This is a genomic window from Pseudomonas fildesensis, assembly GCF_001050345.1.
Lineage (GTDB): Bacteria > Pseudomonadota > Gammaproteobacteria > Pseudomonadales > Pseudomonadaceae > Aquipseudomonas > Aquipseudomonas fildesensis.
In genome coordinates, this window is sequence record NZ_LFMW01000011.1 from 115,344 (window position 1) to 230,686 (window position 115,343).

Genomic DNA, 115,343 nt, shown 5'->3' on the forward strand with positions numbered 1-115,343 from the left:
GCCGCCGATCTGTGTACTTTCGCTCGACAGCGTGCGGATCACCTCAACCGCCTGGCTGATGGTGGTGGACAGTTGGTCGATGCGCTGCAAGCTGCCGTCGATGTTCACCTGGCCTTGCTCCGCCTGGGCCTGCGCGTCGCGCATTTCGCTGGCGGCGTGTTCGGCGTTTTTCGCCACGTCCTGCACGCCGTAGGTGACTTCATTGATCGCGGTGGCCACCAGCTCCATCTGCTGTGACTGTTGCTGGCTGCGGTCATGGGCCTGGTTGGCGTTGTTGCCCAATTCCGTGGATGACTGGCCCAGTGCATTGGCGCACACCTGTAACTGGCTGACGACCTGGCGCAACTTGGCGGTGAAGCTGTTGAAGTGCTGTGACAGTTGGGTGACCTCATCCCGGCCGTGGGTGTCGAGGCTGCGGGTCAGGTCGCTTTCACCGCTGGCGATATTGGCCATGGCATTCACGGCGGCCTGCAACGGGCGCACGATGCTGCGCACAATCAATGAGACCAGCAGGGCCATAACCACGGCGATGGCCAGGCCGATGCCTGACGCTTTCCACACCTGCACGTTGAATTCAGCCTGCACGTCATCCACGTACACACCGGAACCGATGATCCAGCCCCAGGGTTCGAACAGTTGGATGTACGAGGTTTTTTCCACCGGCGCATCGGCTCCCGGCTTCGGCCAACGGTAATTGACGATGCCGGCACCTTTGGCCTTGGCCAGGATCACGAACTCGTTGAACACGGCAAAACCGTCCGGGTCACGAATGGCCGAGAGGTTCTGGCCATCGAGCTTGGGGTTGGCCGGGTGCATGATCATCACCGGCGTGAGGTCGTTGATCCAGAAATAGTCGTCGTGGTCGTAACGCAGGCCACGCACCGCGCTCAGGGCTTGCTTCTGCGCCGCTTCGCGGGTCATCACGCCGGTTTTTTCCAGGTTCTGGTAGTAGCTCAGCACGCCACTGGCGGTCTGCACTACGTGCTGGGTCTGCTGGCGTTTGGCCTGGTAGAGATCGCCGTGGATTTGCTTGAGCATCAGCACACCCAGGGTCATCAGCATCAGCACGGCGACTAGCAGGATCAGCCACAGACGGCGGCTGATCGACATATTGCGCAAACTGTTCATCGTCCTGTCACTCCGGGCTTTTTATAATTGTGGGCGTTGCATCGACTTTTACGCCTTGTCTGATAGGCTTTCGGCCTGAAATCGCAAAACCTGAGTACTGCCTGATTTTTCACGGAATTTTTGCAGACCGGCGTTGAATATCAGCACCGGGCCTCGGTTATGCCCATCGTCAGTGAACCATTAAAAAGATTAACGAGGCTTGCCATAGAGCAAGGCCTTTGGGGGAAGTATGGATTTGTGGACCGCCGCACAGGCATTGATACTCGGCGTAGTGGAGGGGTTGACGGAGTTCCTGCCGATCTCCAGCACCGGCCACCAGATTATCGTCGCCGACTTGCTCAACTTCGGCGGCGAGCGCGCCATGGCGTTCAACATCATCATCCAGCTCGGCGCCATCCTGGCGGTGGTCTGGGAGTTTCGCCGCAAGATCCTCGACGTGGTCACCGGCCTGCCGACCCAGCGCAATGCGCAGCGCTTTACGATCAACCTGTTGATCGCGTTCCTGCCGGCCGTGGTATTGGGGGTGATTTTCGCCGACATGATTCACCATTACCTGTTCAACCCGATCACCGTGGCCACGGCCCTGGTGGTGGGCGGCATCATCATGTTGTGGGCTGAGCGCCGCCAGCACGAGGTGCATGCCGAAACCGTCGACGACATCACCTGGAAAGATGCGCTGAAGGTCGGTTTTGCCCAGTGCCTGGCGATGATTCCGGGCACCTCGCGCTCGGGCTCGACCATCATCGGCGGCCTGCTGTTCGGCCTGTCGCGCAAGACCGCCACCGAGTTCTCGTTTTTCCTGGCCATGCCGACCATGGTCGGTGCGGCAGTGTACTCGGGCTACAAGTACCGCGACCTGTTCCAGCCGGCCGACCTGCCGGTGTTCGCCATCGGTTTCGTCACCTCGTTCATCTTCGCGATGATTGCGGTCAAGGGCCTGCTCAAGTTCATCGCCAGCCACAGCTACGCGGCGTTTGCCTGGTACCGGATTGCATTCGGCTTGCTGATCCTGGCGACCTGGCAGTTCGGCTGGATCGATTGGGCAGTTGCCAAGGCATGACCTTCCAGCACCCACGCCTCAAGGCGCTGATCTTCGTGCTGCTGTGCGCGGCGCCGCTGGTGGGCTCCGTGCTGGTGTGGCATCGCGGCGAAACCGTGATCCCGCTGGCGGCCTATGGTGTGGTCAGCGTGATCGCGTTTTTCCTGTACTGGAGCGACAAGCGCAAAGCCCGCACCGACAGCTGGCGCACCCCGGAAAACATCCTGCACGCGGTCGAGCTGGCAGGTGGTTGGCCGGGGGCGTTGATCGCCCAGCAGGTGTTCCGCCACAAGACGCGCAAAGTGTCTTACCAGGTGCTGTTCTGGGTGATCGTGTTGCTGCACCAGGTGTTCTGGCTGGATCAGTTGTTTTTGGGTGGCACGCTGTTGTCAGTCCTCTAGCAACAACCCGATCTGCGTGCGCTTGGGTAACTTGCTCACCACCAACTGGTGCGAGCGCTGCAACAAGCCACGCAGTTCATCAGCGCCCAGAGGATAGGGCGTGTTCATGATGATCCACTGCGCGCGTGCCAGGTACGGCGCTGGGTGGATACCTGGGCGGTCGACATGGCCGAGGAACAGTTCCTTGTCGACCTTGAACGCCAGCGAGTCGCCCCGCAGGTTTTGCAGGGCGAACATCTTGTTGCGGGCAATCGAGAACACCCGCACGCCGCCCCATTTGTAGTCTTCCCGCGCGCCGGGCAGGCTCAGGCAGAAGTGGGCGACATGTTCTTCGGTCATTTTCATAGCAAGCGATCTCCACAGCCTTTGAAGCCTTCTTCAAGGTAGTCGATCCACGCCCGAATGGCCGGCAGCACACCACGGCGATGCGGGTACACCGCCTGCAGCCAGCCGCCCGGCAGGGACCATTGCGGCAGCAGTTGCACCAGGCGGCCGCTGGCCAATTCTTCTTCGCAGTACATCATGGGTAGCACGGTAAACCCCAGGCCCATGAGCGCGCAGGTCTTGCGTACAACGAAATCCTCGATGCCCAGGCGGGCTTCCATCATCAGATCGTGTGGGTTGCCCTGTGGGTCGAGAATGCGTTGATGCACCATGCGGTCCGCCTCCAGTGCACCGAGTATCGGCAATTGCTTGAGGTCGTCGAGTGTATTGACTTGCCTGCCGTGCATGAAGCCGGGGCTGGCGACGAGCACGGTCTGGGCCTGACGCAGGCGTTTGGTGACCAGCAGCGGGTCTTCATCGCCCAGTTCGCGCACGCGCAGGGCCACGTCGATGCCTTCGGCTACCAGGTCGACGCGGCGGTTGACCAGGGTCATTTCCAGCTGAACGAGCGGGTGCGCGGCCAGAAACCCGGCAACCAATTCCGGCAGGATGTGCTGGGCCATGCCCACCGGGCAACTGACGCGCAGGCGCCCACGGGGTTCGCTGGACATGCTGGCCACGGCCTCATCGGCCATTTCCGCTTCCAGCAGCATCGCCTGGCAGTGGCGCAGGTAGCGCTCGCCCACGGCGGTCAGGGTCAGTTGCCGGGTCGTGCGTTGCAGCAGGCGCGCGCCGAGACGTTCTTCCAGCTCGGCAATGCGCCGCGACAGCCGCGACTTGGGAATGCCCAGCAGCCGCCCAGCCGCCGCGAAGCCGCCGGCTTCGACGACTTTGGCGAAATAGTAGAGGTCGTTGAGGTCTTGCATGGTCAACCTATTGTCCTGTGAGTGGGACGAACTATCGCATTTTGACGGTCTTATCGGCTATTGGTTTCATGCGTAGGCTTACCAACATCTGCTCGACACCGCTAATCCCCTTTGGAGCTTCCCCATGAAACTGTTGCATATCGATTCCAGCATCCTCGGCGACAACTCGGCTTCCCGTCAGCTCACTGCCGGAGTGGTCAAGGCCTGGCAAGCGGCCGAGCCGGGCGTGGAAGTGACTTACCGTGACCTGGCCAGCGAGGGGATCAACCACTTCTCCGGCGCGACCCTCGGTGCATTGGGCACTGCTGCCGAATTGCGTGACGCCGCACAGCAGCACGAGGCGGACCTGAGTGCTTCGTCCCTGGCTGAATTCCTGGCCGCCGATGCCATTGTGGTCGGCGCACCGATGTACAACTTCACCATCCCCACCCAGCTGAAAGCCTGGATCGACCGCATCGCTGTCGCCGGCCAGACCTTCCGCTACACCGAAGCCGGCCCGGAAGGCCTGTGCGGCAACAAGAAAGTCATCATCGTGTCCACGGCGGGTGGCCTGCATGCCGGGCAAGCATCTGGCGCCGCTCATGAAGGCTACTTGAAACTGCTGTTCGGCTTCCTTGGCATCACCGATATCGAAATCGTGCGTGCCGAAGGCCTGGCCTATGGCGAGGAAGTGCGCACCAAAGCGCTGAACGACGCCAACGTCGCCATTAACGAACAATTGTTCGCCGCCGCGTAAGGCTTGTGTAAATTTCGCCGGTTCCCGGTTTCAATCCGGAGCCGGGCGCCTAAACTCTGTATTCTGGTCGCCTGAACGCGACCGGAGTACGGAGTTTTTTCGTTTACCCGCTGTCTTTACTTTGGCCCAGGTTATGCAGTCATGGGTTTATCACCCGGCGCAGGCACCTTGAACCATGGACTTTTCAAATAGACATGCCGCGGATGTTGAACGTGGTCGCGCAGCAAAGGTGGACATCCCCATGATGCGTCTTTGTGCTGTTTTGGTACTTTCCCTGCTCGGCGGCCTGATTTCAGTGCAAGCCGCCCCTGCACCGCACCCGCATTGGAGTGTGGGCTTCCACCGCATGAGCTTTCTCGACCCGCTTGACCTGCAGCCGATGAAAGCCATTGCGTTCTACCCGTCCACTGGCCTTGAAAACACCACTCAGGTGGGCGCTTACCACGTCGCCGCGACGGAAGATTCGAAGATCGCCATTGGTCGTTTCCCGATGCTGATGCTGTCCCATGGCAACACCGGTACGCCGCTGGCCCTGCATGACCTGGCCACCTCCCTGGCGCGCAAGGGCTTTGTGGTGGTGGCGGTACTGCACCCCGGCGACAACTACAAGGACCACAGCCGCCTGGGCACGGTGAGTAACCTCTATGGGCGGCCGATCCAGATTTCCGAAGCGATCACCGCGACCCTGGGCGACCCGATGCTGTCGCCGTTCGTCAACGTCGATCAGGTAGGCGTTATCGGTTATTCGGCCGGCGGCGAAACCGCGTTGATCCTGGCGGGCGCCAAGCCTGATTTCAATCGCCTGCGTCGCTACTGCCAGGAACGCCCGGAAGACCGCGACGCCTGCACCACCAAGGGCGAGCTGGTGGTCGACCGTGACGACTTGCAGCCGCAGGCCGATCCGCGCATTCATTCATTGATGTTGATGGCGCCGCTGAGCCTGATGTTCGGTCGTCACACCCTGGCGGACGTACATGTGCCGGTGCTGCTCTACAGCGGCGATGGCGACAAGCTGGTGGCGGTGGACAAGAACGCCGCCGCCCTCGCGCGCAAGCTGCCGGAGCCACCGGATTTCAAACTCCTGGCCGGGGCAGGGCACTTCGTCTTCATGGCGCCGTGTGACAGCGATCAACTGGCGGCGATGCCGGCCGTTTGCACCGATGCCGATGGTGTCGACCGCGAAGGCATTCACCGCGACCTGATCTCCGAGGCCGGGCGCTTTTTCACCCACACGCTCGGTCAATCCACCCGTGCCGGCTTGCAGACCGCTGATCAGTAAGCGCGGCGCTTGAGCAGCAAGGTCAGGCCCAGGGCACTGACCGACAGCAGCGCGGCGCAGAAGAAGATCCAGCCGTAACCCAGGTTCAGCGCCACGGCCCCCATCAACGGCCCGGCAATCGCCAGCGCCAGGTCGAAAAATACCGCATACGCACTCAAGCCAGCGCCACGGCTGCTGTTGGGCACCTGCTTGATGGCTTCCACGCCCAGTGCCGGGTACACCAGCGACAAGCCGAAACCGGTCAGCCCGGCGCCGATCAACGCCACGCCGGTGGTCGGTGCCAGCCACAGTAGCGTGAGGCCCAGGGTCTCGATGACCATGCAGGCAATCGCAGCGGTGAAGCCGCCAAAGCGGCTGATAGCGGAGATAAACACCAGTCGCGACAAGATAAAACACACGCCGAATACCGTCAGGCAGTAGGCCGCGCCTTCCCAGCCACGATTGAGGTAATACAGGGTGATAAACGTCGTCAGCGTACCGTAGCCGATCGACGCCAGGCACAGGCTGGCGCCAAACGGCGCAATGCGCCCGAACACCGCCCAAAACGGCAGTCGCTCGCCCCGCACGACCGGCACTGAAGGTTTATTACGGATCAGCACCAGGCCCAACGCTGCCAGCACCGACAGGGCAATGCCGAGGCTGGTGTAGCCGTATTCCGCGACCATCACCACGCCCAGCGGCGCGCCAATCGCGATGGCGCCGTAGGAGGCGATGCCATTCCAGGAAATCGAACGCGCCGTATGTTCGGTACCTACCGCGCCCATGCACCAACTGATAGTGCCTACGCCAATCAGGCCCTGGGCCACGCCCAGCAACAATCTGCCTATGATCAAAATGCCCAGGCTGAAGGCGGGCATGCTTTCCACCAGTGTTGAGAAAAACGTCAACACCCCGCTGACGAGGATGCCCGACAGGCCCAGCACAATGGCGCGCTTGGTGCCCACGTTGTCGGACATGCGCCCGGCCATGGGGCGGCTGAGCAGGGTGGCCAGGTATTGCGAACCGATGGTGATGCCGGCCACTACCGCGCTGAAGCCCAGTTGCTCGTGCACATAGCTTGGAATCACCGCAATCGGCAGGCCGATGCAGATGAACGCGATGAAGGTATAGAAGACGATCGAGACGATCTGCAGGGTGATCGACAGTGAGCTGGGGGCGGCGGTAGGCATGGGCACTCGTTCGCGGGCGGGCGGTGAGGGCATGATGGCAAGGGCTTTGGGGAAAAGGAAGCAGCCTAACTAGTTTGTCTGACAAACAGGCTTGTTGTGGCAAGCAGGCTTGCCCTGCGTTGGGCTGCGAAGCAGCCCCAATAAAAAACACCGCGTTCTGCCAGGCAAAACGCGGTGTTTGATTTTAGGGCCGCTTCGCAGCCCAACGCAGGGCAAGCCTGCTCGCCACAGGTTTTAAAACACCACGCCTTGGCTGCGCAGGTAGTCGTCATAGGTGCCGCTGAAGTCGATCACGCCGTTGGCGCTCAACTCGATGATGCGAGTGGCCAGGGACGATACGAACTCACGGTCGTGGCTGACGAAGATCAGCGTGCCCGGGTAGTTCTCCAGCGCCAGGTTCAGCGCTTCGATGGATTCCATGTCCAAGTGGTTGGTCGGTTCGTCCATGATCAGCACGTTCGGCTTTTGCAGGATCAGCTTGCCGAACAGCATGCGCCCTTGCTCACCACCGGAGATCACCTTGACCGACTTGAGGATATCGTCGTTGGAGAACAGCATGCGGCCCAGGGTGCCACGGATCACTTGCTCGCCCTGTGTCCACTGGCCCATCCAGTCGAAGAGGCTCATGTCGTCTTCGAAGTCGGAGGCGTGGTCCTGGGCGTAGTAGCCCAGTTCGGCGGCGTCGGTCCACTTGACGCTACCGGCATCCGGGGTCAGTTCGTTGACCAGGGTGCGCAGCAGGGTGGTCTTGCCGATACCGTTCGGGCCGATGATCGCAACGCGCTCGCCAGCTTCAACCTGGAAGCTGAAGTCCTTGAACAGCGGCTTGCCGTCGAAGCCTTTGGCCATGCGATCGACGATGACCGCCTGGCGGTGCAGCTTTTTGGTTTGTTCGAAGCGGATGAACGGGCTCACACGGCTCGAAGGCTTGACCTCGGCCAGCTGGATCTTGTCGATTGCCTTGGCACGGGAAGTCGCCTGCTTGGCTTTCGAGGCATTGGCCGAGAAGCGGCTGACGAAGGATTGCAGCTCGGAGATCTGCGCCTTCTTCTTGGCGTTGTCCGACAGCAATTGCTCGCGGGACTGGGTCGCCACGGTCATGTACTCGTCGTAGTTGCCCGGGAACAGGCGCAGCTCGCCGTAATCCAGGTCAGCCATGTGGGTGCACACGCTGTTCAGGAAGTGACGGTCGTGAGAGATGATGATCATCAGGCTGGAACGCTGGGTCAGGATGTTTTCCAGCCAGCGGATGGTGTTGATGTCCAAGTGGTTGGTCGGTTCGTCGAGCAACAGCACTTCCGGGTCTGAGAACAGCGCCTGAGCCAGCAATACGCGCAGTTTCCAGCCTGGGGACACTTCGCTCATCGGGCCGAAGTGTTGCTCCAACGGAATACCCAGGCCCAGCAACAGCTCACCGGCGCGGGATTCGGCGGTGTAGCCGTCCATCTCGGCGAACTCGGTTTCCAGCTCGGCCACGGCCATGCCGTCGTCTTCGCTCATTTCCGGCAGCGAGTAGATACGGTCGCGCTCGGCCTTGACCTTCCACAGCTCCTCGTGGCCCATGATCACGGTGTCGAGCACGGTGAATTCTTCGTAGGCGAACTGGTCCTGGCGCAGTTTACCCAGGCGTACGTTCGGCTCCAGCATGACCTGGCCGCCGGATGGATCAAGGTCGCCGCCGAGGATTTTCATGAAGGTCGACTTGCCGCAACCGTTGGCACCGATCAAACCATACCGGTTGCCGGCGCCGAACTTGACCGAGACGTTCTCGAAGAGCGGCTTGGCGCCGAACTGCATGGTGATGTTAGCTGTGGAGATCAATTACTTTACCTATCAATGAGTTGCGAGCGTGGCGGCAGGAGCCTTCAGGCATACGTCAACAGCGACATCAAGGTGCGAAACCCGGTCGCTGAGCAGAAAATTTTGGATGTGTGTTGGAATTTGGCGCGCATTGTCGCATATGTCAGGCAACAGTTGTATGGCGAGCGAGGGATGGTTTTATTAATGTCTGCGGCATGGCTTGCCATAGGTAAGGGCATTGGTCGCTTGATTTACAGTTCTTCTACAGCGGAAGGGTTTCATCTGACAGGTATTTGGCCTATTTTCCGAAGCCCGCTGTACTGACTCTCTGGAGACGCAATGGACATGCCCTCAGCTCAACAGGCAATTGCCAGCAACAAGGACGCCTGGGATGAATCCGCAAGGCTGCACAAAGACACGGCCACTTGGAGGGCGCTGCTGGACGGGGTGGCCAACCCGGGCTTTTCGTGCCTGGACCCGACCATCAGCGCGTTGCTGCGAGACGTCGGCGTCGCCGGCAAGGACGTGGTGCAACTGTGCTGCAACAACGGCCGCGAAAGCCTGTCACTGTTCGGTCTGGGCGCGCGTTCGGTAGTGGGCGTCGATCAATCCCGGGCCTTTCTCCTGCAGGCACGGGAGCTGGCGGGCATCTCGCCCCATCAGCCCGAATTCATCGAAACCGATATCCACCAGTTGCCCGAGCGCTTGCTGGGGCGGTTTGATGTTGCCCTGGTGACTATCGGCGTACTGGGCTGGATGCCGGATGTGGCGCTGTTCATGCGGCACGTCGCCAGCACTCTCAAGCCAGGTGGCACGTTGGTGATGTATGAAACCCATCCGTTCCTCGAAGTGTTCGATCCTCGGGCCGATAACCCAATGCTGCCTGCCAGTTCGTACTTCCAGCGCGACCCGTTTGTGCTGCAGGAGTCGATTGTCTATGAAGGGCAAGGCGAAGCAGCCGGGCCGACGTCCTATTGGTTCGTGCACACGCTGGGGAGTGTGGTCAGCGGGGCGATTGCGGCGGGCTTGCAGATCGGTCATTTGCAGGAGTACCCGCATTCCAACCGTGAGGAAGTCTACGATCAATACGAGGACCAGCCCGCCCAGTTGCCCTTGTGCTTTACCCTCACCGCGACCAAGCGCGCTGCCTGAACAACTTTTTGCGAGGGCAAAAAAAGGCCCGCGAGGATAGGCGGGCCAAGTGATTCACTGGAGTAGGTAGGCCTCACCCTATAGGTCGGGAAGTGAAGACTTTGTGAAAACGCTGTCGTCATTTCGCAGGGGAAGGCGGTTCAGGATCGACGCACAAAACTGCGCATGGTCTGGCCGGTTGTGGTGCTGAAAGTACTCGGCCTGGGCATACCCGCATCCGCTGCGATAAACACAAATTCATTGCCTTCAAGGCGGTAGCTGGCGGGCAACCGCTTGCCGGCGTCATCGCCCATCGAGTCGACCCAAGTGATGCTCTTGGGGACGGTTGTGCTGTTCAGGGAGAACGAGCCGGCCAACAGCACTTCGCCATCGACCGTTTTTACTTCGAATCGGTCCCCTCTAATGGTGGTAATAGCGCCAGGGGCAGTGTGGGCATCCTCAGGGTTGAGCATGCCGCTGTCTTCCATTGAGGTCTGCTCCCAGGCACCTTGAAGGGCCTGGTAGTCCGGATCGGCAATACGAGTCATGCAAATTCCTTTTTGATGGGGCTCAAGTGCAACATGATGTGACTGCTAGGTCACGCCAGCGCCAGTGTGCCAAAGTCGATTTGTAGGATACATCGCGTTCTGAGTGGTGGTTTGCGTTTTTTTCCCTTTGCCAGCAGCCATTTAACGATCTTTTGACTATTCTTGTGACAATACTTCGCCTACTGTATTAAGCGCAGTGGGAACGATCACAGTAACGAAGCAGAAATAAACTTTGATTGAGTGGGACTTTTCATCAGGCTAAGTGGTCAGAGTGCAATTCGTGAGCCTTGTCTAGCGGTTTCGGGGCGTTGTCCCTGAGTGTTCAGTTGGTTATTTGGGCCTAAGACAGTGATGGCCGTTTAATGTCATATTTTTAAGGTGCTTTCATTTTGAATCGAACTTCCCCGCTCAATACTTCTACATCGTCAGATGAAATTGACCTGTTTGAGTTGTTCCATTCGATTTGGCGACAAAAGAAACTGGTAGTGGGGTGTACGATTCTGGCGGGAGTCCTGGGAGCGGGCTATGCCTTTCTGGCACCTCGTACCTACGAGGTCAGCAGTGTTTTACGCCCTGCAGCGATCAACGAGCTGGACGCGCTTAACCGTTCCGAGGTCTACAAGCTGCCACCTGCCGATGCATTGTCGAAAGTAGGTGCGCAGTTGGACTCCTACGAAGCACGCCTGGGGTTCTTCAGGTCTCACGAACAGTTGTTCAGCGCTTTTCAGAAACCGGGGCAAAGCCTGGAACAGAGTTTTGAAGACTTCAACCGCAACTCGGTCAACTTGATCCTGCCGGACCCTAAAAAATCTGACTCATTGAGCAGTTATATCCGCCTGGAACTGCAATACCCGTCTGATGTTGATGGCGTGTCGATTCTCAACGGTTTTGTTGAATACGCCATTGCCGCGGAGCGCGAGCAAGTGGGCGCTGACCTGAAGGTAATCGTCAATAACCGCCTGAATGAACTCAAAGGCAAGATCGACGCAGCCCGCGCCAACTACGATACCGAAAAGGAATCGAAGATCGCCAAGTTGCTGGAAGATGACCGGCTCAAGCGCGCCCAGCTGCAGGATGAACTCAGTGCCCTGCGCCTGCAGATGAAAATGGAGCGCACCAACCGTTTGGCAGAGCTGGCGGAAGCCGTTGCGATTGCCAAGTCCATGGGCATCAAAACGCCAACTACACCTTCGTCCATGGCAGATGCCACGCGAGGTGGTTCGAGCCAGGTGATGCGCACCGAGGTCAACAATCAGAAGATCCCACTGTACTTCCTCGGCACTGAAGCCCTTGAAGCCGAGCGCGCAGCATTGCAGCAGCGTACCAGTGATGACTTCACCAACCCTCGCATCGCCGAGATTGGCAAGGAGCTTCAACTGCTTGAGGTAAACCGCGAGGTCGAGGTGCTGCGCAAGCGCGGCAACGAGGACATCTTCCTGCAAGACGTTGAGCCGCTTCGCGCTGAAGTTGCGCGGTTGCGCAACCTCAACATCGACATGAGCAACCTCAAACTGGTCACCGTTGACCGTCGCGCCCAGGAGCCACTGTCTCCGATCAAGCCAAAAAAAGCCCTGGTGATTGCCTTGAGCGTGGTCGCGGGGTTGGTCCTGGGCTTGCTGATTGCGCTGATCCGACACTTTGTCCTTACTCAGCGTGCAGCGGTGCCCTTTTCGCCATTGGACGATGGGCGTTTTTCCCGCCGAGAGCGCAAGGATGACCAGCCGCTGCTGTAACCCGTGACAGCGCCGGGCTTGTTTCCTGACAAGCCCGCATCCATACCCGCCAGCACAATTCGTCGACAGCTTTTCACAATTCTTAGTTAACCTTTGGTTACAAACTGTGGCTAAATAGCTACCAATGGTCATGAATCGGGTGCAACCCAGCCGGTTATGCCGCGTTTATGTGAATTGTGATTTCAGCTGCTGCTTATCCAATCCTCGGCCGTTGTGGGCACGCAGGAGCAGCCTGTCTTCTTCTGACGTGTGACGAAAGCTCTTGAAACTCATCATTGTTGTTCTCTACGTTGCCTCCATTGCGTATGTACACCTGCGTGGCCGGGTGCGACACAAGCTGGGCCGCCAGCTTAGCGATCACTCGACCTTCCTGGCACCCATCAACTGTTTCCTTTATCTGTTCTCCAAGTTGCCTAGCCGACCGTACCTGTCGCCCAGCGACTTTCCTGACCTGAGCCCGTTGCAGGCGCATTGGCAGGAAATCCGCGAGGAAGGCCAGAACCTGATGCGCGCAGGCGAGATCAAGCGTTCGGACCAGTACAACGACGTGGGTTTCAACTCGTTCTTCAAGTCGGGCTGGAAGCGCTTCTACTTGAAGTGGTACGGCGACAGCCACCCTTCGGCAATGAAGCTGTGCCCGCGCACAACTGAGCTGGTACAGAGCATCGGCTCGATCAAGGCGGCGATGTTTGCCGAGCTGCCGCCGGGCTCCAAACTGGTACGTCACCGCGACCCGTACGCCGGTTCCTACCGCTACCACCTGGGCCTGGATACGCCCAACGATCCTGGCTGCTACATCAATGTGGATGGCGAGCGCTACTACTGGCGTGACGGCGAGCCGGTGATGTTTGACGAGACCTACATTCACTACGCGGAAAACACCACCCAGCAAAACCGTATCATTCTGTTCTGCGACATCGAGCGGCCGATGAAATACCGCTGGGCGGCCGCATTCAATCGCTGGTTCAGCCGCAAGGTGATGGCCGCAGCAGGCTCGCCGAATGACGACGGCGACAAGACCGGCGGCCTGAATCGTGCGTTTACCCGCCTGTACAAGATTCGCCTGCGCGGCAAAGAGCTGAAAAAGCGCAATCGCACGCGCTATTACCTGGAAAAGTGGGCGATCTTCGCAGCCCTCGCGGCGATCTTCCTGCTGATCTGAAGCCCCTCGGGCGCTAGTTACTTCGGTGGGTGCGCGCCCAGCTTGTCCCACATCTTCTTGCTGATTTTCTGTCGATTGGCATACCCGGCCCACGGGTCGGTCTTCAACCCCTGCAGCCGCTGTTGCAGGGTGGCGACCGTCCACTGCTGGGCCCCCCGCAACCCCTCTAATTCCTCACGGCTGACCGGCACCGATACCGGCAGGCCAGGACGTGCGCGCACCGAATAGGCCGCCACCGTGCTGGCGCCACGGGCGTTGCGCAGGTAATCGATAAAAATCTTGCCGACGCGGTTTTTCGGGCCGGACGTGGCGGTAAAACGTTCGGGCAGTTGTTGGGCCATGAACTGGGCGATGGCCTTGGCGAACGCTTTCACCGTGTCCCAGTCATCGCGGCGCGCCAAAGGCACAACCAGATGAAGGCCTTTGCCGCCACTGGTCTTGACGAAGGCTTGCAGGCCCAGCTCATCCAATACTGACAGGGTCAGTTGCGCCGCCTCCAGCATGGCTTTCCACGGCAGCGCCGGGTCGGGGTCGAGGTCGAGCACAAACAGGTCCGGGGTCTCGATCTTGTCAGACGTCGCGCCCCAGGTATGGAATTCGACGGTACCCATTTGCACGGCTCCGAGCAGGGCGCCGGTGGTGTGGATTTCCATCAGGCGTGCGTGACCCGGGTCCAGACGCGGGTCCAGTTGCTTGATATGAGGAATCGCCAGGCGCTCCGAGTGTTTCTGGAAAAACGGCTCGCCGTCGATCCCCTCCGGCGCCCTCAGCAGGGATACCGGACGGTGGCGCAGGAAGGGCAGGATCCATTCGCTGATGTCGTCGTAGAACTGCGCCAACTGTTGCTTTTGCGTGCCGCTGTGTTTATCGATGATCCGGTCGGGGTGGCTGATATTCACGCCACTGCCGACTGTCTTGGGCTTCACTGACTTGGCCGTGCGCGGCTGCTCATGAATGATCTGCGTAGCGGGCTTGTCGGTGCGTAACCCCACAAAGGCGGCCTGGCGCACCAGGCCTTCACGCGTCCACTCGGCGAATTGCACTTCACCGACCAATGTCGGCTCAACCCAATGCACACCCCGCGCCTGAGCGCTGGTCAGTGGTTTTTCCAGTGGCGAAGTCTTGCGCTCAAACGGTGTGAGTTTCGCGTAGATATTCTTCAGCGCCGCCTGATCGAACCCGGTGCCCACACGCCCGGCATAGGCCAGCCCGGTATCGTCATTCACCGCCAATAACAATGCGCCAAACCCGCTGCGCGAACCTTGCGGGCGGGTGTAGCCGACAATCACGAATTCCTGGCGAAAACGGCATTTAAGCTTGATCCAGTCGGCGCTGCGGCTGGACACATACGGGCTGCCGGCACGCTTGCCGATCACGCCCTCCAGCGCCAGGTTGCAGGCGCTTTCGAATATGTCGCGCTGGTTGGCGGCGAAGGCCTCGGAGAAGCGCAGCAGTTTGCTTTTACTGCCCGCCAAGGCCGCCTTGAGCGATGCGCGGCGATCCTCGACCGTGTCTTCGCGCTGATCCCGGCCATTCAGAAACGGCGCATCAAACAGGTAATAGACGATGTCCAGGCTGCGGCCGGTATCGAACGCATTCTGCAGCGCCTGGAAATCCGGCAAGCCATCGCTATTAAGGCTGACCATCTCGCCGTCCAGCCAACTGTCCTGGAGTTTCAGCGCGTGCAGGGCCTTGGCCTGGCGCGGCAGGCGGTCGGTCCAGTCGTGACCGTTGCGGGTGAACAGGCGGACCTCGCCGTCGCGGATGCGCGCCAGCATGCGGTAGCCGTCGAACTTGATTTCGTAATTCCAGTCGCCCTCGGGGGCGCGGTCGACCAGGGTCGCCAGTTGAGGCGTGAGTTGCGCGGGGAGGGCGGCTGTCTTCTTGGCACGTGGCTTGGGTTTGCCGACTGACGCGTCGCTGATCACACTGTTCGGCTCGGCCTCGATGATGTCGTAGTCAGCAGCCGGGCGCGCTTGCGGGTCTTTTTCCTTGATCAACAGCCATTGTTCCTTGTCGCCGCTGCCCTTGAGCCGGGTGCGCACCAGGGCCCAGTCACCCGAAAGCTTTTCGCCGATCAGGCTGAATTTGAGTTTGCCGGCAGCGTAGGCCTTGTGCGGATCGTCATGGGGTTGCCAGACGCCACGGTCCCACACAATGACGTCGCCAGCGCCGTATTGACCGGCAGGAATACTGCCCTCGAAATTGCCGTAGCCCAGGGGGTGGTCTTCAACGTGCACCGCCAGGCGCTTCTGGCTGGGATCGAGGCTCGGGCCCTTGGGCACCGCCCAGCTTTTGAGTACGCCATCGAGCTCCAGGCGAAAGTCATAGTGCAGGTTGCGCGCGTCATGCTTTTGGATCACGAAGGACAACGCTGACGCCTTGCGCTTGCTGCCGGGTGCCGCGCCTGAGGGTTCGGTGGTGATCTCGAAGTCGCGTTTACGGTTGTATTCGCTAAGGGGCTTTGCCATGTCGTCCTCCCTCCAATAGCAGGCTCAAGAGGCCTTTTTCGCGGCCTTTTTCGCGGCAGGTTTTTTCGTCGCGCTCTTGCCGGCCAGGCTGCGTTTGAGCAGTTCGGTCAAGTCGATCACATCGGCCGATTTGCGTTCTTCGCTACCTTCCTGGCTTTCCACATCTTCGATCTTGCCGGCCTTGGCCTTCTTCGCCACCAGCGCCATGATTTTTTCCTGGAAGCTGTCGCGGTATTCATCGGGTTGCCAGTCGGCGCTCATGTCTTCTACCAGGCGCTTGGCCATGTCCAGCTCGCCCTTGGCCAGGCTGGGTTTGGTCACGTCGCTGCCCAGTTCCAGTTCATCCAGGCTGCGTACTTCGGCGGGCCAGCGCAGCATCACCAGCACCAGCGCCGAGTCCAGCGGCATCAACGCCGCCAGGTGCTGCTTGGTGTGCAGCACCACATTGGCCAGGGCGACCTTGCGGGTTTTTGTCAGGGTTTCGCGCAGCAGCGCGTAGACCTTGCCGCCGCGTTTGTCGGGGGCGAGGAAGTAGGGCGTGTCGATGTTTTGCAGCGGGATCTGGTCGCTGGCGACGAAGGCGATGATCTCGATGGTCTGGGTGGATTTGGGGTGGGCCGAGCGAATCTCGTCTTCGCTGAGCACCACATAGCGGCCTTTCTCGAAGGCCACGCCCTTGACGATGTTGTCTTTGGTGACTTCCTTGCCGGTGGTCTTGTTGATGCGCTTGTAGCCCACCGGGTCCATGCTGCGTTTGTCCAGCCAGTCGAAATCGACGCCTTGGGAGGCAGTGGCCGAGACCAGCGACACCGGGATATGGACCAAGCCGAAACTGATGGCGCCTTTCCAGATTGCCCTTGGCATGTGTGCGGTTCCTTGAAAAGAGACTGTGTTCTGGTGACTCACAGGCCTCGGTAAAAGTTTCGACGTGCAGATGCGCGGACAGATCGTGTTACACCTGATGAGAAACTATTTAGTGTCGAAAGCCGAACCCAAGGCGTAGCGTGTTATCGAAAGCACGTACTCCTCGCCCCAGAGAGGCTTTGTCATGAATAGCTGTGTGCGTCACTTTGCAATGCTGGCGTTGGGCTTTGCACTTGCTGGCACCGTCCAGGCGCAAAACCTGCCTGGCAACAACAATTCCAACAACAGCCCGACTCACCGGGCCAATCCCAACAGCATGCAGGGCACCCAGCCCAATGCGCCGGCGATTCGTGGCATCCAGACCGGTCCGACTACGCGCACGCCGACCCTGGAAAACGGTGGTATCGGCAATCGCTATCCCCAACGCGAAGCAGCACCCAGCCGCCCTGCGACCGAAACCCGAGCCCCCAACGTTGACGCCAACGGCAATCGCCGGCCTTGAGCGCCGGTAAGGAACCCGCCTTATGTTTCTACGTAAAACCCTTCTAGCCTCCCTCTGTGCAACGGCCTTGCTGCCGCTGACGGCGGTGTATGCAGCCGACGCGCAGCAATTCCCCTCCGAGCAAGGCAGTATCACTGTTACGCCGATCGCCAAGGGCCTGGACCATCCGTGGGCTGTGGCGTTTCTGCCGGACAAGCAGGGCTTCCTGGTCACCGAGCGTCCTGGCCACCTGCGGTTTGTCAGCCCGGACGGCAAACTCTCTGCGCCCTTGAGTGGCGTGCCCGAGGTATGGGCCAAGGGGCAGGGCGGTTTGCTTGATGTGGTGCTGTCGCCGGACTTCAAGCAGGACCGCATGGTGTACCTGTCGTACGCCGAAGGCGGTGGCAAGGGCGGCACCGCCGGCACGGCGGTTGGTCGCGGGCGCCTGGCGGATGACTTGAGCGGCCTGAAGGACTTCAAGGTGATCCTGCGTCAGGAACCCAAGCTGTCCACGGGTAATCACTTCGGCTCACGCTTGGCGTTCGACCGGGAGGGTTACCTGTTCGTGACCCTGGGCGAAAACAACGACCGCCCGACCGCCCAGGATCTGGACAAGCTGCAAGGCAAAGTCGTACGAATCTACCCGGACGGCCGCGTACCGGATGACAACCCGTTCGTGGGGCAGCCAGGCGTACGCCCGGAAATCTGGTCCTACGGCCAGCGCAATCCCCAGGGCCTGGCGCTGAACCCATGGAGCGGTACGATCTGGGAAAACGAGCACGGGCCGCGCGGCGGTGATGAGATCAATATCATCGAACGCGGCAAGAACTATGGCTGGCCACTGGCAACCCACGGCATCAACTATTCCCTCACGCCGATTCCGGAAGCCAAGGGCAAGACGGCTGAAGGCACCGTGGCGCCGCACCATGTGTGGGAGAAGTCACCGGGGACCAGCGGCATGGCGTTCTACGACGCCGATCGTTTCAAGGCGTGGCAGCACAATGTGTTCGTGGGTGCCTTGGTCAGTCAGGAACTGATTCGTTTGCAGTTCGATGGCGACAAGGTGGTCCATGAGGAACGCTTGCTGGGCGATTTGAAAGCGCGGATTCGCGACGTGCGGCAGGGGCCGGATGGCTTTTTGTACGTGCTGACGGATGAGGATGACGGTGTGTTGTATCGGGTCGGCCTGAATCAGGACTGACAGATACCGATATCCAAAGTGTGGGAGGGGGCTTGTGTGGGAGGGGGCTTGCTCCCGATTGCGGTGAGACAGTCAGCGTAAATGTTGAATGAAAACCCATCGGGAGCAAGCCCCCTCCCACACAAGCCCGCTCCCACATTTTGACCGTGCAGAACTTAAAGTCCGAGGTCGCAAAGGCCAGGATGATCATCCGGGCGCCGTCCCAGCGGCCAGTGGAACTTGCGCTCGCTTTCCTTGATCGGCATGTCGTTGATGCAGGCAAAACGGTTGGCCATCAGGCCGTTCTCGTCGAACTCCCAGTTCTCATTGCCGTATGAACGGAACCAGTTGCCGGAATCGTCGTGCCACTCGTAGGCATAGCGCACAGCGATACGGTTGCCGGTGAACGCCCACAATTCCTTGATCAACCGATAATCCAGCTCCCTGGCCCATTTACGGGTAAGAAAACCCTCGGCGTCTTCGCGGCTGTAGGCGAATTCGGCGCGGTTACGCCACTTTGTGTCCAGTGTGTAGGCCAGGGATACGCGGTGCGGGTCGCGGGAGTTCCAGCCATCTTCGGCCACACGGACTTTTTCAATGGCCGACTCGCGGGTAAACGGCGGCAACGGCGGACGGGTTTCGGCGGTGAATGACATTAAGCAGCTCCTGAAAACAATAAGGGGTAATCGAAAGTTGCGAGGCCAGTGCGTTCAAAGTCCCAATAACGTTCGCGCCATGCATTGCGCATTATCGGCAGCTGTTGAATCGCCCATTACCAGGGCAACGGTAATGGCGCCATCGATCAGTATCAGCAAGTGCGCGGCCTGCCGTTCGGGATCGGGGGTGCCATGTGCTTGACACAGCTCGCGTGCGTACTCGAACAGTTTCTGTTTATGCGCCTTGGCCAGCAGGCGGACCGGGTCGTGCGGGTCACCGGTCTCGCCGCTGGTGTTGATAAAGGCGCAGCCGCGAAAGTCCGCCGAGCCGAACCAGGTCTTTAGGGCGGTGAACAGCGCGAGCAGGCGTTCACCGCTGTCATCGACGCGCTCGACTTCGCCACGCAACCACTGCATCCAGCGCTCGTCGCGGCGTTGCAGGGCGGCAATCACCAACGCGTCCTTGTTGGCAAAATAGCGGTAGATACTCTTTCTCGAGACGCCGGCGGTTTTCACCAGGAAATCCAGGCCGGTGGCGGCGATGCCATGGCGATAGATCAACTTCTCGGTGACGTCGAGGATTATGTCGCGGGTTTCATTTTGGGTGATTTCGTTCATGGTTAGGACAGTAGAACGATCATTCTTCTTGGTCAATAAACTTTTTCCATGCCGCACCGCGAGACCTGAGCACCCCCATGGTGTAAGCTCGGGGCCTCTTCGGATTCGACCCATTGCGAGCCTTATGCCGTCGTTCTTCAAACGCTCCCTGTTGCCTAAACTGCGCGGTTTCCCACTGTCCACCGATGCCATTGAGGTGCTGTCCGGCGCCGATGCGTATCGTCGTTGCCTGCTGGAGAAAATAGCCCAGGCCACCCGGCGCATCTACATCGTCGCGCTGTACTTGCAGCAGGACGAAGCGGGTCAGGAGATCTACGACGCCTTGCACGCCGCCAAGGCCGCACGGCCGGAGCTGGACATCGTAGTGATCGTCGACTGGTTGCGCGCCCAGCGCGGGCTGATCGGCGCCGGCAAGCAACCGGGCAACAGCGCCTGGTACCAGGCCATGACCCAAAGCCATGCCAGTGAAGTGCCGGTGTACGGCGTGCCGGTGCAAACCCGCGAGCTGTTCGGCGTGCTGCACCTCAAGGGTTTTGTGATCGACGACAGCGTGCTGTACAGCGGCGCCAGCCTGAATAACGTCTACTTGCACAAGTTCGACAAGTACCGCTACGACCGTTACCACCTGATCCACAGCAAACCGCTGGCGGATTCGATGCAACACCTGGTCGAACACGGTTTGATTGCCTCCAAGGCGGTGCATCGCCTTGACCTGCCGAACCCGCCCACCACACGCAGCCTGCGCAACGACATCGGCGACCTGCGCAGCCGCCTCAAGCACGCGGCCTACGACACCACGGCGGGGCAGTTACCCAATGGTCACCTGTCCGTCAGCCCGCTGCTCGGCGTGGGCAAGAACAACCCGCTGAGCCGGGTAATCCTCGAACTGATCGCCAGCGCCCAGCATCAACTGACGATCTGCACCCCGTACTTCAACCTGCCGCTGCCGGTAACCCGCGAAATCAACCGCGCCCTGGCACGCGGGGTGAAGATCGACATCATTGTTGGCGACAAGACCGCCAACGATTTCTACATCCCGCCGAGCGAGCCGTTCAAAGTCATTGCGGCATTGCCCTACCTGTATGAAATCAGCCTGCGCCGTTTCGCCAAGCGGCATCAGCCGATGATCGACAGCGGCCAACTGAACCTGCACCTGTGGCATGACGGCGACAACACCTACCACCTCAAGGGCATGTGGGTCGATGAGCGTTATACCTTGCTCACCGGCAACAACCTCAACCCCCGGGCGTTCCGTCTCGACCTGGAAAACGCCTTGCTGATCGACGATCCCAAGCGCGAATGGCAAGTGCCGCGCCGTGTGGAGTTGGCCGAGATTTTCCAGCACACCACGCGTATTGATCGCTACCAGGCGCTGCAGACGCTGCTGGATTATCCGGAGGCCGTGGGCAAGTTCCTGCGGCGCGTGAGCCGGGTGCGGATCGAGCGGTTGTTGTACCGGATTCTTTAATCCTCGCCCCATTGCTCCCGTGTCAGCAGGGTCTTTAAGACTCTGCTGACAGTCAGCGTGTGTGTTCTTTTTTACCTTGCCTCCTGGCCGTTCAGGGAGGCGCGGCGTTTTCCGTGTGGAATCAGCCAAAAAGAGTACGCCCTGATGCCCTCCCTATCGATTTATACCCGTCCCACCGTTTTGCCTGCGGCTGTCCAGGCATCCTTTCTGGCGCCGACGCCTGCACGACTTGAGCCTGCGCCGGTACGTGCCAGGCGTTCCACGCCAGACCCCGAACCCGTCATTCAAGGCCCGGCCTGGAGCCTGCCTGCGTCGTCCAGTGGCAACGGCGATACTGCCGAGGGTGACGCTGTCCTGTCTGCCGGCCTGGGGCTCGCGCTCAGCAGCGGTCATGCCAACGTGGCAGTTCCCGAAAACAGTAGCCTGGCGGGTGCGTTGGCGCTCTATAACCAGTTGCTCAATCAACCAGAGACTCAGGAATGGTTCGCCCGCAAGGGCCTCGCGACTGACTCCATCACGTTGCGCAAGCACGGTATCGATGGCTTCGTCACCCTTGACGGCGTGCGCACTGCCGTGAGTTTCAGCACCACGGATGACAGCGGTTGGTGGCAAGCGTCCGTAAAACTGCGGGCGATTCGTGACGTGTTAGACCCGCATGACCAGGGCTTGCCTTACGTCAACGGCGCAAACCCGCGTGTTCCGCTGCACGTTGTGCTGAATGCCTACGGTCTTGATCTCGCCGAGTCTGCCGGGCAAGTGGTGCCAAGGGATGGCTTGACGCTGTCCTCGCAGTTGCCGGCAGCGCTGGACGACGTCAAGCGGGTCATCAGCGATCTGGATGAGCGTGCTTACCTGGCGAACTGGTTGGAGCAACAGGTTCAGCGGCTGGCCGATAGCACGCCTGTCGACTGGTCGAAACAGCCGACTCGGCTGTCACCGGCGTCGGCCGAAGGCATCGGCGCACAGACGGGCTATGACGTCGGTCAACTGCTGGCGTACAAGGGGCTCGGTACACCCCGCACAGCCGCAGCGACGCGCAATGTCATTCATTGGTTGCGCACGGCGTTGCCTCCCGCGCCGGCCAGGGGCAATTACGTCGGGTTGAGCGCCCGTGAACCGGGGGGGCGCGCCTACGAACCCCTTGACACACTGGCCTCGCAAAACCCCGACAGCCTGCGCATCGATACCGACGCTCATCTGTTGCGGCTCCTCAAGGGTCCGGATGCCTTGGCCTTTGGCGCACAGGTGGTGGCGGCACTGGAGGGGCCTGCCGGCCCGCTCGCCGGTTATGACCTCTATCAACCGGCCAACGCGGGCCGCACCTTGAGTGCGGTGCGCAGTGACCTGGAACAGCATTTGCGCGAAAACACAGGCCTGGACCCCAGCGTCGCCGTGCTGGTGGCGCAGATTGCGTTGGCCCGGGCGGCCCCTGAATTTCTGGTGCGCGAAGTGCCTGACGCCGTTGCGATCGGCACGCCGGCCTGGATGGAGTTGCGCCTGGGTGTTGCTATGGCTGAAGCCGTCGCCCCAGGCACCTCGCGGGCGATGGATGAAGCGCAGCTCAGTGCCTTGACGACGCTGGCGCCGACGTCCGATGAACAGCGCACGTTGATGCAGGTGCGCGGCCTCGGCGTGCTCCTTGACTGGGCAGTGCTCAACGGGTTGATACCCGCCAAACCCGAGGGCCAATACACGCAAGAACACATCAAAAAAGCGTCGCAGGTGTTTGGTCGGCAACGGACGCTGGCCACCCGCGCATTCACTGCAGCCAGTACACCGGTGCCGATGCGCAGGTCGTTGGCGGTGCAGGAATTGCTCAAGGTGTTCCCGAGCATCAGCGCCGTGCAGTTGGAGACAATCACGGTAACCCTGGCCGACGCCAACGAGCGGAGGAATCTGAGGCCGTCTGAACCGCGCACGCGCTCGCTGATCGAGACGTACATGACGGGTGACCTGGTGCCGGGAAAATGGATCCTGAGCAGCGATCAGCCGCAAAGTGACAGCAGCCCATCGCGCGGTACACCGTTTCAGATCCAGAACACCTCTTTGCCCCCGTCCCAGCCGCGCCAATCGCTCGACGCCCTTATTCGACGCCTCCCGTCACTGGAGGGCCTGCTGGAAAAAGCCGTGGGCAGCCACCACCGCAAACAGCAGATGGGGTTTGTGACCAAGCTCAAACTGATGTTTGCAGGGCTGCCGCTCGCCGACCGTCAGCGCATCGAATTGGGCGCGGTCGACCTGTTCACGTTGCGCAAAAAAACCGGCAAGCAACAGGTGTGGGAATCGGATGCCGACCGGGCAGCTGTCACAGGCCGTCAAGGCACCCTGATGCGGGTGCTTCACGCTCAGTCAGTGACGTATTACGAGGTGCTCAACTGCGGCAACATCATCAAGCACGACGACAAACAGGTGACGGCTGCCCTGGATAAGGTGGTGCGCGACAGGCGCTACGTGGGCCAGTACAAATTGCTTGGAGAAAAATACATCCGTGGCGGCCATGACGTGCCGCTGGATTTCAATGCCTATGCCCGCGGTGCCGCGCCGCGCGCAGGCGTCACCTCTGCCGACGTGATTATCGACCGGCTAGGACGCCCTCTGGAGGCCGGTTCATTGCCCGCCAATGAGACGTTGGCGTCATTTGTGCCCGACAGTTATCAGTCGGATCGTGTTGAGTTCCTGGCCTGCGAGATCGCCGAAAACAACTTCTACGAAAGCCAGGCAGACATGCTCAAGCGCGCCAAGGGGCAATTGCTCCTGGAGCAACGTCGCGAGGCCAGCGAGCGGGAGGTCAACCTGCTGCGTTCACTCGTTCCCTTTGTCGGCGCCTACCAGGACTTCGCCGATGGTAATTTCGGCAAGGGCCTGCAAGGCCTGGCGCTGGATCTGGTGGGCGTGGCGATCGGTGCCGGTGGCCAGGCACGGGCGTTGGTCCGTTCTGCAAAAACACTTGCGCAAAGCAGCCTGCGTCCTTCCCTTGGCAGGCTGGGTGCGACCGTCGCGCCGATGAAACCCAAACCGGCCTGGCCCTGGACCGAGCCGAAGGTAAGGTTCAGTGACGCCGCGTTTGATGTGGGCAAGCAGACTGCGCTGTTTTTCAGCGCGGTATTCAACCCTGCCGATGGTTATCCGCGCCTGATCAATGCGGCGTCCAGAGGCCTGGCCACGCTGCCGACCTTACTGGCCTCGCCCAGCTCCGGGCTGGGTAAAGCGATGCCTCACCTGATAACGATCGAGGAAAAAATGAAGTGTTATTTACTGGTGGCGTCGGGTTTGGTTGATCCAACCAAATCCCCAGCGCAGTGAACGCGGGTCCCGCTCACCCGATGCCGGGCGAGCGCGGCCCGGTGGGGTCTATCAGTTCAAGCCGAGCTTGCCGCGCAACGTGGACAGGTCTTCTGCCAGGGTGTTGACCGGGCCTACCAGAGCCTTGCGGTCGTTTTCCTTGACCTTGTCGTAGGTCTCAAAGCCGCCATCCTTGGTTTTGTACTTGGCCAGGATCTTGTCCACGGCGGCGAAGTTTTTGTCGACCTTGGCCAGGAACGCCTTGTCTTGCTTCTCGATTTGGCCACGGAACAGGTCGACGATTTTTTTCGCGCCGTCGATGTTGCCCTGGAAGTCATACAGGTCGGTGTGGCTGTAGCGGTCTTCTTCGCCGGAGATCTTGGTAGCGGCGACTTCTTCCAGCAGCGCTGCGGCACCGCCGACGACTTTCTCTGGCGGGAAGGTCAGGCCGGCAACGCGGTCCTGCAGGTCCTTGACGTCTTTGTTCAGGCCATCGGCCAGGGCGTCGAGGCCTTGGGTGGTGTTCTCGGAAAACAGGGTGTATTCGATGCGGTGGAAGCCGGTGAAGTCATCGGCTTTTACGCCTTTCTCGTGGTCGTCGACGCGGGAGTCGATGGAGGCGTCGAGGTCGCTGAATAACTCGGCGATCGGCTCGATGGACTCATAGTGCACGCGCGTCGGCGCGTAGAGCTTCTTGGCGGTGGCCAGGTCGCCTTTCTTCACTGCGTCGGTGAACGCCTGGGTCTGGGTGACCAGTTCACCGATTTCTTCGGTGACGTAGATCTTGTAGTCCGACACCGGGCCTACCAGGTCCAGCGGCGCAGTGGCCGCGAAGGCTGCCAGCGGTGAGAGGGTCATTAACAACGACAACGCGAGGGTCGACTTCTTCATGGGACGGTTTCCGCTGTGGGGTTGGTTTCAGGTGTTGGCAGTGGTTTGAGGGTGCGTTGCAGTCAGCAGCGTGCGCCCGATGAAATCCTCGGGCCCGGTGACCCCCGGCAAGGTAAAGAAGTAGCCGCCGCCGACGGGCTTGAGGTACTCCTCCAGGGGCTCGCCGTTGAGCCGGGTTTGCACGCTGATAAAGCCTTTCTCCAGGTCAGCCTGGTAGCAGATGAACAACAGCCCCATGTCCAGCTGACCGTTTTTGTTGACACCGTTGGAGTAGTTGAACGGCCGACGCAGGATCAGGTTGGCCTGCGTCTGCGGAGTGCGCGGGTTGGCCAGGCGGATGTGTGCATCGAGTTTGGTCAACTTGCCTTCCGGGTCTTTGCTGTAGTCGGGCACCTGGGTTTCTTTCTCGCCATCCATGGGCGCGCCCGTGGGCTTGATGCGGCCGATGATGCTTTCCTGCTCCTGCAGCGGCGTGCGGTCCCAGCGCTCGACAAAGTTGCGGATGATTCGCACGGCCTGGTAGCTGCCGCTGGCGGCCCAGGCTGGTTCGTCGCTGCCGGGCTGCACCCAGACGATTTGGTCCATGGCCTTGTCGTCGTTGGAGTTGGGGTTGGCCGAACCGTCACGAAAACCCAGGAAATTACGCGCACTCTGCGCCGGCTCTCCGGGTTTAACAGGCGCCTGGGGCGGCACGCTGCCTTCCTGCTTCCAGCGCACCAACAGCAGGTCTGGCAGGTTTTTCACGATGTCGCGCAGGGCGTGGATATTGGTGTCGGGGGTGTTGGAGCTGAACTGCAGGCTCAGGTCGCCGTGGCACTGCGCCGGTTCCAATGCGTCGTTGGGGAAGCCGACCATGCGGCTCAGGCGCTTGGGCTTGGCTTGGGTGAGACCGAAGCGCTCGTCGAAGAGCGACTCGCCAACGGACACGGTGATGGTCAGGTTGTCCGGGGTCACCACCGGGCCGAGGATCCCGGAGTCGGTGGGTGGCAGTTTCGGGTCGACTTGCGGCACGGTGCCGCCGGTCATCAGGAAGCTAATGCGCTCGTTCAGGGTGCGGAACAACCGCTCCAGGTCTTCACGGTCGCTGGCCAATACGTCAAACGCCACCAGCATGCCGCAGGCCGGGCGCGGAGTGACGATGCCGCTCTGGTGCTTGCCGAAAAAGGCGTGGTGGTCCTGGGTCTTGTCGCTGCGGGGCGCGGTGGTGACCTGCTCAGCGGAGGCGGCCATGGCCGGGCAACTCAAGCTGCTACCGGCAATCGCGGCGCCGGTGGCCGCCATGCCCAGCAGGACACGGCGACGTTGGAGGTCAAACTGTACGGGATCATTCATGTTTTTGGTCGTCTTCACTTCAGGCCGGACAGGCCAAGGGCGGGGTCGATTCCATCGAGTGCAACGGCCAGAGCCTTGGCCTTGTCGGCGATCTGCTTGCGCTGATCGGCGGTAATGCTGTCGTAGCGGCGGTAGTGGCCATCGACTTTCAGGCCATTGAGTTCGGCGTCGAAGGCGTTAAGCGCGCTGTCGATACCCGGCAGCAGGTCAGCAGCAGATTTGGTCAGCAACGGGCGCATCAGGTCGACCACTTTGCGGGCGGCTTGCAGGTTGGCGGCAAAGCCGTTCACGTCGATATGGCTGTAGCGTTCTTCCTCACCACTGGCCGCGCGTACATCGGCCAGGCTGTTGAGGTTGCGCACCACAATGCCCACCAGTTGCTCCGGTGGCAGCGACTGGGCCAGCAGTTGTTGCTTGAGGGCGGTAACGTCGGTGACCAGGCGCTGGGCAATCGGGCCAAGGCTGTCGAGGCTGCGTTGCTGGAACAGGCTGTATTCGAGGCGATGGAAGCCGCTGAAGCTTGGGTCCTGCTCGCGTTTTTCGAAGTAGTCGGCGCGGGCATTGATCGCGTTATCCAGTTCCGCCAGGCGTTGCGAGGCGGGCGCGAGTCGCTGGTAAGCCTCGCGAGCTGGCACGTACAGCGCCTGAGCTTGAGCCAGGTCACCCGCGTCTATGGCCTGCTGCAAGGCAGTGACGGCCTTGACCAGCGCAGTGCCCTGGCTGCTCAGGTACACACGGAATTCCGACAGCGGGCCGATAAACGCCACCATCGACGGCTTGGCCTTGGCCTGGGCGTCGGACTCAGCGGTCGGCGTCACGTGCAGGGTGCCACGCGGGTTGCTCAGCAGGCCGCAGGTGATCGCATAGTCGCCGGGCAACAGGTTGGCGTTGATCACCTGGCTAAGGCCGGGGGCGATGTTCTCGCGCTCCTCGACCACCAGCACGCCGTCGAGAATTTCCCATTCCACCGCCCGATCGGAGCGGTTGATGATTCGGAAGCTCGCACGGCCGGCCGGTACGGTCAGCGCGTTGGGCTCGCAGGCGTGGCCATGGATAGTCACGGCGATCTCGTTGTGATTGATCTGGCGCTTGGCGGCGGCCAATTGGGAGGCGTAGTAGAACAGGCCGCCGGCGGCGATCATCACGACCACCGAGCCGGCCACCGCCCAGCGCAAGGCGCGGGATGGCGGAGCCGGTTGAGGAGTTGGGTTGGACAAGGGACGGTCCTTACTGGCTGGAAGCACAAGAGGAGGCAGTGGCGGGTTTGGCCGGTGCGGCGGGCAGGAAGAACATCACCAGCGCCACCACCAGGTAAATCAGGTAAGCGCCCAGGGTGCTCACGGTCGGCGCCTCCTGGTAGCCGAACATCCCGGCCAGCACCGAACCCAGCGGGCTGTCCATTGGCAGCGCGGCACTGAAGTCGAACAGCACGGTTTGCAGGTGGTTCCACACGCCCGCTTCGTGCAGGGCCTGCACCGAATTGGCAAGGATGCCGGCGGCCACCACCAGGATGAACAGGCCGGTCCAGCGGAAGAACGCGCCGAGGTTCAGGCGCATGCTGCCGGTGTAGATCAGGAAGCCGACGATGATCGCCAGGATCAGGCCGAGCAGGGCGCCAATCGGCGCGCCAGGGCCTTCGCTCTGTTGGAATACGGCCAGCAGGAAAAACACGGTTTCGAGGCCTTCGCGGGCCACGGCGAAAAACACCATCAGGATCAGTGCGGTGACCTGGTGTTTGGAACCGGCCAGTGCGTGATCGAGCGAGGCGTGCAGGGAATGTTTGATCGAGCGCGCCACCTTGCGCATCCAGAACACCATGGAGCTGAGGATGCCGACGGCGACCAGGCCCACAATGCCTTCGAACAATTCCTGCTGCTTTTGCGGGAATTCGGCGCTGACCAGTTCCAGCCCACCGCCGACCAGCAACGCCAGCGCGGCGGCGAGGAAAACCCCGATCCACACGGCCGGCATCCATTGGCCGCGGCCGGTCTGTTGCAGGTAACTGGCGATGATGCCAACGATCAATGCGGCTTCAATGCCTTCGCGCAGCATGATGAGAAAAGGGACGAGCATTCGGCACCGCAGGGCAACTAGATAGGAAGCTAATTTGTAACATAATGATACTCATTACTAAACAGGTAATCTTGACGTTTGCTGAACCTTGGCTGAACGGTGGTGGCAAAGCGCGTCCACCCTTATGATGCACATCATCTTGTGTGCCGCCGGATCAGCCACCTCCCCATGTCGGAAAAAGACACCATCTCTATCCACCTCGTACGCGAAGCCCTATTGCAGAGCTGCGCGCCAGGGGCGGCCACCGTTGAAGCATTGAGCAAAGTCGGGATTGACCCTGCGCTGCTGGAACAGTCGACTGCCCGCGTCCCGGCAATCGCCTATGCACGCCTGTGGCGTTTGCTCGCGCGGCGCCTGGACGACGAGTTCTTCGGTATGGACCCGCGCAAGCTCAAATCCGGCAGCCTCGAATTCCTCTGCCGCGCGTGCATGGCGCAGCCCAGTCTCGCCGCCAGCCTGGAGACCGGCCTGGGGTTTCTCTCGCTGATGCTTGAACGGATGCCTGCCCAACTGGTGCATCAACAAAGCCTGGCCGAGATCGTACTGCTCGAACCCGAGCCCGAACCCCAACGTGCGTTCACCTATTTCACCTACTGGATGATCGTGCACGGCGTCGCCTGCTGGCTGGCCGGGCGGCGTATCCCGATTCTCGCTATCGAGTTGCGCTGCCCGCAGCCGGATTTCTGTGACGATTACCAGGTGATGTTTTCCGACAACCTGCGCTTTGATCGGCCACGCACCCGCATGATCTTTTCCGCCGACTGCCTCGACCTGCCGATCAAGCGCAGCCCGGCAGAACTCCAGCGTTTTCTGGCCCACGCACCGGCGAACATCCTGGTCAAATACCGCGACCCCCAGAGCCTCGCTACCCGGATCAAGAACGACCTGCGCCAGACGCCTCCCGATACCTGGCCGGAAACCGACGGCCTGGCCGCCAGCCACTGCATCTCCGCCTCGACCCTGCGCCGTCGACTGGCGGAAGAAGGCCAGACCTTCCAGGGCCTCAAGGACAGTGTGCGCAAGGAGCTGGCGATTGTGTGGCTGGCGGAATCGCAGATCAGCTTTGCGGAAATCGCGGCGCGCCTGGGGTTTGCCGACACCAGTTCGTTTTATAAGGCGTTCCGCAAGTGGTCGGGCTCCAATCCGGGGCATTACCGCAGTTTGATACTGAACGAAGCGATCAGCCAATAGGTCACTTGCAAGCGACCGACCCGCTCTGACTGATGACCCATGGGTTCAATGATCTGGGTCACTTTCTGGCCCCGGATTATGTGTGATGGTCGGCGCGACCGTTCCATCGCTTGCCCCTGACGCAGCCTGATCGGCACTTGTCGCGATCAACGTCTACGCCATTTCCCTCATTCAAGAGCAGGATTTTATGGCACTTCACAAAACCGTAGAAACTCAAGACCAAGCCATCGAAGATGTGTATTCGAGCGGCTCGTCCCAGCACACCTTGCCCAAGTATCGGTTGCCGAATCACTCAACTACGCCGTCGGCTGCCTACAACCTGGTGCGCGATGAGCTGTTGCTCGACGGCAATTCACGGCAGAACCTGGCGACCTTCTGCACTACGTGGGTCGAGCCCGAAGTCAAGCAGTTGATGGCCGATGCCCTCGACAAGAACATGATCGACAAGGACGAGTACCCGCAAACCGCCGAGATTGAAAACCGTTGTGTGCACATCATTGCCGACCTCTGGCACGCGCCAAAATCCTGGCAAACCGTTGGCTGTTCGACCACAGGCTCCAGCGAAGCGGCCATGCTCGGGGGGCTGGCCCTCAAGTGGAGCTGGAAAAAACGCCGGGAAGCCGCTGGCCTGCCAACCGACAAGCCGAATTTTGTGTGCGGCCCGGTGCAGATTTGCTGGAAAAAATTCGCCCGCTATTTTGATGTGGAAATTCGTGAAGTGCCGTTGCGCGGTGACGCCTTGGGTCTGCTCCCGGCCGACTTGCGAGAATACTGCGACGAGAACACCATCGGCGTGGTCGCGACCTTGGGCGTAACCTTCACCGGTATCTACGAACCCGTCGCTGCGCTGGCCGCCGAATTGGATTCGATGCAGCGCGACCTCGGCCTGGACATCCCGATACATGTTGATGCTGCGAGTGGCGGATTTATCGCCCCGTTCATCCAGCAAACGCTGCAATGGGACTTTGTGATCGAGCGGGTCAAATCGATCAACGCGTCGGGCCACAAATACGGGCTGGCGCCGCTTGGAGTGGGCTGGGTCATTTGGCGCTCTACCGCAGATTTGCCGGAAGAGCTGATCTTCTACGTGGACTATCTGGGCGGCAATATGGCGACCTTTGCCCTGAATTTCAGTCGGCCGGGCGGTGAAATCATTGCCCAGTACTACAACTTCCTCCGGCTCGGGCGTGATGGCTACACGCGTATTCAGCAAGCCTGCTCCGACACGGCGCAGTGGCTCGCATCGGAAATCGTCAAACTCGCCCCGCTGGAGTTGGTGTACGACGGCAAGGCCGGGCTGCCGGCGGTCTGCTACAAGCTCAAGGACGGCATTGACCATGGGTTCAGCCTGTATGATCTGTCCGAGCGCGTGCGCATGCGCGGTTGGCAGATTGCGTCCTACCCGCTGCCTTCAGATCGCCAGAACATCGTGGTGCAACGCATCCTGGTCCGCCATGGCGTGAGCCGTGACCTGGTGGCGCTGTTGCTTGAAGACCTGCGCAAGGCCATCGCCTACTTGCAGAAAAACCCGGTGGTGAGTTCCGACGCCGGACCGAGCTTCAGTCACGGCGCGATTGCTGAGCCGGTCATTCCGGCAGACACCCCGAACCTCGCCTGAACGCATTGCATCCTCACCGGGCCTTAGGCCCGATGCCTTTAGCGTTTCATCGCCAGGTACGAATCATCGTGACTGCCTTCTTCAATTTCCTGCACGACAATCCCTACATTCTGCTTTTCCTGGTAGTCGGCCTGTCTGTCTGGGTCGGGCGCGGCGCCATCAAGGGTTACGGCTTGGGAGCGGTGGCCGGGGCCATCGTTATCGGCTGCGCCATCGCGACCTGGGCGTCTTACTACGGTGTGCATTTCGAACTCGATAGCTTCACCAAGAGCCTGTTTTATTATCTGTTCATGTACGGCGTCGGGCTGCGCGTCGGCCCCTCGTTTATCAATAGCCTCAAGGGCGATGGGCTGAAGTTCACCTTTTTGGCGATTCTGTCGTCGTTCCTGGGTTTGGGTATCGTGGTGTTGGGCGTAAAGCTGTTGTCGCTCCCGGTGGGCGCGGCTGGCGGCATTCTTGCCGGTTCACAAACCATGTCGGCGGCCATCGGTTCGGCGGAGCAAGCCATCACCTCCGGCGTAGTCCCGCTGCCGCCGGGCACCACCGCCGCAGCGGCGACAGCCATGATCGCGTTGTCCTATGGCATCACCTATATCTGGGGCACGGTCGGCATCATCTTGATCTGCAAATACCTGCCGCGTTGGTGGGGTGTGGATGCACGCAAGGCCGCCAAGGAGTATGAGGTCGAGCATGGCGTGCCGAACGTTGATGACGCCGGGCTCAGTGGCTACAGGCCTTTCGATCTGCGCGCCTACCGATTGGTGAACAGTGAGTTGGTGGGGCAAACCATCGCGCAGTTTCGACAAAAGTTTGCGCTGTATCAGATCGAGAATGTCGAGCGCGGCGACCAGTTGCTCGGGGCCGATCCATCGCTGGTGCTGCAATTGGGCGATGTCATTGCCCTAGGTGGCAGCCTGGATGCGCTGACGGACCACATGGGCCTGATCGGGCCGGAAGTGCCGGATGCGCGGGCGCTCAATATCCCGCTGGACGAGGCGGTGATTTTGGTGACCCACCGTGACGCGATAGGCAAGCAGCTCAAGCAGTTCAGCCAGTCGTCGATTGCCGGACAAGTACAACTGGTGGGTATTGAACGCGGCGGCGCACCCATTCCAGTGGGGCTGGAAACACGCCTGCAACGCTTGGATGTGATGCACCTGATCGGCCTGCGCAGTGCCATCGACAAGGCCACGGCGTTGCTGGGCAAGGCAGGGCGGCCGAGTACTGCGACCGATTTGCTTACGCTGTCGCTGGGCATGGTGCTGGGGCTGCTGATCGGCCTGATCCAAGTGCCGGCGTTTGGTGCGGCGGTGGGCCTGGGCAACGCGGGGGGCTTGCTGGTGTCGGGGATTATCGTGTCGTCGCTGGTGTCGCGAGTGCGGTTCTTTGGCAATACACCCAACGCAGCACGCAACATTCTTGAGGACATGGGGCTGATTTTCTTTGTCGCGATTGTGGGGGTGAATGCCGGGGCTAATCTGGTTTCACAAATCAGTGCGATCATCGCGCTGAAGATCTTTGTGTTGGGCTTTGTGGCCTGCACCATTCCGCCGTTTATCGTATGGGCAGTGGGTTTTCACGTGTTCAAGATCAACCCGGCGATCCTGATGGGCGGTGTAGCAGGGGCTCGTAGCCATTCCGGGCCGGCACGCGAAGCCGCCAAGGAAATCGACAGCACCGTGCCCTGGATCGGTTTTCCGGTGGCGTATGCGGTGTCGGGGATTTTACTGACGGTGTTTGGCTACTTCGCGATGGTTCTCGCGCGCTAACGCAGCGTCAGGAGGCGCCTGGCAGAACGCAGTGTGCGTACTGTCAGTCGTCAGCGCTGCGGTCGGGTCCGCCATCGCTTACTCATAGGCCAACTGAACAGCTTTGCACCCACGCTTTTCAGTTCGTCGGTGACGCTTGAGGTTGGCAGGGCTCAAATTGGCAGGGCTCAAACTTGTAGCCAAAAAAAGCCCCGCGACCGAATGGGGCGCAGGGCTAAAAATTGGCTGGATGCGACCAACCAAAGGAGCTCTTTACATCACTTGCTGCTGGCGACCACCGTATCCGGCTGCCAGCCCCCACCCAACGCCTTGTAGATCGCAACAATCCCGCGATACAAGTCCACTTCGGCCTGGGCCTGGGAGTCTTCGGCGGCGAGGCGTTCGCGTTGCGCGTCGAGCAGCACCAGGAAGTCGACGGTGCCTTCGCGGTAGCGAATCGCGGCGAGGTCGGCAGCGGCGCGGCTGGATTCACTCTGACGAATCAGCGAAACCAGGCGTTGCTGACGCTTGCCGTAATCACTGAACGCGTTCTCTGATTCTTCCAGCGCCAGCAATACTTGCTGCTCGTAGTTGGCCAGCGCGCCATCCGCTTCGGCATCGGCGCCGCGCAGGCGGGCCCGCACGCTGCCCAGGTCAAAGGCTGCCCAGGTGATGCTCGGGCCCAGGGCCCAGGCATTCGCCGCGGACGAACCGATCTGCGACCCGCGCCCGGCGGTAAAGCCGAGGAAGCCGCTGAGGCTGACCCGTGGGAACAGGTCGGCCTTGGCCACGCCGATACGTGCGGTGGCGGACGCCAGTTTGCGTTCGGCGCTGAGGATGTCCGGGCGACGTTGCAGCAGTTGCCCCGGGTCACCTATCGGCAACGCCTTGGCAATTGCCGGCAGGTCTTTCGGGCCCAGGTCCACGGTCAGTTTGTCGGGGCGCTGGCCGAGGAGGGTGGCGATGCGGTTACGCTCGCGCACTTGTTCGGCCTGCAGTTGCGGCACGCTGGCTTCCACTGCCGCGAGGCGTGCGTCGGCACGCTCCACGTCGAGTTGGTCACCCACGCCGGCGTCGCGCAGGCTGACGGTGATAGTGCGGGATTCCTGCTGGTTCTTCAGGTTGTCCAGGGCAATGCGTTCCCGCAGTTGCGCACCACGCAGCTGACCGTAGGCGTCCACCAGTTCGGCAATCAGGGTGACTTGCAGTTGGTACAGGTCGGCTTCGGCGTCCTGCTGGTCGGCGTCGGTGGCTTCCAGGTTGCGCTGGATGCGGCCAAACAGGTCCAGCTCCCAGGCCATGTCCAGGCCCAGGTCGTAACGTTCAGACTTGACCCGGCTGGTGGTCTGGCCCGGAATCTGCCCTTTGCCTTGGTCACTGCTGACGCGGCTGGTGATCGTCGGCATGGCGTCATTGCTGGCGTCATCGCGGATCGCCCGTGCGGCCCGCAGGCGGGCAAACGCCACGCGCAGGTCACGGTTGCCGTTCAACGACTGGGTGACCAGCTGGTTGAGGGTAGGGTCCTCAAACTGCTGCCACCAAATGCCTTCGAACTTGGCGTGGTCGTACTTTTTGGCATCGGCGGCGGCCGTGATGTTGGCCGCCTCCGGGGTCTGGGTTTTGTAGTCCGGGCCTACGGCACAGGCACTCAGCGCCAGTACCAGCAAGCTCGGCAGAAAGACTTTCACACTCATTGCTGTGTCTCCAGCTTCAAGGCCTTGGCCGCTTTGCGCGCTTCGCCGCGCTCCACATAACGACGGATCAGTACGTAGAACACGGGCGTCAGCAACAGACCGAAGAAGGTCACACCGATCATCCCGGAGAACACCGCCACACCCATCGCATGGCGCATCTCGGCACCGGCACCGCTGGAAAGCACCAGGGGCACCACACCCATGATGAAGGCGAACGAGGTCATCAGGATCGGCCGCAGACGCAGACGGCAGGCTTCCAGTACCGCGGCGAGCGGGTCGAGGCCTTCCTGCTGTTTATCCTTGGCGAACTCGACGATCAGAATCGCGTTCTTACACGCCAGGCCCACCAGTACGATCAGGCCGATTTGGGTGAAGATGTTGTTGTCGCCACCCGAGATAATCACCCCGGTGATGGCCGACAGCAGCGTCATCGGTACGATCAGGATTACCGCCAGCGGCAGGCTCCAGCTTTCGTATTGGGCGGCCAGTACCAGGAACGCCAGCAGTACGCAGAGCGGGAACACGAACAGCGCGGTGTTGCCCGAGAGGATTTGCTGATAGGTCAGGTCGGTCCACTCGTAGGTCATGCCGTTGGGCAGCTCGTCCTTCAACAGTTTTTCAATCGCGACCTGGGCCTGGCCCGAGCTGTAGCCGGGTGCGGCGTTGCCGTTGATTTCTGCGGTGATAAAACCGTTGTAGTGCATCACGCGGTCCGGGCCCGAGGTGTCGCTGACCTTGATGAAGGTCGCCAGCGGGATCATCTCGCCCTTGTTGTTGCGCACTTTCAGCTGGCCGATCTGGTCGGAGTCCTGGCGGAACTGTTGCTCAGCCTGCACGTTGACCTGGTAGGTGCGACCGAAGCGGTTGAAGTCGTTGGCATACAACGAACCCAGGTAGACCTGCAGGGTGTCGAAGATGTCGCTGATCGCCACGCCGTGGGTCTTGGCCTTTTCACGGTCGATGGCAGCATCGACTTGCGGCACGTTGACCGTGTAGCTGGTGAACAGGCCGAACAGCTCAGGCACGCCGTGGCTCTTGGTGATGACGTTCTGCACTTCTTTGTACAGCTCGTCGTAACCCAGGTTGCCACGGTCTTCGATCTGCAGGCGGAACCCGCCGATGGTGCCCAGGCCCTGTACCGGCGGCGGTGGGAAGATCGCCATGTAGGCTTCTTCGATATTGCTGTACTGGCCATTCAGCGCACCGGCAATCGCACCCGCCGACATGCTCGGGTCTTTACGCTCATCGAACGGTTTCAAGGTGACGAACACAATGCCGCTGTTCGGGCTGTTGGTGAAACCGTTGATCGACAGGCCGGGGAAGGCAATCGCGCTTTCCACGCCGGGTTGTTTCAGGGCGATGTCCGACATGCGCTTCATCACGCTTTCGGTGCGGTCCAGGCTCGAGGCGTCGGGCAGTTGGGCGAAGGCCACCAGGTATTGCTTGTCCTGGGCCGGGACGAAGCCGGTCGGGGTGTGGGCAAACCCGAAGAAGGTCAATACCATCAGGCCGGCGTACACGAACAGCGCAATACCACTGCCGCGAATCACCCGGCGCACGGTACCCACGTAGCCATGGCTGGCCTTTTCGAAAAAACGGTTGAAGGGACGGAACAGCCAGCCGCCGAAAAGCTTGTCGAGGAACTTCGAGAAGCGATCCTTCGGCGCGTCGTGACTGCGCAGCAGCACGGCGGCAAGGGCTGGGGACAAGGTCAGCGAGTTGAACGCCGAGATCACCGTGGAGATCGCAATGGTCAAGGCGAACTGTTTATAGAACTGCCCGGTCAAGCCGCTGATAAAGGCTGCTGGAATGAACACCGCACACAGCACTAACGCCGTGGCGATGATTGGGCCGGTTACTTCGCTCATGGCCTTTTCAGTGGCCTGGAACGGTTCCAATCCCAACTCGATATTTCGCTCGACGTTCTCCACCACTACGATGGCGTCGTCCACCACAATACCGATGGCGAGTACCAAGCCGAACAGCGACAGCGCGTTAAGCGAGAAGCCGAACAGGTGCATCACCGCAAACGTACCGATCAACGATACCGGCACCGCCACCAATGGAATGATCGAGGCGCGCCAGGTTTGCAGGAACAGGATCACTACCAGCACCACCAGGATCAGTGCTTCGAACAGGGTGTGCACGACCGCTTCGATGGAACCGCGTACAAAGATCGTCGGGTCATAGGCGATGCGGTAGTCCATGCCCGCCGGGAAGCTCTTTTTCAGCTCGGCCATCTTGCTGCGCACATCGTTGGAGATGTCGATCGCATTGGAGCCGGGGCGCTGGAAAATCGGAATCGCGACGGCTGGCTGGTTATCGATCAGCGAGCGCAGCGCATATTGGCTGGACCCCAGTTCGACCCGGGCGATGTCCTTGAGGCGCGTGATTTCACCGTTGTCGCCGGCGCGAATCACAATGTTCTCAAACTCTTCCTCGGTGACCAGGCGGCCCTGGGTATTCACCGACAACTGGAAGCTGGTGTCAGACGGTGCAGGCTGGGCGCCGAGGGCACCCGCTGCCACCTGACGGTTCTGCTCGCGGATCGCGGTGACCACATCGGTCGCGGTCAGGTTGCGTGAGGCGGTCTTGTTCGGATCCAGCCATACGCGCAGGGAGTAATCGCCCATGCCAAACAACTGCACATCGCCCACGCCGCCCAAGCGGGCCAGCTCATCCTTGATATTGAGGATCGCGTAGTTGGACAGGTACAGCATGTCGTAGCGCTGATCCGGGGAGGTCAAGTGCACCACCATGGTCAGGTCGGGGGAGGCCTTGTCCACGGTGATACCGATGCGCGTCACTTCCTCAGGCAGTTTTGGCTGAGTCCGCGTCACACGGTTTTGCACTTGCACCTGCGCGTTGTCCAGGTCGGTGCCCAGGGCGAAGGTGATGGTCAGGGTCAGCTTGCCGTCGGCGGTCGACTGCGAGGACATGTACAGCATGTTCTCGACGCCGGTGATGGCTTGCTCCAGCGGCGCAGCCACGGTTTCACCGATGACTTTGGGGTTGGCACCCGGGAAGTTGGCGCGCACCACCACGGTCGGCGGCACCACTTCCGGGTATTCGCTGATCGGTAGCTGGAACAGCGAAATCGCACCGGCGATCAGGATCAACAGCGAGAGCACCGCTGCGAAGATCGGCCGCGAAATGAAGAACTTGGAAAAATTCATCTTGAGTCGTATCCCTTAACCGCGTGGAGCAGCAGTGCTTGCGAGCTTGGGCGCGGTTTTGTCCGGCGCCACTTGCTCCAGGTTGCTGGCTTCAAGCGCTTGTCGTTGTTGGGCCAGGGCGGCGAGGGTTTCCTTGCTGGCCATCGGAATGGTTTCCGGGGCGACCGGCGAGCCTGGGCGCACGCGTTGCAGGCCCTTGACGATGATGGTGTCGTCCTTGTTCAGGCCGCTGCGCACGATGCGCAAACCTTCGATCTTCGGCCCCAGTTCCACCGAGCGATAAGCCGGCTTGTCGCCTTCCATCACCAGTACGAACTTCTTGCCCAAGTCGGTACCGACCGCTTCGTCGTTGATCAACACGGCGGAGTAGGTGCCGCTGCCTACCAGCTTCAAGCGCGCATACAGGCCGGGGGTGTATTCGCCCTTGCTGTTATCAAACACGGCGCGGCCACGGATGGTGCCGGTGGCCGGGTTGACCTGGTTGTCGACGAAGTTCATCTGGCCCAGGTGCGGGTTACCGGTTTCATTCGACAGGCCCAGGTACACCGGGGTGGTAGCACCACGGCGACCCTGGCGGGCGAGTTCGGTGTACTTGAGGTACACGCGCTCATCGGCGTCAAAGTAGGCGTAGACCTTGTCGGTGGAGACCACGCTGGTCAACGCGGTGACATCGGCAGTCACCAGGTTGCCGGCGGTGATTTCGGCACGGCTGACACGGCCGCTGATCGGCGAGGTGACGCGGGTGAAGCTCAGGTTTAGCTTGGCCAGGTCCAACTGCGCCTGGATCCCGGCGACTGCGGCGCGGGCTTCCTGGGCGGCGGTGGTGCGCGAGTCGGCCAGTTCGGCGGAAATCGCATTGCTCTGGCGCAGGCGTTCGCCACGTTGCGCTTCGTTATCGCTGCGGCTGGCGGCGGCGCGGGTTTGTTGCAGCTGTGCTTCAAGGCGGCGCACTTCGGCCTGGAACGGCCGCGGGTCAATCTGGAACAGCAGGTCGCCTTTCTTGACCAAAGCGCCTTCGGTGAAAGCGACTTGGTCAATCTGGCCAGAGACCCGTGGACGAATCTGCACGGTTTCGGGAGCTTCCAGGCGGCCGGTGAATTCGTCCCACTCGTTGACCGGCTGCTCAAGCACCTTGGCTACGCTGACTTTCGCCGCTGGCATGGCGGCCGCTTGTTCCGGTGCCTTGCCGCACGCGCTCATCACCACTACGGCCAGAATCGCCAAGGGGAAGCGCAAATGTTTGAGTGACTGTTCCATGAGGTGCATCCGCCAATGTATTTGAGATGGGCGGATCATGCGCGGCGAGGTGCTGTGTCACGAATCGAATGAAGCAAAGGTAACTATCATTCGGAATGATATAAGCGCGAGGAAAGCCCTCTAGCATGGGGCTTTCGTTAGGGAGCTATCAATAGCCGTGATGACAAAGGACTGTTGCACGCCCCGCAAGAAGCGCCCGGAGCGGCTGACACTTCGAGCCACGTCGAAGCATATCGCAGCGTCGATTCCTTATAGTTGCGCCTTCTTTTACCGCAGCGCTGTCTCCTGAGGAAACTCCATGACTTCATCCATCGGTTGTTCAGCCCGCAGCCGGAGCCGGTATAAGCCTTCTTCTGGCCGGCACCGTGGCATGCAGGGGCGCCTCAAGATGGCGCAAATGCTCGATACCCAAATGCGTTTTGAACGCGCGCCAGCCCGTGGTGGTGACAGACACCGCGCGGGTGCCGGCGGTGCGACGCAACCAGCCAAGCTGGCAAAACGTATCCAATAGATGAGTGCCGAGTGGACCGGCGATGTGGTGTTGGCGCTCGGTCCAGTCCAGGCAGCGACGGGCCTGCACGTGGTCCTGGAAGCACGGTTCGCCGCTCTCCGGGTTGAGTGACTGCAGCCATTCGATGCCGCGCAGGGTCAGCACAAATTCACGCTCGTTGCGTTCGAGGATATAGCCGCGTTCGAGCATGCCTTGGGTCACGGCCACGCCGACCTGGCCGGCCAGGTGGTCGTAGCAGCAGCGCGCGAAACGCAGCTCATGGGCCGCACGGTTGGGCAGGCTGCGCCAGGTACTGGTTTGCGGGGAAACGGCGGCCAGGCTTTCGAGCACATGGGACACATCGGGGCCGGCCAGTTGATAGAAGCGGTTGCGGCCCTTTATCTCGACGGTGAGCAAGCCGCCGTCGAGCAGTTTCGCCAGGTGTGAGCTGGCCGTCTGCGGGGTGACGCCGGCGGCATCGGCCAGGGCACTGGCGGACATCGCGCTGCCATCGGCCAGGGTGATCAGGATCACCGCGCGCACAGGCTCGGCAATCAAGTAGGCAATGGATGAAATTTTAGGCTGGGTCATTCCCTGAACTCCGCGCTGTGCCGGGTGATGTCGGGTTTCAGGATGACATAAACACCAACACTTCGACACAGCCCGAAGCGTTTATCCCGGAAAGCTGCTTATAGTCAAACCGCCACTATGGAAAGGAAACACGGGGACATGGAACTCACTACACGCTACCAACGACAGGTGCTGATCGCGACAAGCCTCAGTTACGTGGTCGTTATCCTCGACACCTCAATTGTGAACGTGGCACTGGAATCCATCTCCCGCACGTTCGGCTCGGACATCACCGGGCTGCAGTGGGTGATCAATGCTTACACCCTGACCTTCGCCAGCTTGCTGCTGACCGGCGGCTTGCTGGGCGACCGTTTTGGTGCAAAAAAAATCTACGCGGTCGGCCTTGGCCTGTTTGCCCTGGCGTCGGCGTTGTGCGGCCTGGCCACCGATTTACCCGAGCTGATCGCCGCGCGGGTGTTGCAGGGCCTGGGCGCCGCGCTGCTGGTGCCTTGCTCCTTGATGTTGATCAACAACGCTTACCCGCAGACCCACCAGCGTGCCAGTGCAATCGGGGTGTGGGCCGGCTGTGGCGGTATCGCCATGGCGGCCGGGCCGCTGGTGGGCGGGGTGCTGATCGAACTGTTCGGCTGGCGCAGCATCTTCCTGATCAACGTGCCGATCGCCCTGATCGGCGTGTGGCTGACCTCGCGCATCCCGTCTTCAGCGCCGCTGGCGCCCAATCGCCACCTGGACTTCACCGGGCAAGTCGCCGCGATTATTGCGCTGGCCACGTCGGTGGCGGTGCTGATCGAAGGGGCGAAGCTGGGGTGGAATTCCGAGTGGGTGTATGGCGGCGTGTTTGTGGCGTGTATCGCCTGGTACGTGTTCCTGGTGACTGAGCGCCGGCACCGGGACCCGATGTTGCCGCTGCATTACTTTCGCAACCCGATATTTTCCGGTGCGACCCTCCTGTCACTGATCTCGGCCCTGGTGTTCTACGGCCTGTTCTTCCTGCTGAGCCTGTACTTCCAGACCAACCGTGGCTGGTCGCCGCTTGATACGGGGCTCGCATTCCTGCCACTGACCGCCATGGTCACCCTGGGCAGTTTCACCTGCGGCCGCCTGACCCGCGCCTACGGCGCTCGTGCCGTGCTGTTTGCCGGCTTCGGCCTGTACACCCTGGGGTTTATCGGCCTGTTTGCGTTGGCCGTTGATGCGCCGTACTGGCGTATCGCAATTTGTTACCCGGCCGTGGGGTTCGGCGCGGGGATCATTACCCCAGCCGCCACGTCTGTGCTGATGAGCGTGGTCGATCGCGCCAAGGCCGGGGTAGCGGCGGGCACGCTCAATGCCAGTCGACAAAGCGGCTCGGCCTTCGGCGTGGCGATCTTCGGCGCCTTGCTGACCTCGATTAACCCTCTGGGCGATGCCATCTACGCCGCCGTCAGCGTAGCGGTCGGCCTGTCCTTACTCGCCATGCTGTTGTCGGCCCTGGTGTTGAAAGCACCGGCGGCACATCCCGTGGAAAGCTGATGCACCTGCACCGGTAAAGCGATTGCCCGGTACGCCTTCGCGCACGTTGCGAGGCGTGGCTGCACCTGAAAAACAACATCAACAGGGATAACGATCATGAATGTGCTTTCTGCGGTGGCAGTGGTAGATATGGCGGGAATCGGTATCGGCCCGGCCAACCTGAGCCTGGCCGCGCTGGCCAAGCCCCACCCGGGCATCTCGGCCGCGTTCTTCGAACGCAGCAGCGAGTTCCAGTGGCACGCAGGGATGATGGTGCCCGAGGCGATGTTGCAGGTGCACTACCTCAAAGACTTGGTCGGCCTGGTGGCCCCGTCCAACCCACTGTCGTTTCTCGCTTACCTTTCGCAGAAAAAACAGTTGCTGAACGTTATCAACGCCAAATTCGATCAAGTGCTGCGCCGCGAATTCAACCAGTACTACCGTTTGCGGTGGAGCGGTTTGTGGATTAAGGCGCTTTCTATCCACTCGCATTAACAACGTCGTATGGCCGATGAGCCCGGCGTTGGCTCGACGTTGCAGGGCATGGCCGTTGAACCGTACCGCTGCAACAACTCGATCTGATCCGCCGGCACCAGCGTACGCAAGGTTTTGTACAGCACGCGGGTTTCCAGAAGGTTCCATACCCGCAGCATGGTTTCGAGCGCATCCAGGGGTTTGCTGATGAAGTCCCTGGCGCCCAGGGCCAGGGCGCGCAGGCGAGTGTCGCGGGTGGCGTCGGCGGTCAGCACCAGAATCGGCAGGTATTCGCCGTTGGGAATGCGCCGGTTGAGCTGTTCCAATACCGCAAACCCGTCGAGCTCCGGCATGTGCAAGTCGAGAATCACCAGGTCCGGTTCGAAGCTATTGAACAGCTCCAGGGTGCGCAGTGGCTGGGTGCTGCTCAGCACGTTGGTCAGCCCCTCGCGCGCCAGCAATTGCTCTACCAGGTCGAGGTTCGGGCGTTGGTCGTCGATGATCAGAATGCGCAGGTCGAGGTTCACACGGGCTCCGGAAAGTACTGGTCGAGGTGGGCGAGAAACGCAGGCACGTTGATCGGCTTGTTCAATACGGCCGTCGCACCCGCGTCATTCAAAGCCTGGCGGGTGAGGTCGCTGGCATCGGCGGTGAGCATCAGCACCGGCGTATCCCGGGTGATCGCCGACCGGCGCAAGCGCTGCAGCACGTTCAAGCCGTCGATGTCCGGCAGTGACACGTCCAACAGAATCAGCTGTGGCCCGTGCTGTGCGGCCAGGTCGAGGCCCAGTTGCCCTTGCATGCTTGAGAGCAGTTTGATACCGGGCCTGCGCTGCAGCAAGGTTTCGATCAGTGCCAGGCTGGAAAGGTTGTCTTCGATATACAGCAGCGCAAAGGGCAGGGCGTGTCGACGGGGTGTCGACCACGGCTGCGGGCACTCCATGGGGCTCCTGTACGCTTACGTACGGCAGCTCCAGGGTGAAACGTGAGCCGATGCCCTGTTGGCTCAGCACGCTCAAGTTGCCATCCATCTTTTCCAGCAGGCTTTTACTCAGTGCCAGTCCCAGGCCGCTGCCTTCCACATTCGGGTCGGCCCCCAGCCGCTCGAACGGCTTGAACAGTTGTCCGAGCTTGTCCGCCGCAATGCCCTTGCCGGTATCGCAGACGGCCACGCCGATGCGCGACCCCGTTACCTTGACCTCGATGCTAACCTGACCCTGGAACTTGTTGTATTTGATGGCGTTGGACAGCAGGTTCAGCAACACTTGAGTCAGGCGTTGTCGATCGGCAACAACGCCGATATCCGCTGTCAGCGCTGGCGGTGGCTGCAACCGGATGCCCGCGTCGGCGGCCATGGGCGAAACCAGCGCCAGCGCTTCTTGCAGCGTACCCGCCAACGGGATCGCTACGATGTTCAACGGCAGGCGTCCCGCCTCGATCTTGGCAATATCCAAGACTTCGTTGATCAGCGTCAGCAGGTGCTGGCCGGCGCGCAGGATGTGACCGACTTGCGCCTTTTGCCCCACAGCCGAGTCCATGTCCAGTAGTTGTGCAAAGCCCAGAATCGAATTGAGCGGCGTGCGCAGTTCGTGGCTCATGCGTGAGAGAAACTCACTTTTCGCCCGGCTGGCGCGCTCGGCTTCCTCGCGGGCGCTGCCCAGGGCAATCTCCGCCGCGCGTCGGTCGGTGATGTCCCGCGTGATCTTTGAGAAACCGCGCAAAGCGCCGGTATTGTCGTACTGCGCGGTAATCACCACGCTGGCCCAGAAGCGCGTGCTGTCCTGACGTAGGCGCCAGCCTTCTTCGGTGTAAGCGCCGTTGCGAGTGGCCTCGCGCAGCGCCATGTCCGGGTGTTGCGGGCATTCCTCGGGCAGGTAGAACAACGAGAAGTGCTGGCCGATGATCTCCTGCTCGGTGTAGCCCTTGATCCGCTCGGCGCCGGTGTTCCAACTGGTGACATGGCCGGCAGTGTCGAGGGCAAAAATCCCGTAGTCCTTCACGCCGTCGATGATCAGCCGCAAGCGCTCTTCGTTCTCGCGCAACGCACGCTCGCGCTCGGCCAGCAGCAAACCTGCCTCGACCAGACGTGTGCCCAACTGGCCAATCTCGTCGTTTTCCGGCGGTTGCGGTTGCAGTGGCTGACCGAGGGCCAGGCGTTGCGCGTTGCCTTGCACCTGCTGGACCCGCGCGACAATGCCCTTGGACAGAAACAGCACGGCGACGATGGCGCCAAACAGCCCGCAGATGGCGGCCAGCCAAGTGGACAACAACAGCCGCTGGCGGGTTTCGGCGGCGGCCGAGGTGCGCTCGGCGAGCAACGAGTCCTCAAGGGTGAGCATGGTGCTGATGTGCTGACGCAACGCATCCAGGATGTGTTTGTTATTCACCAGAATAGTGGTGATTGACGCAGCGCTCGTCGTCGGGTCCCTGAGCATGTCTTCCAACCCACCGATTTTGCTGTTGATCAGCGGCGCAATCTGCGTGAGCTGTTCGCGCACCCGTTGATCGCGAACATTGCGGTCGAGCCGGAGCAGGGCGGCCTCAATCTGCGGCCTGGCGTTCAGGTACCCCGGCAGGAAGTCCTCACGGCGGGTCAGCAGGTAGCCGCGCACGCTGGCCGCCGCTTCGGCCAGCAGGGTGTGCACGGCGCGAATGTCGCCTTGCACCCGCAGCACCCGGCGCACGTCCTCTTCAGCGCGGACGGTCTGCCGTTCGGTGATGTAGATCAGCACCAGAGACAACAGCAGCACCACCAGCGGCAACGAAATCACCACCAACGCTTTGCCGCGCAACGGCAGGTCGGCCCAACGCCTGGCGTAGAGCGCTCTCATGCCTGCGTCACCAGGCCCAGCGCGATGCCCCGCACGGCGGCCTGGGTTCGGTCGGCTGCACCGAGTTTGCCGATCACCCGTTCAACATGGGCTTTGGCGGTGCCGGTGGTAATCCCCAGTTGTTCGCCGATCTCGCGGTTGCTCTTACCGTTCGCCACCAGGCTGAGCACTTGGCGTTCGCGAGGGGTGAGGTTTTCATTCGGCATGACACCGGCGGCACTGCGGTCCGTCATGCGCCGCAGCAGCCGGGCGCTGACCGCGCTGTTAAGCGCTTCTTCGCCTGCGGCGACCCGTTGCAACGCATCGATCACCTCCGCGCGACTGGCGTCCTTGAGTAAGTAGCCCACCGCACCGGCATTCATGGCCGCCTCGAGGTGATCGGCGCTGTCGTCCATGGTAAAGATCACGACTTTCAGTGCTGGCAGGCGTTGTTGAAGCAGACGCGCAGCGCCCAGGCCATTGAGCACCGGCATGCGAATGTCGAGGATGACAATGTCGGGCTGCAGTTGTTCGCACAGTTCCACCGCTTGCTGGCCATCACGGGCCTGGCCGACCACTTCGAATTGCGGATGACCGGCCAGCAACGCCACGAAACCTGTACGCGTGACTTCATGATCATCTGCCAGCACCAAACGTATGACGCGGTTCATCGAGGTGTTCCATCCAGAAAGGCCGGCACGCGGGCGTGCAATTGAGTGCCACAGTGCAGCGCGCTGACGCAATTGAGCTGGCCACCAAGCAGGCTGGCGCGTTCACGCATGGTGGCCATGCCCAGGTGTTTTGCATCCTGGGTGTCGAGCCGTTGGTCAAGGGCAAAACCGTTGCCGTTGTCGTCTACTCGCAGCGAAGCTTGGCCGTCGTGCAGCGCCAGGACCAGTTGCACTTGGCTGGCCTGTGCATGCTTGAGCACATTGTTGATGGCTTCCTGGCCGATCCTGAACAGGGCGATTTCCACCTGGCTGGGTAAGCGTCCATCGTAGCCTGTGCTCCACTGTACGCTGACGCCGGCTTCACGCAGGCGGTCGGCTTCCTTGTCCAGGGCCTTGAATAAACCAAAATCATCCAGCACCGTCGGGCGCAGGCCCGCGATCAGTTGCCGGCCTTCACCCACCGAGTGCTGGGCCAGGGTCAGAATCGCCTGTAAGTCCGCGTCCAGCGTGCCGGGTAGCGTAGGGCAACGGCCGGCGAACCCTTGCAAGCGTTGATGCAAGCCCGCGAGGGTTTGCGCCAGGCCGTCGTGCAGGTCGTAGGCCACGCGTTTGCGCTCGTCCTCCTGGGCGTGAAGCAAGCGGTTGACCAGGTCTGACAGCGTCCTGTCCCGAGCCATGAGCGTGGTCAGCAGCCGGTCGTTTTCCAGGTGCGCGGCCAGCAGCGTGGCGAGCAGTTGCAGGGATTCGCTGTCTTCATGGTCTGGCGCCCGCAGGCTGACGCTATTGCCCAGCACCAATACGGCAAAGGCACTGCCGTCACCCCCGCGCAAGGGCACTTGCAACACACTGGGCAGGGCGCTTCCCGGCAGTTCCAGCCAGCACGGGGTACGTAAACGGCGGTCGGCGATGGCGGCGAGGCCGTCCAGTCGATCCTGGCTACCCTGGCGAGCGGTGGTGCTGGCGTTGCCGTCGGCGTCCCATTCCTGGATCAGCCCATGGTCCATCGCGAGGAACGCACAGGCGCGCACGAGCACACGTTCGCGCATGGCGTTGGGAGCCAGTTGGGTCAACGCCTGACCGGTCTCCACCAACAGCCGTAAGCGCGCGGTGCGGCTTTCCGATTGTCGATAGTGCGCGCGCATGGCCAATGCGCTGCCGGGATCGTGGGGCGGGTTCTGCATGCTTGGACTCCGGTATTCAATAGGCCTGCGGGCGCAAGAGGCGCTATTAAAGCGCTTTACCCATGGCCGGCGCCATCTGCCAAATGGCATAGAGAAAAGACTCCGGTTGGCCGATGGCGGGAAGGTAGCCGATTGGCAAAGTGTGCTCACCCACAACAGGAGCATCCCAATGAACTTCAAAACCGTGTCGATCGCCGTGATTTTCGCCTTGAGCTCCCCTCTGGTGCTGGCCGCCGAGACGTCGCCCTATGTATACCGCGAAGTGGCCCAGGCGCCAGCCAATGTAAAAGACCGCGAGATTGCCGGGTTGTTTGACCGTTGGAACAGCGCGTTGCAGACCGGTAACGTCAAGTCGGTGGTGGACCTGTATGCACCGGACGCGGTGTTGCAGCCAACCGTGTCCAACCAGGTACGCACCACGCCTGAGCAGATCACCGACTACTTCGATCACTTCATGGCGCTCAAGCCGGTGGGTCAGATCAACTACCGTGAGATCCGTCAGCTGGGCAGTAACGTGGCGATGGACAGTGGCGTTTACACCTTCACCCTGACCGAGTCGAACGGCAAAGTGCGCCACGTGCAGGCTCGCTACACCTTCGTCTACGAGCAGGTGGGTGGCCAATGGAAGATTCTTAACCACCACTCCTCGGCGATGCCGGAAGTGCAGGTCAAACACGCCAAAAAGTAATACCTCGGACAAAAATGTCCACGCCGGTTGCCGGTGTGGACATTTTTTTTGCGTTCACATCCGTCGGAAGTCCAGCGTCACACCGCTATACAGTGCGCGCCCGTCACCGGGTGAGTGCAGCGAGGCGAAGGAAGGCGCTGCTTCCAGCAGCTAAGAGCTGGCCAACAAGGACAGGTGAAACTTTTTGAGGGGGGTGATCTCGAACGTTTGTTCAAGGTGCCCAGCGCAGGATGAGCATTATTCTTTCTCTGGTAAAAGTGCTTTGCACAACGCGTTCAGCATGTTGGGCCGGTCGGTCTGGGCATGACTGATAAGTGCAATCTCTCTGTCATATCGATCACTATCAAGTCGACTTACAACACACTTATGGCTCCAGCGTTCAAAGCCCGACCAATAGGGCACAAGGCTTACGCCCAGCCCTTCGGCTACTAGCATGGCAATAGTCTCTAGTGCGTCGAGGTCCACCAACGGTGTTGGCATCAACTCATGGTCTGCCAAGTAATGCTCAGCATGGCGTCCGCCCCACGCGTCTGGATCGTACCGAATGTAGGGGAGAGCTTTCAGTTGATCCGCGATACTGTCCGAGGACTCTTCCTTCGACAGAAATACCAGAGGCTCCTTTCGCAGTGAGACGCTTTGCAATGCTTTCGGTAATTCAAATGGCGGAACCACCAATATGGCGGCATCCACTTCGTTTGAGAGCAGTGCTTGATACAACGAGCGCGATGTTCCCGGTACGATGACTGGCTTCAGGCCTGGCGCTGATTCGGTAAGTGCCCGTAATGCAACGGGTAAGAGGCCAGTCAGGACGGTCGAAATCGCGCCTATCCTTAATTGCCCCGTAAGCCCCTCCACGTCGGCGTCTCCCTCCAGTAATGCAGTCTCTCGAACGATGCGTTTAGCCCTGGGCAATAGGCCAAGACAGGCCTGGCTCGGCTTGGCTGCATGACCGACGCGGGAGAGTAATTCAAAGCCGAGCTGGCGTTCGAGAGCGAGAATTCGCTGGCTGACCGCTGCTGCAGTCAGCCCTTCCAAACGTGCAGCATGTGCTATGGAACCACACTCCACGACGGTGATGAGGCTTTTCAAATAACGCGTCTCCATAAATTATTCTTTTTATGAGCGTAAAAATTACATGCTATCTCTTTTGAAAGAGATTGCACACTATTCTCCTATTCAGTCATTTCGACCTTTCAGTGATTGTCAGGAGCCTCTATGCAGTCGATTTTTCATCTTGCTATTCACGTTCGAGATTTGGAGCTTTCCCGGCGGTTCTACGGTGATTTACTGGGTTGCGAGGAAGGTCGCAGTACCGACACGTGGGTTGACTTCAATTTTTTTGGGCATCAGTTGTCGCTGCACTTGGGAGAGCCTTTCCCGGTAAGCAATACAGGTAATGTTGGTGAGCATCGAGTGCCGATGCCGCACTTTGGCGTGATAGTAAAGATGTCAGACTGGGTTGTTTTAAAAGACCGTTTAATCGAAAGCGAACAGGCATTTTTTTTTCCGCCGGGCATTCGCTTTCCAGGACAACCCGGAGAACAAGCAACGATGTTCTTTCTCGACCCTGCCGGGAACCCTATCGAGATAAAAGGCTTCGCTGATTTGCAAACGATTTACGCGAATTGAAGTTGTCCAGGGCAATGTCGTTTCAGTAAGTGTGTTCGTTGGGCTATCAGTAGCTCGGAAGGAGCAATATGCATAAGTTTGAAAAATCTGACGCCACCAGCCTTTCGGAGATGGTGCTTGCGGATATCGTGAGCGCAGATACGGTAACCGAGTACTTTCTTGACTGTGTCGAATTACGGGAGCAGAGCATAAAAGCTTTCGTTTCGTTTGACCCAAGCAGAGTGCGCGCACAAGCCGCCCAATTAAAAAAGAGTCACGCGAAAGGCCTCTTGGCGGGTGTCCCGGTGGGGATAAAAGACAACTATGACACCATGGACCATCCCACCCGTTTTTACTCTCCGATCTATGATGACAACTGTCCGTCGCGTGATGCCCATGTCGTCTCACTCCTGCGACAGGCGGGAGCGGTCATTATGGGCAAGACCCATACCACCGAATTTGCTTACATGCATACCGGCCCCACCCGCAATCCACATGATCTTGACAGAACACCTGGCAGCTCCAGCGCCGGATCGGCGGCAGGCATGGCGGCTGGTTTTTTCCCAATCGCTTTGGGGACACAGACGGCTGGATCATTGATTAAGCCTGCATCTTATTGCGGACTTTATGCGTTCAAGCCGTCGTATGGGTTGGTTTCCCTTGAGGGAGTCAAACCCCTGGCGCCGAGCTTCGACACGGTGGGCTGGTATGGCCGGTCCGTTCGAGACCTGGCGCTGATGGCTCAAGTCCTGATTCCAGGTTTTCCAAAGCTCAATCATGAGCGCAATTTTCGGTCCTTCGGCTTCTGCCGTACGGCCCGCTGGGATCAGATAGACGAGGACGTGGCCAAAGCACTGGAGGCCGCTGTTGAGGACCTGCGATCGGCAGGGCATCAAGTGAGCGAGGTGTTGCTGCCTGAGGAGTTCGCGGCGGTGTTTGATGATCATCTGCTGATAAACGATTGCGAGGGTGCCCGCTCGTTTTCCAAAGAGCTTAAGATGCATCCCGACAAACTAAGTGTCGAATTGTTAGCCATGTTTGAGCGCGCCCGTTTGACGACATGGGAGCAGGAGTCCGCAGCCAAGCGCCGCCTGGCAAGGTTGGCCCCTGTGTTGGAAGAGATATTCAGGCCTTTCGATGCCGTGCTGGGTGCGAGCTGTGGAAGCGTCGCCCCACTGGGCCTTGAAGTCACCGGACCTTCCGATTTCTGCAAGTTTTGGATGGCATTTGGATTGCCACAAATAAATATTCCTCTCGGCAGGCCGGCAGGGGCACTGCCTGTCGGACTTCAAGTGGTCGGAGGTTTTAGAAGTGACTGTCATTTATTACAAGCGGCGGAGCAGATTGATGCGGTTCTCAGGAATGGGAAGCACAGTGCAACATCAACCATTGTTTGATGCATCGGTACAACTGGATTCGGCCTCACCCGTTCAATAGTGGGGTTGACCACTACAATCCCTTGCTATTTCGATCTTGAGCTACAATCCCGCAGGCGGCGTTGAAAGGTGTTTTTTGAAATGCCATTAATCCGGTATTGCTCAATAGTGTGTGTCAGTTTGCGCTGCGCACCATTTAGAATAGTTATAGGCGGGGTTTGAATTTTTATTTATATCCGTTTGGCTGTGTCTTTGCTCTAACTAGGCGTGAATAAATTCAATTGAATTGTTCGATTTGTAGGATGTGTAGTTGGTGACTAAAGTCTTATTTAACGAGGGGTAATGATCTTTTTATAATTTTTTGTGATGCGGCATTTCCCGGAAGGAAGAATGATTCGCAATGGATGCATTTGGGAGCTGTCATGGTTGACGATGAAATGCTGAAAACCCTCGAGAGCGTGCTTTGCTGTCTTTCGGGAGTGGTTGTGGTGTTGGACCGCGCCGCCGGGGTTGTGATTGGCAATCCCGCATTCCTGGATTTTCAGTTCCAAAATGCGATATTTCCTGACTTGGGCTCCGAGTTTCTCTCCCTTCTGCGGCCTGAGGACCATTGGCTATTTTATGCGGCGCTTGAAAAAGCGGACGGGAACTCTCGCGCGCTTTTCGAGGCAACCGCGAGAGCGTCCGGCCGATTGAGCGTATCGATGACGCTGTGGCGCGATGACTATTTTATTGTTGAGGTTACTCCCAGCCTTGAGTCGCCGGCGCCTTGTCCGAGCAACGAAAGCTTCTCTGACATTCCCCTTAAGTCCATTTTCGATTCCTCCGGTACGGGTTTGGCGCTGGTGTCACTGGACGGGCGTTGGCTAAGGGCCAATGGCGTAATCTGCAAGCTGCTTGGCTACAGCGAAGCGCAGCTGCAAACCACCACGTTCATGGCGCTGACCCATCCCGAAGACCGCGAGGTCGGCAAGCAACTGATTGACGAATTGAAGCGCGGTGCCAGGCCCGGTGCCACGCTGCATAAACGCTATATCCATCGCGACGGGCAGGTGGTATGGGTACGGTTGACCGTTGGATTGGTGCGGGACGATCAGGGGCAACCGTCCTGCTTTGTGTCTCAACTCGAAGACATCACCGAGAACTGGCAGCTTCGCGAAACACTGATGGGCAGCGAGCTCAAATTTCTCACCCTCGCGGAAAACTCACCCAACATCATTGTGCGTTACGACTGCAATCTTCTGCGCACCTACGTTAACCCGACATATTTACGGCTGACCGGCATGTCTTATGCGGAGTCCATAGGCGTTAGCCCTAACGAGGACGCGGGTGATTACCTCAACCAACTGCGTCATGTCTTAACGACGGGTGAGACAGCGCAATTTTTAAACAGTTGGAATGTCGCTGACAGTCGCGACTATGTGAGTTGTGCGGTCAGCCTGATGGCCGAGCGCAGCAATAACGGTGAGGTGGTCGGCGTGCTGGCGCTGGCCCACGACATTACGGAGCTACGCAAGCAACAAGTCCTGGAAGACGCGCGCTTGGGTATTTTCGAAAAAATGGCGACGGGCGCCTCCCTAGAGGAAACGCTGGCGTTACTCGTGAGTTATCTGCAGTTGGCCTTGCCCCATCGGTCCTGCGGCGTAAAGATCGTAGAGTCGCAATGTATTAGCCCCGCAACGTGCATGCCTCCTCCCTCGCGCACTGCTCACGGTAATCCTGCATTTTGGTCCGAACCAATCGTAGACAAGCAAGGGCAAGTCCTCGGTACTTTCGAGCTGTCCCAGACTTCTGCTCTTGAGCCGGATGAGAGCGAGATTCAGCGCGTGCGCCAGACGTGTCACATTGCGGCCATTGCGATTGAACGCTGGCGATCCGAAACGTTACTTCGGGAGCGAGAGCGCCGTTACCGGGACATTTTCGACCATACCCTGGACATGCTTTGTCTGCTGGAGGTTACGCCGGTAGGCTGCCTGCGTTGTGTTGAGGTCAACCCTGCGATGTTACAAGCGCTGGGAAAACCTCATGTGGACGTTATCGGTGAGACGCTCGAGTCGATATTTGGTCGGTTGAGCGCGCAAAAACTCCAGGTGCTTTGCGAGCAATGCACGGCCGCAGGCCTCGTGCTTGAGTCAGATGAGGGCATGGTGCTTCGCAACGAAGTTCGTCGTCTGCATTTTACCCTGGTGCCGGTAGCGGACCCGGGACTCGCGGGCTCACAGATATTGGTGATCAGCCGCGACATTACTTTGATGACCAGGGCCAGGCAGAAAGAACTCGAACGCCAGCACGATATTAACGCGCTGGTCGAAAACAGCCCGGACGCGGTCGCTCGGTTGAGCGCTCATGGCGAAGTGCTCTACGTCAATGCGCAACTGAGAAAATGGGTGGGCGGGGCTTGGCCGGAGCTGGTGGGAATGCCCATGGAGGCGGTAGCGCCTTTGAATACCCAATCTCAGTTGTTTCGCGAATTGGTTGCCCAGGTGATTCATGAAAATCAAGCGACGGAGCAAGAGTTTCTATTCTCGGGTTTGAAGAACGCCCCCAAAGTGGTGCTGATCCACTTTGTTCCAGAGGTCGACGGCCAACGGGTAGTCAGCGTACTGGCGGTGGGGCGCTATATTTCCAAGCTGCGCGCTGCTGAGAGGCGTTTGGCCAACTCAAATGCGCAACTGCGTGATCTCTCGACTCGTCGGGAAACGGCTCGGGAAGAGGAGCGCAAACTGATCGCCAGAGAGATCCATGACGAACTGGGCCAGCACCTGACGGCACTGCGCATGGGCATCTCGTTATTGAGGTTTCAGTTCGGCGCCACCACGCCCGAACTCACCCCTCAGGTCGAGCGCCTGATGACGCTGACGGATAAGACGATCCAGGTCGTGCGTGATGTCTCCACCAGCCTGCGACCGTCTGCATTGAACTTGGGGCTGGTCTCCGGACTTGAATGGCTGACAACCGAGTTCGTCACCTTGACCCGGGTTCCCTGTGTGTTGCACCTGCCTTTGATTCCTCTGACGCTCCCCGATACCCACGTCACCGCCGCGTTCCGCATCGTGCAGGAGTCGTTGACCAATATTGCTCGCTACGCCGAAGCCACACAGGTCAGCGTCACCCTGAGCCCACAGGAAACGCACTGGCTGCTGGAGGTCCAGGACAACGGTAAGGGGTTTGACCCAGATGCAGTCACCCGCCAGACCTTGGGGTTGGCAGGCATGCGGGAGCGCGGCTTGATGTTGGGCGGCAAAGTGATCATTTTCAGCCATCCTGGACAGGGCACGACGGTCCAGGCGTTCATTCCGATGCACAAGGATACGTAGTGATGATTCGCATGCTGATCGCCGATGACCACACCATCATGCGCGAAGGGCTCAAGCAGTTGTTCATGCTGGTTGCCGATGTGCAAGTGGTGGCGGAAGCCGAGAGTGGAACGCAACTGATCGAGCTGTTGCGTCAGGTCGAGATCGACCTGTTGTTGCTCGACATGAATATGCCAGGTAGCCGTACGTGCATCGTCATTCTGGAGGCGGCGAAGGAGGGCGAGTCCCAGGTCCTGGGGGTGGTGGTGGACTCGGTCAGCGAAGTGATCGAGATCCTTGATATCGATATCAAGCCCGCGCCGGCCTTCGGTAACCCTATTCGTACCGACTTCATCAGGGGGATGACCAAGGTTCGAGGCGACTTTGTCACGCTGCTGCAAGTTGAGCATGTTTTGTGTGTCGATGAGATGGCCGGTCTGATGTGAGCTCGACGCGTACGGCCGTGCCTCCAGGCGCGACCGGAAAGTAATTGATCCGAGGTGAATCATGGCGTTATCCATCGAAAGTCCAGGCAATGCCACGGTCTCGAGCCCGAGCCAATACCTCACCTTTGAGCTGGGGGATGAGATGTTCGCCGTCGGCACGCTCAACGTGCGAGAGATCATCGAATATGGGCCGATCACCAGCGTGCCCTTGTTGCCCCCCAGCATACGCGGCGTGATTAATCTGCGAGGCGCTGCGGTGCCGGTATTGGACCTGGGGGTGCGTTTTCGCGGTGAGCGCACGGTACAGACCTCAAGAACATGTTTTGTGATCATCGAGGTACAGGCCAGTACCTTGCGCAAGCCAGTGGGCATCATTGTGGATGCGGTCAGCGAGGTGCTTGAAATCGCCGAACAGGACATCGAACCTTCTTTGAATTTTGGTACCGATGTCAGGGCCGACTTTCTTTTGGGCATCGGCAAATTGGAGAGCGGTTTTGTACTGTTGCTGGACATCGGACGCGTGTTGTCGCTGGAGCACGTCGATGCGCTGGTCAACCTTGAGTCCCCGCAGCCCTCAACCGCCTGATTCTTCTTTGGGAACGTCCTTATGAACGTGATTCTCTCCGACGCCGAGTTCCTGCAGTTTCGTAACCTCATTCATCAAATCGCGGGCATCAGCCTGTCCGATGCCAAAAAACAATTGGTGAGCGCTCGGCTGGCCAAGCGATTGCAAGTGTTCAAGCTCAATACCTACGGCGCTTACTACAAGGTATTGATGAAGGACAGTACGGAGTTGCAGGTGGCAGTCGACATGCTGACTACCAACGAAACCTACTTTTTTCGCGAGCCCAAGCATTTTGATTTCCTGCGCGATGTGGCGCTGCCCGAACTCCGTGGCAGCGGGCCTTTGCGCATCTGGAGCGGCGCCTGCTCGACCGGAGAAGAGCCCTATACCCTGGCGATGGTCCTGGCGGACAACCTTGCAGGCAGGCCCTGGGAGATTGTTGCGTCGGACATCAGCAGCCGGGTGTTGGACAAAGCGCGCCTGGGACGCTACCCCCTCGAAAGTACGCGCGGCATTCCCGAAGCGCTGCTCAACAAGTATTGCCTCAAGGGCGTCGGCGCCAACCACGGTCGCTTCATGGTCGAACCGGCACTGGCCTCAAGGATCGATTTTCAGGCCATCAATTTGAATAATCCGCTGCCGAAACTCGGGATGTTCGACGTGATCTTCCTGCGCAACGTGATGATCTATTTTGACAACGACACCAAAGTGCAAGTGGTCAAGCGGCTGGTCAGCCATCTCAAGCCCGGCGGGTATTTTCTGGTGAGCCATTCGGAGAGCCTCAATGGCATCACCGATGAGCTGAGACTGGTCAAACCTTCAATCTACCGGAGGCCACATGCCTGACAAACGATCGTCTAACGAGGTTTTTCTAAACCCTGGCGAATGGTTTTTTGGCTCTGGCGCGATTCGGCTGCGTACGGTGCTGGGGTCGTGTGTGGCCCTGGTGTTCTGGCATCCCCGACACTTGTTGGGAGGCATGTGTCACTACTTGCTGCCCCAGCGCGCAGTGGTGAAATCGCGTGCTTTGGACGGGCGTTATGGCAATGAGGCGTTGGAATTGTTGCTCGATCGAATACACGCGAGCAAGGCCCGGCCGTCCGAGTTCAGAATCAGCGTATTTGGCGGTGGAAACATGTTCCCTGGGCTTATGCGTCCGGACAATCACTACGTCGGGCAGCGCAATGTCGAACAAGCCCGGCACTTGCTCAATCTGCACCAGTTGCATTGTCACAACTTCCACGTGGAAGGCGTGGGTTATCGAACCGTGGTGTTCGATCTTGCCAATGGTGACATTGAACTCAACTACCTGGCCTTGCAGAAAAATAGCGGCAGCCCTGTTGGAGAGCGTGCGACATGAGCCTTATCAAAGTACTGATCATTGACGATTCCGCTGTGGTTCGCCAAGTGCTGACCGCGACCCTGGGGCAAGACCCTGCCATCGAAGTCATCGGCGCTGCGGCGGACCCTGTGTTCGCCATGGACAAAATGAACAAGCAATGGCCGGATGTGATTGTGCTGGACGTAGAGATGCCACGGATGGATGGCATTACGTTCCTCAAGAAGCTGATGGCGGAGCACCCCACACCCGTGGTCATCTGCTCCACGTTGACCGAAAAGGGGGCCGCCACCACCATGCAGGCTCTGGCTGCCGGGGCGGTCAGTATTGTGACCAAGCCACAACTCAATCTGCGCCAGTTTCTGACCGACAGTTCCGATGAATTGGCGGCCGCCGTCAAGGCTGCAGCCAAGGCCAACATGAAACGCATGGTGCCCTCCAGCGAACGCGCTCCCGTGAGGTTGAGTGCCGATGTCATTCTTCCGGCGGGCGCCCAAGCGATGGCGCGCACCACCGAAAACATCGTCGCCATTGGTACGTCTACGGGCGGTACTCAAGCCCTGGAGTTGGTGTTGACCGCCTTGCCCAGGGTGTGCCCAGGAATCGTGATCGTGCAGCACATGCCTGAACACTTCACCGCAGCGTTTGCCGAGCGCCTCAATCGACTGTGCGAGATCGAGGTCAGGGAAGCGAAGAATGGCGACCGCGTCATTCCCGGTTGTGCACTGATAGCTCCCGGCGGCAGGCATATGTTGCTCAAACGCAGTGGTGCTCAATACCAGGTTGAAATTGTTGACGGCCCCCCCGTCAGCCGGCATCGCCCTTCGGTTGATGTGCTGTTTCGCTCCGTCGCCCGCAGTGCCGGCGCTAACGCGCTGGGGATCATCATGACGGGAATGGGGGACGATGGCGCGCGTGGCCTGAAGGAAATGCACGACAACGGGGCCCGGACCCTTGGCCAGGATGAAGACTCCTGCGTGGTGTACGGCATGCCCAAGGAAGCATTCAAACTGGGGGCGGTGGAGCGCGAGTTGCCCCTTGAACATATTTCAGCAGCGATTTTGCAATCCATGCATCAACGCCGCTGACTGTTCAGATCTCTGGATAGCAGTTGTTTTAAATCAGGGTGGCATAGGGCGTAGGTGAGTTAGCGAATAATGCCTCTCAGTAATGGGTTGGGGCGCGTGGTTTTCTGTTCGAGATATAGCCCCCTCGATCAGAAGCAGCGCCTTGGACAGATTGCGTAAGCTAATTAGCATGCCACCCTAATTGCCTGGAAATCTGCTGCGTGGCTTCCATGAACCGCTTGACGTAGTCCTGCTTGAGCTCTTCGCGAAAGCGAAAGCAGGGGAATGACACGCTCAGGCCACCAATCACATGACCAAAACGGTCGCGGATCGGTGCGGCCAGGCAGCGCATGTTGTCTTCAAATTCTTCATGGTCTTCGGCGTAGCCCTGGGCGCGAACTACTTGCAGTTCTTGCAGATACGCCTCGATGCTGGTCCGTTGTCATTGGGGCTGAACTCTGCCTGCTGGGCAACTCTTTCCTGGGCCAATGAGTGCCTGATAGCTACTGCGCGGGAAACCTGTTTCGCTTGGGATTTGAGAATGTTGACGCAGGAAAAATCAGGCGGAAAGGCTCCAAAACCATCGACACTCTAGTACCGATTGCCTGCCCCCCGCGCCGCGCGCGTCATGGGTTGGCGTTACCCTTTTTTGCTCTTGAAACACCCCCAAAACAAGTCCAGAATTAAGTCTTTTCCTGCTTCGGCAAGAAAATAAATCTCTTATATTTCAATGGTTTGTACGCTAGATACGAGTCTCGTTTCCCGCTCCAAATATTGCGTTTGCAGGCTTCAGCTGAAGTGTGCAGAGGGTAGAAAAAAAGGACTTTTGGGTCTTTTTTTGTTTCTGCTGCACGCCGCGCAAGGAGTCCGATACGGCGGGATGCTTGCCTCCAGGCTCAGGTCCTGGAGCTAGTGCTCCAGGTCCCCTTGGTTCAGCTGAGTAAAATCTCCTCGAGTGTTGCGCCGGCACGCCCGGTAGTCGATTTATTTCAGGACGTCCATTGTTCGCCGCCTGGCCAATCTTTTGTCGGGATGTCGCTGATTGTGCCGTCTTTGACACCGTCGATGCCGTAGCGCTCGATCGAGCCGCCGAGCACTTGGGCGAAATCATCAGCCTTGGCCTGCTGCTGACCTTCCCTGACCAACCCAGGGATCAGCGCGGCAAGCACGGCCACGCCTCCGGCCAGGACGCCCAGAACTCCGGCTGTGCCGGCGACACCGGCCAGGTAAGGGATAACCCGTGGCAGACTGCTGCTGAGCAGCCCAAGACCTCCTTCGACGGCTGACGCCGCACCGGCCAGGGCTCCCAGCGAGCCGGCCGTGATCCCGAAACCACCGGTCAGATTGTCGCCGCGACGAATCGCCTGTACGCCGTCAAAGATACCGTAGGCGCCCATCGCCATACCTGCGAGACCACCCAGACCTTTGGCGCTGTCCTCGAATCTAGTAGCAATGACCTTGGCGTTCTTGCCGTCCTTGACGTTGTCCTTGACCTGCTGGAGCAAATCGCTGGGTAATTTGCCGGTCCTCATGTCGTCGAGCGACTGTTCTCCGTTTTTGATCGCGGTGTCCAAGTACTCTTTGTAAGCCTTGGTGCCACCTTCGGTGAGCACGGTGGCGGTCATGACTGAGCCGGTCGCAATATCGACCTTGTTCCTTTCGGTCAGCTTGCCTGCGCCCTGTACGCCACGGGCGATCGTCACGCCAGCCAGGAACAGGCCGCTTACCCCGTGCAGGACACCGCTGCTGTAGGCGCCCTTGCCATCGCCACTGGGGTCGAATTTAGCCAGCGATTGCATACTGTCCAATGACTTGATGCCCTGACGGAACATGTCCCAGTTGCCCCGGAAACCCGCCAGGATCTGATCGGTTGTAGCCAGGGTGCCGTCTTTGTTCATCAGCAGTTCGGGTGATTCCCGACGTATGTCGTCAATCAGCTTGCGCACTTTGTCTTCATCGAGCTCCGCGCCGCCGTCTTTACCGTAGGCGGATTTCAGGTCATCGAAGGTTGCGCCTTTGAACGCGTTTTCCTGAACGATGCTGGAGAAGTTGTCGTTCAACTGCTTGTCGAGTGTGCCGGTGAACTCCGGGTCCAGCGTCGCGTTGTAGAGCGCGACTTCCATGCTGAAGGCACTGGCGGCCGCTTCAGGGGTTTCGGTCTTGAGCAGCTCGCGCAGACGATCACCCGAGGCCAACGTGTCTTTGTAGTAGGTTTTGAATTCTTCACTGTGGGAGGACTTGCCCACGCCTGCCTGAATCTCGTCGGCCTTGTCGATACCCAGCATCGTCTGAAGGCTGCGGGCAGTGCCATAAAAGTCCGCCAGCGCCTTGGGCTGATCGACCTTACCGTCCTTGTTGGCGGCGTCCCAGGCTGTGTCCAGCGCCTTGCCGGATTTGATCTGGTCTTCGTAGGTTTTGGTCACCGCCGCCTTGAGCTCCGGGCTGTCATCAAACAGCGCCTTCATCGCCTCATCGCCACGGGTCTTGAGAAACTCGGCTGTAGGCTTGTCGTTCTGGAGGAGGGCGATGTGGTCGTTGATATCCTGCAGCACCTTGTCCGGTTGCCAGAACGCGCCGGAGCCGTTGGCGATGGCGACCTTGCCGTAATCGTCGCCCCACATCCCGGCGGTGGCGCCGTCGACCACCAGCTTTTGCGCATTCTGCAGGTCCATCAGCACGGCGGCCTTTTGCTCTGCGGTGTAGTTTTCGGGGTGTTCGAATACATCAGCGCCCAGCTTGTTGGTGTCGACATTGTGGGTCACGTTGCCCGATATCACAGTCGACAACAGACTGGTCAGCCCTGGGGCATCAGCCGGGGCAGTGTTCTTCAGCCAGTTCTGGATGTCGGCCTTGCCGACCTTGCCGTCGGCGGTATTGGCCAGCGGGTTGCGGGCGGCGTCGAGCATTTTGAACGCGCCCGGCTGGGCCCAGAAGTCCAACGCTTCCTGCTCCTTGGCGCTGAGTTGGGGATTGGCGTCTTTGTAGTCCTTGATGTTCTGTTCGGTGAGTGCGCCATCGGCGCCGGTCTTGCCACGAATCGAGTCGTACTTCTGCTCAAGGATGGCAGCGTACTGGGCGATTTGTTTGGAGCCTTCGTCGGCGTCGGGTTTGGCCTTGAGAAAGTCCTTGTAGCTGGCGATATCCTCGCTGGCCTGGGCCTTGGGCAGTGACTCGAAGCCGAACTTGCCGAAATCCTGCAAGCGTCCTGCTTCGGTACCGTTTCGGGCTTCGCCGCTTTTGGTGAACCCGTCGACACTGCTGTTGGCAACGTCTGCGCCGCTAAGGACCTTGCCGCTCTCATCGTAGCCAACGACTCGATCAAGCACCTGGCTGGCGCGGAAGGCGGCGTTCGGGTCATTCTCGAAGTCGCCGACACGTTCCTTGAGGGCGTCTTTTACACCGCTCTGGTTACCGAGATTCTTCAGTAGGGGGTTGGCGTCGATGATATCGCTGGCAGAGCGCTTGTCGCCCTCCGGCAGCTCCCAGACGATACCGGCTTTCTCGCCTGCCTCGCGGACCTTGGGATCGCTGCCGACGTTGGCGGCAGTTTCAAGTTTGCCATTGAGGCTGTCGAAGCCGCCCTTGCCAAAATCCTGCAGGCGGCCGGCCTCAGTGCCGTGTTTGGCCTCGCCGCTTTTGGTGAAGCCATCTACGCTGTCATTGTTGACATCCTTGCCCGCCAGGCGTTCGCCATTCCCGTCAAAACGCACAACGTGGTCCAGCACCTGCTTGGCGCGATAGGCGGCGTCCGGGTCATTTTCGAAGTCGCCGACCTGCTCCTTGAGCATGTCTTTCACGCCACTCTGGTTACCCAGGTTTTTCAGTAAGGGGCTGTCGTCGATTATCTGCTGTGCGGAGCGTTGGTCATTCTCCGGGCGTACCCATTGAATGCCCCGAGCGTCGGCCTTTTCACGCGCGACCGGGTCATCGGCAACCGTGTCGACGTTCTTGAGTTTGCCCTCGAGGTTATCGAAGCCGAACTTGCCGAAATCCTGCAGGCGCCCGGCTTCGGTACCATGCTTGGCTTCGCCGCTTTTGGTGAAACCGTCCACTCGGCTGTTGTTGACGTCTTTGCCGGCCACGCGACTGCCACCTTCGTCCAACTGCTCGATGTGTTCCAGCACCTGCGTGGCGCGATAGGCCGCGTCACGGTCGGTTTCGAAATCGCCCACTCGCTCCTTGAGCTTGTCTTTTACGTCACTCTGATTGCCGAGGTTCTTGAGCAATGGGCTGCCATCGATGATCTCTTGTGTCGAACGATGATCGTTTTCGGACAGTTGCCATTCGATACCGGCTTCCTTGGCCTTGGCGCGCTGAACCGAGCCGTCCCACTGGGATTCGGATTGGTTTGCAGCTGGGTTTTTTTTCAAATCCGTCACAGAGATAGACATATTCAGGCTCCTGTATCGATGAGTAACAAGTCAGTCACTTGTTAAGAGTAGGTGGCTGCGTAAATGCGAGGGCATTGTTGGGGTTGATAAATACAGCTAACTCATTGTTTATTCGGCCGGTTAATTATCAGTGCGCGATAAAAGTGTGATGTGGCGCACATCTTAGTTTCACGGATCACGGGTCTGGTGACGCGAGATACAAGTGTTTTGGGTGTTCAAGTCACGCTGGGAAGTTACTCGTCGCAGCAGCTTCAGTTGTTGAACCTTAACTAGCGATGGACGAGGACATTATCAGAGTGGGGCGCAGGGGAGGGGCTGTGCAGGGACGTTTTCACAACGTTTCACAACCGGATAGTCGCTGAAGCACTGGGTTTTGGCCGGCGGGGTGGCAAATGACTGATGGCTATTTGATCCCTTCCTACTAAGGGCGAAAAGGACAGTTATTTAAAATAAAGTTCCATAAAAAAGCTAAGGAAATATTTTGAATTATATTAAGTTTGGCGCTCATGAGTGAAGGCTAAATGATATTGCTTTGAGGTTGGTTAGTTGCAGGCGTGAGGTTTCACAAGTTTTCACAGCGTCGAATGATTTCATCTGCGTAATATCGATTCGTGCGGAGCGGTGAGCTGAAGTTTATTTGTAATAAAGCTTCCTTACTGTGATGCCTGAAGTATGAGCACGCCGCTTTGCGGCTGAAGACATCCCATCTAAAGCAAGGAGATCCAAAATGAGTGAAGTTCCTCCAGCAAGCTCCGGCGGCGGCGCAGATGCAGCAATCGCAAAAATGGAAGCCACTTTCAATATGGCTATCGAGAAGTCGGCAAAAATCACCGAGCTGACCACAGCCAAAAAAGCTGAGCTCGATGCGACCAAGCAACGTCCGCAGAACTGACGTCGCTGCGCGGGCAGCTGCAAGGCTGCTCGCCTACCTGGCCCTTACGCTGCATTTCACTCTACGTTTTTCGGTGTCTGACTCGCCCTTGCCTGCGCGCACCACACGGGTAACCCGATATGACAGCCCTGATTTCCCTGATCCCGGCGCCTGGTTCATCGGCTTCGGGAATGAGCGTTCCACTGCTCTGCATCACCCACGGTCTGCATCAAGGGGTAAATCTCTCCCTCGATAAAGCCATCTACATTATTGGAAGTGCCAGTAACGCTGATTTGTTGCTCAGTGATACCGGCATCGCTGAGCGGCACATGGCCCTGCGTTTCTCCAACGGCCAGGTGGCGGTCGAAGCCCTTGGCGGCGATGTCATCGTCATCGGGCGTGATGCCCGGGAGATCAGGATTCCCGTCGGCAGCGGCCATCGCGCGCGTTTTCCTCTGGCTGTCCGCATCGGCGGTGCTCGCCTGACCCTGAACGATGCCTGCGATCAATCCGAGCCTGTGGACCGCGCCCTGCGTGCCTCGCGGCGCGCGCCGCAATGGATCATCGCGCTGCTGTTGATGTTTTTATGCGTCGGCGCGTTTGCCTTCCGCGGTCAGCCCGTTTCGCCAATGGAGCTGGCGACCCACAGTCAATTGAGTTCGTCCGTCGATGCAAAACACCCAAGTACAGCAACGGCTGCGCAAGCCGCGCCCTGGCTTGAGCAGCAATTGGCGGCAGCCAGTCTGAATCAGATAAAAGTCAGCGAATCCGATGGACAGCTCAACGTGCAGGGCAACTACGATCCCGCGCAGAAAAGCCAGTGGATGCGCGTGCAACAAGACTATGACGGCCGCTTTGGACAGCAAGTGGTGCTGCATTCCGCTGTCGCCCCTCGCGCCGAAATCGCCAAGCCACGGGTGCGCTTTCAGGCAGTCTGGTTCGGCACCAATCCTTATGTCGTCAATGAGAGCGGCAAACGCCTGTACCCAGGGGCCACGCTGGCCGATGACTGGACGTTGGAGCGCATCGAAAACAACCAGGTGATTCTCGCCCGGGGTGAAGAACGATTCACCTTCACCCTATGAAAATCGACCCGCGCCCGCTGCTGCCGGCCACCGCCGAGAAAACCCCTGCGGTTGACGCTGTCCAGCCAGCGACCTCGCGTCAGGGGGCGCGTTTCGAAGCGGTCCTGAGCAAGCGTGAAGTCCTGGCACGTCGCTCATTACGTGGCGATGTCGAGCAGTCTTCAAGTGCCGGCGGCATCAGTCCGGAGCTGTTCGGCAGCACCCGTTCGCTGGAGATACTTGAATATGTCCTGCACAACGTCCTGCCTGCCCTGGACGCAGAATCAGAGATAAAGATCCTGGCCCATGACCTGATCAGCGAGGAAATCGACATGCGACGCAGCCTGGAGCAACAGCGCGTCGAGGTACAGGCCTGATGCGCCGCGAAACGCTCAGCCGTGAAGAGCAGGACGCCGTCGAGTTGCTCAAGGGCATGGGCGAGTTGTATCGCCGTGGCGGCCAGGCGCAGAAAGGGTTGGTGATGCTGCTGATTGCGGTGCATCTGGCGCCGCGCGATCCCATGCTGTTGCGTGGGCTGGCGATGGCCTTCACTGACAGCGCTCAGCCAGACCGCGCATTGAGTGCACTGGACCGCCTGGTGGCGGCCGAAGGCGAGTCGCCGGGCGTGTTGCTGCTACGCAGTCGCGCGTTGTGGGGCGCTGCCCGCAAGGACGAGGCACGCCAGTGCTTCAAACGCTATCTGGCCGCTCGGAGAGCCGCTCGATGATGCGGGTCATGAACCACCTCAATGCCCTGGCACGCATCGCCGCCAAGCGCAGCGACGTGATCATTGTTGCGTTCATGCTGATGGCCATTGTGATGATGATCATCCCGCTGCCCACCTGGCTGGTCGATGTGCTGATCGGCATGAACATTGCGTTGAGCATCCTGATCCTGATCGTCGCGTTTTATATTTCGCACTCGGTGGAGTTCTCTGCACTGCCACCGCTGATCCTGCTCAGCACGCTGTTTCGCCTGTCCTTGTCGATCACCACTACACGTTTGATTCTGCTGGATGGCAACGCCGGTCACATCGTCAAAGCCTTCGGCGATTTTGTCATTGCAGGCCAGGTGGTGGTTGGCCTGGTGGTGTTCTTGATCATCACGGTTGCGCAGTTCGTGGTGATCACCAAAGGTGCCGAGCGCGTGGCTGAGGTCGCGGCGCGTTTTACCCTGGACGCGATGCCTGGCAAACAGATGAGCATCGATAACGACCTGCGTAACGGCGACATTGATCAGCCCGAGGCCCGTCGCCGTCGCTCGCGACTTGAGCGCGAAAGCCAGATGTTCGGCGCCATGGACGGCGCGATGAAGTTCGTCAAGGGCGACGCTATCGCCGGGCTGGTCATCCTGTCGGTCAACTTGTTGGGCGGCATGCTGATCGGCATGCTCGAACGGGATATGTCATTCGGCGACGCGGCGCACACCTACTCGCTGCTGACGGTTGGCGACGGGCTGATTGCGCAGATTCCAGCGCTGCTGATTTCAGTGGCGGCGGGGACAGTGGTCACCCGCGTCAACAGTGACAATGCCGAAGGCAATCTGGGCACCGAGATTCTGCAGCAACTGGGCGCCAGTCACATGGCGCTGGGTTTGACGGCCTTGATCCTGCTGGGCGTTGCATTGCTGCCAGGGTTTCCGGCGCTGGTTTTTATCGGCCTGGCGGCGGTGCTTGGGGGCGCGGCATTCGTCATGTATCGCCGTGGCCAGGTGCTCGAGGTGCTTCCCGCTGAAGCTGTCAGCGAAGCGGCCGACGATCTGGCACACCTGCCCGAGCAGCCCCAGGTGCTCGGCAAACCGCTGGACAGCCGCCTGTTGCTCAGCATGGGTTCAGCGTTGGGCCAGGCGGCACCGCAGCTCCCGCTGCGCCAGCGTCTTGAAGCCTTGTGTCATGAGATCCGCGCTGACCTGGGCATCGAAGTGCCGGTGCCAGATCTTTACATCGATTCCTCGATGCCCGCCAACCGCTTTGTCATTGAGCTTGAGGGCGTGCCGGTCAACGAAGGTGAGTTACCCCCCGATTGCCTGTTGCTCAAGGACGATCCGGTGCATGCGCACTTGCTGGACATTCCTCTGCTGGAAGTCGATTCGCCGTTGAGCCGCAGGCCGGCGCAATGGATAGAACTGCATCATCAGGACAGCCTGCAAGAGGCGGGTATCGGTTTCATGTTGCCCGACGAGGTGCTGCGCACCATGGTCGAACGCACGGTGCGCCGCTACGCGGCTGATTTTCTCGGGATTCAGGAAACCCGCGCGATCCTGGAGCGCATGGAGGGCCTGTACGGCGAGCTGGTCAAGGAAGTGCTGCGTATCGTGCCGTTGCAACGCATCGCCGAGACACTGCGCTTGCTGATCGCTGAAGGTGTCTCGATTCGCAATCAACGCGCGTTGCTCGAAGCAATGGTCGAATGGGGCGCTCGGCAAACCGATGCACCGGGTCTGGCCGAGCAACTGCGCGCCGCGCTGGCACGCCAGATCAGCCATCAGTTCGCCGATCGCAACCGGGTCATCAGTGCTTTCGTGCTCACGCCAGGCCTGGAAGAACAGTTGCGCGCGAGCACACGGCGTCTGGAGAACCCTGGCGATTCGTGGCCCGAACACACCAACCGCGCGCTGCTGACACAAATGCGTCACGCCTGCGAGCGCTTGCCTGAAGAAGGCCAGACGGTGTTGCTGGTACATCCCGAATTGCGGCGTGGCATGCGTCGCCTGGTGCTGCGCGGTGAGCTTGAATTGGCGGTCCTGTCGTTTCGCGAGCTGGCCGGCGAATACAACCTGCAAGCGCTTGGCACCCTCAGCCTGAACGAAATTACTCATCGACGCCCAGCCAGCGGCGTCCCGATTACTTCAATGGCGAGCGCCTCATGACGTGTTTTGCGCAGTTTCGTGGCTTCTGGATAGCCGCTATTGCAGCCCTGGCGCTGCCCGTGATTGCGTGCGCGCAGACCATCGCCGAAGGCAGTACCGGCAACCTTGACCTGGCCTCCGGCGAAGGGCGCATCTTGAGCTTCAAGGCACCCGTCGACTCAGTGCTCGTCGCAGACCCCGGTATTGCCGATCTGCAGGTGGTATCGCCGGGGGTGATTTACGTGTTTGGCAAAGCACCAGGGCAGACCAGCCTGATCGCCCTCAGCCCTGATGGCGAGCAACTGGCGGCGTTGAGTCTGTCCGTCAGCAGCGGCACCCAGGCCATCAGTCGCCCGCTGAAAGAGATGCATCCGAACAGCAGCGCGCACATCTCTGCGGCAGGTAATCGAGTCGTGGCCAAAGGCAGCCTCAAGAGCGTGGGCGAGGCCACCGACCTGAACGCACTGCTGAGTACCGAGGGCCAGGATTTCAAGAGCGCAATCAACGGCGCGTCGTACGAAGGCTCGGCGCAGGTCAACATTCGCGTACGGTTTGCCGAGGTATCGCGCTCCGAACTGCTGCGCTACGGCGTCAACTGGAATGCGTTGTTCAACAACGGCACGTTCTCATTCGGCCTGCTCACAGGCGGCGCGTTGGCGGCAGAGGCGGCCAGCGGTGGCTCCAACGTGGTCAGCGCCGGGCTGGCGTCGGGCAATGTGAATATCGACGCGATGCTTGAGGCGCTGCAAAGCAACGGCATCCTAGAGATCCTTGCCGAGCCGAACATCACGGCCATGACCGGTCAGACCGCAAGTTTCCTGGCCGGTGGCGAAGTCGCCGTGCCGGTGCCGGTAAACCGCGATCTGGTCGGCATCGAATACAAGCAATACGGTGTGTCGCTGCTGTTCAGCCCGACGGTGCTGCCCAACGACCGAATCGCCCTGCAGGTGCGTCCTGAAGTCAGCAGTCTGATGGGCTCCAGCACCGTCAGCGTGGGCGGTTATCAAGTGCCGTCGTTCAGGGTACGGCGTGCCGATACGCGGGTTGAGGTCGGCAGCGGCCAGACCTTCGCGATAGCCGGGCTGTTCCAGCGCGAAAGCAGTCAGGATGTCGAGAAGGTACCCATGCTGGGCGACATGCCGATCCTCGGCAATCTGTTTCGCTCCAAGCGCTTTCAGCGCAATGAAACCGAACTGGTGATTCTGATCACGCCGTATCTGGTGCAACCGGTACGTGCGCGAACCCTTGCCACGCCATTGGACGCCCGTCCCGCAGATACCGCTACGGCATCTGCGGGGCCGCGCAACGGCGGGATGTTTGGCTTCTACATGAATTGAACAAGGAACAACCATGAATCGCGTACTGCTACTGATCAGCCTGACGCTGACACTGCTGGCGGGCTGCAAGACCCACCTGGCCCCCGCGAGCTATTCGCCGGATTACCAGGCGCTGGCCCGCGCCGACGGCCGGGTCGAACTGGTCCCGGTGGAATGCTTGAAGCCTTCAGCCGAGGATCAGTTGGGTACCGATGAAGAAACGCATGTGCCGTTATTGCCACCCGGCTGCGCCAACAACCTTACGCTGTTGCAGATGGTCGAGCAGCGCTCGGATTTGTTCCAGGGCAGGGCGACCGGTCCGACCATGGCTGCGCCCGTGGGGCGTGCGGCGCAGGTTTACATTGATGGTTACGACCGCGAGGAGCTGCGCCGGCGTCAATCCGAACAGCAGGCCAGGGCCGACAAGCAGGAGCGCCAATGACTGTCGCGGCTCTAATGCGTATCGACCAGCCCCAGTTCGCGCGCCTGGGCTTGCGGGTCTTTGATGGCCTGGATGCGTTGCGCTTCAGCCAACAGCTTCTTGCGTTCTGCGTTGGAAATGTCGTCAAGGCCCAGGGTGCGGATGTCCTTTTCACGGCCAGCGAGCACGCTGATCAACAATGCGTTGCGTTGGTGCCGGGGCAGGGCGCGTGCCGACTCAACGACGCTATGAATAGTGTCCAGTGCCAGTTGCGGCTTGCCGCCCAGGGCATAGGCCAGAGCAAGGTTGCAACGGGTGTCGAGGTCGTTGGGGGCGAGCGCGAGACTTTGGCTGAACGCCGCCTGAGCCGCGTTGGCCTGACCCCGCAGAATCTGCGCGATGCCCAGCCGGTTGAACGCTTGGGGTTGATCGGGTTGCGCACTGGCTTGGGTCAGAACCGTCACCGCGCGGTCCAGTTTGCCCTGGCGCAGTTGTGCGGTGCCCAGGCCCAACAGGGCGGCTGCGCTGTCCGATTGACGTTCCAGCGCTTGTTGATAGGCGCGCTCGGCACCCCGCGCATCGCCATTGGCCAGTCGTGTTTCGCCCAGTTTGAGCCAGGCATCGAGTTGCGCCTGCGGCAGTTGCGTGGCCTTTTCATAAAGCCCGGCGGCGGTAACGGTGTCGCCGCGTTTTTGCAGGTCGGCAGCCAGGCCCATGAAGCGTTCGTAGCTACCATCGGAGGCGGGCGGGGTGCTGCAGGACGCGAGCGTGACGCTGCCAAGCAAAATCAACGTGGAGGCAAAACGACTGGGCATGGAAAAGGCTCTTTGGTCGAGGACGGTGGGGCAATTGCTCAATCGACCGCAGGGGCCGATCAACCGAAACGGCTCACCCGACGGGAAAATCATTTTATCGACTTGAAGCGCAATAGCGAACGTTATGTGCGCGGTGTTTCCCACTCCGCTGTCGCGACGTGTGGGGGACGACGTCATGGGTAATCGCCGATTCATAAGGTGCTCTTTCTGGATACTGATGGTGGTTTTGACCTCGACCGGCGTACGGGCTGAAGGCGCGCCGACCGGCGATGCCCCGAAGTGGTTCGCTGAGCCGTATGCCTACGTGCTGGTCGAGCAGGATGCGCGTGCCGCACTGGAAGAGTTCGGTCACAACCTGGGGCTGATCGTGGTTATGTCAGACAAGGTTCGCGGCAAGTCACGCAGTAGGGTTCGCAGCGAGTCCGCGGGGGATTTCCTGACACAACTGTGTGATACCAACGGCCTGAGCTGGTACTTCGACGGCAACATCCTCTATCTGAGTACCGATGCGGAAAACGGCACGCGCCTGTTCAAGGCTCAGGCGCACAACCTTGAACAGCTTGAAGATTACCTGGGCAGCCTGGACGTCTATGGCAAGCAGCTTTCATCCCGGGTGAGCCCCGATGGCGACGAGTTGTTTGTCTCGGGGCCACCGGCGTATTTGAACATGGTTGAGCAGCATGTCGACCACCAGCAACGCCCCGTCACGGCCCCGGTCGCGCGTGAGCGCGGTGTGCGCGTATTTCGTGGGAACGTGGTGACCACTGAAGCCAGTAACTGAAACCCGACAAGCACAATCACCCACTGGTAAGGAGCAATACGATGTCAGTCAGCCCTGTCGACAGCACCACCCACGTCACCCCCACGCCGGAAGCGCAGTTCAATGCGGCGGTGGACAAATCCAAGGCAGAAATGAGCGATGACGAACTCACCGAAGCCCTGATTACCCAAGCCGTGACCGTTGGCGGGCAGTTCATCATCATGCCCAAGGCCCAGGAAATGCTGAACGAAGCCCAGTCATCCGAAGACGACGAAGAGTAGGCCACCGCCATGACTGCAAGCCTCGCAGCACCCGCCACGGCGGCATTGCCGCCGTCAGGCGGACCGGGAGGGCTTCAGGCCTCCCAGAACCTCTTCGAACACATGGCCGGCAACGCCAAAGGCATGCCCCAGGGCGCGAGCCCGCATCAAATCGGTGAAGGCTTGATGGAGCGCCTGAACGGATTCATCGACCGCTCACGCAGTTTTTCCGAACGCGCCGATGCGCTCACCAAGGGCTCACCGCCGGGCGCTTCCGCAGGGCCGGGGAGTACGCTGGCGGCGGCGGGTGCGGATAAACCGGCGTCGGCGCAAAACCCCACGGGCAGCGGGCAACCGCCGAAAAAAGTCGGTGAACAGCAGGTCGATCAGATCGTCCATTCGCTGGGCAAAATGTTCGACTATTCCATCGAGACGCAAATGGTGGTGCGCGGCGCGACGCAGATATCCGGCTCCGCCAACACGCTTTTGAAAGGTCAATAAGCCATGTCCAACCGCTGCCGTACTCTGCGCTTGATGATCGTCGTTGCCCTCGCCGGGTTGTTGCAGGCCTGCGATATCGACCTGTACACCAACCTGGGCGAGCGCGAGGCCAATGCCATGGTCGCCGTTCTGCTGCGCGACGGTGTTCCAGCCTCACGCAAGGTGCAGGACAACGGCCAACTGACGGTGGTGGTGGACGAAAAACGTTTCTCCGAAGCGATGGCGCTGCTCGATGAAGCAGGTTTGCCGGGCCAGTCGTTTTCCAATATGGGCCAGGTCTTCAAGAGCAACGGCCTGGTGTCGTCGCCGGTGCAGGAGCGCGCGCAAATGGTCTATGCGTTGAGCGAAGAGCTGTCCCACAGCGTGTCGCAAATCGACGGCATTATCTCCGCCCGCGTGCATGTGGTGCTGCCGGACAACGACTTGCTCAAGCGCGTGATATCGCCTTCCTCTGCCTCCGTGCTGGTGCGCTATGACCCGGCCACAGATATCAATCAACTGATCCCGCAGATCAAGACGCTGGTCGCCAACGGGATTTCCGGCCTGAGCTACGAAGGCGTTTCGGTGACCGCCATCAAGGCGGCCGTCGCCAGCCATCGCACCGGTGCCCAGCCACGTCTGGCGAGCTTCCTGGGCATGTGGATGCTGGAAGACAATCTGCCTCGGGCGCGGCTGCTGTTCGGTTGCCTGCTGCTCTGCACCCTCGGGCTTGCCGGCGTACTCGGCTGGCAGCACTGGCAACGGCGGCGTGCGGAGTCGGTGTACGTGCTGGAGGACGCACTATGACGGCGGCGCCAAACCCACGGCAGCAAGCCTGGCAAACCTTGCTTGAGCAACCGCTGAATTTCGTTGATACGCGCCATCTGCGTGAGTGCTGGCCGCAGCCGCCCACCGCTCAACAGCAGGCGATGTTGTACGCCATGCCCCGTTTCCAGGCGCGTCTGTTACAGCAGTTGATGCGCCATTTTCACCTGCCGGTGCTGGCGCTCGTGCCGCCGCCGCAGGAACAGGACTTGCCGGTACTGTTGCTGTCCGGCGAAGCGTTCAAGCGCTTGCCGCGCCTGTGCGGGGCCATCTGGCATGCAGAAGCGTTGAGCCACGAAATTCTCAGCGACAGGGTCAACGCATTGCGCGATGCGCTGGGCAGCGAGGTATTCGCCCTGGCGCTCGCGCATCGCTCGCTGGCCGGCGCTGCGGACCTGCTGCGCCAACCTGCCGAATTGCTCGACGCCATTGACCGCGATGGCGCCAGTTGTGTAGCGGCCTGGCTGCAGCGCCAGCCGCCGGGGTTGCGTGACTGGCTGCGTCTGCGTCTGGAGTTGCCGCCGGTCGATGGCTCGCCCACAACGGTTGACGCGGACATTGTGCGCCGCGCCGCCGCAACGTTTGACCCGCCAGCCGGGGAGGCCGCCTGATGAGCGAGCTACCCACCCGTCCCGCTGCGCGCATTCTTCGCGCCGAACAGGCCGACCTGTGGATTGATGGCTATGCCTTCGTCCAGGCCGCGAAGGAGGAGGCGCAGAACCTGCGCAACGAGAGCGCGAGCTGGCTGGAGCAGGCTCGCGAGGCGGGCTTTGAAAGCGCTCGCCAACAGGGCGCCCAGGAAGTTGGCGCATTACTGATCGAGACGTCGTTGAAGGTCGATGCCTGGCTGTCCGGCCTGGAAGCGTCCATGGCAGATCTGGCCTTGGGCATCGTGCGCGAAGTGCTAGACGACATGAACGATGCTGAACGTATCGTGCGTTGCACCCGCAAGGCGTTGAATGCATTTCGCCAGGATCAGTCCCTGAGCCTGTTCGTACCTCGCCAGGACGTCGAGGCGGTACGTCATCGTCTGAAATCGGAGCTGGATAACCTGTCAATGATCACGCTCGAATCCGACGATCAACTGGCGCCCGGCCAGGCACGGCTGAGCAGTCCTGTGGGTTCTGTGGAACTGGGCCTGGAGGCGCAATTGAATAACCTGCGCCGCTATTTGCTGCCGTTTGCCGATGGGCAGCAGCCGTGAGCGTCGATGTGCAGGCGATTATTCCGCGCCTGGCCGAGCGCCTGGGCGAAGCGCGGCTGCGGCCTATGAGAGGCACCGTGCGCAGTATTCGCGGCGTGCTCTTGCGTGCCAGTGTCGCCGGCGTGCGTATCGGCGAGCTGTGCCAATTGCGCGATCCGAGCAGCGGTCGCAGCCTGGCGGCGGAAGTCATCGGGTTTGAACAGGACGAAGCCATTCTGTCGCCCATCGGTTCAATGGAAGGCCTGTCGACCCGCACCGAAATCCTTGCCACCGGCGAGACGCTGGGTGTCAGTGTCGGCGACGCACAGTTGGGCCGGGTGATCAGCCCGATGGGTGATTATCTGGATGGCAACGGCATCCTGCCCCTGGGGGTCGTGGTGCGCTACCCGCTGCACGCCGAACCGCCGCCGCCGTTTTCGCGACAATTGATTGTCCGGCCGATGTCCCTCGGCGTGCGCTCCATCGATGGCTTGCTGACCCTGGCCCAGGGACAGCGCATGGGGATTTTTGGCGAACCGGGCGTGGGCAAGTCGTCGCTGCTGGCAAGCATTGTGCGCCACACCGACGCGGACGTGATCGTCATCGGCCTGATCGGCGAGCGGGGTCGGGAAGTGCGCGAACTGCTGGATGTACAACTGGATGCCCAGGCGCGTGCGCGCACTGTTGCCGTGGTCGCGACCTCTGATCGACCCGCCGCTGAGCGGGTGCGCGCGGCGTACGTCGCCACGGCGCTGGCGGAATATCACCGGGACCAGGGGCGCAACGTGTTGCTGCTGATGGACAGCCTGACCCGCTTCGCCCGTGCGCAACGGGAAATAGGCCTGGCGGTGGGCGAACCACCGACCCGGCGCGGGTATCCGCCTTCGTTCTTTTCCGCGTTACCGCGTCTTCTGGAGCGCGCAGGGCCTGGCCCGGTAGGCAGTATCACTGCGCTGTACACCGTGCTGACCGAAGGCGACGTGTCCATGGACCCCGTCGCAGAAGAGGCACGCTCGATTCTCGACGGGCACATTGTGCTCAGTGCTGAACTGGCCCAGCGCAATTACTTCCCCGCGGTGGACGTGTTGCGCAGCCGCAGCCGCTTGATGGATCAGGTGTGCAGCGATGAGCAACGTCACCTGGCCATGCGCATCCGTGAACTGATGGCGCGGCGCAATGAAATTGAAATGCTTATCCGCGTCGGTGAATACGCTGCCGGCAGCGACCCGCTGGCCGACGAAGCCATCGCCCGGCATGCCGCCATCGAAGCGTTCATGCGCCAGGGCGCGGCTGAACCGAGCAGCGCCGAACAGACGCTCGACCACATGCGCAAGGTCTTGGCATGAAGATTCCGGAGGCTTTATGAAGACCAGTGATTTACGCAGCCTGCAGGCCTTGCGTCAGCTGCGCGAGCAGCGTGCCGCCAGCCAGTTGGCCGCTCAGCAGCGGCGTTGTGGCGACACGCACCATGCCCTTGATGACGCCAGGGAAACGTTGCGTCTGCACCGGGAATCGCTCGCCCGCGAGGCCGAGCGCATTTACGGCGCGTTCAATGACGGGCTGTCGATTAACGCCTGGCACGCAGCCCAGGAACACCTGAACGAGTTGGTGGGCGGTCGGTGTCAGTTGGAAGAATCAGTCGAGCAGACCGCGCGGTTGCTCCAGGTACAGGAGCAGGAGCGCGAAGTATTTCGCGCTGCCCGCATGGCGCGCCAACGTCAGGCCGATGCCTGTGACTCCCTGCTTGAGGGACGTCTACACAGCGAACGTCGCGCGGGGGAGTCCCGGGACGACGCCGAGGATATTCCGGCTGCGGCGCCAGGGGGCGTTGCATGACGTGCCGCGAGCGCGAACGCCTGGCGCCGGTGCCAGACACTGATACCGCGCTGAGTGGGTTGCAGATTTACGATCTGCAATGGCTGACGCTGCACAACCGATTGCATCGTCATCGCGAACCCTGGCGGGGGCACTGCGCCGATCAGCCGGTCAGCGTGCTGTGGGCCGGTGTCACCCCGCCTGTCGAGCCACTGCTCGACATCCATATATCGCTAAGTAACACCTCGCTTGTGCTGCATCTGCCGACGCCGGCGCTGGAGGTTCTGGGGCTGGCCGATTATCCGCTTGAGTATTTGAAGAGCTTACCCGGCGCGCTGTTGCTGGAATTGGCCTTGCTCAGCCTGATCGAGCCCCTGGAGCAACTGACGGGCCAGTCGTTGCAGATTGTAGATCCGTGTGACGTGGCTGACTCACCGTGCGTGCTGAGCCTGACGCTGCAAGTGCAGATTGCCCGCCATTCACCCTGGTCGGTGCCGCTGCAAATGAGCGTTGATGCAGCCCGGCTGATCGCCGAACTATTGGATCAGCACGCCGCCCCCGCCACCCAGCCATTGGCCGCCATGTATTTGCCGCTGACAGTGGAAAGCGGCGAGGCCTGGTTGAGCGTGGCCGAGCTGCGCAGCCTGCGGCCGGGTGATGTGCTGATGCTGGAGGACTGGCCTGATACGCAGGTTCGGCTGGTGCTCGGCGCTCGCCTGCAAGCCCGTGCTGAACGCGATGGCGACACCTTGAAGCTGCTTGAAAAACCGACTGCCGTTAACTTTTTGAAGGAACCTCCCATGTCTGAAACCGCTGTCGGCTCCCATTTGGACACCACGCTGGACGACCTGCCGCTCAAACTGGTGTGTCAGGTCGGCAGTGTAGACCTGTCGCTGGCCCAGTTGCGTGAATTGGGCGAGGGAAGCCTGGTGCAACTGGCGCCGCAGTTGCACGCCGGCGTTGACCTGATGGTCAACGGTCGACGCGTCGGCCAGGGTCAACTCGTGAAGATCGGCGACGGTCTAGGCGTGCGTCTTCTGAGCTTCTGCACGCCATGAATGGCTACCAGCCCAACCTGATAGAGATCATTCTCGTCGTTGCCACCATCGGCCTTATTCCGCTGGCCGTGGTGACCCTGACGGGTTTCATGAAGATATCCGTGGTGCTGTTTTTGATTCGCAACGCGCTGGGTGTGCAGCAGACCCCGCCGAACCTGGTGCTGTATGGCATTGCGCTGATCCTTTCGGTGTACGTGACGACGCCGTTGATTGGCGACATGTATCGCCAAGTGGAAGGGCGCGACTTGAATATGGAAAACGTCGAGCAACTACGGGAGTTCGGCGATGCGCTCAGGCCGCCATTGCAGGCGCATCTGTCGCGGTTCGCCAACGAAAGCGAGCGCGGCTTTTTCGTGCAGGCCACCGAAACCATCTGGTCGCCCGAAGCCCGCGCCGACCTGCGCGACGATGATCTGGTGGTGTTGGTACCGGCCTTTGTCAGTTCGGAGCTGACACGCGCCTTCGAGATCGGCTTTCTGTTGTACATCCCGTTTCTGGTGGTGGATTTGTTGGTCGCCAACGTCTTGATGGCGATGGGCATGTCGATGGTCTCACCGACGCTCATATCGATACCGCTGAAGATTTTTCTCTTTGTTGCCTTGAGCGGCTGGTCGCGCTTGATGCATGGCCTGATTCTAAGTTACGGGTGAATGTATGGGGCAGGACGTTTTTCTTTCGTTGATGAACAAGGCGTTGATGACCGTGCTGTTGCTGTCAGCGCCCGCGTTGGGTATCGCCATTGTTGTCGGCCTGGGTGTCGGCTTGTTGCAGGCCCTGACACAAATCCAGGACCAGACCCTGCCGCAGGTGGTGAAGCTGGTTGCCGTGCTGCTGGTGATCGTGTTTGTCGGGCCGCTGTTGGCCAGCCAGGTCGCCGAACTGGGCAGCGAAGTGCTGGATAACTTCCCTTTGTGGACGCGCTGAGCCGGCATGGATGCCAATGTCGCCAACGCCTTCCTTGAGGTTGCGTACCCGGTCATCAGCTCTGCGGCGCTGGCGGCCAGCCGTGCCATGGGCGTGGTGCTCATTACCCCGGCGTTCAATCGCCTCGGCCTGACCGGCATGATCCGCGGCTGCGTCGCGGTGGCTATCGCCATTCCCATGTTCGTACCGGTGTTCGGGGCATTCACTGCGTTACCCGAGCACGGTAGCTTTTTTCTCGCGGGCTTGATGATCAAGGAGATACTGATCGGCGTGCTCATCGGCCTGTTATTCGGCATTCCGTTCTGGGCGGCCGAGGTAGCGGGGGAACTGGTCGATCTACAGCGTGGCTCGACCATGGCACAACTGGTCGACCCCTTGTCGTCCGGCGAGTCCAGCGTCATGGCGACGCTTTTGACAGTGATGCTGATTACGCTGTTCTTCATGTCGGGCGGTTTCATCCTGTTGGTCGACGGCTATTACCACAGTTACCAGTTGTGGCCGGTAACCGCGTTTACCCCCTTGTTCGCCAGTTCGGCGCTGATGGCCGTGTTGTCGATTCTCGACCAGGTGATGCGCGTCGGCGTGATCATGGTTTCGCCGCTGATCATCTGTTTGCTGGTCACCGACCTGATGCTCGCGTACCTGTCGCGGATGGCGCCAAGCCTGCACATTTTCGATATGTCGTTGCCGGTAAAGAACCTGTTCTTCACGGTGTTGATGGTGATCTACATCGGCTTCCTGATTCCGGTGATGCTCGACCAATTGGCCGAGTTTCGCGGCACCGTTGAGTTCCTCAAAACACTGGCAGGTTCTTTATGAGCCTTTCTTTATCGCGGGCCTTGCATGGGCGATAGCAGCGAAGAAAAATCCCAGCCGGCCACGGACAAGAAACTGCGTGATGCGCGGCAGAAGGGGCAGGTCGCCAAGAGTCAGGATCTGGTCTCCGGGATGGTCATTCTGTTCTGCACACTGTGCATATCGATCCTGTTACCGCAGGCCCAGGCTCAAGTGTCGGCGTTGCTGGACATGGTTGCATTGCTTTACGTCGAGCCGTTTCACTCCGTTTGGCCTCGGGTGTTGGATACCGCGCAACAGCTTGTGCTGACGATCACCTTGCCGGTGGTTTCGGTAACGGTGGGCGTGGTCATTGTGACCAACATCGTCTCCATGCGCGGCGTTGTATTTTCGGTGGAACCGATCAAACCGGATTTCAAGCGCATCAACCCGGCTGAAGGGTTCAAGCGTATTTTTTCGATGCGCAGTTTCGTGGAGTTTCTCAAGGGGCTGGTGAAGCTGGTCATGTTGGCTTTGGCGTTTTACGTGGTCGGCCGGCACGCCTTGCAGGCACTGATGGAATCATCGCGCTGTGGTGCAGAATGTATCGAGTCGACGTTTTACCTTGTGCTCAAGCCCCTGATGCTGACCGTGCTGGCCGCCTTTTTGCTGGTCGGTTGCGTCGACGTGTTGATGCAGCGCTGGTTGTTTGGCCGCGACATGAAAATGACCCGCAGCGAGCAGAAACGCGAGCGCAAGGATGTCGATGGTGACCCGCTGATCAAGAGCGAACGCCAGCGCCAGCGTCGGGAAATGCAGGCACTGGCGACCAAACTCGGGCTGGGCCGTGCCTCACTGATGATCGGCACCGGCGGCGGTTGGGTCGTCGGCGTGCGTTATGTGCGTGGCGAGACACCCGTCCCCGTTGTGGTTTGCCGCGCCGAGCCACATGACTCGTTTGCAATGCTGGCCGAAGCGGCGACATTGGGTATCGCCCACGGCATGGCCCCCAAGCTGGCTGCAGACATTGCCAAGCGTGCAGTGCCTGGTGACCCGGTGCCTGATCATACCTTCCAGGCTGTGGCCGACCTGCTGGTGGCGGCGCGGTTGATTTGAAGGTTCAACGGGCGCTGCAGGCGCGCGCCTTCAAACGGTCAAGGTCCGCGGCAATACGCGTCGACCAGAAATGCGCACCCTGGTGTTCGGCTTCGGTCCATGCATCCTGCAGCACGCGATGTGTCAGCGGGTTGCCTTGTTTGAGCAGAAGCTGCGCCTTGATACGCAGCAGCTCCGGAATAAACCAGCGCTCCTCGCGGCTTCGAGCGGTTTGCAGGGTTTCATCGATAATCTCAAGGCCACGATGCTCAAGTCCGAGCATCGCCAACCCCAGGGCGTATTCACTGCGAAGCAGGCTGTAAAGTGGGCTGCCACCCTGATCCTGCAACTGTGCCAGTACTTCGCCCAGGCGCGGTACGCCGTCTTCCGACGCGCCCTGGTGGATCCGCAGTATGTACTCGAAACACCGGCTGAACTGGCGCCACAAATAAAGATCATGACCTTCCAGGCTGTCTTGCAGCACTGACAGGTAGTAGCGCGCCTTTTGCTCATTGCCCAACAATAACGCCGTTGGAATTGCGCCAACGCACAGCGTGTACCACAGCGTGGCGGGATGATTAAGGCTGATGGCCTGGTGCATATTTTTTTCCAGGGTCGACAGAGCCGCCGCGACATCCCCCTGCAATAACTGGATTTTCGCCTTGAGTGATCGCGCGGCGATACGTTGGTCGAAATGCAGGTCGATCATGTGGGTGTTCGCCGAGAGCGGGGCGCTCAGGGCTTCGACCACCGAGCGTCGTGCCTCTTCAAGCCGGCCCATGTGGAACAGCGCATTGGCGCGCATGCGCAGGCCGAGCAACTGCCGCTCGCTGTGGGCCGCGCTTTGGCTTAACGCCACATACTGGTCGGCCAGTTCAAGTGCGCCAATGTACTGATTCGCGCAGCTTTTATCTTGCCACAGGCCCCACAACGCACGCAGTTGATGCTCAATGTCATTCAACGTCAGGGCGTCTTCGCTGACTTGCAGCCAGGCTTCGCGGATCTTTGCACCGCCACCAAAGGTCAGCACCATGACGCTGGCCGAAGCGGTCAATAACAGCATGCGTTGGCAGGGCGGAATGGGTGCGCTTTCGTACAGGGGCTGCAGGCCGCGGTTGACCCAGTCGTAGCATTCAGCGCTGAGTGAAAGGCGCAACCAGAGCGGGAGGCTGACCAGCGTCAGCTCCACCGCCAACCCATAGTCGCCTCGTGCTGAATAGGCCCAGTCGAGCGCCGCGCGGACACTGTCGACTTGCGGCCCGTACCGAGCCAGCCAGGTTTGTGGGGTGGTCTTGACGAGGTCTTGTACAGACGCCTTCAGCTCATCCAGTGTCCAGGTCGCGTGACGCAGCGCGGTGGCACTGGTTTCATCCTGCTCTGCGAGCTTCTGTGCGGCATAGAGCCGGGTGGTTTCCAGCAGCCGGTAGCGTCTGGCCGAGCCTTGCCCGCATGAGATCACCAGCGACTTGTCCAGCAGGCTTTCCATCAGTTGCGCCGAGGTCTGGGCATCGACGGTAGTCACGGCCTCTACTGCGCGCAAGGTGAACACTCCGGTGAACACCGACAGCTGACGAAGCATGGCTTGTTCAGCGGGGGAGAGCAGCGCGTGGGTCCAGTCCAGCGCGGCCCCCAGGGTGCGATGCCTTGGCAGAGCGGTACGCTGGCCAGTCATTTGCAAGCGAAAGCTGCCGTCGAGCATCTCCACCAGAGGCTCAATGCCGAATGCTCGTACCCGTGCGGCGGCGATCTCAATCGCCAGCGCATTGCCGTCGAGTTTGCGGCAAATAGCGGCGGCTGCATGGACATCCTGATGCGTAAAGACGTAACCCAGATCGTGCGCCGCGACGCGCTCGACCAGCAACGCGATGGCGGGGTAGGCCAACGCTTGTGACGTGTCCAGGCGGGCACCCTGCGGCGGAAACGGCAGGGGGGCCAAGTCATGCACGAACTCGCCTTCGGCATGCAGCGGCTCACGGCTCGTGACCAGCACCGAGCATTGCCGGGCATTGCGCAGGATCGTCTCGATAGCCTTCGCGGTTTCTTCGAGGACATGCTCGCAGTTGTCCAGAATGAGCAAGGCCTTGCTGGTGGTTAGGCTATTGGCGATGACGAGCAACGGATCATCGGTCGTGCAGTCGATCCCCAAGGCTGCAGCGATGACGACATGCACCAGTTGACCGCGACTAACCGGGGCCAGATCGATAAAACTGACGCCTTGCGGATACTGGAGCAGCATCCGGTTCGCCAGGGCCAGAGCTACAGTGGTTTTGCCAGTGCCTGCAGGGCCTGTGATGGTCACGAAGCGACGTTGCTCGAGCTGTTGTTCGAGCGTGTTCAGCAGTTCTTCCCTTCCGAATATCTGCTTTGTCGTGCGTTGAAGTTCAGTGTTCGCAGCCTTGGTGGGCTGTTTGGCGCAGATCAATTGCGCGGTTATCGGCGCGACGAAACGATAGCCGCGACCCGGGACGGTTACGATGTAGCCGAGGTCGCCATTGGCACCAAATGCACGACGCAACGTCAGGATTTGCGCCCGCAGGTTACATTCCTCGACCACCACCCTGGGCCAGACGAGCGTGAGCAGCTCGGCTTTCTCCAGCAACTCACCGACGCGGGTGGCCATGGCGATCAACAAAAGCATCGCGCGGCTGCCCAAGGGTACGGGCTCGCCGTTTTTCAACAACAAATGATGCTGCGGGCTGAGTACATACGCGCCGAAACAGATCGCATCGCCCGGAACAGGTATGTCCGGGCTGCTGTCGCAGAGTGTTTTTGCGGGGCTGGGTCTGTCGAGATTCATCGTATACCTGTCAGACTGAGGCCTTGACAGCGCCTTTCCATGTTCATTAGGTATTTGGCAGTATCCGGCAGAATCGTTACTGTTTTGGTACAACTTTCAAACGGCTACGAAACCCCTGTGGCAAGCCCTGGTATCGGTCAGTTAAGATTTTTTGTGCGTTGTTGACCAAGTCGCAATGCATGAGATGTCAGGCCTGGTCGCAAAACAGACAGGTCTTCCTTGACCTGTAATGCTCAGTGCATTCACCTCAGGCCGACAGTGCGAGCTGGGTGGCGAAGTCTCTATAGGTGTGCAGCTCACGCCCCAGGATTTTGGTCAGGCGCTCTACGTCGCCGGTCTCGGGAATCATCCCGTCGCTGACATAGCGCTCGGCCATAAGGCGCATTTCATAGGCCATCCATTTCGGCATGAAGTTGGCCACGTTCTGTTCGAAGCCGCTGGGATCATCGCCGCCATAAACGACGGGGCGGTCCAGCACATCAGTCCAGATCGCCGCGACGCCCGCACCCGTCAGCGTATCGGGCCCCACCAGGTTGAGGGTTACGATTGGCAGCTTGCCCGAAGCCTGATCGAGGCGGACCAGCTCGATGGCCGCCACCTCGGCAATGTCGCGGGCGTCGACCATGGCGATACCCTTGCCGCCAATCGGCATCGGGTAGACCCCATGGTTAAGGATGACGTCCTTGACCATCACTTCGTTGTCGATGAAATAAGCCGGACGCAATATCGTGGCGTTGAAGCCCATCTGCTCGATCATCCGCTCGGCGCCTGACTTGACTGCGAAGTGCGGCACGTTCACGAAGCGATCGGCGTGGAGTACCGAGAGGTACACAACCCGTTCGACGCCCGCCTCACGAGCGATATTGAGTGCAAGCAACGCTTGGGTGAATTCGTCCGGTGCCACTGCGTTCAGCAGAAAGAACGTGGAAACGCCGGTGAATGCGCGTCGCAGTGAGTCGATGTTAAGCATCTCGCCTTGCACAACATCAACATGCGCGGGAAAGTCAGCGGTCGCAGGATCGCGGACGAGAACGCGCACGTCAGCGCCACGCTTGAGGAGTTGTTCAATAACTTGGCTGCCGACTCTGCCGGTCGCGCCGGTAACGAGGATGGTCATGAGGGTGCTCCTGAGGGATTTGAATGACAGTGCCAATATCGACGTTTACTGAGTGGTCCGATAGCCCAAAAAATTGGACAGGTTGTTCCATCTGTGGGACGGTTGGACGCTGATCATCATCCTGTCGAAATGAAATGAGCGGCTAGAAGGTACGTGCACTGTCCGTAGTAACCTTTGCGCCATCACCCTGGGGAACCCACATGGATTTGCTCGCACTCGCCGATTTCAATCTTGTTGCTCGGCACGGAGGGTTTGGTCGTGCTGCACGTGCCACCGGCCGGCCGAAAGCGACGCTGTCGCGCCGGGTGGCAGAGCTGGAACGCAGCCTCGAACTGCGTCTTTTCGAGCGTGGGACGCGAGCGCTGAAACTCACTGAGGAAGGTCGTGCATTGTTCGAGCGCACGGGCGCACTGCTAACCGAGCTGGACGAGACAGTGGCGGCCATCGCTACGGGTGGTGCGCGGCCACGCGGCACATTGCGCGTCAGCGCGCCGCTGTTTTTCGCCCAGGCGGCGATGGGCAAGCTCGCCGCTGGCTTCATGCTCAGATACCCCGAGGTTCGGCTTGAGGTCACCACGGAAGACCGGATTGTCGACATGATTGAAGAAGGTTACGACTTGATCATTCGAGTCAATCCGGCCCCCAACGAGAGCCTGGTCGGGCGTATCCTTCTGCGTGATCGCCTGGTGATCGTGGCGAGTCCCAACCTCTCTCGTCCTACGGGCAATATTGCTGTTCCGGCAGTTGTGCGAGGGTCGGGCGACCGAGGCCCGGTGTGGAATATCACCTCGCCTGCCGGTAAAGAACATATCGCGGTAGATCCGGTACTGAGTCTGTCTTCGCTGCTCATGGTCCGTGATGCCATCCGAATTGGGGTAGGTGCCGCGCGCCTTCCCGTTTCACTGGTAGAGGGTGATCTGCGTGACGGGACGCTTGTGCATTGGGGCGATGTCGACGGGCCTGAAGTCGCGCTTTGGGCGCTCTATCCTTCAAGGCGACTATTGAGCGCACGCGTGTCTGTATTTCTCGACTACTTGAAAGAAGCGTTCCCCATGGGCACTCCGGAGGAACTGACAGCCTTCATCGCGACATAGATCAAAAGAAGAAAAGCCAGGTATCAGCGGGGAGACAACACGCACTTATTAATTAACGGTGCATCGTCGCCTGTGAAAGTCCGTTCAGCATCAACCAGAGATGACAATTACGCTAATGGTCGCCCACTGCTCGGACCTTTATCCATTCTCTACTTGTTCATAGTGTGAACCACTGAACCAGCTTTCTAGTTATACGTCCAAGGTGGTGGACGCTTAGACGTCTTTTTTCATTTTTGCGAGAAGTACTAATTTTCAGTGGGATCGTCGGGTTTTCAGGACTATCGACAGCGTAACAACCCGCTGTATGTACAAGCGATGTACATGTGGAAGCGTGCTCGATGCGATACCAGGTCCCTTGCCCAAGGCGCCAACATCGCTCACGGCGCCCAACGTGAGGTGCAGCCCCCTTACGTTAAAAGCAAACAAAACTTGATAAATGCATAATTGTGGTAAATCCGACGTCTCCCTACTATCGCTTCATAGGCCAATAACAATACGAACGGCCCTACCTGCGAAGAACGATTGTGGAGATCACCCATGTCCACGGCGCCTTACGCTACAAGTCCATCCACGGCCACGCCCATGCCGCGAAACAAGCTTTACAAACTGGTGATCGCGTCTTCTATTGGCAACGCCCTTGAGTGATTCGATCTGATCATCTACGGTTTCTTCGCCATCACCATCGCGAAACTGTTTTTCCCCACCGCCGACGAGACCGTCTCGTTGTTGCTGACGTTGGGCACCTTTGCGGTTTCTTACTTGATTCGACCTTTGGGTGCCGCCGTACTTGGCTCCTACGCCGACCGCGTGGGCCGCAAAGCGGCGATGTTGAACTCTATCTGGTTGATGATGCTGGGGACTTTTCTCATCGCTGTCATGCCGACCTACTCGACCATCGGGTTGCTGGCACCCTTGGGGATTTTCCTCGCACGTCTGATCCAGGGCTTCTCGGCAGGTGGCGAATTTGGCAGTGCCACGGCTTTGCTGGTGGAGCAGGCACCTGAGCGCAAGGGCGTGATTTTGAGTTTCATGTTTGCCAGTCAAGGCGTCAGCGGGCTTCTGGGCTCCGGTTTCGGATTGCTCTTGACCAAAGCCAAAAGGCTGCAAGTGATTGCTCTTGCAGCCTTTGAGGACAATTACATCTGGCTGTTGGCGGACCCTCAGTCGCGTCTGTGCGCAGTCGTTGATCCAGGCGACGCCACCCCGTTGGCCGATTGGCTGCGCAGGCATCCCGATTGGCCACTGACGGACATCTTGATCACCCACCACCACAGCGATCACGTCGGTGGGGCGGCGGCGCTCAAGCACTGTTATGGCGCTCGCGTGCTGGGGCCTGCAACGGAGCCCATCCTGTGCATTGATTACCTGCACCAATCCCGACGGTTGGAATCGAAACCTCCTAGGTGATTGCCCGACCCACTTCACCGGGCACCATCTCGATCAACCGTTGTGCGTCTTCACCTCGGCCCTGCACGCGGAAGCCACTCAACTGATGCTCCATCTGCGACGTGAAGCCGATAGGTGCCATCACCGGAATGCTGTAGGCCGCAAGCTTCTCCATCTGAGGCAGCATTTCATTGCCGCCTCCAACTTGACCGCATGCGCACCGGCCTCTTTCATAGAGCGCACAGTGGTATGAAAGCACTGTTCCGCCGAGGCCTGGTAAGAGCCGAACGGCAGATCCGCAATCACCAATGCCCGCTGGGTCGAACGGCTGACCGCTTGTACCAGCGGGATCAATAGCGGAATCTAGAAGGGAAGTTGGAAGGAGTGATGGCTGCATGCTCAATCGAACACCGCGTTTTTCCGCAATTGGTCCAGATAGTCTGCCCACAATTGCGCCGCCTCCCGACGCTGACTGAGCAGATGGGCGCGTGCGTATACTGCGCCTAATGCACCTGGCATTCGGTGCAACAGTGAAAGCTCTAGCACGATAGGGTCAATGCCCAAGTGCTCATGCGCGATGGTCCTGTAGGTTGCACGAAAGCCGTGGGCCGTGATGTCGTACTCTGGCCAGATACGCTGAAGGGACTTGAGCATGGAGCTCGGGTTGATGGGGCGCCCCGGATAGACCGGCGAGACGAACACCCAGCCGTTGCCTTGTGCATCCACGACGCGTGTTTTATTTAACTCGCACAACAGGAGCAGAGCTTGCTCGGGCAACGGCACGATGTGCTTGCTCTTGCTGACCACGTAACGCCAATCGGCATCCACCAAGTCGACGTTTTCCCAGCGCATCTGTACCAGTTCGCCAGGGCGGACTGGCAAAATGACCAGCACGCGCATTGCGATGGCAACGCTGCCGTTGCTGCATTCATCCAGTCGCAGCAAAAACCTGCCCAGGTCCGCTGGCCTTTCGATCGCTGGGTTGCTGGTCACGACATGGCGGATCTTCAATTCCTCAATGTTGCTGAGCGCCACGTTGCGTTCAACCCAGCCGCGCCCCTCCGCAAAGCCTAGGACAGCACGGATGATGGTGCGCACCTCGTTGAGGAGTTGCGCGTCGATTTTGGCGGTCTTGGCCTTGAGCGGGACGGTATGGTTGGCCACGTCGCGGCGTGCTTGCCGGGCTCGGTCAGCGAGCGGATCAAGGCATCGCTGAGTTTTCGTTTGAAAACAACCGCGTTATTTGGGGGCATGGGTGGGGCATCCTTTTTTAAGGAACCGAAATTTGCCCCCAATTAAGCCCCCATGAGTCGTGGAATCCATTGGATTTAGACAGGCGGAAGTGGACTGAAACCACCAATAAGTACTTGTTATAAAAAAGTTTTATGGAATTTACTGGAACTCCATTACAAGCTATCTGGGTCCCCAAAAAACATCTGAATCCGCGACCGCAACCACCGCTCCCCTGGATCATTGTCCTGCGACCCGCGCCACGCCATGTGCAGTTCAAAGCTGCGCACCGGCAACGGTGGGTCTTCCGCCCGCAAACCGCCCGCCGATGTCAACGCCTCAGCCGCATAATCCGGCACCGTGGCCAGAATATCGGTGCCCGCCAGCAACGTTCCCAACCCATTGAACTGCGGCACAGCAAGCACCACGTGACGTTTGCGATCGAGTTTCTCCAGCTCTTCATCGATAAACCCGCTCAGGTCACCGGCAAACGACACCAGCGCGTGGGGGCGGGCGCAGAAGTCGTCCAGGCTCAGGGGGCCCGGTACGCTGTCGGCGCGCAGCAATTTTGGCAGGCTGCGGCGCAGTACCTTGCGCTTGGCGTTGGCCGGCAGGTCGGCGGTGTAGCTGACGCCGATGGAAATCTCGCCGGAGGCCAGCAGGCCCGGCATCAGGATGTAGTTGACGCGACGGACCACCAGCACGATGCCCGGGGCTTCGGCGCGCAGGCGTTTGAGCAGTTGGGGGAGCAGGGCGAACTCAACGTCGTCCGACAGGCCGATACGGAACACGGCGGTGCTGGTGGCCGGGTCGAATTCGGCGGCGCGGCTGACGGCGGTGGAGATCGAGTCCAGGGCCGGGGAGAGCAGGGCGAAGATTTCCACGGCACGGGCCGACGGCTCCATGCTGCGTCCGGTGCGCACGAACAGCGGGTCATCGAACAGCCCGCGCAGGCGCGACAATGCCGCGCTGATGGCCGGCTGGCCGAGGAACAATTTCTCGGCGGCGCGGGTCACACTGCGCTCATGCATCAAGGTTTCGAATACGATCAAGAGGTTAAGGTCGACACGACGCAGGTCGTTACGGTTCATCTTGTGTCCTGGAAGAGTCAGCAAACTTGACGATAGCGGCCATCTAGAGCCCTTGGGATCCATTCAGAAGCATGACCGGCATGAATCTTACGGGGAAAGGCTGGTACTCTGCACCGGCTAATTGAGTTTTCCTACGATAGTTGAGGTCTATTCCTCAGTCGCGGAATCAATGACAGGCATGTCGACTATTAATAGCGACCGATGGTCTTACCTGGAAAGCCCAGATAGAGTTCATGGCATTAGAAGTTACTTTGACGAGGTTTGCGATGTCCCGCACGATCCGTTTTCACAAGTTTGGTCCGGCCGAGGTGCTCAAATGCGAAGAGCATGCGGCCGCGCAGCCCGCACCGGGCGAAGTGCAGGTGCGTGTCGAAGCGATTGGCATCAGTTGGTATGACATTTTGTGGCGCCAGAACCTTGCGTCCTCCCATGCACGTCTACCGTCCGGCCTTGGCCATGAGATGGCCGGGGTGGTTGTCGCCCTCGGCGACGGCGTGGATGATTTGGCAGTGGGCGATAAAGTGGCCAGTTTTCCGGCCGAGAGCCCCAATGATTATCCGGTGTATGGCGAGCAGATCGTCTTGCCCCGTTCGGCCCTGACTCGCTATCCCGACGTCTTGAGCCCCATCGAAGCCAGCGTGCATTACACGCCGCTGTTGATTGCCTACTTTGCGTACATGGACCTGGCACGGGTCAAACCCGGTCAATTTGCCCTGGTCACCGACGCCAGCCACTGTGCCGGCCCTTCGTTCGTGCAGTTGGGCAAAGCCCTGGGTGTGCGGGTGATTGCCGCGACCAAGGACAGCGCAGAGCGTGAATACCTGCTGTCCCTCGGCGCAGAAAAGGTCATTGTCACCGAAGAACAGGACCTGCTGATGCAGATCAACAAGTTCACTGACAACCGCGGCGTCGACGTGGTATTCGATGGCTTGGGTGGCCCGCAGATGTCGTTGCTCGGTGATGTATTGGCACCGCGTGGCAGCCTGGTGCTGTATGGCCTGCAAGGTGGCAACCAGACGCCATTCCCGGCGTGTGCCGCGTTCCAGAAGAACATCCAGTTCTTTGTGCACTGCATCGGTAACTTCACCGGCAAACCTGAGCTGGGCATCATTCAGGACCAGGTGGCCTTGCAGCGTGCGTTGCGTGACATCAACCAACTGACGGCCGACCGTGTGCTGGTACCGCTGAAAACCACGGTGTTTCCGTTCAGCCAGTTCGTCGAAGCGCACCGCTACATGGACGAATGCCCGTGCCGCGAGCGTGTTGCGCTGCAGGTTTAAGCTGTTTGAGCTGTAGGAGTATTCGCAAATGAGTACTCCAGCGTCTGAGCGAATGGGGCAAATGCGCCATTTGTCATGGCTTAACCCGCGCCAGGGTTGAGCCACCGCTTGGGCCCTTTGCCCCGCAAAATAGACCTTTCTCCCGGACGCCGCCCTGATTTCCAGTGCGGCGTCTTTGCGTGGGTGTGAACAATCACTGCCCCATCCGCCATCTGAACTGTTTTGTCGAACTTTTCTGTATCTGTTAATCATTATTCCAGTGCCGATAATTGTGCCTTCACCGTCATCTCAGGGATTGAGCAATGATTAAAGATCTGAAATTTTCATTTGATACACATGGCACTCAACTATCGCGACGCAAGCCGCTCGGAGAGACGAAGGATATTGCGCGAGGTGGTTCAAGTTCATTTGCATACAACTTCTTGAGTTGTATGAATTCCATGTGTCGGATACTTCTTTAATTTCCTGGTTAAATCGCTGTAGGACGCTGTAGGAATATTCCTAGGATTGCACGGAGCCCCTGGCGCAATGGTCTAAAGCAAGGGCGAGCGCGTCGGGTAACCCATTGGCATCCCCTGTCATTTTGTTTCAGCGTGCTAAGGTTTGGTCATCGTTGCGTACGGCGACGGACGGCACTCTTACACATGTAATGGATCAAGCAGGCACTCTCGATAGTTGCTTGAAACTGATACTTCAACTCAGGTAGTAGAACAATGAGCGCTATTCACGAACAAGCCATGAACTATGTTTATCAACAAGTTCTGCAACGTTTGGTCGGGCACTTCACGCGCGCCGAACGCACAGCACTTCAGTTATTGATTCAGCGAATCGTTGTGGCGGCCGGCGGCATTGAGCAAGTAGGTCTGTACAAAGTGCTGGTGGCCCACGGTGGCGGGGAGGTCAGCAGTTACACCCTGGCGCTGTTGCGTGCGGCACAGTTGACCATTGCCAGTCGTTCCCCCAGCACCTTCCAGCTTCGGGTCGCTACCTTGCGCCATGCGGGCATGACCCAGGCAACGCTGGATACATTGCATCACAGCTATGGCGCACTGTTTTTCCATGACGACCCCAGGGTGGAGTTGTTGCTGGTGGAGAACCAGGAGGTTTATCCCTTCAACCATCTGCGCCCGGCGTCCAGCGCCGGGAAGGCCGTCAGCCAGCGCACTACGTTGATGGTGGGGCACATGACGTCCGGGGATATTCGCGCGACGCTGTGTAACGATGCCTACCTGTCCCTGGCGGATTTCTACCAGCGTGTTACCGCCTGGAATGGCGGTGTACATGCCTTGGTCAGCGGCGACTCCCCACGCAAGCAGGGCCAATACCTGGCCTGGTTGAAAAAGAATGCAGCGGCGGCGGGTATCGACATGCCACCGGGTATGCCCTTGTCGCTCACCGGGCTGTTTGCACGCATGGAGGAGTGGAGCAACGATTGTTATCTGGACCTCTATGGCGAGCACCACACCACAACTGAAAGTCCTCGCCGGGGTGGACATCGCAATTTGGCGTATATCGGTATCGCCGACCTGCTCAACGGTGTGGAACCCGTGTCTGCGCCCCTGCTCACCGAGTTTCTGGGTTACAAACCCGACCCCTTCGGTTTCCATTTCAGCCACGCGGCCTACCCCAACCCTCTGCTCATGGCCCATCTGCAGGGCTTGCAGGCGCAGTGTCTGCGGGCGCTTTCCTACGAGGATGGTGTGGAAGGTTTTGTGCGACAGGCGATGGACTACATGCAGCGCCGGCAGATTCCGGACCATTTGATCGCAGAGGCAAGCAGCCCCGACGGACGTGTTCTGGCAACGACCTACGCCCAAGAGTTCTTCGGCCTGGATGAGAGCCAGCTCACCTGCCTGCTGTTTTCGCCTTTTATTCACCATGGCCAGCGCCTGGAAGGTTACCTGCGCCAATGCCATCCCGGCATGTTGGTGGCACTTCCTGAACTGCACAAGGCACTTCAGGGCAAGCCCGTTGCCGACATGCTGCTGCAGTGGGTGGTCGACAACAGCGGGTTGCCGCTGCCCCTGGTGCAGCACCTGTACCACAAGCGGCCGCTGGAGATTGGCCGTGGCGCGGCGGCACAAGGCGCGTGTGCCAAACGCTCGCCGACCCAGGCCCAACTGCGCGCCTTTCAGTTGTCCGGGCGTTAGCCGCGTGCTCTGGCCTGCTTGTCCAGGTGAACGGCGATGAACCTGAGAGGTGAACGGCAGATGGATTTTGCCTACCAGGCGGTGTACCGCTACATGATCAACCTGATCAACGAAGTCACGCTCGACAGCCCGGTCAAACTGCCGTCCCTGCGGCAGTTGTCGACGCGCCTGAACGTGTCGATCTCGACGATCCAGTACGCGTACTCGCTGCTGGAAAAAGAGGGTCGGGTCTATTCGGTGGCCAAGTCCGGTTATTTCGCCTGGCCGGTGGTCGTTAACCCGCTCATCGCGGCAGAGGGCGATCTGCTGGAGCGCCTGTATGCGGCAGCGCGACGTCCCGGCATGGTCGTACTCAGCGGCGATGAGCCCACGCGGCTGGGGTCGCTGGATAGCGCATTGCTGACCCTGGAACGGCAACTGGTGCGCAGGCACCCAAGCGACCTGCAGCCCTGGTCGCAACCGTGCGGGGTCTGGGAGTTGCGCGCGGCGTTGGCGGCACGCTACACCTCGTCGCCCACGCGTTGCTGGCAGGCGGATGACGTGTATATCGGCGCTGACCTGCGCGGCGTGCTGGAGATTCTGATTGATGTGCTGGGCCTCAAAGGCAACGCGGTGATTGTAGAGTCACCGTGCGACTGCTTGATCCTGCGCCTGTTGCAGGCCGCCGGGGTGCGGGTCATCGAATGGCCCTGGCAAGCCGATGGCAGCCTCGACCTGGCGACGCTGGAGCACCTGCTGCTGCGTGAACAGGTGCAAGTGGTGCTGTTGTCGTCAGTGGTCAGCATGCCGTCGGGCAGCGCCATGCCCAACCATGAACGGTTCCGGGTGGCAGAGTTGCTCGATCAATACGGCTGCTGGTTGCTGGAGAACGACAGCTATGGCGAGCTGAGCTTCACATCGTGCCAGACCGCCCTGCGAAACCTGGTCAACCCGGAGCGTCTGATCGTGTTCTCCTCGTTCGAAAAGGTACTCGGCCCAGAGGCCCCCTTTGGTTATGTGCTGTCGCGCCACCTGAGCAGTGCGTTGCAGCGCCAGTTCCTGCTGCGCGCATTCCGGCTCTCGTCGATCCGCCAGCGCGCGATTGCCCGCCTGTACCAGAGCGGGCGGCTTGACCAGCACCTTGAGACATTGCGTCAACGCCTGCGCGAACAAGCCGAGGGCATGAGCCTGCGCTTGGATGCGCGCCTGCCAGGGCGTGTGAGCTATCGAATGCCGGTCGCCGGGGCAAGCTTCTGGTTGCAGTCGGTTGAGCCAGTGGACATGCGCCTGGTGTTCCAGCGGCTGGTGGCCCGGCAAGTGGTGATCGCGCCGGGTGAGCTGTTCAGCCTCAGTGGGTTGCACCACCAGCACGTGCGGCTGAGCCTGACGTTCAACGGGCATCCCAACCTTGACATCGCTCTGGAGGCGCTGGCTCAGGCACTGACGCAGGCGCAGACAGATTAGCGCGTGAAATTTCTCTTGAAGTTGTAGGATCGATACCGTCGCGCCGTAGTCGAACTCTTAGTAAACTGTCATTTTTCCGAATCCTTCTCTCCGAGGTTTATGCATGACTATCAGTCCTTTTGCGGGCAAACCGGCACCGGCCCAGTTGCTGGTGGATATCCCGCGACTGGTCACGGCCTATTACACTGGCCAGCCTGATGCAGCGATCTCCACCCAGCGCGTGGCGTTTGGTACCTCCGGGCACCGCGGCAGCTCGTTCGAGCTGAGTTTCAACGAATGGCATGTGCTTGCCATCAGCCAGGCCATTTGCCTGTACCGCGAAGCCCAGGGCATCAACGGCCCGCTGTTTGTCGGCCTCGACACCCATGCGCTGTCCACACCGGCCGGCGCCAGCGCCCTGGAAGTGCTGGCCGCCAACGGCGTGCATGTGATGCTGGCCGAAGGCGATGAATACACGCCGACCCCGGCGATTTCCCACGCCATCATTTGCTACAACCGCGGCCGCACCAGTGGCCTGGCGGACGGGATTGTTATCACCCCGTCCCATAACCCGCCGCAAAGTGGCGGCTACAAATACAACCCGCCGAACGGTGGCCCGGCCGATACCCACGTCACCAAGTGGATCGAAGCCAAGGCCAACGAACTGCTGGCCTACAAGCTGGCGGGGGTCAAGCGCATCACCCACGCCCAGGCACTCAAGGCCGACACCACCCATCGCCATGACTACCTCAACAGCTATGTGGCCGACCTGATCAACGTGATTGACATGGACGCCATCCGCAGCGCCAACCTTCGCCTGGGCGTCGATCCGCTGGGCGGAGCAGGGGTGCGCTACTGGTCGGCAATCGCCGAGCACTACAATTTGAACCTGGACGTGGTGAACACCGAAGTCGATTCCACGTTCCGCTTCATGAGCGTCGACTGGGACGGCCAGATTCGCATGGACCCGTCCTCCAGCTATGCCATGCAGGGCCTAATTGGCCTCAAGGACCGCTTTGACGTTGCCTTTGCCTGCGATCCGGACCACGACCGCCACGGCATCGTCACCCCGTCCGGCGGCCTGTTGGCGCCGAACAACTACCTGGCGGTGTCCATCGACTACCTGTTCCAGAACCGTCCTCAATGGCGCGCCGACGCCGCCGTGGGCAAGACCGTGGTCAGCAGCGGGCTGATTGATCGCGTCGCCGCCCGTATCGGCCGTCGCTTGTACGAAGTGCCGGTGGGCTTCAAATGGTTTGCCGATGGCTTGTTCGAAGGTTCGCTGGGTTTTGGCGGTGAAGAAAGCGCCGGCGCCTCGTTCCTGCGTAAAGACGGCACGGTGTGGAGCACCGACAAGGACGGACTGATTCCGGCGCTGCTCGCAGCAGAAATGACCTCGCGCAAAGGCCAGGACCCGAGCCAGATCTACCGTGGCCTCACCGATGCACTGGGCGAGCCGTTCGCCATTCGGGTCGATGCGAAAGCCACTCCGGCGCAGAAAACCCTGCTGGGCAAGCTGTCGCCGGAGCGGGTCACGTCCACCCAACTGGCCGGGGAAAGCATCCAGCAGATCCTCAGCCATGCACCGGGCAACAACCAGGCGATTGGCGGCTTGAAAGTGATGACCGAAAACGGCTGGTTCGCCGCACGGCCATCGGGTACCGAGGACATCTACAAGATCTACGCCGAGAGCTTTATCGGCGAAGATCACCTCAAACAGCTGGTGGAAGAGGCGCAAGTGCTGGTTGACGGCGCAATCAGCCAATAACCCCGAACGCCTTCACCGCCCTGTAGGAGCCGGCAAGCCGGCTCCTACAGAGGTCAGGCCAGGTCGACCAGTACGATCTCGCTGTCTTCAATCGCCGTGACCCGCAGCACCTGCTCATTCTCCACCGCAACACCGTCTCGAGCTTGTGCACGCAAGCCATTGACTTCAATCACGCCGGTCGCCGGCACTAGATACGCCCGGCGCCCTCTGTCCAGCCGATATTCAGCACTTTCCCCGGCTTTCAGGTTGGCCGCCACCAGGCGCGCGTCGGCACGAATACGCAGGCTTTCGCTGTCACCGGCCTTGCCACTGGCAAGCGTCACGAAACCTTCGCGGTCGCCCTTTGGAAACGGCTTGGCACCCCACGACGGCGGCAGGCCGGCCTCGTTCGGGATAATCCAGATCTGAAAGATCTTGGTTGCCGTGGCTTCCAGGTTGTATTCACTGTGGGCAATCCCGGTGCCTGCGCTCATCACCTGCACGTCGCCGGCCTCGGTGCGGCCCTTGTTGCCCAGGTTGTCGGCATGGCTGATGGCGCCTTCACGCACATAAGTGATGATTTCCATGTCGCGATGCGAGTGCTGCGGGAAACCGGTGCCGGGAGCGATGATGTCGTCGTTCCATACCCGCAGGTTGCCCCAGTGCATGCGCTTGGGGTCGTGGTATTCGGCAAATGAAAAGTGATGATGGGCGTCAAGCCAGCCATGATGGGCACCGCCCAAAGCGTTGAAAGGTCGAAGTTCAAGCATGATCGTCTCCTGTTGATGACGCCTATGATCCTTGAGCTCATGATCGATAAAAAGCGTAAAAACTGCCTGATTCCTATCTGTTGATTCGATTGATTAGTGGCGTTTTGACTTGCGGTTTATCGCCTAACTGCATGACAGCAAAGCAATTGGCTGGAACTGAGTGCCAATTCCGGCGACCATGGCGCACTCGTCAAAGCCAAGCTCATCGCAGGAGTCCGCGTGTCGCAACACAAGCCTGATCTGCCCCCCGACCTTCGCCCATTGGCTGAAATGCCCCTGCTTAAACGCTTGGCCGCTCGCCTGTTTGGCCACGGCCTGACCCGTTTGCGCGCGCAGCACCGGTTTTCCTGGTTGCACGGGCAAGCCGATGGTTTCCGCAGCGGGCACGAGGCGGGCGTGGAGTATGGCTATCGCGAGGGCAAGGCCGACGGTATCGAGGAGGGGCGTCAGGTCCTGTTGATTCGTGACTTCCGCCCGCAAGAGCACCGTGCGCCGGGGGTGGATGACAGCCTGTTTGACGATTGGCGCCTATCGCTGACGGCGGATGTGAAGAAACGCATGAAGGCCGATGTGGCTCGCCTGCTGCCTGCTCACGCCCAGCCCAGCGCCGCGCAATGGAAGATGATCTTCAGCGACACGCCATCCACCTCCGTGATTGCCGGTGCCGGCGCGGGTAAATCCACGTCATTGGTACTGCGCATTTTGTTGCTCACCCATTACCTGGGCTTTGAGTTGAGCTCGATGACGGTGGTGACCTTCACCCGTGAGTCGCGCAAGGACTTCATCCGCAAGCTCATGGAGATTCTCAGCTTGTGGGGCCAACCACTTGAAATTAAAGAAGCTCAGGCCGTGGTGCGTACCTTTCACTCGCGCATTTTGCCGATGGTGCGCAGCCTGCCGGGCTTTGAACGCTTGCAGGCATTCGAGAACCTCAGCGCCGGCTTCGAGGACGCTGACAGCAACCCGTTCGACCTGCGTATCAACGAGGCCCAGCGCCAGCAGATGAATGCCTGCTATCACCGGCTGCAGGGCCAGCACGCACGCTTTCGTGAGTTGATTGCCCCGTTGGCGCGCCACGGGCTGCAACTCAAGGAGCTGGAGCGGGACCATCCGGATGTGCAAAAGCGTGTGGCGGTGACAGAGCTGGCCGCCAAGCGCGATGAAGAACTGTGCGACGTGATCGAGGACTTATGGTTTCGCGCGGGCGCCTGGCCTATCAAGGGCATTGAGCCCAATCGGCAGACCATCGAGATCAATGGCGCAAAGTTTCACTGCCATGGCTATATCCGGGAGCTGGATGCGTGGGTGGTGTTGGGGTTTGATACGCGGGAAAACGCCCAGACCAGCCGGCCCAATTCCAAGCTATCGGTGCGCGCGGAGTGGGCAGTAAAGCGCACCTTGTTTCAAGCTTTCTGCCGTAAGCCTTTGATATGGATAGATAGTTATGAGTCGTCTAAGCGTCTTTTAAGCAGCCTGGCAGGAGACGCCAGCGCCGGGCCGGGTTTCGACTACAAGGTCAAAGGCGAGCTGGCATCGGCGCCGTTGCTCGACAGTTTTGTCATGGCTGCTGGTTTCATCGAGAACCTCGGCCTGGACGTGCCCACCGCTGTAGGCCAGATGAGTTTCGCCAAGGACGACCCGGACCGCTTGTTCTTCGAGGCCTTGAGCATCTTCTGGAAAGCCCTCGAAGACCACCTGCTGGACCAGTCGCCGCCGATCATGACCTACAACCGGATGTTCTCGCTGTTTGGCGAAAATACCCCGGAAAACCTCAAGCTGCTGAGCGATCCGTTGCTGCGGCCGATGTCGCACCTGATGATCGACGAATTCCAGGACGTCTCGCCGCAGATCGTTTCCTGGATTCGCGCCAGCCTGCGCGAAATCCGCAGTCGAGGCCCCGCAATGCATGTAGGCCGCGGCGCCCAGCGTTCGTCGCTGTTGTGCGTGGGGGATGACTGGCAATCGATCTATGGCTGGCGCGGCAGTTCGCCCAAATACTTCATGGAATTCAACCAGCAATTTCCGTCACCCAGTACCACCCGCGTGATGCTCGGCGAGAACTACCGCAGTCACCAGCACATCATCGATGCCGCAGAACATATCGTGCGCGCGGCGCCGGCGATCCCCGGCAAGAAAGCCAAGGCCAGCGGTACGGCCAAGGCGCTGGTGCCGGTCAACGTCCTGGAGCGGGATGACGCAGCGTTGGGTCGGCGGTTGCAGGAACACTATGCAAAGGGCGACTCGGTGTTAATGTTGTATCGAAAAAGTAGCGATAAGTTGCTGATTAATGAGCATATTCAGTCAGTAGTTCATGTGGATTCTAACTTGCCGCCTGCCGCGCGCAGACTGAAACAGCTGACCTATCACAGCGCCAAAGGCCTGCAGGCCGATGCGGTCTTTCTGCTCGGGGATTGCCAGCATGTCACCAGCTCGCCCTACAAGAACCAGGTCTATCGCATGGCCGGACTGGGCAAGGATGGGGACAGCGAACCGTATGACACGGCGCAAAAAGATGAGGTGTTGCGCCTGGCCTACGTCGGCATTACCCGGGCCGTGAGCCATTGCTATTGGTATGTGGAAAAGCCTGAAGGTGCGGCCGTGAATGTGCCGAAGGCGTCGGAGCGGGTGGACGGCAAAAAGGCATTTTTCAACGACCAACGCATCCCTGTGTGAGCGCCGGCTTGCCGGCGATGAGGCCCGTGAAGGCAATGGCGCTCGCTAGGACGCCATCGCCGGCAGGACAGCTCGCAGGTTCGAGGGAGAGTCAGGCCCTTAACAAGTGCGGCGGTACAAAGGACTCCAGTTCATCCTCCACCGCCTCAATGATGCGCTCCACGTCGGCGGCATTCATCACCGTCGCGCAGGGGATGCCAGCAATGGCGATCAGGGTCTCGCCGCTGGCACGATCGAACAGGCGGGCGATCATGCTTCCGGGGGCGTCCATGCTGCCCTCGAAGCCCATTGGATGAAAATGCCAGCGCATCAGCTGGCAGGCGTTGGGGAACGTCACTTTGTTCATGTTGCCCACCTTGTTCATTGAGCGCTTCCTTTAGCTCGCGGCAGGGGCCAAGACCTTCACTGGTCATGGCAAGTCAGAGCTTAAAAGTAGCATTCGTTTGTGACGGCGAGGTGGTTTTTTTCGCCCCGTTCGGCAGTAATTATCCATAAGTTTGATGTGTGTCATGTCCTACAATAAATTGGGCAGAAGGCCATTAGTCAGAAGCTCCAATTGGCCATTGAAGGCACTGCCGAAATTAGGCAGTCTCCCTCGTTTAACCGCCGCAGAGCCTGCCATGCCCGACGCCGTTCCGGATGATGATTGCCAGCACACCCGCGCCACAGGCGAACTGGTGTTGCGCCACCACCTGTGCTGGCGGCATCGGGATCTGGATGGGGTGATGTCCTACTACCACCCGGACATCCAGTACCACGACTTTTTCCAGAACCGTGTCATCGGTTACGCCGAGTTGCGCGAGTATCTGCAAGCCAGCATGCCGCGTGGCGCGGACGAGGCCATCGAACACACGGATCGCATTCGCGCCGACGGTGACACGGCGTTTATCCAGTACCGCATTACCTTGCGCGGCGGTCAGGGCCTTGTGTCGTTTCGCACCAGTGAGGCCATCACCGTGCGCGACGGGCTGATCTGGCGGGTCAATGAGTACGCGTCGCTGGTGCATGAGCGGCCCACTCAGGCGTCACGCCCCACGGTCAGCCGCCTGGGCCTGTCGCCCCAGCAATTGGGGCATATGGCCAATGACCTGCAGCAATATTTCGAACTCAAGCAACCCTATCTTGACCCGGAACTGGACCTGCAACGGGTCTCAAGGGAATGTGGCTACAGCCGCAATCAGATTTCCTACCTGCTGAATCAGGTGCTGGGGCAAAGCTTCTACCGCTACGTCAACCAGGCACGGCTCCAGCATTTGCTGGCTGCCCTGGACACCGCTGCGCCACCGATAAAAGTCGACGACCTGGCGTTCGCCGCCGGTTTCAACTCGCTGTCGGCGTTCTACAGCGCCTTCCGCCAGCACACCGGGCAATCGCCGAAGGCCTACGTCAAACAAATTTCCATGCGTGCACGCGCGCAAGACAGTCCCTGACACACCGCTCTAGGATCCAGCCTATCGAAATAAGGTAGGGGGAACCTGGCATGCCGGCATGGCGCACTATCAGTTTATGGATGGACCAACTGGATGACCCGCTGGTGGCGCGGCCATCCCTGGCCCATGACCTGGACGTCAATGTGGCCATTATCGGCGCCGGTTACACCGGCCTGTGGACGGCCTACTACCTGAAACGCCAGGCGCCCGAGCTGAAAATCGCCATCATCGAGGCACAAACCGCTGGTTTTGGTGCGTCTGGCCGCAATGGCGGCTGGCTGATGGGCAACCTGCTGGGCGAAGACCGCCTGCTGGCTGGCCTGGCGCCTGAACAACGCCGCGCCTCGTTTGACCTGCTGCACGGCATTCCCGATGAAGTGGCGCAGGTACTGGCCCGTGAAGGCATCGACTGTGACTATCGCAAGGGCGGCGCGCTGTATTGCGCCGCACGGTACCCCGAGCAGGAAGGCAGCCTGCGTCGCTACCTGGACAAACTCCACGCCCAGGGCCTCACCGAAGACGATTATCGCTGGCTGAGCCCGCAACAACTGGCCGAGCAGATTCGCATCGCCAAGCCCTATGGCGGTATCTATGCACCCCATGTCGCGACCATTAACCCGGCCAAGCTGGTGCGTGGCCTTGCGCAGGTCGTTGAGCGCATGGGCGTGACGATCTACGAAAACAGCCCCGTCACGCACTGGCAATCCGGCAGCCTGCGCACTGCCCAGGCCAGTGTGTGCGCCGCCTGGGTCGTACCGGCCGTGGAGGGATATGCGCCGACCTTGCCGCCTTTGGGTCGCTATCAGTTACCCGTGCAAAGCCTGATCGTGGCCACCGAGCCATTGCCCGCCAGCACCTGGGCTGAAATCGGCTTGAACCATGGGCAGGCGTTCGGCGAAAGCAGCCGGCAGGTCACCTATGGCCAGCGCACGGCGGACAACCGGCTGGTGTTCGGTGCCCGCGGCGGTTATCAGTTCGCCGGCAAATTGCGTCACAACTTCGATTTGACTGACAGCGAAGTCGAGCTGCGTCGCTACCTGTTCGGCGAACTATTCCCACAGCTTAAGAACGCCCGGATTACCCACTCCTGGGGTGGCAACCTGGGCATGTCGCGCAATTTCAGGCCGCACATGGTGTGCGATCACAAGACCGGCATCGCACTGTCCGGCGGCTATGGCGGGGAGGGCGTCGGCGCCACCAACCTGGGCGGCCGTACCCTGGCCGACCTGATCCTGGGGCGCGACACACCACTGATTCACCAGCCCTGGGTGATCCGTGAGCGCGGCCTCAAGGCCCTCAAAGCGTGGGAGCCGGAACCGTGCCGCTGGCTTGGCTACAACGCGATCATTCGCAGTTTTGTCCATGAAGATCAGGTGTTGGCCAACCCCAACACCGCGCCTTGGCGCCGCAAGCTGGCGACTGGCGTGGCCGAGTTCATGGAAGGGTTCATGCACTAAATCGTTTCACACACAGGTAGTCCCATGAGCATCACTCAATTCAAAGACGCGCTGAATGCACACCTGCCGGATTCGTCACCGGTTGCAGTGCCCCTGGGCGAGCTGATCGCCGTGGCCTCGACCTTGAGCGTGGAGCGCACTGACGGCGTCGAAACCGGCATCTGGGCCTGCACCCCGGGCCGCTGGCGTCGGCAGATCAAATCCCAGGAGTTTTGCCACTTTATCCAGGGCCGCTGCACCTTCACCCCCGACAACGGTGAAATCGTCCATATACAAGCCGGTGATGCACTGATGTTGCCGGCCAACAGCACCGGAATCTGGGATATCCAGGAAACCGTGCGCAAGACTTATGTACTGATCCTGTAACGCTTTGATCCTTGATCGCCTGCCATAAAAACAGCCCTAAAACCGCCAGGAAATCGAACCATGAAAGCCATTGCCCTGTTGCCTTTGATGTTGGTGGCCTCAATCAGCCAGGCCGCCGAGACGGTAAAAATCTACAACTGGTCGAGTTACATCGCGCCGGACACCACGAAGAATTTCCAGAAGCAAACCGGCATCGGTTTCAGCTACGACGTGTACGACAGCAACGAAACCCTCGACGGCAAATTGATGACCGGCAACTCGGGTTATGACGTGGTGTTCCCCTCCAATCACTTCATGGCGCGGCAGATCCAGGGCGGCGCGCTGAAGAAGCTCGACAAGAGCCAGTTGCCCAACTGGAAGAACCTCAACCCCGTGCTGCTCAAGGCCTTGGAAAACAACGACCCTGGCAACGCCCACGGCTTCCCGTACCTGTGGGGCAGCACCGGCATCGGCTACAACATCGACAAGGTCAAGGCGGTGCTGGGCGACAACGCGCCGGTGAACTCCTGGGACCTGATCTTCAAGCCCGAATACATGGAGAAGCTCAGCAAGTGTGGGGTCGCTATTCTCGACAACGGCCCTGAACTGTTGCCGATCGCGCTCAATTACCTGGGCTTGCCGCACCACAGCAAGAACCCGGAGGACTACAAGAAAGCCGAAGCGCTGTTGATGAAAGTGCGGCCCTACGTGGCGTACTTCCACTCCTCGAAGTACACCGGTGACCTGGCCAATGGCGACATCTGCGTCGTTGTCGGCTTTTCCGGCGATGTCCTGCAAGCGGAAAGCCGCGCCAAGGAAGCCAAGAACGGTGTGAATATCGGTTACCAGATTCCCAAGGAAGGCGCTGCGATCTGGTTCGACATGGTCGCCATGCCCGCTGATGCGCCGGATGAAAAAGCCGGTTATGCGTTCATGAATTACCTGCTCGAACCCCAGGTGATGGCGGACATCACCAACTCGGTGCATTACGCCAACGGCAATAGCGCGGCCGACAGCCTGGTTGACCCGGATATCAAGGCGGACACCAAGATCTACCCGAGCGAGGAAATGATGGGCAAGCTGTTTGCGCTTGAGGCCATGCCGCTGAACATCGACCGGATTCGGACACGGGTGTGGAACAACATTCGTACCGGCCGCTGATAGTTCACGCGCGGGCGGGGTTCTTGTGGTGAAAGGAGCTGTTGTGGCGAGCGTTTTTTTGTGGCGAGCCGCTTGTCGTGGCGAGCGGGCTTGCCCCGCGTTGGGCTGCGAAGCGGCCCCATTGAGGAAGAATGCGTTGTATCAGGCAAACCTCAGCGCCAGGTTTTGGGGCCGCTTCGCAACCCAACGCGGGGCAAGCCCGCTCGCCACGACAAGCGGCTCGCCACAAAAAGCCCGCTCGCCAAGAAAACGGGCTAACCCCCTGCTCAGGGATTTTCCAGATCATGCCCCAACGACTGGATAAACAACGAAAACAGCTCCGGCTGTGACGAGATATCCAGCTTCGCGTACAAATGCCGACGATGAACCTTCACCGTGTCCGGCGAGATCTTCAGGCGTTCGGCCATGGCCTTGGACGAAAACCCGCGCAATACCAGGCGGGCGATTTCCAGTTCGCGGTCGGACAATACGCCGCATCCAAAATGGCTCAACGCATCGCGAATCTGGCTATCCATTGCCGGCGCGCGCTGCGTGCTTTGCTGCCAATGCTGCTGCATCAATGGCAGCACCCAGGCGCCCAACGTGGTCATCAGCCCGCTTTCTTCAACGCTGAACCGCCGCTGCATGCCCAGTGACAGCGACAACGTCCCCGCACCCGGCAATTGCAGGATGAATTGCACCTCGTCTTCCAGCACGTTGTCGTGGAAGTAGTTGAGGAAGTATTCACTCTGGCGAAAATGATCCGGCGCCACTTCTTCCAGGCGATACACGCCGCTGGCATAGCCCTCGCGACAGGCCTGGAAAAACGGGTCGAGCAAATACAGGCCGTTGAGGTACACCAGCATCGACGCCGGTTTGCTGCTGGGCTGGGCGTCGTATTCTTCCAGGGCCTGGGGTGGGCCGTCCGGCGGGTAGTAAATCGCCAGGGCGTTATCGAACGGCAGGCATTGGTGCAGCAACAGCACCAGCTGTTTCCAGAACCGCTCGGTGCCGATGTGCGCGACGGTGCGGCCCAGGCCGGCATGCATGCCAACTTCTCGGAACAGGCTCATGTCACGGGCTCCCGTCATCAAAAGATCGGCCAAGGGTTCGACTTTTACCGGGTACCGTCAAGGGGAGTACGCCAATAGGGGAATTGGCCGACAAGCCAGCAGGCTTTAACGTCGCCATCATTCAGCGGGAAACATATCCCGACAAAACATCATTTTTCGTTTCTGCCTCACACCAAAAATAACGACAGAGGATAACGCTTCCCCCGCGCCAGACGGCGTGCTCAAGCCCACCCTGAGCGTCTTCGATGTGGTCGCCATCACCGTTTCGGCGGTGACCCCGGCCAGCTCCGTGTTCGTGATCGCCCCCTTCGCCATCCAGCAGGCGGGCAGCGGCGTGTTTCTGGCCTTTGTGATGGCTGCTTTGCTCGCGTTGATGTTCGCCTTCTGTTACGCCGAGTTGGGCCGCGCCCACAACAGCGCCGGTGGTGAATACGTGTATGCCAAGCGGGTATTCGGTGGCATGGCCGGCTACGCGACGTTTCTGACCGTGCTGGTGATGTTGCTGTTTATCCCGCCGGTACTGGCCACAGGCGCGGCGACTTATCTGAATAACGCCCTGGGCACGAAGTTCGACTCACAAACCGTCGCCCTGGTGATCGTGGTGTGTAGCTACGCCCTGGGCATCCTCAATATCAAGCTGAATGCCTGGATCACTGGCACCTGCCTGCTGCTGGAAGTGGCCGCATTGTTGGTGATCGTGTTTATCGGCTTCGGCAACCCGGTGCAGCCGGCCAGCGTGCTGTTTCAACCGCAAATCGTCGAAAACGGTGTGTTGCACCTGGCACCGTGGGCGCTGGTGATGGGTGCAGTGGGCATCGGCCTGTTCTCGTTCAATGGCTACGGCCCGGCGGTGCTGCTGGCCGAAGACATGAAGTGCGGCGGCAAGGGCGTGCACAAGGCGGTGTTGTGGTCGCTTGGGCTGGTGGTGGTGATCGAGATTGTGCCGATCACCGCGCTGTTGATCGGTGCGCCGTCCCTGAGTGCGATGATCAGCAGCCCCGATCCGATCGGCTATCTGCTCACCAGCCACGGCAATGAAACCCTGTCACGGCTGGTCAGCGCAGGGATCTTCCTGTCGGTGTTCAACGCGATTGTCGCGATCGTCATCCAGATTGGCCGCGTGGTGTTCAGCAGCGGGCGCGATGCGCTGTGGACGCCTGGCATCAACAAACTGTTCACGCGCATTCACCCACGCTGGGACTCGCCCTGGCTGGCTACGCTGTTCCTGGCCATCCCGTCGGCGTTGCTGAGTTTCAGCTCCAACCTGGCCGACCTCACCTCGTTCAGCGTGTTGTTGATTATGCTGGTGTACCTGGTGGTGGCGTTGAGTGCGTTGATGAGCCGGGTGCTGCTGCGTGATCGCGAGCATCCCTATCGCATGCCGTTGTGGCCGTTGCCGGCCTTGCTGGCGGTGCTGGGCGCGGGGTATCTGTTGGTGACGTTGATCGCTGAGGCGTCCATGCGCGACATCATGATCATCATCGGCTTGCTGGCCCTGTCGGTGATTCTGTATTGCATCAGTGGCCGGTCGAGCCCGGCGTTTCAGAAATTGTAAGGAGTGGTTATGCGTGCACGTCAATTGGGCATCACGTTGGGGCTGGGCATGCCCGGCGAATTGAATGCCATCACCGATGTTCCCGGCGTTCGGGTGGGCCACAGCACACTCAAGACCCGTGTCGACGGTAAACAGGTGCGCACCGGCGTGACGGTGATTCAGCCGCGCCCCGGGGAGGCGCGGCACCAGCCGTGTTTTGCCGGGTACCACGTGCTCAATGGCAACGGCGATGCCACGGGCCTGGAGTGGATCAGTGAGGCGGGGCTGTTGACCACGCCGCTGGCGATCACCAACACCCACAGCATCGGCATCGTGCGCGACACTTTGATTGCCCTGGAGCGCGAGCGCCTGGCGGACCCGGCGGTGTACTGGTGCATGCCGGTGGTGATGGAAACCTATGACGGCCTGCTCAACGACATCTGGGGCCAGCACGTTGGCCCGGAGCAAGTGCGCGAAGCCATCAACCACGCCGAGACCGGCCCGGTGCAGGAGGGCGCGGTGGGCGGCGGCACCGGGATGATCTGCCATGAATTCAAGGGCGGCATTGGCACGGCGTCGCGGCGCTTGCCGGCGGAGCAGGGTGGCTGGACCGTCGGTGTGCTGGTGCAGGCCAACCATGGCAAGCGCCAGGAGCTGCGGGTCGACGGTTACCCGGTCGGCCGTCGGCTGATGGAGATTCCTTCGCCGTTTGCCGAGCGGGGTACGCCGGGCATGGGCTCGATCGTGGTGATCCTGGCCACCGATGCGCCGTTGTTGCCGCACCAATGCCAGCGTCTGGCGCAGCGCGCGTCCATTGGCATCGCGCGCACCGGAGGCGGTACCGAGGATTCCAGCGGCGACCTGTTCCTGGCGTTCGCCACCGGCAATCAGGATATGCCGCCGGCGGATTACGGGCGCAAGGGCTTGCCGTTCAGCACGGCGTTGCAGATGGTCAATAACGACCATATATCGCCGCTGTTCAGTGCGGCAGCAGAGGCGGTGGAGGAGGCGATCATCAATGCCCTGTTGGCCGGGGAGGACATGAGCACCGACGATGGCGTGCTGGTGCCCGGCTTGAAACCCGAGACGTTGTTGCAGGCATTACACAAGACCGGCTGGGATATATCCCGGTAATACACGCTAATTACAACTATTTATATAGATGGTGGCCCTTTAATGTTGCCAATGACACCGTGACAATAATTGGATCCATTCATGAAGTTCGCCGCTCAACTTGAGCGGCGTTAGTGCTATTTAATATTTAAATAATGCTGTCGGGTGTTTTGCCGATTAATTGCACTTGCCCCCAATGAACACGGCGTAAGACTTCCTGAAGTTGCCCGCCTTTCAGTTTTGCACTCGGGAAATAGAGGTAGACGAAAGATTTCAAGTTGTGTCAGTTTCGTTACGCCTTCAAAAGAGGCGAGTGATAGGACGATCTCGCCAGCGGGGTTCCTATCGACCCAAGACTGATGCACTTGCAAAACAAGGAAGTACGTTTATGTCAAAAGTAAAAGACAAGGCTATTGTTTCTGCCGCGCAAGCCAGCACCGCTTACTCGCAAATCGATAGCTTCAGCCATTTGTACGACCGTGGCGGCAACCTCACGGTGAATGGCAAACCCTCCTATTCCGTTGACCAGGCAGCCACCCAGCTGCTGCGCGACGGCGCCGCGTACCGGGACGTTGACGGCAACGGCAAGATCGACCTGACCTACACCTTCCTGACCTCCGCCTCGTCGAGCACCCTGAACAAACATGGCATCGCAGGCTTCAGCCAGTTCAACACCCAGCAGAAAGCGCAGGCCGCACTGGCCATGCAATCCTGGTCGGACGTGGCCAACGTCGCCTTCACCGAGAAAGCCAGTGGCGGTGATGGCCACATGACCTTCGGCAACTACAGCAGCGGCCAGGACGGCGCAGCAGCCTTCGCCTACCTGCCCGGCACCGGCGCAGGCTACGACGGCACGTCGTGGTACCTGACCAACAACAGCTACACGCCGAACAAGACACCGGACCTGAACAATTACGGCCGGCAGACCCTCACTCACGAGATCGGCCACACCCTGGGCCTGGCTCACCCTGGCGACTACAACGCCGGGAATGGCAACCCGACCTACAACGACGCGACCTATGGACAGGACACGCGCGGCTACAGCCTCATGAGTTACTGGAGCGAGAGCAATACCAACCAGAACTTCAGCAAAGGCGGGGTCGAGGCTTATGCTTCCGGGCCGCTGATCGACGACATCGCCGCGATCCAGAAGCTCTACGGCGCCAACTACAACACCCGCGCCGGCGACACCACCTACGGTTTCAACTCCAACACAGGGCGTGATTTCCTCAGCGCCACGTCCAATGCCGACAAGCTGGTGTTTTCGGTGTGGGACGGTGGTGGCAACGACACCCTGGACTTCTCTGGCTTCACTCAAAACCAGAAGATCAACCTCAATGAGACCTCGTTCTCCGACGTTGGCGGCCTGGTGGGCAACGTGTCCATCGCCAAGGGCGTGACCGTCGAGAACGCGTTCGGTGGTGCAGGCAACGACCTGATCATCGGTAACAACGCGTCCAACCTGATCAAGGGCGGGGCCGGCAACGACCTCATCTACGGCGGTGGCGGTGCGGACCAACTGTGGGGCGGCGCCGGCAACGACACGTTTGTGTTTGGTGCCAGTTCCGATTCCAGGCCTGGGGCGGCAGACAAGATCTTTGACTTCACCTCGGGTTCCGACAAGATCGACCTCTCCGGCATTACCAAAGGGGCAGGCCTGACCTTCGTCAACGCCTTCACCGGGCATGCCGGCGATGCGGTACTTTCCTACGCTTCGGGCACCAACCTGGGCAGCTTGGCGGTGGACTTCTCCGGGCACGGCGTGGCGGATTTCCTCGTCACCACCGTAGGCCAGGCGGCGGTCAGCGACATCGTGGCGTGATGTAACAGCGCGGCGTTTCGGCGCCGCGCTTCCAGGATGGAGCGTGAAGATGCAACGTTTTCCCCAATTGATCGCCCGCGTTATGCAGGTGTTGTTCGTGTCGGCAGGAGCCCATGCAATGGCTAGCAGTCTTGTTTTACCCACCACCGCGCAGTTGGCCGGGCATTGGGAATTGCACCAGCAGGATCAGGTGTGCGCGCTGGACCTGCTGGAGCAGGCCAACGCCCTGGGGGGGGATGTGGCCTGTGCCGGGCAATGGCTGGGAGACAAACTCTTGACCTGGTCGCCGACACCGGACGGTATTTGGCTGATGAACGCCGAAGGCACGGGAATTACCCATTTAAATCGCCAGAAAGACGGCGAATATAAAGGACGCACGCCTTCCGGTGCCGAAGTTGTATTGCAACGAATACCTTAGTTGCAGGCTATAAGCTTATAACTTGATTTTATTAGTTGGCCGCCCTTTGTTCGGGGTTGGGGCAACTGTTGCGCGAAATTTGATTCAGGGACGATCAAAAGATATGGCAAAGCCCCATGGCGTTGCGCCCTTATTCAAGGCGCTGGGTGAATACAAAAGTATGTTGATCAGTGTCGGCTGCTTCACGGCATTGATTAACCTGTTGATGCTGGTGCCCTCGATTTACATGTTGCAAGTGTATGACCGCGTGCTGTCCTCCCAGAATGAAACCACCCTGGTGATGTTGACGCTGATGGTCGTCGGTTTCTTCGCGTTTATTGGCGTGCTGGAAGTCATCCGCAGTTTTATCGTGATCCGCATCGGTGGCCAGTTGGAGCGGCGCTTCAACTTGCGCGTCTACAAGGCTGCGTTTGAACGCAACCTGCAGCGCGGCCAGGGGCATGCAGGGCAATCCCTCGGCGACCTGACCCATATCCGCCAATTCATCACGGGGCCGGCGCTGTTCGCGTTTTTCGATGCGCCGTGGTTTCCGATCTACTTGTTCGTGATTTTCCTGTTCAACGTGTGGCTTGGCGTACTGGCCACGGCGGGCGCCGTACTGCTGATCGCGCTGGCCTGCCTCAACGAGTACCTGACCAAAAAACCGTTGGGGGAGGCCAGTGGTTTCTCCCAGCAATCGACACAACTGGCCACCAGCCATTTGCACAACGCCGAGACGATCCAGGCCATGGGCATGCTCGGCGCCTTGCGCAAGCGCTGGTTTGCCGTGCATTCGCAGTTCCTCGGTTTGCAGAACAAAGCCAGTGACACCGGTTCGGTGATCACTTCCTTGAGCAAAACCCTGCGCTTGTGCCTGCAATCGCTGGTGCTGGGCCTGGGCGCATTGCTGGTGATCAGGGGCGATATGACCGCCGGGATGATGATTGCCGGTTCTATCCTGATGGGCCGCGTGCTCAGCCCTATCGACCAGTTGATTGCAGTGTGGAAGCAGTGGAGTTCGGCCAAGTTGGCCTACCAGCGCCTGGACGAGTTGCTGCGCGAATTTCCCCCGGAAGTCGAGCCGATGGCCTTGCCCGCGCCCAAGGGCCAGCTGAGTTTCGAACACGTCAGTGCCGGGCCGCCGGGTCGCCGTGTGGCGACCTTGCACCAGGCCAGCTTCAAGCTCGGCGCAGGCGAATTGCTGGGCGTGCTCGGTGCGTCCGGCTCCGGAAAATCCACCCTCGCGCGCGTGCTGGTCGGCGTGTGGCCGACGCTGGCCGGCACCGTGCGCCTGGATGGCGCGGACATTCACCGCTGGGACCGCGACGACCTCGGCCCGCATATCGGCTACTTGCCCCAGGACATCGAACTGTTCAGCGGCAGCATCGCCGACAACATCGCGCGGTTTCGCGATGCCGACCCTGAATGGGTTGTGCGCGCGGCGCAACAAGCCGGCGTGCATGAGCTGATCCTGCGCCTGCCGCAAGGTTACGACACGGTGCTGGGCGACAACGGCGGCGGCCTCTCCGGCGGCCAGAAACAACGGGTGGCCCTGGCCCGCGCGCTGTACGGCGGGCCGCGGCTGATCGTGCTGGATGAACCCAACTCCAACCTCGACACCGTCGGTGAAGCCGCGCTGGCCAGTGCCATCGTGCAGATGAAGGCCCAGGGCAGCAGCGTGATTCTGGTCACCCATCGCTCCTCGGCGCTGGCCCAGGCCGACAAGTTGCTGGTGCTCAACGAAGGGCGCTTGCAGGCGTTCGGGCCGAGCCAGGAAGTGCTGCGCGCGTTATCGGGTCAGCAGGAAGCGCCGAAGGACAAACCCGGCGTCAGTTTCAGTCGTCAGTACCAGGCCGGAAGGAATCCAGGCGCATGAGCAGCATCACTTTTGAACAACGCGACGCGCGCTTTTTTGCGCGCATGGGCTGGCTGCTGACCGTGGTCGGCGCCGGCGGGTTTTTCCTCTGGGCCAGCCTGGCACCGCTGGACCAGGGCATCCCGGTGCAAGGCACCGTGGTGGTCTCCGGCAAGCGCAAGGCCGTGCAAACCCTCAGCCCCGGCGTGGTCACGCGGATTCTGGTGCGTGAAGGCGAAGCAGTGAAGCAGGGCCAGCCGCTGTTTCGCCTCGACCCGACCCAGAACCAGGCCGACGTGCACTCCCTGCAAGCCCAATACCGCATGGCTTGGGCCAGCGTGGCGCGGTGGCAGAGCGAGCGGGATAACCGATCCAGCATCACCTTTCCCGCCGAACTGAGCGCCAACCCCGATCCGGCGTTGGCGCTGGTGCTGGAAGGCCAGCGCCAACTGTTCAGCAGCCGCCGCGAAGCCTTCTCCCGTGAACAGGCAGGCATTCGCGCGAACATCGATGGCGCCTCGGCGCAATTGAATGGTATGCGCCGTGCCCGCAGCGACCTGACCGCCCAGGCCCAATCCCTGCGCGACCAACTAGGTAACCTGCAACCCCTGGCCGACAACGGCTATATCCCGCGCAACCGGCTGATGGAATACCAGCGCCAACTGTCCCAGGTGCAACAGGACCTGGCGCAGAACACCGGCGAAAGTGGCCGCGTGGAGCAGGGCATCCTCGAGTCGCGGCTCAAATTGCAGCAGCACAGCGAGGAATATCAGAAGGAAGTACGCAGCCAACTGGCCGACGCCCAGTTGCGCAGCCTGACCCTGGAGCAGCAACTCACCTCCGCCGGCTTCGATCTGCAGCACAGCGAAATCAACGCCCCGGCCGATGGCATCGCGGTCAACCTCGGCGTGCACACCGAAGGTGCCGTGGTGCGCGCCGGTGAAACCTTGCTGGAGATCGTGCCCCAGGGCACGCGCCTGGAAGTCGAAGGGCATTTGCCGGTGCATCTGGTGGACAAGGTCGGTACCCACCTGCCGGTCGACATCCTGTTCACCGCCTTCAACCAGAGCCGTACACCGCGTGTGCCGGGGGAGGTGAGCCTGATCTCCGCCGACCAGATGCTCGATGAAAAAACCGGAGCGCCGTATTACGTGCTGCGCACCACCGTCAGTGCGGCCGCGCTGGAGAAACTCCACGGCCTGGTGATCAAGCCCGGCATGCCTGCCGAGATGTTCGTGCGCACCGGCGAGCGTTCGTTGCTCAATTACTTGTTCAAGCCGCTGCTGGATCGCGCCGGCTCCGCGTTGACCGAGGAATGAACATGAAGCCTGTGTTCATCGCCTTGTTGTTCAGCTGCGCCAGTGCCCAGGCGGCCATGGGCCCGTTCGATGTCTACGAGCAGGCCCTGCGTAACGATCCGGTATTTCTCGGCGCAATCAAAGAGCGCGACGCCGGCCTGGAGAACCGCACCATCGGCCGCGCCGGCCTGCTGCCGAGGCTCTCCTACAACTACAACAAGGGCCGCAACAACTCCGAAGCGCACCTGCCGGACGGGCGCGGCGGCAGCTATCGCGACGACCGCAATTACAACAGCTACGGCTCCACTTTCAGCCTGCAACAGCCGCTGTTCGACTACGAGGCCTACGCCAACTACCGCAAGGGTGTGGCCCAGGCGCTGTTTGCCGATGAAAGTTTTCGCGACAAGAGCCAGGCGTTGCTGGTGCGCGTGCTGAGCTATTACACCCAGGCGCTGTTTGCCCAGGACCAGATCGACATCGCCCGTGCCAAGAAGAAAGCCTTCGAGCAGCAGTTCCAGCAGAACCAGCACCTGTTCCAGCAGGGAGAGGGCACGCGCACCGATATTCTCGAAGCGGAATCGCGCTATGAGTTAGCGACTGCTGAAGAGATCCAGGCGCTGGATGAACAGGACGCCTCGTTAAGAGAACTGGGCGCATTGATCGGTGTGCAGAGCGTCAACATCCACGACCTCGCACCGCTGAATCAGAGCTTCGCCGCCTTCACGCTGACGCCGGCCAACTACGACACCTGGCACGCCTTGGCGATCAGCAATAACCCCACGCTTGCGTCCCAGCGCCAGGCCCTGGAAGTGGCGCGTTATGAGGTGGAACGCAACCGCGCCGGGCACCTGCCCAAGGTCATCGCATATGCCAGTTCCCGCCAGCAGGAATCCGACAGCGGCAACACCTACAACCAGCGCTACGACACCAACACCATCGGCGTCGAAGTCAGCCTGCCCCTGTATGCCGGTGGCGGCATCTCGGCGTCCACCCGCCAGGCCAGCCGCGCCATGGAACAGGCCGAGTACGAGCTGGAAGGCAAGACCCGCGAAACCCTGATCGAACTGCGCCGCCAGTTCAGCGCGTGCCTGTCGGGCGTGAGCAAGCTGCGCGCCTACCAGAAAGCCCTGGCTTCCGCCGAGGCGCTGGTGGTGTCGACCCAGCAAAGCATCCTCGGCGGCGAGCGCGTCAACCTCGATGCGCTCAACGCCGAGCAGCAGCTCTACAGCACCCGACGCGACCTGGCCCAAGCGCGTTACGACTACCTGATGGCCTGGACCAAATTGCACTACTACGCGGGCAACCTGCGCGACACCGACCTGGCGAAAGTCGATGAGGCGTTTGGCCCTGTGCCGGGGCATCCATAACAACAAAAAGGATCGCTTTGATGATCACTGATTCACCGCGCTTCAAACCCTTTACCGCTGGTTCATTGCTGCTGTTGTCCGTTGCGGCACACGCGCAATACACCGAGACCGGCCAACCCGGCGACGCGGTCAGTTGGCGTTCCGCCGAGTACCTCAGTGACTGGGGCCTGGACCGCATGAAAGCCAACGAAGCCTATGCCGCTGGCATCAGCGGCAGCGGGGTCAAAATCGGCGCGCTGGACTCGGGCTTCGACGCCAATCACCCGGAAGCCGCCAAAGACCGTTTCCACCCGGTCACCGCCAGCGGCACCTACGTCGATGGCAGCTCCTTCAGCACCACGGGCGCGCTCAATCCCAATAACGACTCCCACGGCACCCACGTCACCGGCACTATGGGCGCAGCCCGCGACGGTGTGGGCATGCACGGCGTGGCGTACAACGCGCAAGTCTACGTAGGCAACACCAACGCCAACGACAGTTTCCTGTTTGGCCCGACCCCGGACCCCAAGTACTTCAAGGCGGTGTACAGCGCCCTGGTGGATTCCGGCGTGCGCGCGATCAACAACAGCTGGGGCAGCCAACCCAGGGACGTCAGCTACCAGACCCTCGGTGACCTGCACGCGGCCTACGCCCAGCACTACAACCGGGGCACCTGGCTGGATGCGGCGGCGGACGTGGCCAAGGCAGGCGTGATCAATGTGTTCAGCGCTGGCAACAGCGGGTATGCGAATGCCAGCGTGCGTTCGGCGCTGCCGTATTTCCAGCCGGAGCTGGAGGGGCATTGGCTCGCGGTGTCGGGGTTGGACAAGGCGAATAACCAGAAATACAACAAGTGCGGTATTGCCAAATACTGGTGCATTTCCACGCCAGGGGCGTTGATCAATAGCACCATTCCCGAGGGCGGTTATGGGGTGAAGTCCGGTACTTCGATGTCGGCACCCCATGCCACGGGCGCCTTGGCGCTGGTGATGGAACGCTACCCCTACATGACCAGCGCGCAGGCGTTGCAGGTGCTGTTGACCACCGCCACCCAACTTGACGGCTCGCTCACCCAGGCGCCCAACACAACCGTGGGCTGGGGCGTGCCGGACTTGGGCCGGGCGATGCACGGGCCGGGGCAGTTGCTTGGGGCAATGGACGTCAGCCTGGCTGCCGGGCAGGGCGATGTGTGGAGCAATGGCATCTCTGATCAGGCGCTGATTCAGCGTCAGTCGGAAGACCGTGTCGAACACACCGCCTGGCAGCAAACCCTGATCGACAAGGGTTGGCAAAACGGCGTGAGCGCCACGGCCAGCCAGCAGGACCAGACTGATTACGCGGTCGGCAGCGCACGCGACCAGGCCGCCGCGAACCGCGTTTATGAGGGCAGCCTGATCAAGTCCGGCGCCGGTAGTTTGGTCCTCAGTGGCGACAGCACCTATCGCGGCGCAACCACCGTCAACGGCGGCTTGCTGGCGGTGAACGGTTCGTTGACCTCGGCGGTGACGGTTAATCAAGACGGCACCCTGGGTGGCAATGGGCGTATTGCGGCGCTGTCGGTTAACAGCGGCGGCCGTGTGGCACCGGGCAATTCGGTGGGCACCTTGCAGGTGGCCGGCGATGTGAACCTGGGCGCGGGGTCGACCTACGCCGTGGAACTGACCCCCACCAGCAGCGACCGCATCGTCGCCGGCGGCAAGGCCATATTGGGTGGCGGCAGCGTGACGCTGGCGCTGGAAAACAGCCCGACGTTGCTCAGCCAGACTGAAGCGCAAAGCCTGATCGGCCGGCAATACAGCATTCTTCAGGCGGCCGGCGGCATTCAGGGGCAATTCGGCCGGATCTTGCCCAACTACCTGTTCCTCGGCGGCAACCTCGACTATGCCGCCAATGGTGTGCAACTCGATGTGGTGCGCAATGACGCCACGTTCGCAAGCACAGGCGCCACCCGTAACCAGCGCGCGGTCGCGGCCGCCGCCGAACAACTGGGCGCCGGCAACCCGGTGTATGAAAGCGTGCTGCGCTCCGACTCCCTGGCAACCGCCCAGCAGGGTTTTCAGCAGCTGTCTGGCGAGGTCTACCCGGCGATTGGCGCGATGCTGATCAACGACAGTCGCCAGGTGCGCGATGCCGTGGGTGAGCGGCTGCGGCATGTGCCGGTCACGGGTGAAAGCAACGTGTGGCTCAAGGCGCTCGGCGCCTGGGGCAATACCGACAGCCGCAGCGAAACAGCCGGCGCCACCACTTCCCTCGGCGGCTTGCTGATGGGCGTCGACGGCGCGCTGGATGAGCAGACGCGCGTAGGGCTGGTGGCCGGTTACAGCGACAGTTCGTTGAGCATGGGCAGAGGCACACATTCTTCGGCTTCGGTCGACAGTTATCACTTGGGCGCGTATGCCGGGCGCGAATGGGGGGACTGGCGCCTGAGCGTCGGCGGTGCCTACAGCTGGCATCGCGGCGATGTGAAACGCGATTTGCAGTACGGCGAGGTCAGCGGCAAGCAGAAGGCCAAGCTGGATGCGCGCAGTGCGCAATTGTTCACCGAAGCGGCGTACCGCGTTCAGCTGCAACCGCTGGCGTTGGAGCCGTTCGCCAACCTGGCCTATGTGCACCTCGACAGCGATTCATTCCATGAAAAAGGCGATGCCGCTGCGCTGGAACGCGGCAGTGATCGGCGTGATGCGGTGCTCGGCACCCTCGGTGTGCGCGCGCTGAAAACCCTTCACCTCACGGATCGCCAGCAGTTGGAGTTGTCCGGTTCACTGGGCTGGCAACACAGCCTGACCGCCGTCGAATCCGAGGAACACCTGGCGTTTGTTGCCGGTGGGCCGTCGTTCGCCGTGCGCAGCTCGCCGTTGCAGCGTGATGCGGCGTTGGTGGGCGTGCAGGCCAGCCTGGTGTTGAACCCGTCGACACGAATCAACCTCGACTACAACGGCCTGTTGGGTGGCCGGGAGAAGACGCAAGGCGTGGGGCTTAGCTTGAACTGGCAGTTCTGAAAACACCGCAGAAGATCGTTTCCACGCGCAGCGAAGGAATGCCGCTTGTGACGCTCTGCGTCACGCTTGGGGACGCGGAGCGTCCGGGGCTGCATTCCCACGCAGAGCGTGGGAACGATCAACGATCAACGCGGGGCGTGGGCACGATCAATCAACGATCAAAAAACCAAGAAAAAACTAAGGAAGGTCACCGTGAATACACGCAAGTCAGGGTTAACTACCGCCATCCACACAGGCCCGGGCTACCCGCTCAAGGCGTTGAGCGGCGTGCCATACGGCGCGTTGCTGTGTTGCCTGGCAAGCCTGGGTACCGCCCAGGCCGCACCCTATGTAGAAACCGGCAAGCTCGGCGACGCCGCGAGTTGGCGCAGCAATGAGTTCAACGCCGACTGGGGCCTGGGCGCTGTGC

97 protein-coding genes and 3 pseudogenes (2 of these 100 cut by a window edge) are annotated in these 115,343 nt (G+C 60.2%); 66 read left to right on the forward strand and 34 right to left on the reverse strand.

Annotated features, from left to right (window positions below):
* Positions 1-1,128, reverse strand: the 5' portion of a protein-coding gene (locus tag ACR52_RS16570) for a methyl-accepting chemotaxis protein (protein ID WP_048726318.1). 507 nt of this gene lie to the left of the window's left edge; 1,128 of the gene's 1,635 nt are visible here — the first part of the coding sequence; it begins with the start codon at positions 1,126-1,128; its stop codon lies off the left edge, out of view.
* Between the two features lie 229 nt (positions 1,129-1,357).
* Here ACR52_RS16570 and ACR52_RS16575 point away from each other — a divergent pair, with 229 nt between their 5' ends.
* Together ACR52_RS16575 and ACR52_RS16580 are read left to right on the forward strand one after the other, a co-directional pair.
* Positions 1,358-2,188, forward strand: a complete 831-nt coding sequence (locus ACR52_RS16575; RefSeq protein WP_048726321.1) for an undecaprenyl-diphosphate phosphatase — start codon at positions 1,358-1,360, stop codon at positions 2,186-2,188.
* A complete protein-coding gene (locus ACR52_RS16580; protein ID WP_048726322.1) occupies positions 2,185-2,568 on the forward strand; it encodes a DUF1294 domain-containing protein in 384 nt (127 codons plus the stop codon). The genes ACR52_RS16575 and ACR52_RS16580 overlap by 4 nt, the downstream gene beginning before the upstream one ends.
* Here ACR52_RS16580 and ACR52_RS16585 read toward each other — a convergent pair.
* Entirely contained in the window at positions 2,557-2,913 is a 357-nt protein-coding gene (locus ACR52_RS16585) for an MmcQ/YjbR family DNA-binding protein (RefSeq protein ID WP_048726325.1), read from the reverse strand. The two genes, ACR52_RS16580 and ACR52_RS16585, sit on opposite strands and share 12 nt — an antisense overlap.
* A complete protein-coding gene (locus ACR52_RS16590; protein ID WP_048726329.1) occupies positions 2,910-3,818 on the reverse strand; it encodes a LysR substrate-binding domain-containing protein in 909 nt (302 codons plus the stop codon). The genes ACR52_RS16585 and ACR52_RS16590 overlap by 4 nt, the downstream gene beginning before the upstream one ends.
* Positions 3,819-3,942: 124 nt before the next feature.
* Between ACR52_RS16590 and ACR52_RS16595 the strand changes: the two genes are divergently transcribed.
* The gene (locus ACR52_RS16595; RefSeq protein WP_048726332.1) at positions 3,943-4,554 is read left to right on the forward strand and encodes an FMN-dependent NADH-azoreductase; all 612 of its coding nucleotides are present in this window, start codon (positions 3,943-3,945) and stop codon (positions 4,552-4,554) included.
* A gap of 241 nt (positions 4,555-4,795) precedes the next feature.
* Complete coding sequence (locus ACR52_RS16600) at positions 4,796-5,833, forward strand: alpha/beta hydrolase family protein (RefSeq protein ID WP_048726334.1); 1,038 nt, start codon at positions 4,796-4,798, stop codon at positions 5,831-5,833.
* Here the strand turns inward: ACR52_RS16600 and ACR52_RS16605 are convergent.
* Complete coding sequence (locus ACR52_RS16605) at positions 5,827-7,002, reverse strand: MFS transporter (protein ID WP_048726337.1); 1,176 nt, start codon at positions 7,000-7,002, stop codon at positions 5,827-5,829. The two genes, ACR52_RS16600 and ACR52_RS16605, sit on opposite strands and share 7 nt — an antisense overlap.
* 234 nt (positions 7,003-7,236) lie before the next feature.
* A complete protein-coding gene (locus tag ACR52_RS16610) occupies positions 7,237-8,823 on the reverse strand; it encodes an ABC-F family ATPase (RefSeq protein ID WP_082143175.1) in 1,587 nt (528 codons plus the stop codon).
* A gap of 318 nt (positions 8,824-9,141) precedes the next feature.
* On the opposite strand from ACR52_RS16610, the gene ACR52_RS16620 reads away from it, so the two are divergent.
* Positions 9,142-9,954, forward strand: a complete 813-nt coding sequence (locus ACR52_RS16620) for a class I SAM-dependent methyltransferase (RefSeq protein WP_048726347.1) — start codon at positions 9,142-9,144, stop codon at positions 9,952-9,954.
* Positions 9,955-10,094: 140 nt separating this feature from the next.
* On the opposite strand, the gene ACR52_RS16625 is transcribed toward ACR52_RS16620, so the two are convergent.
* Positions 10,095-10,481 carry a TIGR03067 domain-containing protein gene (locus ACR52_RS16625; RefSeq protein ID WP_048726351.1) on the reverse strand — a complete coding sequence of 129 codons (387 nt, stop codon included), beginning with the start codon at positions 10,479-10,481 and terminating at the stop codon, positions 10,095-10,097.
* 389 nt (positions 10,482-10,870) lie between these two features.
* Between ACR52_RS16625 and ACR52_RS16630 the strand changes: the two genes are divergently transcribed.
* Positions 10,871-12,214: an LPS O-antigen chain length determinant protein WzzB gene (locus ACR52_RS16630; RefSeq protein WP_048726353.1), complete on the forward strand. Its 1,344-nt coding sequence runs from the start codon at positions 10,871-10,873 to the stop codon at positions 12,212-12,214.
* Positions 12,215-12,476: 262 nt separating this feature from the next.
* The gene (lpxO, locus tag ACR52_RS16635; protein ID WP_048726356.1) at positions 12,477-13,376 is read left to right on the forward strand and encodes a lipid A hydroxylase LpxO; all 900 of its coding nucleotides are present in this window, start codon (positions 12,477-12,479) and stop codon (positions 13,374-13,376) included.
* Positions 13,377-13,393: 17 nt separating this feature from the next.
* Here lpxO and ligD read toward each other — a convergent pair whose 3' ends face one another.
* Together ligD and ku are read right to left on the reverse strand one after the other, a co-directional pair.
* The gene (gene ligD, locus ACR52_RS16640; protein ID WP_048726358.1) at positions 13,394-15,847 is read right to left on the reverse strand and encodes a DNA ligase D; all 2,454 of its coding nucleotides are present in this window, start codon (positions 15,845-15,847) and stop codon (positions 13,394-13,396) included.
* A gap of 24 nt (positions 15,848-15,871) precedes the next feature.
* The gene (ku, locus tag ACR52_RS16645; RefSeq protein WP_048726362.1) at positions 15,872-16,711 is read right to left on the reverse strand and encodes a non-homologous end joining protein Ku; all 840 of its coding nucleotides are present in this window, start codon (positions 16,709-16,711) and stop codon (positions 15,872-15,874) included.
* A gap of 184 nt (positions 16,712-16,895) precedes the next feature.
* Between ku and ACR52_RS16650 the strand changes: the two genes are divergently transcribed.
* Positions 16,896-17,213 carry a hypothetical protein gene (locus tag ACR52_RS16650; protein ID WP_048726366.1) on the forward strand — a complete coding sequence of 106 codons (318 nt, stop codon included), beginning with the start codon at positions 16,896-16,898 and terminating at the stop codon, positions 17,211-17,213.
* A gap of 22 nt (positions 17,214-17,235) precedes the next feature.
* Positions 17,236-18,393, forward strand: a complete 1,158-nt coding sequence (locus ACR52_RS16655) for a PQQ-dependent sugar dehydrogenase (RefSeq protein ID WP_048726369.1) — start codon at positions 17,236-17,238, stop codon at positions 18,391-18,393.
* Between the two features lie 155 nt (positions 18,394-18,548).
* On the opposite strand, the gene ACR52_RS16660 is transcribed toward ACR52_RS16655, so the two are convergent.
* Together ACR52_RS16660 and ACR52_RS16665 are read right to left on the reverse strand one after the other, a co-directional pair.
* Positions 18,549-19,028, reverse strand: a complete 480-nt coding sequence (locus ACR52_RS16660; RefSeq protein WP_048726373.1) for a nuclear transport factor 2 family protein — start codon at positions 19,026-19,028, stop codon at positions 18,549-18,551.
* 54 nt (positions 19,029-19,082) lie between these two features.
* Positions 19,083-19,646 carry a TetR/AcrR family transcriptional regulator gene (locus ACR52_RS16665; RefSeq protein WP_048726375.1) on the reverse strand — a complete coding sequence of 188 codons (564 nt, stop codon included), beginning with the start codon at positions 19,644-19,646 and terminating at the stop codon, positions 19,083-19,085.
* Between the two features lie 124 nt (positions 19,647-19,770).
* Between ACR52_RS16665 and pssA the strand changes: the two genes are divergently transcribed.
* Positions 19,771-21,114, forward strand: coding sequence for a CDP-diacylglycerol--serine O-phosphatidyltransferase (pssA, locus tag ACR52_RS16670; RefSeq protein ID WP_048726380.1), 1,344 nt, complete (start codon positions 19,771-19,773; stop codon positions 21,112-21,114).
* A 144-nt stretch (positions 21,115-21,258) separates the two neighbouring features.
* Positions 21,259-24,417: a hypothetical protein gene (locus ACR52_RS16675; RefSeq protein WP_048726383.1), complete on the forward strand. Its 3,159-nt coding sequence runs from the start codon at positions 21,259-21,261 to the stop codon at positions 24,415-24,417.
* 51 nt (positions 24,418-24,468) lie between these two features.
* On the opposite strand, the gene efeO (ACR52_RS16680) is transcribed toward ACR52_RS16675, so the two are convergent.
* Genes efeO (ACR52_RS16680) through efeU form a run of 4 tightly spaced genes read right to left on the reverse strand, consistent with a single transcriptional unit; the run spans position 24,469 to position 28,692 of the window.
* Positions 24,469-25,287, reverse strand: a complete 819-nt coding sequence (gene efeO, locus ACR52_RS16680) for an iron uptake system protein EfeO (RefSeq protein WP_048726386.1) — start codon at positions 25,285-25,287, stop codon at positions 24,469-24,471.
* A 27-nt stretch (positions 25,288-25,314) separates the two neighbouring features.
* Positions 25,315-26,619: an iron uptake transporter deferrochelatase/peroxidase subunit gene (gene efeB / locus ACR52_RS16685; RefSeq protein WP_048726647.1), complete on the reverse strand. Its 1,305-nt coding sequence runs from the start codon at positions 26,617-26,619 to the stop codon at positions 25,315-25,317.
* A gap of 14 nt (positions 26,620-26,633) precedes the next feature.
* On the reverse strand, positions 26,634-27,836 hold the full coding sequence (efeO, locus tag ACR52_RS16690) for an iron uptake system protein EfeO (RefSeq protein ID WP_048726389.1): 1,203 nt from the start codon (positions 27,834-27,836) through the stop codon (positions 26,634-26,636).
* A 10-nt stretch (positions 27,837-27,846) separates the two neighbouring features.
* On the reverse strand, positions 27,847-28,692 hold the full coding sequence (gene efeU, locus ACR52_RS16695) for an iron uptake transporter permease EfeU (RefSeq protein ID WP_048726392.1): 846 nt from the start codon (positions 28,690-28,692) through the stop codon (positions 27,847-27,849).
* A 168-nt stretch (positions 28,693-28,860) separates the two neighbouring features.
* On the opposite strand from efeU, the gene ACR52_RS16700 reads away from it, so the two are divergent.
* From ACR52_RS16700 to ACR52_RS32015, 3 genes are all read left to right on the forward strand, one after another.
* Positions 28,861-29,883 (forward strand): AraC family transcriptional regulator, encoded by a 1,023-nt coding sequence (locus ACR52_RS16700; protein WP_048726394.1) that lies wholly within the window; start codon positions 28,861-28,863, stop codon positions 29,881-29,883.
* Positions 29,884-30,070: 187 nt separating this feature from the next.
* The gene (locus ACR52_RS16705) at positions 30,071-31,501 is read left to right on the forward strand and encodes a glutamate decarboxylase (protein WP_048726397.1); all 1,431 of its coding nucleotides are present in this window, start codon (positions 30,071-30,073) and stop codon (positions 31,499-31,501) included.
* A 68-nt stretch (positions 31,502-31,569) separates the two neighbouring features.
* Positions 31,570-33,270: an aspartate:alanine exchanger family transporter gene (locus ACR52_RS32015; protein ID WP_152687635.1), complete on the forward strand. Its 1,701-nt coding sequence runs from the start codon at positions 31,570-31,572 to the stop codon at positions 33,268-33,270.
* A gap of 257 nt (positions 33,271-33,527) precedes the next feature.
* Here ACR52_RS32015 and ACR52_RS16715 read toward each other — a convergent pair whose 3' ends face one another.
* The 4 genes from ACR52_RS16715 to ACR52_RS16730 all read right to left on the reverse strand — a co-directional run bounded on the left by ACR52_RS16715 (position 33,528) and on the right by ACR52_RS16730 (position 40,457).
* Positions 33,528-34,943 carry an efflux transporter outer membrane subunit gene (locus ACR52_RS16715; RefSeq protein ID WP_048726406.1) on the reverse strand — a complete coding sequence of 472 codons (1,416 nt, stop codon included), beginning with the start codon at positions 34,941-34,943 and terminating at the stop codon, positions 33,528-33,530.
* A complete protein-coding gene (locus ACR52_RS16720; protein ID WP_048726409.1) occupies positions 34,940-38,119 on the reverse strand; it encodes an efflux RND transporter permease subunit in 3,180 nt (1,059 codons plus the stop codon). The genes ACR52_RS16715 and ACR52_RS16720 overlap by 4 nt, the downstream gene beginning before the upstream one ends.
* Before the next feature lie 15 nt (positions 38,120-38,134).
* Positions 38,135-39,376: a multidrug efflux RND transporter periplasmic adaptor subunit MexE gene (gene mexE, locus ACR52_RS16725; protein WP_048726649.1), complete on the reverse strand. Its 1,242-nt coding sequence runs from the start codon at positions 39,374-39,376 to the stop codon at positions 38,135-38,137.
* A 319-nt stretch (positions 39,377-39,695) separates the two neighbouring features.
* Positions 39,696-40,457 carry an ArsR/SmtB family transcription factor gene (locus ACR52_RS16730; RefSeq protein WP_048726412.1) on the reverse strand — a complete coding sequence of 254 codons (762 nt, stop codon included), beginning with the start codon at positions 40,455-40,457 and terminating at the stop codon, positions 39,696-39,698.
* A gap of 138 nt (positions 40,458-40,595) precedes the next feature.
* On the opposite strand from ACR52_RS16730, the gene ACR52_RS16735 reads away from it, so the two are divergent.
* Complete coding sequence (locus ACR52_RS16735) at positions 40,596-41,969, forward strand: MFS transporter (protein WP_152687636.1); 1,374 nt, start codon at positions 40,596-40,598, stop codon at positions 41,967-41,969.
* A gap of 96 nt (positions 41,970-42,065) precedes the next feature.
* On the forward strand, positions 42,066-42,443 hold the full coding sequence (locus tag ACR52_RS16740) for a SidA/IucD/PvdA family monooxygenase (RefSeq protein WP_048726420.1): 378 nt from the start codon (positions 42,066-42,068) through the stop codon (positions 42,441-42,443).
* Here the strand turns inward: ACR52_RS16740 and ACR52_RS16745 are convergent.
* The 4 genes and pseudogenes from ACR52_RS16745 to ACR52_RS16760 all read right to left on the reverse strand — a co-directional run bounded on the left by ACR52_RS16745 (position 42,440) and on the right by ACR52_RS16760 (position 47,084).
* The gene (locus ACR52_RS16745; RefSeq protein WP_048726425.1) at positions 42,440-42,949 is read right to left on the reverse strand and encodes a response regulator; all 510 of its coding nucleotides are present in this window, start codon (positions 42,947-42,949) and stop codon (positions 42,440-42,442) included. The two genes, ACR52_RS16740 and ACR52_RS16745, sit on opposite strands and share 4 nt — an antisense overlap.
* A pseudogene (locus ACR52_RS16750) lies at positions 42,946-45,253 on the reverse strand (ATP-binding protein). The gene ACR52_RS16745 and the pseudogene ACR52_RS16750 overlap by 4 nt, the downstream one beginning before the upstream one ends.
* Entirely contained in the window at positions 45,250-45,903 is a 654-nt protein-coding gene (locus tag ACR52_RS16755; protein ID WP_048726428.1) for a response regulator, read from the reverse strand. Before ACR52_RS16755 ends, ACR52_RS16750 begins: the two are co-directional and overlap by 4 nt.
* Complete coding sequence (locus tag ACR52_RS16760) at positions 45,900-47,084, reverse strand: sensor histidine kinase (protein WP_048726431.1); 1,185 nt, start codon at positions 47,082-47,084, stop codon at positions 45,900-45,902. Before ACR52_RS16760 ends, ACR52_RS16755 begins: the two co-directional genes overlap by 4 nt.
* Before the next feature lie 169 nt (positions 47,085-47,253).
* On the opposite strand from ACR52_RS16760, the gene ACR52_RS16765 reads away from it, so the two are divergent.
* Positions 47,254-47,772 carry an SgcJ/EcaC family oxidoreductase gene (locus tag ACR52_RS16765; RefSeq protein WP_048726434.1) on the forward strand — a complete coding sequence of 173 codons (519 nt, stop codon included), beginning with the start codon at positions 47,254-47,256 and terminating at the stop codon, positions 47,770-47,772.
* A 237-nt stretch (positions 47,773-48,009) separates the two neighbouring features.
* On the opposite strand, the gene ACR52_RS16770 is transcribed toward ACR52_RS16765, so the two are convergent.
* Positions 48,010-48,876 carry a LysR family transcriptional regulator gene (locus ACR52_RS16770; protein WP_048726436.1) on the reverse strand — a complete coding sequence of 289 codons (867 nt, stop codon included), beginning with the start codon at positions 48,874-48,876 and terminating at the stop codon, positions 48,010-48,012.
* 111 nt (positions 48,877-48,987) lie between these two features.
* Here ACR52_RS16770 and ACR52_RS16775 point away from each other — a divergent pair, with 111 nt between their 5' ends.
* From ACR52_RS16775 to ACR52_RS16810, 8 genes are all read left to right on the forward strand, one after another.
* The gene (locus ACR52_RS16775; RefSeq protein ID WP_048726438.1) at positions 48,988-49,401 is read left to right on the forward strand and encodes a VOC family protein; all 414 of its coding nucleotides are present in this window, start codon (positions 48,988-48,990) and stop codon (positions 49,399-49,401) included.
* A 68-nt stretch (positions 49,402-49,469) separates the two neighbouring features.
* On the forward strand, positions 49,470-50,777 hold the full coding sequence (locus ACR52_RS16780) for an amidase (RefSeq protein WP_048726441.1): 1,308 nt from the start codon (positions 49,470-49,472) through the stop codon (positions 50,775-50,777).
* A gap of 401 nt (positions 50,778-51,178) precedes the next feature.
* A complete protein-coding gene (locus ACR52_RS16785; RefSeq protein ID WP_236692160.1) occupies positions 51,179-54,073 on the forward strand; it encodes a sensor histidine kinase in 2,895 nt (964 codons plus the stop codon).
* A gap of 2 nt (positions 54,074-54,075) precedes the next feature.
* Positions 54,076-54,498 (forward strand): response regulator, encoded by a 423-nt coding sequence (locus tag ACR52_RS31300; RefSeq protein ID WP_082143176.1) that lies wholly within the window; start codon positions 54,076-54,078, stop codon positions 54,496-54,498.
* Between the two features lie 61 nt (positions 54,499-54,559).
* Positions 54,560-55,084, forward strand: coding sequence for a chemotaxis protein CheW (locus ACR52_RS16795; protein ID WP_048726447.1), 525 nt, complete (start codon positions 54,560-54,562; stop codon positions 55,082-55,084).
* A gap of 21 nt (positions 55,085-55,105) precedes the next feature.
* Positions 55,106-55,909: a CheR family methyltransferase gene (locus tag ACR52_RS16800; protein ID WP_048726450.1), complete on the forward strand. Its 804-nt coding sequence runs from the start codon at positions 55,106-55,108 to the stop codon at positions 55,907-55,909.
* Positions 55,902-56,423, forward strand: a complete 522-nt coding sequence (locus ACR52_RS16805) for a chemotaxis protein CheD (protein ID WP_048726453.1) — start codon at positions 55,902-55,904, stop codon at positions 56,421-56,423. The genes ACR52_RS16800 and ACR52_RS16805 overlap by 8 nt, the downstream gene beginning before the upstream one ends.
* Positions 56,420-57,490 (forward strand): protein-glutamate methylesterase/protein-glutamine glutaminase, encoded by a 1,071-nt coding sequence (locus ACR52_RS16810; protein WP_048726455.1) that lies wholly within the window; start codon positions 56,420-56,422, stop codon positions 57,488-57,490. Before ACR52_RS16805 ends, ACR52_RS16810 begins: the two co-directional genes overlap by 4 nt.
* Positions 57,491-57,650: 160 nt before the next feature.
* On the opposite strand, the gene ACR52_RS29535 is transcribed toward ACR52_RS16810, so the two are convergent.
* Positions 57,651-57,899: an IclR family transcriptional regulator domain-containing protein gene (locus tag ACR52_RS29535; protein ID WP_330219087.1), complete on the reverse strand. Its 249-nt coding sequence runs from the start codon at positions 57,897-57,899 to the stop codon at positions 57,651-57,653.
* Between ACR52_RS29535 and ACR52_RS31305 the strand changes: the two genes are divergently transcribed.
* Complete coding sequence (locus ACR52_RS31305) at positions 57,780-58,064, forward strand: hypothetical protein (RefSeq protein WP_236692161.1); 285 nt, start codon at positions 57,780-57,782, stop codon at positions 58,062-58,064. The two genes, ACR52_RS29535 and ACR52_RS31305, sit on opposite strands and share 120 nt — an antisense overlap.
* 394 nt (positions 58,065-58,458) lie before the next feature.
* Here the strand turns inward: ACR52_RS31305 and ACR52_RS16815 are convergent, their stop codons facing one another.
* A complete protein-coding gene (locus tag ACR52_RS16815; RefSeq protein WP_048726458.1) occupies positions 58,459-61,860 on the reverse strand; it encodes a type III effector HrpK domain-containing protein in 3,402 nt (1,133 codons plus the stop codon).
* A gap of 727 nt (positions 61,861-62,587) precedes the next feature.
* On the opposite strand from ACR52_RS16815, the gene ACR52_RS30930 reads away from it, so the two are divergent.
* The 7 genes from ACR52_RS30930 to ACR52_RS16845 all read left to right on the forward strand — a co-directional run bounded on the left by ACR52_RS30930 (position 62,588) and on the right by ACR52_RS16845 (position 68,400).
* Complete coding sequence (locus tag ACR52_RS30930) at positions 62,588-62,752, forward strand: hypothetical protein (protein ID WP_162835389.1); 165 nt, start codon at positions 62,588-62,590, stop codon at positions 62,750-62,752.
* Positions 62,753-62,871: 119 nt separating this feature from the next.
* A complete protein-coding gene (locus ACR52_RS16820; protein ID WP_048726463.1) occupies positions 62,872-63,816 on the forward strand; it encodes a SctD/MshK family protein in 945 nt (314 codons plus the stop codon).
* Positions 63,813-64,172, forward strand: a complete 360-nt coding sequence (locus ACR52_RS16825) for a hypothetical protein (protein ID WP_048726467.1) — start codon at positions 63,813-63,815, stop codon at positions 64,170-64,172. The genes ACR52_RS16820 and ACR52_RS16825 overlap by 4 nt, the downstream gene beginning before the upstream one ends.
* Entirely contained in the window at positions 64,172-64,522 is a 351-nt protein-coding gene (locus ACR52_RS16830; protein ID WP_048726470.1) for a tetratricopeptide repeat protein, read from the forward strand. The genes ACR52_RS16825 and ACR52_RS16830 overlap by 1 nt, the downstream gene beginning before the upstream one ends.
* Positions 64,522-66,663 (forward strand): type III secretion system export apparatus subunit SctV, encoded by a 2,142-nt coding sequence (gene sctV, locus ACR52_RS16835; RefSeq protein ID WP_048726655.1) that lies wholly within the window; start codon positions 64,522-64,524, stop codon positions 66,661-66,663. The genes ACR52_RS16830 and sctV overlap by 1 nt, the downstream gene beginning before the upstream one ends.
* Positions 66,660-67,979, forward strand: a complete 1,320-nt coding sequence (locus ACR52_RS16840) for a type II and III secretion system protein family protein (protein WP_048726473.1) — start codon at positions 66,660-66,662, stop codon at positions 67,977-67,979. The genes sctV and ACR52_RS16840 overlap by 4 nt, the downstream gene beginning before the upstream one ends.
* Before the next feature lie 13 nt (positions 67,980-67,992).
* On the forward strand, positions 67,993-68,400 hold the full coding sequence (locus ACR52_RS16845; protein ID WP_048726478.1) for a hypothetical protein: 408 nt from the start codon (positions 67,993-67,995) through the stop codon (positions 68,398-68,400).
* A gap of 11 nt (positions 68,401-68,411) precedes the next feature.
* Here ACR52_RS16845 and ACR52_RS16850 read toward each other — a convergent pair whose 3' ends face one another.
* Complete coding sequence (locus ACR52_RS16850) at positions 68,412-69,194, reverse strand: tetratricopeptide repeat protein (protein ID WP_048726481.1); 783 nt, start codon at positions 69,192-69,194, stop codon at positions 68,412-68,414.
* A 217-nt stretch (positions 69,195-69,411) separates the two neighbouring features.
* Here ACR52_RS16850 and ACR52_RS16855 point away from each other — a divergent pair, with 217 nt between their 5' ends.
* The 13 genes from ACR52_RS16855 to ACR52_RS16915 are packed head-to-tail and all read left to right on the forward strand — an operon-like array spanning position 69,412 to position 78,389.
* Positions 69,412-69,975, forward strand: coding sequence for a hypothetical protein (locus ACR52_RS16855; protein ID WP_048726484.1), 564 nt, complete (start codon positions 69,412-69,414; stop codon positions 69,973-69,975).
* A gap of 41 nt (positions 69,976-70,016) precedes the next feature.
* Positions 70,017-70,235: a hypothetical protein gene (locus ACR52_RS16860; RefSeq protein WP_048726487.1), complete on the forward strand. Its 219-nt coding sequence runs from the start codon at positions 70,017-70,019 to the stop codon at positions 70,233-70,235.
* Between the two features lie 9 nt (positions 70,236-70,244).
* Entirely contained in the window at positions 70,245-70,715 is a 471-nt protein-coding gene (locus tag ACR52_RS16865; RefSeq protein WP_048726490.1) for a hypothetical protein, read from the forward strand.
* A 3-nt stretch (positions 70,716-70,718) separates the two neighbouring features.
* On the forward strand, positions 70,719-71,501 hold the full coding sequence (gene sctJ, locus ACR52_RS16870) for a type III secretion system inner membrane ring lipoprotein SctJ (protein ID WP_048726494.1): 783 nt from the start codon (positions 70,719-70,721) through the stop codon (positions 71,499-71,501).
* Positions 71,498-72,130: a hypothetical protein gene (locus ACR52_RS16875; RefSeq protein ID WP_048726496.1), complete on the forward strand. Its 633-nt coding sequence runs from the start codon at positions 71,498-71,500 to the stop codon at positions 72,128-72,130. Before sctJ ends, ACR52_RS16875 begins: the two co-directional genes overlap by 4 nt.
* The gene (locus ACR52_RS16880) at positions 72,130-72,723 is read left to right on the forward strand and encodes a FliH/SctL family protein (protein WP_048726499.1); all 594 of its coding nucleotides are present in this window, start codon (positions 72,130-72,132) and stop codon (positions 72,721-72,723) included. The genes ACR52_RS16875 and ACR52_RS16880 overlap by 1 nt, the downstream gene beginning before the upstream one ends.
* Positions 72,720-74,048: a FliI/YscN family ATPase gene (locus ACR52_RS16885; RefSeq protein ID WP_048726502.1), complete on the forward strand. Its 1,329-nt coding sequence runs from the start codon at positions 72,720-72,722 to the stop codon at positions 74,046-74,048. Before ACR52_RS16880 ends, ACR52_RS16885 begins: the two co-directional genes overlap by 4 nt.
* A 16-nt stretch (positions 74,049-74,064) precedes the next feature.
* The gene (locus ACR52_RS16890; protein ID WP_048726505.1) at positions 74,065-74,538 is read left to right on the forward strand and encodes a hypothetical protein; all 474 of its coding nucleotides are present in this window, start codon (positions 74,065-74,067) and stop codon (positions 74,536-74,538) included.
* Positions 74,535-75,575: a type III secretion system cytoplasmic ring protein SctQ gene (gene sctQ, locus ACR52_RS16895; RefSeq protein WP_048726508.1), complete on the forward strand. Its 1,041-nt coding sequence runs from the start codon at positions 74,535-74,537 to the stop codon at positions 75,573-75,575. The genes ACR52_RS16890 and sctQ overlap by 4 nt, the downstream gene beginning before the upstream one ends.
* Positions 75,572-76,225 (forward strand): type III secretion system export apparatus subunit SctR, encoded by a 654-nt coding sequence (gene sctR, locus ACR52_RS16900; RefSeq protein WP_048726511.1) that lies wholly within the window; start codon positions 75,572-75,574, stop codon positions 76,223-76,225. Before sctQ ends, sctR begins: the two co-directional genes overlap by 4 nt.
* Positions 76,226-76,229: 4 nt before the next feature.
* Complete coding sequence (locus ACR52_RS16905) at positions 76,230-76,499, forward strand: EscS/YscS/HrcS family type III secretion system export apparatus protein (RefSeq protein WP_048726514.1); 270 nt, start codon at positions 76,230-76,232, stop codon at positions 76,497-76,499.
* A gap of 6 nt (positions 76,500-76,505) precedes the next feature.
* Positions 76,506-77,318, forward strand: coding sequence for a type III secretion system export apparatus subunit SctT (gene sctT, locus ACR52_RS16910; RefSeq protein ID WP_048726516.1), 813 nt, complete (start codon positions 76,506-76,508; stop codon positions 77,316-77,318).
* Positions 77,319-77,342: 24 nt separating this feature from the next.
* On the forward strand, positions 77,343-78,389 hold the full coding sequence (locus ACR52_RS16915) for an EscU/YscU/HrcU family type III secretion system export apparatus switch protein (protein ID WP_048726520.1): 1,047 nt from the start codon (positions 77,343-77,345) through the stop codon (positions 78,387-78,389).
* Positions 78,390-78,393: 4 nt separating this feature from the next.
* Here ACR52_RS16915 and ACR52_RS16920 read toward each other — a convergent pair whose 3' ends face one another.
* Positions 78,394-81,165 (reverse strand): ATP-binding protein, encoded by a 2,772-nt coding sequence (locus ACR52_RS16920; RefSeq protein ID WP_053221249.1) that lies wholly within the window; start codon positions 81,163-81,165, stop codon positions 78,394-78,396.
* A gap of 247 nt (positions 81,166-81,412) precedes the next feature.
* Complete coding sequence (locus tag ACR52_RS16925) at positions 81,413-82,282, reverse strand: SDR family oxidoreductase (protein ID WP_048726523.1); 870 nt, start codon at positions 82,280-82,282, stop codon at positions 81,413-81,415.
* 200 nt (positions 82,283-82,482) lie between these two features.
* On the opposite strand from ACR52_RS16925, the gene ACR52_RS16930 reads away from it, so the two are divergent.
* Together ACR52_RS16930 and ACR52_RS31090 are read left to right on the forward strand one after the other, a co-directional pair.
* Positions 82,483-83,376, forward strand: a complete 894-nt coding sequence (locus ACR52_RS16930) for a LysR family transcriptional regulator (protein WP_048726526.1) — start codon at positions 82,483-82,485, stop codon at positions 83,374-83,376.
* 657 nt (positions 83,377-84,033) lie between these two features.
* Positions 84,034-84,783: an MFS transporter gene (locus tag ACR52_RS31090; RefSeq protein WP_269084180.1), complete on the forward strand. Its 750-nt coding sequence runs from the start codon at positions 84,034-84,036 to the stop codon at positions 84,781-84,783.
* Here ACR52_RS31090 and ACR52_RS16940 read toward each other — a convergent pair.
* The 3 genes and pseudogenes from ACR52_RS16940 to ACR52_RS16950 all read right to left on the reverse strand — a co-directional run.
* Positions 84,779-85,116, reverse strand: a pseudogene (locus ACR52_RS16940) (3-methyl-2-oxobutanoate hydroxymethyltransferase); the annotation flags it as partial. The gene ACR52_RS31090 and the pseudogene ACR52_RS16940 overlap by 5 nt on opposite strands.
* A gap of 45 nt (positions 85,117-85,161) precedes the next feature.
* Positions 85,162-85,947 (reverse strand): annotated as a pseudogene (locus tag ACR52_RS16945) (tyrosine-type recombinase/integrase); the annotation flags it as partial.
* Positions 85,948-86,168: 221 nt separating this feature from the next.
* Positions 86,169-87,083, reverse strand: a complete 915-nt coding sequence (locus tag ACR52_RS16950; RefSeq protein WP_048726530.1) for a LysR substrate-binding domain-containing protein — start codon at positions 87,081-87,083, stop codon at positions 86,169-86,171.
* A 266-nt stretch (positions 87,084-87,349) separates the two neighbouring features.
* Between ACR52_RS16950 and ACR52_RS16955 the strand changes: the two genes are divergently transcribed.
* From ACR52_RS16955 to pgm, 4 genes are all read left to right on the forward strand, one after another.
* Complete coding sequence (locus ACR52_RS16955) at positions 87,350-88,363, forward strand: zinc-dependent alcohol dehydrogenase family protein (protein ID WP_048726532.1); 1,014 nt, start codon at positions 87,350-87,352, stop codon at positions 88,361-88,363.
* A gap of 713 nt (positions 88,364-89,076) precedes the next feature.
* The gene (locus ACR52_RS16960; protein WP_082143177.1) at positions 89,077-90,513 is read left to right on the forward strand and encodes a hypothetical protein; all 1,437 of its coding nucleotides are present in this window, start codon (positions 89,077-89,079) and stop codon (positions 90,511-90,513) included.
* A 36-nt stretch (positions 90,514-90,549) separates the two neighbouring features.
* Positions 90,550-91,956: an aminotransferase-like domain-containing protein gene (locus ACR52_RS16965; RefSeq protein WP_048726535.1), complete on the forward strand. Its 1,407-nt coding sequence runs from the start codon at positions 90,550-90,552 to the stop codon at positions 91,954-91,956.
* Positions 91,957-92,059: 103 nt separating this feature from the next.
* On the forward strand, positions 92,060-93,703 hold the full coding sequence (gene pgm, locus ACR52_RS16970) for a phosphoglucomutase (alpha-D-glucose-1,6-bisphosphate-dependent) (protein WP_048726537.1): 1,644 nt from the start codon (positions 92,060-92,062) through the stop codon (positions 93,701-93,703).
* A gap of 53 nt (positions 93,704-93,756) precedes the next feature.
* Here the strand turns inward: pgm and ACR52_RS16975 are convergent, their stop codons facing one another.
* A complete protein-coding gene (locus ACR52_RS16975) occupies positions 93,757-94,452 on the reverse strand; it encodes a pirin family protein (RefSeq protein WP_048726539.1) in 696 nt (231 codons plus the stop codon).
* Between the two features lie 219 nt (positions 94,453-94,671).
* On the opposite strand from ACR52_RS16975, the gene ACR52_RS16980 reads away from it, so the two are divergent.
* Positions 94,672-97,125 (forward strand): UvrD-helicase domain-containing protein, encoded by a 2,454-nt coding sequence (locus ACR52_RS16980; protein ID WP_048726542.1) that lies wholly within the window; start codon positions 94,672-94,674, stop codon positions 97,123-97,125.
* 91 nt (positions 97,126-97,216) lie between these two features.
* Here ACR52_RS16980 and ACR52_RS16985 read toward each other — a convergent pair whose 3' ends face one another.
* Positions 97,217-97,489 (reverse strand): DUF1652 domain-containing protein, encoded by a 273-nt coding sequence (locus ACR52_RS16985; RefSeq protein ID WP_048726546.1) that lies wholly within the window; start codon positions 97,487-97,489, stop codon positions 97,217-97,219.
* A gap of 256 nt (positions 97,490-97,745) precedes the next feature.
* On the opposite strand from ACR52_RS16985, the gene ACR52_RS16990 reads away from it, so the two are divergent.
* The 4 genes from ACR52_RS16990 to ACR52_RS17005 are packed head-to-tail and all read left to right on the forward strand — an operon-like array spanning position 97,746 to position 101,518.
* Positions 97,746-98,555, forward strand: coding sequence for a helix-turn-helix domain-containing protein (locus ACR52_RS16990; RefSeq protein ID WP_048726548.1), 810 nt, complete (start codon positions 97,746-97,748; stop codon positions 98,553-98,555).
* Between the two features lie 50 nt (positions 98,556-98,605).
* Entirely contained in the window at positions 98,606-100,012 is a 1,407-nt protein-coding gene (locus ACR52_RS16995; RefSeq protein ID WP_048726551.1) for an NAD(P)/FAD-dependent oxidoreductase, read from the forward strand.
* Between the two features lie 24 nt (positions 100,013-100,036).
* Entirely contained in the window at positions 100,037-100,378 is a 342-nt protein-coding gene (locus ACR52_RS17000; protein WP_048726557.1) for a cupin domain-containing protein, read from the forward strand.
* A gap of 60 nt (positions 100,379-100,438) precedes the next feature.
* Positions 100,439-101,518: a polyamine ABC transporter substrate-binding protein gene (locus tag ACR52_RS17005; protein ID WP_048726562.1), complete on the forward strand. Its 1,080-nt coding sequence runs from the start codon at positions 100,439-100,441 to the stop codon at positions 101,516-101,518.
* 266 nt (positions 101,519-101,784) lie between these two features.
* Here ACR52_RS17005 and ACR52_RS17010 read toward each other — a convergent pair whose 3' ends face one another.
* Entirely contained in the window at positions 101,785-102,570 is a 786-nt protein-coding gene (locus tag ACR52_RS17010) for a helix-turn-helix transcriptional regulator (RefSeq protein WP_048726565.1), read from the reverse strand.
* 178 nt (positions 102,571-102,748) lie between these two features.
* Between ACR52_RS17010 and ACR52_RS17015 the strand changes: the two genes are divergently transcribed.
* The 9 genes from ACR52_RS17015 to ACR52_RS17055 form a co-directional block, all read left to right on the forward strand.
* Entirely contained in the window at positions 102,749-104,125 is a 1,377-nt protein-coding gene (locus tag ACR52_RS17015) for an APC family permease (protein WP_048726568.1), read from the forward strand.
* A 9-nt stretch (positions 104,126-104,134) separates the two neighbouring features.
* On the forward strand, positions 104,135-105,238 hold the full coding sequence (locus tag ACR52_RS17020; protein WP_048726571.1) for a DmpA family aminopeptidase: 1,104 nt from the start codon (positions 104,135-104,137) through the stop codon (positions 105,236-105,238).
* Between the two features lie 367 nt (positions 105,239-105,605).
* A complete protein-coding gene (locus ACR52_RS17025; RefSeq protein ID WP_048726573.1) occupies positions 105,606-107,039 on the forward strand; it encodes a serralysin family metalloprotease in 1,434 nt (477 codons plus the stop codon).
* A 49-nt stretch (positions 107,040-107,088) separates the two neighbouring features.
* Positions 107,089-107,457 carry a protease inhibitor Inh/omp19 family protein gene (locus ACR52_RS17030; protein WP_048726576.1) on the forward strand — a complete coding sequence of 123 codons (369 nt, stop codon included), beginning with the start codon at positions 107,089-107,091 and terminating at the stop codon, positions 107,455-107,457.
* 103 nt (positions 107,458-107,560) lie between these two features.
* The gene (locus ACR52_RS17035) at positions 107,561-109,312 is read left to right on the forward strand and encodes a type I secretion system permease/ATPase (RefSeq protein ID WP_048726579.1); all 1,752 of its coding nucleotides are present in this window, start codon (positions 107,561-107,563) and stop codon (positions 109,310-109,312) included.
* Complete coding sequence (locus tag ACR52_RS17040; protein ID WP_048726582.1) at positions 109,309-110,610, forward strand: HlyD family type I secretion periplasmic adaptor subunit; 1,302 nt, start codon at positions 109,309-109,311, stop codon at positions 110,608-110,610. The genes ACR52_RS17035 and ACR52_RS17040 overlap by 4 nt, the downstream gene beginning before the upstream one ends.
* A gap of 2 nt (positions 110,611-110,612) precedes the next feature.
* Entirely contained in the window at positions 110,613-111,956 is a 1,344-nt protein-coding gene (locus ACR52_RS17045) for a TolC family outer membrane protein (RefSeq protein ID WP_048726586.1), read from the forward strand.
* Between the two features lie 20 nt (positions 111,957-111,976).
* Positions 111,977-114,934 (forward strand): autotransporter serine peptidase EprS, encoded by a 2,958-nt coding sequence (gene eprS / locus ACR52_RS17050; RefSeq protein ID WP_048726589.1) that lies wholly within the window; start codon positions 111,977-111,979, stop codon positions 114,932-114,934.
* 192 nt (positions 114,935-115,126) lie between these two features.
* Positions 115,127-115,343, forward strand: the 5' portion of a protein-coding gene (locus tag ACR52_RS17055) for an autotransporter serine protease (protein ID WP_048726592.1). The gene runs 2,894 nt beyond the window's last position; only the first 217 of its 3,111 coding nucleotides appear in the window; its start codon is at positions 115,127-115,129; the stop codon falls past the right edge of the window.

What these genes read in the sequence shown, in the direction of transcription:
- ACR52_RS16575 (WP_048726321.1), top strand. Translation starts at nt 1,358, where the DNA reads ATGGATTTGTGGACCGCCGCACAGGCATTGATACTCGGCGTAGTGGAG.
- ACR52_RS16580 (WP_048726322.1), top strand. Translation starts at nt 2,185, where the DNA reads ATGACCTTCCAGCACCCACGCCTCAAGGCGCTGATCTTCGTGCTGCTG.
- ACR52_RS16585 (WP_048726325.1), bottom strand. Translation starts at nt 2,913, where the DNA reads ATGAAAATGACCGAAGAACATGTCGCCCACTTCTGCCTGAGCCTGCCC.
- ACR52_RS16590 (WP_048726329.1), bottom strand. Translation starts at nt 3,818, where the DNA reads ATGCAAGACCTCAACGACCTCTACTATTTCGCCAAAGTCGTCGAAGCC.
- ACR52_RS16595 (WP_048726332.1), top strand. Translation starts at nt 3,943, where the DNA reads ATGAAACTGTTGCATATCGATTCCAGCATCCTCGGCGACAACTCGGCT.
- ACR52_RS16600 (WP_048726334.1), top strand. Translation starts at nt 4,796, where the DNA reads ATGATGCGTCTTTGTGCTGTTTTGGTACTTTCCCTGCTCGGCGGCCTG.
- ACR52_RS16605 (WP_048726337.1), bottom strand. Translation starts at nt 7,002, where the DNA reads ATGCCTACCGCCGCCCCCAGCTCACTGTCGATCACCCTGCAGATCGTC.
- ACR52_RS16620 (WP_048726347.1), top strand. Translation starts at nt 9,142, where the DNA reads ATGGACATGCCCTCAGCTCAACAGGCAATTGCCAGCAACAAGGACGCC.
- ACR52_RS16625 (WP_048726351.1), bottom strand. Translation starts at nt 10,481, where the DNA reads ATGACTCGTATTGCCGATCCGGACTACCAGGCCCTTCAAGGTGCCTGG.
- ligD (WP_048726358.1), bottom strand. Translation starts at nt 15,847, where the DNA reads ATGGCAAAGCCCCTTAGCGAATACAACCGTAAACGCGACTTCGAGATC.
- ku (WP_048726362.1), bottom strand. Translation starts at nt 16,711, where the DNA reads ATGCCAAGGGCAATCTGGAAAGGCGCCATCAGTTTCGGCTTGGTCCAT.
- ACR52_RS16650 (WP_048726366.1), top strand. Translation starts at nt 16,896, where the DNA reads ATGAATAGCTGTGTGCGTCACTTTGCAATGCTGGCGTTGGGCTTTGCA.
- ACR52_RS16655 (WP_048726369.1), top strand. Translation starts at nt 17,236, where the DNA reads ATGTTTCTACGTAAAACCCTTCTAGCCTCCCTCTGTGCAACGGCCTTG.
- ACR52_RS16660 (WP_048726373.1), bottom strand. Translation starts at nt 19,028, where the DNA reads ATGTCATTCACCGCCGAAACCCGTCCGCCGTTGCCGCCGTTTACCCGC.
- ACR52_RS16665 (WP_048726375.1), bottom strand. Translation starts at nt 19,646, where the DNA reads ATGAACGAAATCACCCAAAATGAAACCCGCGACATAATCCTCGACGTC.
- pssA (WP_048726380.1), top strand. Translation starts at nt 19,771, where the DNA reads ATGCCGTCGTTCTTCAAACGCTCCCTGTTGCCTAAACTGCGCGGTTTC.
- ACR52_RS16675 (WP_048726383.1), top strand. Translation starts at nt 21,259, where the DNA reads ATGCCCTCCCTATCGATTTATACCCGTCCCACCGTTTTGCCTGCGGCT.
- efeO (WP_048726386.1), bottom strand. Translation starts at nt 25,287, where the DNA reads ATGAAGAAGTCGACCCTCGCGTTGTCGTTGTTAATGACCCTCTCACCG.
- efeB (WP_048726647.1), bottom strand. Translation starts at nt 26,619, where the DNA reads ATGAATGATCCCGTACAGTTTGACCTCCAACGTCGCCGTGTCCTGCTG.
- efeU (WP_048726392.1), bottom strand. Translation starts at nt 28,692, where the DNA reads ATGCTCGTCCCTTTTCTCATCATGCTGCGCGAAGGCATTGAAGCCGCA.
- ACR52_RS16700 (WP_048726394.1), top strand. Translation starts at nt 28,861, where the DNA reads ATGTCGGAAAAAGACACCATCTCTATCCACCTCGTACGCGAAGCCCTA.
- ACR52_RS16705 (WP_048726397.1), top strand. Translation starts at nt 30,071, where the DNA reads ATGGCACTTCACAAAACCGTAGAAACTCAAGACCAAGCCATCGAAGAT.
- ACR52_RS16715 (WP_048726406.1), bottom strand. Translation starts at nt 34,943, where the DNA reads ATGAGTGTGAAAGTCTTTCTGCCGAGCTTGCTGGTACTGGCGCTGAGT.
- ACR52_RS16720 (WP_048726409.1), bottom strand. Translation starts at nt 38,119, where the DNA reads ATGAATTTTTCCAAGTTCTTCATTTCGCGGCCGATCTTCGCAGCGGTG.
- mexE (WP_048726649.1), bottom strand. Translation starts at nt 39,376, where the DNA reads ATGGAACAGTCACTCAAACATTTGCGCTTCCCCTTGGCGATTCTGGCC.
- ACR52_RS16730 (WP_048726412.1), bottom strand. Translation starts at nt 40,457, where the DNA reads ATGACCCAGCCTAAAATTTCATCCATTGCCTACTTGATTGCCGAGCCT.
- ACR52_RS16735 (WP_152687636.1), top strand. Translation starts at nt 40,596, where the DNA reads ATGGAACTCACTACACGCTACCAACGACAGGTGCTGATCGCGACAAGC.
- ACR52_RS16740 (WP_048726420.1), top strand. Translation starts at nt 42,066, where the DNA reads ATGAATGTGCTTTCTGCGGTGGCAGTGGTAGATATGGCGGGAATCGGT.
- ACR52_RS16755 (WP_048726428.1), bottom strand. Translation starts at nt 45,903, where the DNA reads ATGAACCGCGTCATACGTTTGGTGCTGGCAGATGATCATGAAGTCACG.
- ACR52_RS16760 (WP_048726431.1), bottom strand. Translation starts at nt 47,084, where the DNA reads ATGCAGAACCCGCCCCACGATCCCGGCAGCGCATTGGCCATGCGCGCG.
- ACR52_RS16765 (WP_048726434.1), top strand. Translation starts at nt 47,254, where the DNA reads ATGAACTTCAAAACCGTGTCGATCGCCGTGATTTTCGCCTTGAGCTCC.
- ACR52_RS16770 (WP_048726436.1), bottom strand. Translation starts at nt 48,876, where the DNA reads ATGGAGACGCGTTATTTGAAAAGCCTCATCACCGTCGTGGAGTGTGGT.
- ACR52_RS16775 (WP_048726438.1), top strand. Translation starts at nt 48,988, where the DNA reads ATGCAGTCGATTTTTCATCTTGCTATTCACGTTCGAGATTTGGAGCTT.
- ACR52_RS16780 (WP_048726441.1), top strand. Translation starts at nt 49,470, where the DNA reads ATGCATAAGTTTGAAAAATCTGACGCCACCAGCCTTTCGGAGATGGTG.
- ACR52_RS16785 (WP_236692160.1), top strand. Translation starts at nt 51,179, where the DNA reads ATGGTTGACGATGAAATGCTGAAAACCCTCGAGAGCGTGCTTTGCTGT.
- ACR52_RS31300 (WP_082143176.1), top strand. Translation starts at nt 54,076, where the DNA reads ATGATTCGCATGCTGATCGCCGATGACCACACCATCATGCGCGAAGGG.
- ACR52_RS16795 (WP_048726447.1), top strand. Translation starts at nt 54,560, where the DNA reads ATGGCGTTATCCATCGAAAGTCCAGGCAATGCCACGGTCTCGAGCCCG.
- ACR52_RS16800 (WP_048726450.1), top strand. Translation starts at nt 55,106, where the DNA reads ATGAACGTGATTCTCTCCGACGCCGAGTTCCTGCAGTTTCGTAACCTC.
- ACR52_RS16805 (WP_048726453.1), top strand. Translation starts at nt 55,902, where the DNA reads ATGCCTGACAAACGATCGTCTAACGAGGTTTTTCTAAACCCTGGCGAA.
- ACR52_RS16810 (WP_048726455.1), top strand. Translation starts at nt 56,420, where the DNA reads ATGAGCCTTATCAAAGTACTGATCATTGACGATTCCGCTGTGGTTCGC.
- ACR52_RS31305 (WP_236692161.1), top strand. Translation starts at nt 57,780, where the DNA reads ATGACCAAAACGGTCGCGGATCGGTGCGGCCAGGCAGCGCATGTTGTC.
- ACR52_RS16815 (WP_048726458.1), bottom strand. Translation starts at nt 61,860, where the DNA reads ATGTCTATCTCTGTGACGGATTTGAAAAAAAACCCAGCTGCAAACCAA.
- ACR52_RS30930 (WP_162835389.1), top strand. Translation starts at nt 62,588, where the DNA reads ATGAGTGAAGTTCCTCCAGCAAGCTCCGGCGGCGGCGCAGATGCAGCA.
- ACR52_RS16820 (WP_048726463.1), top strand. Translation starts at nt 62,872, where the DNA reads ATGACAGCCCTGATTTCCCTGATCCCGGCGCCTGGTTCATCGGCTTCG.
- ACR52_RS16825 (WP_048726467.1), top strand. Translation starts at nt 63,813, where the DNA reads ATGAAAATCGACCCGCGCCCGCTGCTGCCGGCCACCGCCGAGAAAACC.
- ACR52_RS16830 (WP_048726470.1), top strand. Translation starts at nt 64,172, where the DNA reads ATGCGCCGCGAAACGCTCAGCCGTGAAGAGCAGGACGCCGTCGAGTTG.
- sctV (WP_048726655.1), top strand. Translation starts at nt 64,522, where the DNA reads ATGCGGGTCATGAACCACCTCAATGCCCTGGCACGCATCGCCGCCAAG.
- ACR52_RS16840 (WP_048726473.1), top strand. Translation starts at nt 66,660, where the DNA reads ATGACGTGTTTTGCGCAGTTTCGTGGCTTCTGGATAGCCGCTATTGCA.
- ACR52_RS16845 (WP_048726478.1), top strand. Translation starts at nt 67,993, where the DNA reads ATGAATCGCGTACTGCTACTGATCAGCCTGACGCTGACACTGCTGGCG.
- ACR52_RS16850 (WP_048726481.1), bottom strand. Translation starts at nt 69,194, where the DNA reads ATGCCCAGTCGTTTTGCCTCCACGTTGATTTTGCTTGGCAGCGTCACG.
- ACR52_RS16855 (WP_048726484.1), top strand. Translation starts at nt 69,412, where the DNA reads ATGGTGGTTTTGACCTCGACCGGCGTACGGGCTGAAGGCGCGCCGACC.
- ACR52_RS16860 (WP_048726487.1), top strand. Translation starts at nt 70,017, where the DNA reads ATGTCAGTCAGCCCTGTCGACAGCACCACCCACGTCACCCCCACGCCG.
- ACR52_RS16865 (WP_048726490.1), top strand. Translation starts at nt 70,245, where the DNA reads ATGACTGCAAGCCTCGCAGCACCCGCCACGGCGGCATTGCCGCCGTCA.
- sctJ (WP_048726494.1), top strand. Translation starts at nt 70,719, where the DNA reads ATGTCCAACCGCTGCCGTACTCTGCGCTTGATGATCGTCGTTGCCCTC.
- ACR52_RS16875 (WP_048726496.1), top strand. Translation starts at nt 71,498, where the DNA reads ATGACGGCGGCGCCAAACCCACGGCAGCAAGCCTGGCAAACCTTGCTT.
- ACR52_RS16880 (WP_048726499.1), top strand. Translation starts at nt 72,130, where the DNA reads ATGAGCGAGCTACCCACCCGTCCCGCTGCGCGCATTCTTCGCGCCGAA.
- ACR52_RS16890 (WP_048726505.1), top strand. Translation starts at nt 74,065, where the DNA reads ATGAAGACCAGTGATTTACGCAGCCTGCAGGCCTTGCGTCAGCTGCGC.
- sctQ (WP_048726508.1), top strand. Translation starts at nt 74,535, where the DNA reads ATGACGTGCCGCGAGCGCGAACGCCTGGCGCCGGTGCCAGACACTGAT.
- sctR (WP_048726511.1), top strand. Translation starts at nt 75,572, where the DNA reads ATGAATGGCTACCAGCCCAACCTGATAGAGATCATTCTCGTCGTTGCC.
- ACR52_RS16905 (WP_048726514.1), top strand. Translation starts at nt 76,230, where the DNA reads ATGGGGCAGGACGTTTTTCTTTCGTTGATGAACAAGGCGTTGATGACC.
- sctT (WP_048726516.1), top strand. Translation starts at nt 76,506, where the DNA reads ATGGATGCCAATGTCGCCAACGCCTTCCTTGAGGTTGCGTACCCGGTC.
- ACR52_RS16915 (WP_048726520.1), top strand. Translation starts at nt 77,343, where the DNA reads ATGGGCGATAGCAGCGAAGAAAAATCCCAGCCGGCCACGGACAAGAAA.
- ACR52_RS16920 (WP_053221249.1), bottom strand. Translation starts at nt 81,165, where the DNA reads ATGAATCTCGACAGACCCAGCCCCGCAAAAACACTCTGCGACAGCAGC.
- ACR52_RS16925 (WP_048726523.1), bottom strand. Translation starts at nt 82,282, where the DNA reads ATGACCATCCTCGTTACCGGCGCGACCGGCAGAGTCGGCAGCCAAGTT.
- ACR52_RS16930 (WP_048726526.1), top strand. Translation starts at nt 82,483, where the DNA reads ATGGATTTGCTCGCACTCGCCGATTTCAATCTTGTTGCTCGGCACGGA.
- ACR52_RS16950 (WP_048726530.1), bottom strand. Translation starts at nt 87,083, where the DNA reads ATGAACCGTAACGACCTGCGTCGTGTCGACCTTAACCTCTTGATCGTA.
- ACR52_RS16955 (WP_048726532.1), top strand. Translation starts at nt 87,350, where the DNA reads ATGTCCCGCACGATCCGTTTTCACAAGTTTGGTCCGGCCGAGGTGCTC.
- ACR52_RS16960 (WP_082143177.1), top strand. Translation starts at nt 89,077, where the DNA reads ATGAGCGCTATTCACGAACAAGCCATGAACTATGTTTATCAACAAGTT.
- ACR52_RS16965 (WP_048726535.1), top strand. Translation starts at nt 90,550, where the DNA reads ATGAACCTGAGAGGTGAACGGCAGATGGATTTTGCCTACCAGGCGGTG.
- pgm (WP_048726537.1), top strand. Translation starts at nt 92,060, where the DNA reads ATGACTATCAGTCCTTTTGCGGGCAAACCGGCACCGGCCCAGTTGCTG.
- ACR52_RS16975 (WP_048726539.1), bottom strand. Translation starts at nt 94,452, where the DNA reads ATGCTTGAACTTCGACCTTTCAACGCTTTGGGCGGTGCCCATCATGGC.
- ACR52_RS16985 (WP_048726546.1), bottom strand. Translation starts at nt 97,489, where the DNA reads ATGAACAAGGTGGGCAACATGAACAAAGTGACGTTCCCCAACGCCTGC.
- ACR52_RS16990 (WP_048726548.1), top strand. Translation starts at nt 97,746, where the DNA reads ATGCCCGACGCCGTTCCGGATGATGATTGCCAGCACACCCGCGCCACA.
- ACR52_RS16995 (WP_048726551.1), top strand. Translation starts at nt 98,606, where the DNA reads ATGCCGGCATGGCGCACTATCAGTTTATGGATGGACCAACTGGATGAC.
- ACR52_RS17000 (WP_048726557.1), top strand. Translation starts at nt 100,037, where the DNA reads ATGAGCATCACTCAATTCAAAGACGCGCTGAATGCACACCTGCCGGAT.
- ACR52_RS17005 (WP_048726562.1), top strand. Translation starts at nt 100,439, where the DNA reads ATGAAAGCCATTGCCCTGTTGCCTTTGATGTTGGTGGCCTCAATCAGC.
- ACR52_RS17010 (WP_048726565.1), bottom strand. Translation starts at nt 102,570, where the DNA reads ATGAGCCTGTTCCGAGAAGTTGGCATGCATGCCGGCCTGGGCCGCACC.
- ACR52_RS17020 (WP_048726571.1), top strand. Translation starts at nt 104,135, where the DNA reads ATGCGTGCACGTCAATTGGGCATCACGTTGGGGCTGGGCATGCCCGGC.
- ACR52_RS17025 (WP_048726573.1), top strand. Translation starts at nt 105,606, where the DNA reads ATGTCAAAAGTAAAAGACAAGGCTATTGTTTCTGCCGCGCAAGCCAGC.
- ACR52_RS17030 (WP_048726576.1), top strand. Translation starts at nt 107,089, where the DNA reads ATGCAACGTTTTCCCCAATTGATCGCCCGCGTTATGCAGGTGTTGTTC.
- ACR52_RS17035 (WP_048726579.1), top strand. Translation starts at nt 107,561, where the DNA reads ATGGCAAAGCCCCATGGCGTTGCGCCCTTATTCAAGGCGCTGGGTGAA.
- ACR52_RS17040 (WP_048726582.1), top strand. Translation starts at nt 109,309, where the DNA reads ATGAGCAGCATCACTTTTGAACAACGCGACGCGCGCTTTTTTGCGCGC.
- ACR52_RS17045 (WP_048726586.1), top strand. Translation starts at nt 110,613, where the DNA reads ATGAAGCCTGTGTTCATCGCCTTGTTGTTCAGCTGCGCCAGTGCCCAG.
- eprS (WP_048726589.1), top strand. Translation starts at nt 111,977, where the DNA reads ATGATCACTGATTCACCGCGCTTCAAACCCTTTACCGCTGGTTCATTG.